This window comes from Halomonas sp. ND22Bw, assembly GCF_003011945.1.
Classification (GTDB): domain Bacteria; phylum Pseudomonadota; class Gammaproteobacteria; order Pseudomonadales; family Halomonadaceae; genus Halomonas; species Halomonas halophila.
On record NZ_PXWD01000002.1, the window covers coordinates 54,547 to 168,465 of the forward strand.

A 113,919-nucleotide genomic window follows, 5' to 3' on the forward strand; every position below is an offset into this window, starting at 1 on the left:
CAAGGGATTCCACACACGGGCTTCAACGGAGACATTTTGCACATGAGCACCAGTCTTCTGCCGGTGGGCCACCTTTCCCCGGGCCACGACCTCAACGGCTACATCCAGGCGGTGAACGGCATCCCCATGCTGACCGTCGACGAGGAGCGTGACCTGGCCTTCCGTCTGCACGACGAGGGCGACCTCGAGGCGGCGCGCCGTCTGGTGATGTCGCATCTGCGCTTCGTCGTACACATCGCGCGAAGCTATTCCGGCTATGGCCTGGCTCAGGCCGACCTGATCCAGGAAGGCAACGTCGGCCTGATGAAGGCGGTCAAGCGTTTCGATCCGCGCCAGGGCGTGCGTCTGGTGTCCTTCGCCGTACACTGGATCAAGGCCGAGATTCACGAGTTCGTGCTGCGCAACTGGCGGATCGTCAAGATCGCCACCACCAAGGCGCAGCGCAAGCTGTTCTTCAACCTGCGCAGCGCCAAGAAGCGCCTGGCCTGGCTGAACACCGACGAGGTCGAGGCCATTGCCAAGGATCTCGACGTCAAGCCCGAGGTCGTGCGCGAGATGGAGGGGCGCTTGTCCGCCCACGACGCCGGCTTCGATGCCGCGCCGGGGGAGGACGAGGAGACCGCCTACCAGGCGCCGGTCCATTATCTGGACGACGCCAGCCAGGACCCGGCGACCCAGCTCGAGGACAGCGACTGGGAGGCCGACGCCACCCGCCGCCTGCAGATGGCGCTGGAGGGGCTCGACGAGCGCTCCCGCGACATCCTCCAGCAGCGCTGGCTGAGCGACGACAAGTCGACCCTTCACGAGCTGGCCGACGTCTATGGCGTATCCGCCGAGCGCATCCGCCAGCTCGAGAAGAACGCCATGAAGAAGATCAAACAGCAGATCGGCGAGACCCTGGCGGCCTGACGGTACGGGCCGCCGCGCCGCACGAAGAAAACCCCGAAGGCTGGTGCCTTCGGGGTTTTTTGTTGCCGTCTCTCGCGGCGAGCGGCGTCAGGCGGTCTGTACCGCCTCGCGCAATAGTCCTGCCGACAGCACCGGCCACTGGTCATCCCAGTGCGCGGTGGGCAGGTGGCGGAAGTCGCTGCGCACGTACTGGGCGATGCGTCCCTCGACCTGAGCGACCAGCAGGTTGGCGGCGGCGGGAATCGGCAGCGACGGGCGACGCCCCTCGCGCAGTTCCGCCTCCCGCAGCACCTGCTTGAGCTGGGTCTCGAGGCGCTCGAACAGCTGGTGGATGCGCTGGCGCAGCCGCGCCGTCTCGCCGGTCAGGGCGTCGCCGCCGAGCAGCCGCGACAGGCCCGGGTTCTTCTCGGCGAAGGCCAGCACCAGGGTGAGGATCTGGCCGCAGCGAGGCAGCGCCTCGGGCACCTCCTCGAGGATGCGGCCGATGCGTTCGAACAGCGTCTGTTCGATGAACTCGATGAGCCCCTCGAACATGCGTGCCTTGCTGGGGAAATGGCGGTAGAGGGCGGCTTCGGAGACGCCGACCTGGCGCGCCAGGGCGGCGATGGTGATGCGCTTGCCGCTGTCTTCCTCCAGCATCAGCGCCAGCCCCTGGAGGATCTGCTCCCGGCGGCTGGGGGTGTGAGTTGCCTGCGTCATGATGTTCTTTTCTTGTCGGTCCTTGATAAGAGGGGCAGCCGGGGCGTCGGCCCCGGCATCATCATCGGTTCGCGTTGGTGATCAGCGTGCCCACTCCCGCGTTGGTGAAGATTTCCAGCAGGGTCGCATGGGGCACCCGGCCGTCGACGATGTGAGCGCTCGCCACGCCGCCCTTCACGGCGTCCAGGGCGCAGCGGATCTTCGGCAGCATGCCGCCGTGAATGGTCCCATCGGCAATCAGGGCGTCGACTTGAGCGGTGGTCAGGCCGGTGAGCACCTCGCCCTCGGCGTTCATCAGGCCGGAGACGTTGGTCAGCAGCATCAGCTTCTCGGCGTCCAGCGCCTCGGCCACCTTGCCGGCCACCAGGTCGGCATTGATATTGTAGCTGCGCCCGGCCTCGTCGACGCCGATCGGTGCGATCACCGGAATGAAGTCGCGCTCGGCGAGCATCTCGATCAGGTCGGTGGAGATGTGCTCCACCTCGCCGACGTGGCCGATGTCGATGATTTCGGAGGCGGCCATGTCCGGCGTCTGCTGTTCGACCTGGAGCTGGCGGGCGCGGATCTGGCCGCCGTCCTTGCCGGTCAGGCCGATGGCCTTGCCGCCGCTCTGGTTGATCAGGTTGACGATGCCCTTGTTGACCAGCCCGCCCAGGACCATCTCGACCACGTCCATGGTCTCGGCGTCGGTGACGCGCATGCCGTTGACGAAACGCGACTCGATCTTGAGCTTGTCGAGCAGGTCGCCGATCTGCGGGCCGCCGCCGTGGACCACCACCGGATTGATGCCGACCTCCTTCATCAACACCATGTCGCGGGCGAAGGAGTCGATCAGGGTGTCCTCGGTCATGGCGTTGCCGCCGTACTTGACCACCACGGTCTTGCCGGAGAAGCGCTGGATGTAGGGCAGGGCCTCCGACAGCACCTCCACTACCTGGCGCGGGTCGCGGTTCTGTTCGCTCATGTCTTCCTTCCTGGTCGTGTCTTTGTCGTGGCTCACAGCGCGAGCTCGAGGTCCGGGGCCACCTGGGCGAGGGCGTCGGCGAAGCGGGCGCGGATGCGCTCGAGCGCCGCGTCGCTCTTGCCCTCGAAGCGCAGCACCAGCACCGGCGTGGTGTTGGAGGCGCGGCACAGGCCCCAGCCGTCCGGATAGTCGACGCGGATGCCGTCGAGGGTGGTCTTGACGCCATCGTCGCCGAAGTCGCCTTCCCGGGCCAGCCGCGCCACCAGCTCGAACTTGGTCTCGTCGGTCACCGCGACGTTGATCTCCGGGGTGCCGATGTCCTGCGGGTGGCGGGCGAAGAAGGCATCGGCGTCTTCTTCATGACGCGACAGCACCTCCAGCAGCCGGGCGGCGCCGTAGAGGCCGTCGTCGAAGCCGTACCAGCGCTCCTTGAAGAAGATATGGCCGCTCATCTCGCCAGCCAGCTGCGCGCCGGTCTCCTTCATGCGCGCCTTGATCAGCGAGTGGCCGGTGCGCCACATCTCCGGGGTGCCGCCGGCCTCCTCGATGACGCGGGCCAGGTTGCCGGTGCACTTGACGTCGAAGATCACCCGCGCGCCGGGGTTGCGCTCGAGCATGTCCTCGGCGAAGGCCATCATCAGGTGATCGGGGTAGATCAGCTGGCCCTGGGGCGTGATCACGCCCAGGCGGTCGCCGTCGCCGTCGAAGGCCAGGCCGATGTCGGCGTCGTGCTCGCGTACGGCGCGGATCAGGTCCTCGAGGTTCTCGGGCTTGCCCGGGTCCGGATGGTGGTGGGGGAAGGTGCCGTCGATCTCGGCGAACAGCGGGATCGTCCCGGCGCCCAGGCGCTCGACCAGCTTGGGGCCGAGCTCGCCGGCCACGCCGTTGCCGCAGTCCACCACCGCCTTGAGCGGGCGGGCCAGGCTCACGTCGCCGAGGATGCGCTCGAGATAGGCCTCGCGCACGTCTTCCTCGTGTACCTCGCCGGTGCCCTCGGCCAGGTCGCCTTCCTCGATCCGGCGATACAGGTCGGTGATCGTCTCGCCGGACAGCGTCTCGCCGCCGAGCACGATCTTGAAGCCGTTGTAGTCCGGCGGGTTGTGGCTGCCGGTGACCATCACGCCGGAGGCGGTGCCGTCCAGCACGTGGGTGGCGAAGTAGAGCACCGGGGTCGGCACCATGCCGATGTCGATCACGTCGCAGCCGCTGGTGGTCAGACCGCGGGTCAGGGCGTCCTTGAGTCGCGGGCCGGACAGGCGGCCGTCGCGGGCCACCACCACCCGGGATTCGCCGCGGGCGAGGGCGGCGCTGCCGATGGCCTGGCCGATGCCCTCGACGCCGGCCTCGGTGAGGGTGTTATCGACGATGCCGCGGATATCGTAGGCGCGGAAGATCGAGGCCGGAGCCTGGCGAGAGCCATCCTGAGTCATGTCATCGTTCCTGTGTGAGGAAATCGTTGTCGGTGGCGCCAGCAACGTCAGTGGCGGCCGGAAACGTTCGGTGGCGGCCGGAAACGTTCGGTGGCGGCCGGAAACGTTCGGTGGCGACCGGAAACGTTCAGTGGCGACCGGAGTGGCCGAAGCCGCCGCCGCCGCGCAGGCTGGCGTCGAAGTCGTCGACCAGCTCGAGCTCGGCCTGCACCACCGGCACCAGCACGTACTGGGCCAGGCGCTCGAAGGGCTCGAGGGTGAAGGTGGTGCTGCCGCGGTTCCACACCGAGATCATCAGCTCGCCCTGGTAGTCGGAGTCGATCAGCCCGACCAGGTTGCCGAGCACAATGCCGTGCTTGTGGCCGAGCCCGGAGCGGGGCAGGATCATGCCGGCCAGTCCCGGATCGGCGATGTGGATGGCCAGGCCGGTGCGCACCAGCTGGCAGTCGCCGGGCTCGATGACCAAAGGCGCGTCGAGCAGGGCGCGCAGGTCCATGCCGGCGGAGCCCTGGGTGGCGTAGTGGGGCAGGTGGTCGCGCATCCGCTCGTCGAGCAGCTTGACGGCGAGGCGGGGGCGGTCGGCGGAGGTCGGCATGGTGTGGCTTCCAGACAATAGAGCGGTAGAAAGTGAACGGCGTCGCGAGATCAGTCGGCGTCGCCGGCGGACGGGGCCAGGCATTCCAGCGCGCGGCGGATCACGGCCTCGGCGAGCTCGGCCTTGGGCTGAGGCGGCAGGTCGGCCTGGCCGGTGGTGTCGCCCTCGCGCCACAGCAGCAGGGCGGCGTTGTCGTCGGCACCGAAGCCGAGCCCGACGCGGGAGACGTCGTTGGCCACCACCATGTCGAGCCCCTTGCGCACGAGCTTGTCGTGAGCGTAGGCGGCGAGGTCCCGGGTCTCGGCGGCGAAGCCGACGACGAAGGGGCGGTCGGGACGCGCGGCGACGGCGGCGATGATGTCGGGGTTCTTGACCAGGCGCAGGGTGAGAGTGTCCTCGCCTTCCTGTTTCTTGAGCTTGTGCTCGGCCGGCGCCTCGGCGCGGTAGTCCGCCACCGCGGCGCAGCCGATGAACAGGTCGCAGTCGCCGGCCAGGCGCTGGGCGGCGTCGTGCATCTCCCGGGCGCTTTCCACGTCGAGACGTTCCACGCCCGCCGGGGTGGGCAGCGCCACCGGGCCGCTGATCAGCGTCACCCGGGCGCCGAGGGCGGCCGCGGCGGTGGCCAGGGCGTAGCCCATCTTGCCGGAGCTGTGGTTGGAGAGGTAGCGCACCGGGTCCAGCGGCTCGCGGGTGGGGCCGGCGGTGATCACCACGTGAAGGCCCTCGGCGGGACGGTCGGCGGGCTCGCTCAGGGCGGCCAGGATGGCGTCGGGCTCGAGCATGCGGCCGGGGCCCACGTCGCCGCAGGCCTGGTCGCCGCTGTCCGGCCCCAGCAGCCGCCAGCCGTCGTCGATCAGCCGGCGGGCGTTGCGGGCGGTGGCCGGCTGGCGCCACATGGCCTGGTTCATGGCCGGGGCCATGGCCTTGTCGGCGTCGCTCGCCAGGCACAGGGTGGTGAGCAGGTCGTCGGCGTGGCCGTGGGCCAGCCGCGCCATCGCGTCGGCGGTGGCCGGGGCGATCAGGATCAGGTCGGCCCAGCGGGCCAGCTCGATGTGCCCCATGCCGGCTTCGGCCTCGGGGTCGAGCAGCGAGGTGCGTACCGGCTCGCCGGTCAGCGCCTGCAGCGTCAGCGGGGTGATGAAGGCCTGGGCGCCGTCGGTCATCACGACGCGCACCTCGCAGCCGGCCTGCTTGAGCAGGCGGGCGAGCTGGGCGCTCTTGTAGGCGGCAATGCCGGCGCTGATGCCGAGCAGAACGCGGCGTGGAAGGGCTGTCGACATGGTCGTATCCGCGGGTGAATCCGGCCGTCTACCTTACCATTCGGCCGCACCCTTGCGTAGCCGCGCCCCTTGGCGTTGCCGGTGCCGCCCCTTCCGGCTATCGCCTGCCGGTCTCGGGACTACACTATCCTGAGGATGAAAAGCGGGCAGGGAGGCCGGGATGTCGATTCGTGACTGGCCGGAGGGCGAACGCCCCCGGGAGAAGCTGCTGGCGCTGGGGTCCGAGGCGCTTTCCGACGCCGAGCTGCTGGCGATCTTCCTGCGCGTGGGCGTGACCGGGCGCTCGGCGGTGGACCTGGCACGCGACCTGCTGTCGGCCTTCGGCGGCTTGCGGCCGCTGCTGGAGGCCGACCGCACGCGCTTCTGTGCCGAGCGCGGGCTGGGCGAGGCCAAGTTCGTGCAGCTGCAGGCCACGCTGGAGCTGTCCCGGCGACACCTGGCCAGCCAGCTGGCGCGGGAGGACGCCCTGACCTCGCCAACGCTGGTGCGCGCCTATCTCTCGTCGCGGCTGCGTCACCTCGGCCACGAGGAGTTTGCGGCGCTGTTCCTGGACAGCCAGCATCGGGTGATCCGCTTCGAGTCGCTGTTCCGCGGTACCCTGGACAGCGCCTCGGTGTACCCGCGCGAGGTGGCGCGCCGCGCCCTGGAGCTGGGCGCCGGGGCGATCATCTTCGCCCACAACCACCCCTCCGGGGTGGCCGAGCCCAGCGACGCCGACCGGCGCATCACCGAGCGCCTCAGGCAGGCGCTTGCGCTGTTCGAGATCCGGGTGCTGGATCATTTCGTGGTCGGCGACGGCGAGGTGGTGTCCTTCGCCGAGCGAGGGCTGCTATAATCTGCCGCGATCAAAACACAGCAGTCGCAGTCGTGGTCGCCCGAGACGGACCCATCGGTCAAGTCGGTTGGCGATGACGCTGCTTAATTCTGCACGTCGCTTGTCTGGCAACGTTGACTCTGGTATAAAGTGCAGCCTTTGAATTCCCTTGGGTCAAATGACAGCGGGGTCGTCCCGGTTTTGCCCGACAGGTTTTGAACAATCAGGTACTCGTACCTGGCCAAGCGGTTGGAGGCTCTCATGTCCAAAGTATGTCAGGTTACCGGCAAGCGCCCGGTGACTGGTAACAACGTCTCACACTCCCAGCGCAAGACGCGTCGTCGTTTCGTGCCGAACCTGCACAGCCACCGTTTCTGGGTGGAGTCCGAGAAGCGCTTCGTCAAGCTGCGCGTCTCCTCCAAAGGCATGCGCATCATCGACAAGAAGGGCATCGAAGCGGTGCTCGGCGACATTCGCAAGCGCGGCGAAACCGTCTAAGCGTTTCCATAAGGGAGAAGACTCATGCGTGACAAGATTCGTCTGGTGTCCAGTGCCGGTACCGGCCACTTCTACACCACCGACAAGAACAAGCGGAACACTCCTGACAAGATGGAGATGAAGAAATTCGATCCGGTTGTTCGCAAGCACGTGATGTACAAGGAAGCCAAGATCAAGTAAGTCGGGATCCCCGCGGTTCCCGAGATCGCTTCCGCCGCAGGCCTCGGCCTGTCCTCAAGAACCCGGCCCGATGGTCGGGTTCTTGCGTATGATCGCCGCACGCCGCCGATAGCAGGTCATTCCATGCCCGAGTTGCCCGAAGTCGAGACCACCCGGCGTGGCATTGCCCCGCACGTGGAGGGCCGCGAGATCACCGAGGTGATCGTGCGCCAGTCCCGCCTGCGAGTGCCGGTGCCGGAAGACCTGATCGACCGCCTGGTGGGCGCGCGCATCGGCTCGCTGGGGCGCCGCGCCAAGTACCTGCTGATCCCCGTGGAGGGCGGCGGCACGCTGCTGTGGCATCTCGGCATGTCCGGCAGCCTGCGCATCGCCCGGGTCGGCGAGCTGCCCAAGAAGCATGACCACGTCGACCTGGTGCTCGACGACGGCGCGGTGCTGCGCTATCACGATCCGCGGCGCTTCGGTTTCGTCGACTGGCTGGCCGGCGACGCCGAGCACGACGCGCGCCTGGCGAAGCTGGGCCCGGAGCCGCTCTCCGAGGCCTTCGACGGCGAGCGGCTGTACGAGCTGTCGCGCCGGCGGCGCATGGCCGTGAAGCCCTTCCTGATGGACAATGCCGTGGTCGTCGGCGTCGGCAACATCTACGCCGCCGAGGCGCTGTTCCTGGCCGGCATCGATCCCCGGCGCGCCGCCGGGCGCATCTCGCGCGAGCGCTACGACCGACTGGCGGCGGCGGTCAGCGAGGTGCTGGCCGCCGCCATTACCCAGGGCGGCACCACCCTGCGCGACTTCGTCAGCGGCACCGGCGAGCCGGGCTACTTCGCCCAGCGGCTCAACGTCTACGGCCGTGACGGCGAACCCTGCCGGCGCTGCGGCGCCGAGCTGCGCCTGGTGACTCTGGGCCAGCGGGCCAGCGTCTTCTGCGGCGAGTGCCAGACCTGAGCGCCGCCACCCGATTCCGATGTCCGGGCCCAAGGCCGGGATACCCCGAACGTCCCTGCGACGCCCACGAAGCGACGCCCAGGACCTCCATGATGAGAGCCACGACATGACCGCCCTACGCTCACTGCGCCTGAAGAAGAACGCCGATCGCCGCCTCAAGGCGGGACATCTCTGGCTGTACTCCAACGAGATCGATATCCAGGCCACGCCGCTCAAGGACTTCGCGCCCGGCGAGCAGGCCCAGGTCGAGGCCGCCAACGGCAAGGCGCTGGGCGTGGCCTACGTCAACGCCCACTCGCTGATCTGCGCGCGCCTGGTGTCCCGCGACCCGGCCATGCAGCTCGACCGCTCGCTGCTGGTCCATCGCCTGAACCAGGCCCTGGCCCTGCGCCAGCGCATGTTCGACAAGCCGTTCTATCGCCTGGTGCACGGCGAGGGCGACCTGCTGCCGGGGCTGATCATCGACCGCTTCGGCGACGTGCTGGTAGTGCAGCTCAACACCGCCGGCATGGAGGCCCAGCTCGAGCCGCTGCTCGACGCCCTGGACAAGGTCGTCTCCCCGAGCGCCGTGGTGCTGCGCAACGACACCTCCGGTCGCCGTCAGGAAGGCCTCGAGAGCCAGATCGAGGTGGTCAAGGGCACGCTGCCGGAGGCGGTGGAGCTCGAGGAGAACGGCGTGCGCTTCGTCGCCCCGGTGCTCGACGGCCAGAAGACCGGCTGGTTCTACGACCACCGCGTCAACCGCGCCTGGCTCAACCAGCATGTGGCCGGCAAGCGCGTGCTCGACCTGTTCAGCTACGTCGGCGGCTGGGGCGTTCAGGCCGCCGCCAGCGGTGCCAGCGAGGTGCTGTGCGTGGACGCCAGCGCCCCGGCGCTGGAGCGGGTCGCCGACAACGCCGCGCTCAACGGCCTGCACGAGCAGGTGGCGGTGGGCGAGGGCGATGCCTTCGAGGCCATGGCCGCGCTCAAGGCCGACGGCGAACAGTTCGACGTGGTGATCCTGGATCCGCCCGCCTTCATCAAGAAGCGCAAGGACACCACCGCCGGCGAGCGCGCCTACGGCAAGCTCAACCGCGAGGCCATGCGCCTGCTCGGCCGCGACGGCCTGCTGCTGTCGGCCTCCTGCTCGATGCATCTGGCGCCGGAGCGTCTGGTGGACAGCGTGCGTGGTGCCGCCCGCCATCAGGATCGCCACGCCCAGATCCTGTTCCAGGGCCACCAGGGGCCGGATCACCCGGTGCACCCGGCGATTCCCGAGACCTCCTACCTCAAGGCCCTCGGCGTGCGCGTCTTCCGCGACTGATCGAGGCCCTCGGTGCGGGGCGCGTCGTCCGGCGCGCCCCGCTTTTCCCGGCCCGGGAGCGCCCATGAACGACTTCGCCTTCGTCCGTGTCTTCTCTCACGCCAATCCGCTGCTGGTCGGCCACGTGGCCAACCTGCTGGAGGTCGCCGGCATCCCCGTCGAGCGGCGCAACCTGACCCTGGGTGGCGGCGCCGGTGAGCTGCCGCCGGGCGACTGCGAGCCCGAGGTCTGGGTCGCGCCCCACAACCGGGCGCGGGCCGAGGCGCTGATCCACGATGCCCTCGAAGGTCGCGAGGACCGCCCGGCCTGGACCTGCCCCGGCTGCGGCGAGCGCCTCGAGGGCGCGTTCGACGCCTGCTGGAACTGCGGCCGCACCCGGCCCTGACGCCGGGCGTCGCAACGAGCCGGCGATCCCGTCGAGCGAATTGTGGCGAGAAGGCCTTTTTACCGAACGACGTTCTGTGTCGTCCGGCACTTTCCTGATAATCCTGTCTTTTGAGGCGTGCCTGTCTGCGTGATCGTTCTGCTGTGCTGTAATGAGGTGGTGAGCCATTCTCATCCATCGGCCAACCGCGAGGATCGTCCATGCAGATCGCCGTTCCGAAGGAAATCAAGAACCATGAATACCGCGTCGCCCTGACGCCCAGCGGTGCCCGCGAGCTGGTCGGCCGCGGCCACGAGGTGGTCGTCCAGGCCGGCGCCGGCGAAGGCGCCGGCTTCAGCGACGCCGACTACGAGGCCGCCGGCGCGCGCCTCGAGCCCGACGTGGCCAGGGTATGGGCCGAGGCCGAGCTGATCCTCAAGGTCAAGGAGCCCCAGTCGGCGGAGGTCGCGAGGCTCTCGAAGGGGCAGACGCTGTTCACCTACCTGCACCTGGCCGCCGAGGAAGAACTGACCCGGGGGCTGATGGAAAGCGGCGCCACCTGCATCGCCTACGAGACCATCACCGCGGCCGACGGCGGGCTGCCGCTGCTGGCACCGATGAGCACCGTGGCGGGCCGCATGGCGGTGCAGGCCGGCGCCCACAGTCTGGAGAAGGCCCAGGGCGGCGCCGGCGTGCTGCTGCCGGGCGTGCCCGGCGTGGCGCCGGCGCGGGTCACCGTGATCGGCGGCGGCGTGGTCGGCGAGAACGCCGCGCGCATGGCGCTGGGGCTGGGCGCCGAGGTGACGGTGCTGGACAAGTCCATCCCGCGCCTCGAGACCTTGGACGATCGCTACCAGGGCCGCATGAAGACCGTGTTCTCCACCGCCGACGCCCTCGAGCAGGCGGTGCGCGAGTCCGACCTGATCATCGGCGCCGTGCTGGTGCCCGGCGCCGCCGCGCCAAAGCTGATCACCCGCGCCATGCTGGCGGAGATGAAGCCGGGCAGCGTGCTGGTGGACGTGGCCATCGATCAGGGCGGCTGCTTCGAGACCAGCCGGCCGACCACCCACGCCGAGCCCACCTACGTGGTCGACGGCGTGGTGCACTACTGCGTGGCCAACATGCCCGGCGCGGTGGCGCGCACCTCGACCCAGGCGCTGACCAACGCCACCCTGCCGTTCGTCGTCGCCCTGGCCGACAAGGGCTGGCAGCAGGCGCTGGCCGACGATGCCCACTTCGCCGCGGGCCTCAATGTCCACGACGGCCAGCTGACCTATCGCGCCGTGGCCGAGGCCTTTGGGCTCGAGTACGTCGAAGCGGACACGCTGATCGCGGGATGAGGTGTAGGGAGTGAGGTGTGAGGGGGAAGAGGCGTGAGGTGTAAGGCGTGAGGTGAAAGGGCGCGCGGCGCATGAGCGATCACGTTTGCCTCGCCCCTCGTCCCTCGCTCCTTCCCCGCGCCGGTCGCCTTGGCCGGGGCGCCGCGTTACCATAGCGGGCATTCGAGAGTCAGCTGAGTCCCGCTTTCATGACCGCATCGTCCGACAAGACCCGTGTGCTGACGGGCATCACCACCACCGGCACGCCCCACCTCGGCAACTACGTCGGGGCCATCAAGCCCGCCATCGCGGCGAGCCAGGACCCGAGCGTCCAGTCCTACTACTTCCTCGCCGACCTGCACGCGCTGATCAAGTGCCAGGACCCCAAGCGGGTCCAGCAGTCGCGCCTGGAGATCGCCGCCACCTGGCTGGCGCTGGGGCTCGATACCGACAACGCCATCTTCTACCGCCAGTCGGACGTGCCCGAGATCGCCGAGCTGAACTGGATGCTGTCCTGCGTCTGCGCCAAGGGCCTGATGAACCGCGCCCACGCCTACAAGGCGGCGGTGGCGGAGAACGAGGAAGCCGGCAGCCCCGATCCCGACCGCGGCATCACCATGGGCCTGTTCGGCTATCCGGTGCTGATGGCGGCGGACATCCTGATGTTCAACGCCAACAAGGTGCCGGTCGGCCGCGACCAGATCCAGCATATCGAGATGGCGCGCGACATGGGCGGACGCTTCAACCACCTGTTCAAGGGCCAGTACTTCACCCAGCCCGAGGCGGTGGTGGACGAGCGGGTTCAGGTGCTCAATGGCCTGGACGGGCGCAAGATGTCCAAGAGCTACGAGAACACCATTCCGCTGTTCGTCTCCGAGAAGAAGCTGCAGAAGCTGGTCCGCAAGATCAAGACCAACTCGCTGGAGCCCGGCGAGCCCAAGGACCCGGACACCTGCACCCTGTTCCAGATCTACTCGGCCTTCGCCAGCGCCGAGGAGACCGCGGCCATGCGTTCCGAGTACGAGAACGGCATCGGCTGGGGCGACGCCAAGAACCGCGTGTTCGAGTACCTGAACGCCCACCTGCGCGAGCCCCGCGAGCGCTACCAGGCGCTGCTGGAAGACCCCGCCCACATCGAGGCCGTGCTGAAGCAGGGCGCCGAGCGTGCCCGGGCCGAGGCCGCGCCCTTCATGGACCGCCTGCGAGAGGCGGTCGGCCTGGGCCGGTTCGTCTAGGCACGGTGTCCCAAGGTGGAGATCCACAACGGCGCCTCCGACCCTGGTCGGGGGCGCCGTTGTGGTAGAGTACCGACCAAGGCGCCGCAGAGCGCCACGGCCCGCATTCCCGACATGGAAAGAGAGAACTTGATGACCAGCGAAGCCAAGCGCCCCCTCTATGTGCCCTACGCCGGGCCGCCCCTGCTCGAAATGCCCCTGCTCAACAAGGGCAGCGCCTTCACCCGAGAGGAGCGCCTCGAGTTCAATCTGATCGGCCTGCTGCCGCAGAACGTCGAGACCATCGAGGAGCAGGCGGAGCGGGCCTATCGCCAGTATCGCCAGTGCCAGACCGACCTGGATCGCCACATCTATCTGCGCGCCATCCAGGACGACAACGAGACCCTGTATTTCCGGCTGGTCTCCGAGCATCTCGAAGAGATGCTGCCGATCATCTATACGCCGACGGTCGGCCAGGCCTGCGAAGAGTTCTCCAACATCTACCGCAACCACCGCGGCCTGTTCGTGTCCTACCCCGACCGCGACCGCATGGACGACATCCTGCGCAGCGCTACCAAGGACAACGTCAAGGTGATCGTGGTCACCGACGGCGAGCGCATCCTCGGCCTGGGCGACCAGGGCATCGGCGGCATGGGCATCCCCATCGGCAAGCTGTCGCTGTATACCGCCTGCGGCGGCATCAGCCCGGCCTACACCCTGCCGATCCAGATCGACGTGGGCACCAACAACCAGACCCTGCTCGACGATCCCATGTACATGGGCTGGCGCCATCCGCGTATCTCCCAGGAGGAGTACAACGCCTTCATGGCCGAGTTCATCACCGCCGTGAAGCGCCGCTGGCCGAACGTGCTGCTGCAGTTCGAGGACTTCGCCCAGGCCAACGCCCTGCCGCTGCTCGACCGCTACCGCGACGAGCTGTGCTGCTTCAACGACGACATCCAGGGCACCGCTTCCGTCTGCGTCGGCACCCTGATGGCGGCCTGCAAGGCCCGCGGCGAGAGCGTCAGCGACCAGCGCGTGGCAGTGGTCGGCGCCGGTTCGGCCGGCTGTGGCATCGCCGAGCAGATCGTCGTGGCCATGCAGACCGAGGGCCTGTCCGAGGCCGAGGCGCGCCAGCGCATCTACATGGTGGACCGCGAGGGCCTGGTGACCGGTGACCAGGCCTGGCTGCGCGACTTCCAGCGCCGCCTGGCCCAGGAGGCGACGCTGGTCGCCGACTGGGACGGCCAGTCGCTGCTGGAGGTGGTCAAGCGGGTCAAGCCGACCGTGCTGCTCGGCGTCAGCGGCCAGCAGGGCATCTTCACCGAGGAGGTGATCCGCACCATGCACGCCGGCTGCGCCTCGCCGCTGGTGATGCCGCTGTCCAACCCGACCTCCCGCGCCGAAGCGGTGCCGGCGGACGTGATCCGCTGGACCGACGGCCAGGCCATGGTCGCCACCGGCAGCCCCTTCGCGCCGGTGGAGCATGGCGGCCGCTCCTACCCGATCGCCCAGTGCAACAACGCCTACATCTTCCCGGGCATCGGCCTCGGCGTGGTGGCCTCCGGTGCCAAGCGCATCACCGACACCATGCTGATGGCCGCCTCCCGGGCGCTGGCCGACGCGGCCCCGGTGGCCAGGACCGGCGAGGGCGCGGTGCTGCCGGCGCTGGCCGACATCCGCGAGCTGTCCAGGGCGATCGCCTTCGAGGTCGGCGCCGAGGCCCAGCGCGAGGGCGTGGCGCTGAAGTCCGATGAACAGACCCTGCGCGATGCCATCGAGCGCAACTTCTGGACGCCGGAATATCGCGCCTATCGTCGTCGCTCTTTCTAAGGCGCGCCGATCGAGCCAAACAAAGCCCCCGCCAGGTCACCGGCGGGGGCTTTGTTTTTTTTATAGATGATGTAGTAGTGTTGTAAGGTTTTTGTAGGCAGTGTTCTGCATGTTCTAAGGATTAGTATGCGCGTTTTGATGCTAGCAGGGAATGGTCTTTCGTTATCGATGCTCAATGACTGTTCTGAAAGCAGTGTTGATCTTGTTAATTTGTTCAGGCTGGGTAGTGATGTACCTTGGCCCGCTACAGGGGCGCCAGGCTTTTTGAGTTATGAACACTGTCCTAACCTCTGGGCTTTGGGGGCTAGGCAAAGCTCAACAAAGGAAGAGTCTTATGCTGTTATTGAAACTATAATAACGGCAGTTAATGCTTGTTGTATGGCTGATCCCTCTACCTTGGAAGATGGTATATACATCAAGGCTTATAAAGAGCTTGTGTCATACCTTAGGTACTTGTTTGTTTATTACGACGATTTGTTGAAGAATAAGGGTTTTTTTGAAAAGGTCGATGAGCTGGCTACAATGAAGGCATTGTCACATGTGGCCAGGCACTCAGATGTTGATCATCTTGATATTGTGACTTTTAATTACGATGCTATGCTGGAGAGATGTTTTAATAGCATGGGGATTGATTATTCAATCCCAAAGTTGAAAGACAGTGAAGGAGCGAATGTGTCAATACATAAACCACATGGCTCTATTACGTTTTGTGGCCGTCAAGCGGTGGACAAGTCGGCCTTTGGTATAAAATATGCCGCTCAGTTCTCTGAGGGTGGGCTGGATGACCTCTGTGTAAGATATGATTACTTAGGTGAAAATTATCCTATGGTCGGGATACTACCTCCAGCTGGGGAATCTGATCGGTATAAGCATAGGTGGATCAGGGAGATATGGGATGGGGCTGGAGAGGCAGTTAGTAAGTTGGGTGATGATGATTTAATTATTTTGTATGGCCTTAGCTATTGGCATGTTGATAGAAAAGAGATTGATCATCTCTTGGCCAAAGTCCCAAGAAAGGCAAAAGTTATATCCATAAATCCTAGTCCTAGTAATCAGCTAGATGCGGTTTGTTGCAGCCTTTTTAAGTCGTATCATTCTTATTCACACCCTGCGCTACTGGAGAAGGTATTGCCATGACTGAGAAGTTTGTTGATAGAAGGACGGGTACTATTTCGATAGCATCTTTCCATGAGCAAAATCAGTTGGATAAGTTTAATTACGATCCTCCTTACCAAAGGAGGTCTGTCTGGAGTGATGAGAAGCAAAGTTATTTTATTGATAGCTTGCTTAGGAATTTTCCGATTCCACCTATTTTTTTGCATAGAAAGATTGACTCTGAAACGGGGAAGACAACGTTTGATGTTATAGATGGAAAACAGAGGTTGACGGCAATAAGTCGTTTTATTGCTGGTGAGATTTCTGCTTCAAATGAGTATGGTGGTGAAGAAGAAGATGACGCGCTAAGTGGCGTTTTTTTTGCAGATTTGGGTGAGGTTTCAGAGCTCTCTGGTTATAAGTCGGCTTTTTGGAAATATGATCTTCCTATTGAGTATATAGATCCGTCTAATGTTGGTTTGATAGAGATGGTTTTTGATAGGCTAAACAGGAATGGGGAGCCGCTGAAAGGTCAAGAGCTCAGAAACGCTCAGTATCATAGTAGCAATCTCACATGCACAGTAGATGAGATTGCAGAGATGCCATATTGGCAGCAGCGTTTGGAAGTGACTGATAGAGCCAGGATGGAAGATAAAGAATTCTGTGCTGAGTGTTTGCTTTCTGTTTATAAAGACGATGTTATAGGTTCGAGCCAAAAAATCCTAGATGATCTTTATCAGAGGCATGAGGGTGATGACTTTAATGATGCCTTGGTGAGGGTCAGAAGTATGACCGAGGCGATTGAAAGGGTTGGGCTTGACTATGGTGCCCACCGGATAACTGGCGTTTCTCATTTGTATGGGATTTGGGCTTTGGCTTTGGTTTTAGAGAAAAATGGTGATTCGATAGAAAATTATTCAGAGGAACTTTCGAATTTCTTCTCCATCCTCAGGGATAGATCGGTGACTGACGATGAGGTCAAGGAGGAATACAGGAAGAGTATGAATTCAAGAACTAAAGAAAGGTTTATGCGTGTAAAACGTGTCAATGCTCTTTTGGATGCTTGCGGAAGATCTGTCTTATCTATTGATTGATTCTGCTTTAGTCATTCTTTAATGCTAAAGAATGAAAGCCCCCGCCGGTAACCCGGCGGGGGCTTTTTCATGGTGCTATGGAATCAGCGAATCAGGCCGACCCGATCATCTTGCGCAGCACGTAGTGCAGGATGCCGCCGTGGCGGTAGTACTCCAGCTCGTTGGCGGTATCGATGCGGCACAGCGCCTCGAACGTCTGCTCGCCCTTGTCGCTCTCGATGGTCACCTCGACCTTGCCGCCCGGGGCGAGATCGTCGAGGCCCTTGATGGAGACGCGCTCGTCGCCGGTCAGGCCCAGGGTCTCGCGGGTCTCGCCCTCGGGGAACTGCAGCGGCACCACGCCCATGCCGATCAGGTTGGAACGGTGGATACGCTCGTAGGACTCCGCCAGCACGGCGCGCACGCCGAGCAGCCGGGTGCCCTTGGCGGCCCAGTCGCGGGAGGAGCCGGTGCCGTATTCCTTGCCGGCGATCACCACTAGCGGCGTGCCTTCCTGCTGGTACTGCATGGCCGCGTCATAGATGGCCATCTGCTTGCCGGAGGGTACGTGGCGGGTCTCGCCGCCGACCACGCCGTCGAGCATCTCGTTCTTGATGCGCACGTTGGCGAAGGTGCCGCGCATCATGATCTCGTGGTTGCCGCGCCGCGAGCCGTAGGAGTTGAAGTCCACCGGCTTGACGCCGCGCTCCTGCAGATAGCGCCCCGCCGGGCTGTCGGGCTTGATGGCACCGGCCGGCGAGATGTGGTCGGTGGTCACCGAGTCGCCGAGCATGGCCAGCACGTGGGCGCGGTGGACGTCCTCGGTGGGGGCGGGGTCGCGGCCCATGCCCTCGAAGAACGGCGGGTGCTGGATGTAGGTGGAATCCTCGTCCCACTGGTACACCTCGCTCTCGGGGACGTCGATGGCTTTCCACACCTCGTCGCCCTCGAACACCTCGGCGTACTCCTTGCGGTACATCTCGGTGCGGACCTGTTCCACCGCCTCGGCGATCTCGGCCTGGGAGGGCCAGATGTCCTGCAGGTAGACCGGCTTGCCGTGGCGGTCGATGCCCAGCGGGTCGCGGGCCAGGTCCTTGCGCACGTTGCCGGCCAGGGCGTAGGCCACCACCAGGGGCGGCGAGGCCAGCCAGTTGGTCTTCACCTGCGGATGGACGCGGCCCTCGAAGTTGCGGTTGCCTGACAGCACCGAGGCCACGGTCAGGTCGCCGTCGGTGATCGCCTGCTCGATCGGACCGGGCAGCGGGCCGGAGTTGCCGATGCAGGTGGTGCAGCCGTAGCCGACCAGGTTGAAGCCCAGGGCGTCGAGGTCGTCCTGCACGCCGCCGGCGGCCAGGTAGTCGGTGACCACCTTGGAACCGGGGGCCAGCGAGGTCTTGACCCAGGGCTTGGTGTCGAGCCCGCGCTCCCGGGCGTTACGCGCCAGCAGGCCGGCGGCCATCATCACGCTGGGATTGGAGGTGTTGGTGCAGGAGGTGATGGCGGCGATCACCACCGCGCCGGGGTCGAGGCGGAAGGCCTCGCCCTCGAGGTCGACCTCCTGACTGTCGTGGTGCTCGTAGCTCTCCTCGACGCCCACCGCGGTCTGGCCGCCCTCGGACATCAGCTTGCCGTTCTCGGTGGATTCGCCGAGCGGCTTGCCGTCGTCCTCCATCACCTTGGCGAAGGCCGTCGGCATGTCGGCCAGGGTGACGCGGTCCTGGGGCCGCTTGGGGCCGGCCAGGCTGGCCTCGACGTCGCCCATGTCGAGCTCGAGGGTGTCGCTGAAGACCGGTTCGGCGCCGGGCTCGCGCCACAGCCCCTGGGCCTTGCAGTAGGCCTCGACCAGGGCGATCTGCTCCTCGTCGCGGCCGGTCAGGCGCATGTAGGTGAGGGTCTCGTCGTCGACCGGGAAGAAGCCGCAGGTGGCGCCGTATTCCGGGGCCATGTTGGCGATGGTGGCACGGTCGGCCAGCGGCAGGTCCTTGAGGCCATCGCCGTAGAACTCGACGAACTTGCCGACCACGCCGCGGCTGCGCAGCATCTGGGTCACCGTCAGCACCAGGTCGGTGGCGGTGATGCCCTCGCGCAGCTTGCCGGTGAGTTTGAAGCCCACCACCTCGGGGATCAGCATTGATACCGGCTGGCCGAGCATGGCCGCCTCGGCCTCGATGCCGCCGACGCCCCAGCCGAGCACGCCCAAGCCGTTGATCATGGTGGTGTGGGAGTCGGTGCCGACCAGGGTGTCGGGGTAGGCGAAGGTCTTGCCGTCTTCTTCCTTGGTCCACACCGTCTTGCCCAGGTACTCGAGGTTGACCTGGTGACAGATGCCGGTGCCCGGTGGCACCACGCGGAAGTTGTCGAAGGCCTGCTGGCCCCAGCGCAGGAACTCGTAGCGTTCGCGGTTGCGCTCCATCTCGATGGCGACGTTGTCCTTGAAGGCGCTGGGGTCGCCGAAGTGATCGACCATCACCGAGTGGTCGATCACCAGGTCCACCGGCGACAGGGGATTGATGCGCGAGGGCTGCTCGCCGAGGGTCTCGACCGCGGCGCGCATCGAGGCCAGGTCGACCACGCCCGGCACGCCGGTGAAGTCCTGCATCAGCACCCGGGCCGGGCGGTAGCCGATCTCGCGATCGGACGAGGCGGTCTTCTGCCAGTCGACCAGCGCCTGCATGTCCTCGCGCTCGACGCCTTCCTGGTCGGCGAAGCGCAGCTGGTTCTCCAGCAGGATCTTCAGCGTCATCGGCAGGCGATCGATGTTGCCCAGCGTCTCGGCGGCCTTGGGCAGGCTATGGTAGTGAAAGGTGGTGCCGGCGGCGTCGAGGGTCTGCAGCGTCTCCGGTAGGGACGAAGTGCTCATGGGGTCCTCCTGTCACGGCGGGAAAGATCGAACCATCCTGGTCCGCTATCGATTACATGGTCATGATAGATGGCCTTTTCAACCATCGCGCCGACGGCGGGCCCGGCGCCCTTGAAAAGACGGCCGCGGCGCCCCATCTAACGAGGCATTGACCCGGCCGGGGGAGACAGACGTGCACGAGGAAGCGCTGGACAGCCACGCGGTGCGCTGCCCCTACTGCGACACCGGCTTCGACCTGCTGGTCGACCTTTCCCAGGGCAGCCACACGACCTGGGAAGACTGCCCGCAGTGCTGTTCGCCGATCCAGATGCGCATCGAGGTGTCGCTGGTCGGCGGCGAGCTCGAGTCGCTGACCCTGGGACGCGACGACGAAGTACTGTGAAGACAAGTGCTGTGAGCCGCCGCGGCGTGCGTGCGCGCCGCCGCTGCCGGTCATCGATTTTGCCTATCCGCGCCATTGACTCGCTTCGGTGGTGCGGCGAGGATGCCTGACCTAGCGTAGGCATTCCGCTTTTACCCCCATGAATGCCATCACTCACTCAAGGAGATCTGCATGAGCGTACTGGTTGGACGTCAAGCACCCGATTTCGAAGCCGCCGCCGTCCTCGGCAACGGCGAGATCGTCGACAACTTCAAGCTGTCCGACAGCAACGGCAAGCTCCGCGTGCTGTTCTTCTGGCCGCTGGACTTCACCTTCGTGTGCCCGTCCGAGATCATCGCCCACGACAACCGTCTGGCGCAGTTCAAGGAGCTCGGCGTCGAGGTGATCGGTGTCTCCATCGATTCCCAGTTCACCCACCACGCCTGGCGCCTGACCTCGCCGGAGAAGGGCGGCATCGGTGAAGTCGGCTTCCCGATCGTGGCCGACGTCAAGCACGAGATCACCCAGGCCTACGGCATCGAGCATCCGGAAGCCGGCGTCGCCATGCGCGGTTCCTTCCTGATCGACGAGAACGGCGTCGTCCAGCACCAGGTCGTCAACAACCTGCCGCTGGGCCGCAACGTCGACGAGATGCTGCGCATGGTCAAGGCCCTGCAGTTCCACCAGCAGAACGGCGAAGTCTGCCCGGCCGGCTGGGACGAAGGCCAGGAAGGCATGAAGGACACCGCCGAAGGTGTCGCGAGCTACCTGGGCAACCACGCCGGCGCCCTCTAAGCCCGTGCGATGTCCCCCGGGGCGGCCTGCGGGCCGCCCCTCGCCTCCTACAGCGGCCTTCGCGATGCCGACGGCTCGCCGCCATCGCCAAGCCCGTTGCCCCACCCCTTTCGAGACCTGCGAGGTTCCCCATGAGCGAAGCGCGCCACGAACGCCTGATCATCCTCGGTTCCGGCCCCGCCGGCTACACCGCCGCCGTCTACGCCGCCCGCGCCAATCTTAAGCCGCTGCTGATCACCGGCATTCAGGCCGGCGGCCAGCTGACCACCACCACCGACGTGGACAACTGGCCGGGCGATGACACCGGCGTGCAGGGCCCCGAGCTGATGGAACGCATGAAGCGCCACGCCGAGCGCTTCGACACCGAGGTGCTGTTCGACCATATCCACGAGGTCGAGCTGCGCGAGAAGCCCTACACCCTGAAGGGCGACAACGGCACCTACACCTGCGACGCCCTGATCATCGCCACCGGCGCCAGCGCCCGCTATCTGGGGCTGGACTCCGAGCAGCAGTTCATGGGCCAGGGCGTCTCCGCCTGCGCCACCTGCGACGGCTTTTTCTACCGCAACCAGGAGGTCGTGGTGGTCGGCGGCGGCAACACCGCCGTGGAAGAGGCGCTGTACCTCTCCAACATCGCCTCCAAGGTCACCCTGGTGCACCGCCGCGACAGCCTGCGCGCCGAGAAGATCCTCCAGGACAAGCTGTTCGAGAAGGCCGAGAACGGCAACGTTGAGCTGATCTGGAACCACACCCTGGACGAGGTGCTGGGCGACAACAGCGGCGTCACCGGGGCGCGGCTGAAGTCCACCGAGGACGGCAGCACGCGTGAGATCGGCGCGCCGGGCGTGTTCATCGCCATCGGCCACAGCCCCAACACCGGCATCTTCGAGGGCCAGCTGGACATGGCCGGCGGCTACATCAAGGTGCAGTCCGGCCTCGAGGGCAACGCCACCGCCACCAGCGTGCCGGGCGTGTTCGCCGCCGGCGACGTCATGGACCACGTCTACCGCCAGGCGGTGACCTCCGCCGGCACCGGCTGCATGGCGGCCCTGGACGCCGAGCGCTACCTGGAAACGCTCTGAGGCTTGAGGCCCGCCTGTCGGGCCTCCGGCATCACGCTAATCGCTAGTAATGCGGCGGCACCTCGTCCTCCGGGCGGGGTGTCGCTGTCTCCGCTTCCTGGAGTGCCTGGCGCTGTTCGCGCAGCTTGTGCTGCATCAGCTCGTTGAGGCGCTCCAGCTGCATCAGGCGCTTTTCCTGGGTGGCCACCGTGCGGTCCAGGGTATCCAGCCAGTGTTCCTGGTAGGCCAGCCGGCTCTCCAGGGCCTCCAGCCGCGCCGCGGCGTCGGAGGGCGTGTCGTCGTCGTGCATGATAGACTCCTTATACCGTGTCAAGGCTCGTCCTGGTGCGGTCTGTCGTGGCCCCGTTCGCCGATGCAGCGAACGCGGCTGGCGCAGTCGGGTCGAGGGCGGCCTGCGGGTCGTTCGGTGCCTCGCCCCCATCACATCCGTTCCCAATGACAAGAGAGCATCCGAGGTTTATGAATCGAAAGGTCGTGTTTCGTTGCAGTATCGTCAGTCTGCTGCTGGCCGCGCCGGCGCCGCTGCTGATCGCGCTGTTCGTCCATCTCACCGGTGGTGAGCTGTCCCGCGAGCTGTTCGCCAGCCTCGAGGTCGGCGGTCTGGCGGTGGTCTATGTCGCGGCGGCCCTGGCGGTCTTCCTGCTGATGCTGGTGGCCACCCTGGCGATCAACGCCCTGACGCCCCAGCTGTCCAACATCGCCGAGGTCGAGGACGACGGCCGCGAGATCGGCGAGGTCAAGTGGTTCAACGTCAACAAGGGCTATGGCTTCATCACCCGTGACAGCGGCGAGGATGTCTTCGTCCATTTCCGTGCCATCCGCGGCCGCGGTCATCGCACCCTGGCCGAGGGGCAGAAGGTGAAGTATCACGTCTCGCGCAATGATCGGGGATTGCAGGCCGACGACGTCACCGTCATTACGTGAGAGGAAAGCGGCTGCGCTCGGCCATACGGCGTTAAAAATCGACTCAAAGTACTCATTTACTTCAGTAAACTCCGTCTTTTCGTCGATTTTTGCCTTGTCTGGCCTTCGCTCGCCAGCTTTCTGGTAGCTCTGTATCTCAGCACTTAACGACATCGCCCCGCATCCGCGGGGCGATGTCGTTTCGGCTCACTGCCCCGAGTCGGGCCAGTCGATGGTGGCTTCAAGGCCGTCCGGCAGCACCTGCAGGAAGCGGTCCGGGTCGTCGCCGGGCTGCCAGCCGCCCAGCGAGCAGCGTACCTCGCAGCCGAGTCGCGCGGCGGCGGCGCGGGCGAGGTCGCTGTCGGTGGGCCAGGGCGATTCGGCGCTGTCCAGCCACAGGCTGGCGAAGCCGTCGGCGGCCTTCTCGACCAGCAGCACCGGGATCTCGGCCCCGTCGTGGCGGCCCTGGGTGCGCCAGCGGTGCTTGCCGGCCGGCTTCAGCGGCGCGGCGTCGAGGGTCTCGCCGAGCCAGGCGTTCAGGGCGTCGGGCTCGACGCGGGCCAGATAGATCTCGATGTCGGGATAGCGTTCCATGGTGTCCTCAGGGGCGTGACGTGCCGTCGACGAACAGCCGGGTCATGATCGCTTCATAGACCTGGCTGAGGTCGTCGAGGTCGGCGGCGCGGACCCGTTCGTTGACCTTGTGGATGGTGTCGTTGCGCGGGCCGAGCTCGACCACCTGGCTGCCCAGGGTGGCGATGAAGCGGCCGTCGGAGGTGCCGCCGGCGGTGGACAGCTCGGGGCGATGGCCCATCACGTCCTCGACGCCGCCGACCGCGGCCTCCACCAGCGCGCCTTCCGAGGTCAGGAAGGGCTCGCCGTTGAGGGTCCAGTCGATGTGGAAGTCCAGGCCGTGGGCCTCGAGGATCGCCTCGGTGCGCTGGCGCAGCGTCTCGTGGGTCAGCGCGGTGGAGTAGCGGAAGTTGAACACCACCTCCACCTCGCCCGGAATCACGTTGGTGGCACCGGTGCCGGAACGGATGTTGGAGACCTGGAAGCTGGTCGCCGGGAAGAACGCGTTGCCGCCGTCCCAGTGCTCGCGCACCAGGGCGTCCAGCGCCGGGGCGACCTCGTGGATCGGGTTGCGCGCCATGTGCGGGTAGGCCACGTGGCCCTGCACGCCCCTGACGTGCAGCACACCGCCCAGCGAGCCGCGCCGGCCGTTCTTGATCACGTCGCCGAGTCGGTCGGTGGAGGAGGGCTCGCCGACGATGCAGTAGTCGAGGCGGTCGTGGGACTCGCGCAGGTGCTCGACCACGGCGCGGGTGCCGTCCACCGCCGGGCCTTCCTCGTCGGAGGTGATCAAGAAGGCCAGGCGCCCCGGATGATCGGGATGGGCGGTCACGAAGCGCTCCACGGCGGTGACCATGGCGGCCAGGCTGCCCTTCATGTCGGCGGCGCCGCGGCCGCACAGCATGCCGTCGTCATCGATGCAGGGCGCGAAGGGCGGGTGCTCCCAGTTGACCTCGGGGCCGCTCGGCACCACGTCGGTATGGCCGGCGAAGGCCAGCACCGGGCCGTGATGGCCGCGCACCGCCCAGAAGTTCTCGACGTCGCCGAACGGCAGGCGCTCGATGTCGAAGCCCAGGCGCTCCAGGCGTTCGATCATCAGGTCCTGGCAGCCCAGGTCATCGGGGGTCACGGAGGGGCGGCGCATCAGCGCCATGGCGAGTTCGAGGGTCGGGGAGAGCGTAGGGTCGGAGCTGGTCGAGGTCATGCGGGATTCCGGCGGGCCGTCCCCCGGCGCCGTGAGGCGCCGGGGCAGGGCTCAGTTGTGGGCGTGCAGGGCTTCGTTGAGCGCGATGGCGCTCTTGTTGGTCAGGCACTCGATGCGGCCGTTCTGGGAATTGCGGCGCAGCAGCAGGTCGTCCTGGCCGGCCAGCTCGCGGGCGGCCACGACCTCGACTTCCTGGCCCTGGTCATCGAGCACGGCGACCTTGGCGCCGGCGGTGATGTAGAGGCCGGCCTCGACGGTGCAGCGATCGCCCAGCGGGATGCCGATGCCGGCGTTGGCGCCGATCAGGCAGCCTTCGCCGACCTTGATGATGATGTTGCCGCCGCCGGACAGGGTGCCCATGGTGGAGCAGCCGCCGCCCAGGTCGGAGCCCTTGCCGACCATCACGCCGGCGGAGATGCGGCCTTCGATCATGCCCGGGCCTTCGGCGCCGGCATTGAAGTTGACGAAGCCCTCGTGCATCACGGTGGAACCCTCGCCGAGGTAGGCGCCCAGGCGAACGCGGGCGGTGTCGCCGATGCGCACGCCGGTCGGCACCACGTAGTCGGTCATCTTGGGGAACTTGTCGACGCAGTCCACCGACAGGGTGCGGCCTTCCAGGCGCGCCTTGAGGCGACGGGCCGGCAGCTCCTCGATGTCGATCGGGCCTTCGCTGGACCAGGCGATGTTGCGCAGCAGGCCGAACATGCCGGTCAGGTCGGTGCCGTGGGGCTTGACCAGGCGGTGCGACAGCAGGTGCAGCTTGAGGTAGACCTCCGGAGCGCTCTGCGGCGGCAGGTCCTCGGCGATGAAGGTCGCCACCAGCGGACGCTGGCTGGCCGCCATGGCCTCGGCGAGCTCGGCCTGGTCGGCGTGGCCGGCGGCCTTCAGGGCCTCGGCGAGCGCGGCGCACTGCTCGGGCAGGAAGCTGACGGCGGCGTTGCCGGCGGGGGCGTCGAGCACCTTGGCGGCGGCCTCGACCAGGGCGGCGTCCGGGTTCAGCAGCGGCGCCGGGTAGTAGATCTCCAGCCAGTCGCCCTGGGTGTTCTGGGTGCCGATTCCGAGTGCAAAGCTGAGCATGTGGGGGTCCTCTCGATGGAGTTCAGGTCGGCCGGGGGCCGCCTAGAGATTGTCGTAGTCGCCGTCGCGATAGCCGACGAGGATGTCGTCGCCGGTATCGAGCAGCGGGCGCTTGATCAGGGTGGGGTTGGCCATCATCAGCTGGCGGGCCTTGTCGCCGTCGATATCGGCCTTGTCCTCGTCGGGCAGCTGGCGCCAGGTGGTGCTGCGCTTGTTGAGCAGGGTCAGCACCGGCACCCGCTCGAGGATGTGCTCGAGCAGCGGGGCGGACAGGCCGTCCTCGCGCAGGTCATGGAACTGAAAGGGCTGACCCTTGCCTTCCAGGGCCTTGCGCGCCTTGCGGCAGGTATCGCAGTTCTTGATGCCGAACAGCGTCATCATGGCGGTCTCTCCTGAATCAGGCGTGTCGTTCGACGTGGCGGCGCAGGCGGCGGGCGGCCTCGACGGTGGCGTCGAGTTCGTCCACCAGCGCCAGGCGGATGCGGCCGGCGCCGGGGTTCACGCCGTCGGCGCCGGGGCGGCCCATGTAGCTGCCCGGCAGCACGCTGACGTGCTGCTCGGCGAACAGCGAACGGGTGAAGGCCTCGTCGTCGCCGCCGGGCACCGCCGGCCACAGGTAGAAGCTGGCCTCGGGCGCGGGGAAGTCCATCACCGGGGCGAGGATCTCGGTCACCGCGGCGAACTTCTCGCGATAGGCGCCTCGGTTGGCGAGCACGTGGGCCTCGTCGTTCCAGGCGGCGATCGAGGCGTGCTGCAGCGGCAGCGACATGGCGCAGCCGTGATAGGTGCGGTAGCGGCGGAAGGCCGCCAGCAGCTCGGCGTCGCCGGCCACGAAGCCCGAACGCAGCCCCGGCAGGTTGGAGCGCTTGGACAGCGAATGGAACACCAGGCAGCGCCGGTAGTCGTGGCGGCCGAGCTCGGCGCAGGCCTGCAGCAGCCCCGGGGGCGGGGCGGCCTCGTCCAGGTAGAGCTCCGAGTAGCACTCGTCGGCGGCGACGATGAAGTCGTGTTCGTCGGCCAGGGCGATCAGTTGCTTGAGCTCGTCGAGCGGCGTCACCGCGCCGGTGGGGTTGCCCGGCGAGCAGGTGAAGACGATCTGCACGTCGCGCCAGGTCTCGGCCGGCACGGCGTCCAGGTCGGGGCGGAAGCCGTGCTCGGCGCGGCAGTCCAGATAGAGCGGCGTGCCGCCGGCCAGCAGGGTGGCGCCCTCGTAGATCTGGTAGAAGGGGTTGGGCACCGCGACCCGCGCCGGGCGGCGGCGGTCCAGGGCCGCCTGGACGAAGGCGAAGATCGCCTCGCGGGTGCCGTTGACCGGCAGCACCTGGGTGCCGGCGTCGAGGTCCTCGAGGGCGAAGCGCCGCTTGGCCCAGTCGGCGATGGCGCCGCGCAGCTCGGGCGTGCCGGGGGTGGCCGGATAGCGGGCCATGTCGCCGATGTGCGCGGTCAGCGCCTCCAGGGCGCCGGCATAGGGCGCGTGGCGCGGCTCGCCGATGGTCAGGGGGAGGTGCACCAGGCCCTCGGGCGTCGTCACGTCGGCCTTGAGGGCGGCGAGCTTCTCGAAGGGGTAGGGCTGCAGGGCGTCGAGATCGGGGTTCATGGCGCGTCCAGTGGGGGCCGTTGTCGGCGTCGTTATGATGCTGGTGGTTCGATCGAGCGCTGGGCAAGACGCCGATTATAGGGAAGCCCCGGTGGGGCCTCAAACGAGGTCTCAGCCGCGGATGTCGAGCGTCTCGATCAGCCGCTCGCGCAGGCGCTGCTGGCGCTCGGGGTCGGTGATCGGCTCGCCGTCCCGGTCGGTGATGAAGAACACGTCCTCGACCCGCTCGCCCAGGGTGGCGATCTTGGCCGCCGAGAGCGCGATGTGCTGCTCCATGAAGATGCGCCCGACCCGGGCCAGCAGGCCGGGACGGTCCGGGGCGGTGAGCTCCAGCAGGGTGCGCCCGCCGGTCGGATCCTGCTCGATGGTGACCTGGGTGGGCACCCGGAAGTGCTTGAGCTGGCGCGGGGTGTGGCGGCTGACGATCTGCGGATAGTCGTCCGGGTCGTCGAGTTCCTCCACCAGGTGGCGATGGATCTCCTCCAGCCGGGCGGGCTCGCGGATCGCCAGGTTGTCGTCGTCGAGCACGATGAAGGTGTTGAGCGTCCAGTCGTTGCTCGAGGTGGCGATGCGGGCGTCGTGGATCGACAGGCCCAGCTGCTCCATGGCCGCGGAGGTGGCGGCGAAGAGGTTGTCCACCGAGCGGGTGTGGATGAAGACCTTGGTGCCGCCTTCGGCCATGTCGGCGGTGGGGGCGCTGATCATCACCAGCGGCAGCGCGCTGTCCCGGTGGGCGAGGATGCCCTGGGTCTGCCAGGCGATCTCGCTGGGGGCGTACTGCAGGAAGTACTCCTCGCCGAGCGATTCCCACAGTCGGTCGACGCGGGCCATGTCGGCGCCCACCGTGGCCAGCAGGGAGTGGGCCTCGTCGCGGGTCTCGCGCACCGAGTCGTCGCGCTCCAGCGGGTTCTCGAGCCCGCGGCGCAGGGCGCGTTTGGTCTCGGCGTGGAGCTGGCGCAGCAGCGAGGCGCGCCAGCCGTTCCACAGCGTCGGGTTGGTGGCGGTGATGTCGGCCACGGTCAGCACGTAGAGGTAGTCCAGGCGCGTCTCGTCGCCGACCTCGCGGGCGAACTCGCTGATCACCTCCGGGTCGCTGATGTCGCGCTTCTGGGCGACCATCGACATCAGCAGGTGGTGCTCCACCAGCCAGGCCACCAGTCGGGTGTCGCGGCCGGACAGGCCGTGCAGGGCGGCGAAGGCCTCGACGTCGCGGGCGCCGATCAGCGAGTGATCGCCGCCGCGGCCCTTGCCGATGTCGTGGAACAGTCCGGCGATCCACAGCAGTTCCAGCTTGGGCAGCTGCGCGATGAGGGTGGCGGCCACCGGGTAGGTCTCGCGGGCCTCGGGCTTGCGGAAGTTGTGGAAGCACTTCAGCAGCCGCAGGGTGTGGGCGTCCACGGTGTAGATGTGGAACAGGTCGTGCTGCATCAGGCCCACGGCCTGGCCGAACACCGGCAGGTACTTGCCGAGCACCCCGTAGCGGTTCATGCGCCGCAGCTGGCGGGCGACGTTGCCGCTGGAGCGCAGCAGGGCCATGAACAGCCGCTGGTGGCGCGGGTCCTCGCGGTAGCGGTCGTCGATCAGGTGGCGGTGGTCGCGGATCAGGCGGATGGTGTCCGCGCGCACGCCCTCGATCTCGGGATGTTCGGCCATCAGCAGGAACAGTTCGAGCAGCGCCGAGGGCGCCTCGCGGAACACCGTTCGCGTGCGGGCCTGGATGTAGCCGCCGGTGATCTCGAAGCGGGCGTTGAGCGGCACCGTCTCGAGGGGCTCGCCGCCGCGCAGGATGGCCTCGTCGAAGTGCTGCAGCAGCATGTCGTTGAGGCCGGCGAGCGCGGTCACGTGCCGGTAGTAGCGCTTCATGAACTGCTCGACGGCGAGGCGCTCCGGGGTGTCCCGATAGCCGAACAGCTCGGCGATGGTGGCCTGGTGGTCGAACAGCAGGCGGTCCTCGGCGCGCCCGGTGAGCATGTGCAGGGCGTAGCGGACCTGCCACAGGAAGGCCTGCCCCTGGCTGAGGATGCGCAGCTCGGCGTCGTTCATGAAGCCGATGTCGACCATGTCCTCGTAGCGCTCGGTGGCGAAGTGGCGCTTGGCGACCCAGCCGATCATCTGGATGTCGCGCAGCCCGCCGGGCGAGCTCTTGATGTTGGGCTCGAGGTGGTATTCGGAGTTGTTGAAGCGGTAGTGGCGGGCGATCTGCTCCTGCCACTTGGCCTCGAAGAAGCGATCCGCCGGCCACAGCCGCTCGGTGGCGATGCGGTCCTGCATTGCCTCGCGCAGCCGCTCGGGGCCGGCCAGGGTGCGCGACTCGAGCAGGTTGGTGATCACCGTGACGTCGGCGGCGGCCTCGCGCTCGCAGTCCGACAGCGAGCGCACGCTGTGGCCGATCTCCAGGCCGATGTCCCACAGGAAGGTGATGAAGGCGGTCAGCGGCTCGCGGAAGGGCTCGTCGTCCTCCTGTTCGAGCAGCAGCAGCAGGTCGATGTCGGAATGCGGGTGCAGTTCGCCGCGGCCGTAACCCCCCACGGCCAGCAGGGCGATACCGTCGGGCCAGTCATGCTGCTGCCAGGCCAGCGCCAGCAGGCGGTCGAGGCACCAGGCGCGGCCGTGCACCAGATCGCGGATGTCGGCGCCGGCGTGGAAGCGTTCGTCGAGGCGGGCCTGGATCTCGGCCAGCGCCGCCTTGAACGGCGCGATCGGCGAACGGCTGCCGCTCAGCTCGGCGCGGAACGCCTCGACGTCGAACAGGCTCTCGTCGGGCGTGAAGGCGTAGTGGTGCAGCAGCATGGCGGCCGGCTCAGTGGGCGAGGAAGGCGAGGTCTTCGTCGCTGCGCGCGGTCAGCACCTCCACGCCGTTGGCGGTGACCAGCAGGGTGTGCTCCCACTGGGCGGTGAGCCCCTTGTCCTTGGTGACCGCGGTCCAGCCGTCGCGCAGCACCTTGGTGCGATGGTCGCCCACGTTGATCATCGGCTCGATGGTGAAGCACATGCCTTCCTCGAGGGCGATGTCCGCCTCCGGGGCGTAGCCGTCGTAGTGCAGCACCTGCGGGTCCTCGTGGAAGCCGGCGCCGATGCCGTGGCCGCAGAAGTCGCGCACCACCGAGTAGCCGTTGGCCTCGGCGTGCTGCTGGATGACGCGGGCCAGTTCCGAGAGGTGGACGCCGGGGCGCACCAGGGCGATGCTCTTGTAGAGACACTCCTGGGTGACGCGGCACAGGCGGCTGCCCTGGATGCTCTCGCCGACGATGAACATCACGCTGGAGTCGCCGTGGTAGCCGTCGGGGGTCTTCACCGTGACGTCCAGGTTCATGATGTCGCCCTTCTTCAGCTTCTTGCCGTCGTCGGGGATGCCATGGCAGACCACGTGATTGATCGAGGTGCACACGGACTTGGGGAAGCCGTGGTAGTTCAGCGGGGCGGGCGTGGAGCCGAGCTCGTCGACGATGTAGTCGTGGCAGCGCCGATCGATCTCGCCGGTGCTGACGCCGGCCTGGACGTAGGGGGCGATCATCTCGAGCACGCTGGCGGCCTGGCGGCCGGCTTCACGCATCTTCTCGATCTCGTCGGGCGTCTTGATGGGTACGTTCATGGAATCTCGGAATTCGGAGGTGGTGTCGCCGGGGTCGAGGGCGCGGGAGGCGTCGGGCGACTTCATCTTGAGAGTGATCCATGGTATAAAGCTGCGCGCTTTCCTGCAATCGCCGATCCCCCGCCGCCCGAGCGGCGCCTCGGCGTTGTCAGGGCGCGACTGTATTTATCAACGCAATGCCTTGAAAACACACATGCACCGGCACATGGTCCCGGGTGCCGTCGGCGCGTCCGTCGGTCGGATCCATGGGGTGCATGGAGGCCTAACCCGATTTACCAGGAGTCATCCATGGCACACGTCAACATGCGTGACCTGCTGAAGGCAGGCGCCCACTTCGGTCACCAGACCCGTTACTGGAACCCGAAGATGAGCAAGTTCATCTTCGGCGCTCGTAACAAGATTCACATCATCAACCTCGAGCATACCCTCCCGGCCCTGAACGAGGCCATCGAGGTGATCGAGAAGATGGCCGCCGCGAACAACAAGATCCTGTTCGTCGGTACCAAGCGCAGCGCCAGCAAGATCGTCAAGGAAGAGGCCAACCGCGTCGGCCAGTCCTACGTGAATCATCGCTGGCTCGGCGGCATGCTGACCAACTTCAAGACGATCCGTCAGTCCATCAAGCGTCTGCGCGAACTCGAGACCATGCACGAAGATGGTACCTTCGAGAAGCTGACCAAGAAGGAAGTCCTGATGGCGACCCGCGAGCAGGACAAGCTCGAGCGTTCCATCGGCGGTATCAAGGACATGGGCGGCCTGCCCGACGCGCTGTTCGTGATCGACGTCGATCACGAGCGCATCGCCATCAACGAGGCGAACAAGCTGGGCATCCCGGTCATCGGCGTGGTGGATACCAACTCCGATCCGGACGGCGTCGACTACGTGATCCCGGGCAACGATGACTCCATCCGCGCCATCCAGATCTACGTCAAGGCCATCGCCGACGCCTGCGCGCGTGCGAAGGAAGGTCGTCCCGACGAGTTCGTCGAGGTCACCGAAGACAACGCCAGCGACGCCGCCGCCGAGTGATCGTCGGTCCGCCCGGGTGCCGGCCGGCGAACGCGTCGGCCGGCGTCGGGAGCGGCTCAAGCGCCGCGCCTTAGGGCGGGTAATGGACGTGCCGGGCTCAGGCCCGGTTTCCACATTCCAGGTCGAACCATTCAGAGGACACTACCATGGCAGCTATCAGCGCCTCTCAGGTCAAGGAACTTCGCGAGCGCACCGGGCTCGGCATGATGGAGTGCAAGAAGGCCCTCACCGAGGCCGGCGGTGACATCGACACCGCGATCGAGAACCTGCGCAAGAACTCCGGTCTCAAGGCCGCCAAGAAGGCCGGCCGTACCGCCGCCGAAGGCGCCGTCGTCACCCGCGTTGCCGAAGACGGCAGCTACGGCGTGATGGTCGAGATCAACTCCGAGACCGACTTCGTCGCCCGCGACGACAACTTCACCGCCTTCGCCGACCGCGTGGCCGATGCCTTCTTCGCCGCCAAGAGCGAAGACGTCGCCGCTATCATGGAAGGCGAGCTGGAAGAAGCGCGCGAGCAGCTGGTGCAGAAGATCGGCGAGAACATCGGCGTGCGTCGCAGCGTCGTCGTCGACGCACCGGAAGGCGGTCTCGTGGGCGCCTACGTCCACGGCGGCCGCATCGGCGTGCTGACCACCCTGAAGGGTGGCACCGCCGAGGCCGCCAAGGACGTGTCCATGCACGTGGCCGCCATCAACCCGGCCGTCGCGCTGCCGGAAAACATGCCGCAGGACAAGCTGGACGCCGAGAAGGCGATCATCCTGGCCCAGCCGGACATGGCCGGCAAGCCGGAGCAGATCGCCGAGAAGATGGTCCAGGGCCGCCTGAAGAAGTACCTGGCCGAGAACAGCCTGACCGAGCAGGCCTTCGTCAAGGATCCGAACCAGACCGTGGCCGAGTACGTCAAGGCCGCCGGTGGCGAGGTCATTGGCTTCACCCGCTTCGAAGTGGGCGAAGGCATCGAGAAGGAAGAGGTCGACTTCGCCAAGGAAGTCATGGAACAGGCACAGCGCAGCTAAGGCGCCAGCCGGTTCCAGCATGAAGATGGCGTGCGCGAGAGCGCACGCCTTCGCGTATCCGGCCGGTGCATCCGGCCATCCAGATTCCTCGAGTTTCCGGGAGACATGCCATGAGCAGTGCCGAGCCACTTTCCACCAAGACCGACAAGCCTCGCGCCGAGGTCTCTAAGTACAAGCGCATCCTGCTCAAGCTGTCCGGGGAGGCCCTGACCGGCGACGCCGAATTCGGCATCGACCCCAAGGTGCTGGACCGCATGGCGCTGGAGATCGGCCAGCTGGTCGGCATCGGCGTCCAGGTCGGCATCGTGGTCGGCGGTGGCAATCTGTTCCGCGGCGCCGCGCTGCACGAGGCCGGCATGGAGAGGGTCACCGGCGACCACATGGGCATGCTGGCCACGGTGATGAACGCCCTGGCGATGCGCGACGCGCTGGAGCGCTCCAACATCCGCTCGCGGGTGATGTCGGCGATTCCCATGAGTGGCGTGGTGGAGCACTATGATCGCCGCACGGCGATTCGCTACCTGACCTCCGGCGACGTGGTGATGTTCTCCGCGGGGACCGGCAACCCCTTCTTCACCACCGACTCCGCGGCCTGCCTGCGCGGCATCGAGATCGACGCCGACGTGGTGGTCAAGGCCACCAAGGTGGACGGGGTGTACGACAAGGACCCGGTCAAGTATCCCGATGCGGTCAAGTACGAGCAGCTGTCCTACGATGACGCGATCGACCAGAAGCTCGGGGTCATGGATTTGACCGCCATCTGCCTGGTGCGGGACCATGACATGCCGGTGCGCGTGTTCAACATGAACAAGCCGGGGGCGCTGCTGAACCTGGTGGTAGGCGGCCGGGAAGGCACGCTGATTGACAGAGGGTGAGAACGTGATTGACGAGATCCAGAAGGACGCAGAGAGTCGCATGAAGAAGAGCCTCGACGCTCTTCATCACAACTTCAACAAGATCCGCACCGGCCGGGCGCACCCCAGCATCCTGGATGCGGTGACCGTCGATTACTACGGCGGCCAGGTGCCGATCAACCAGGTGGCCTCGGTCAACATCGAGGATGCCCGGACCCTGACCGTGGTGCCCTGGGAACAGCAGATGGTGCCGAAGGTCGAGAAGGCCATCATGACCGCCGAGCTGGGCCTCAACCCGGCGAGCGCCGGCAACGTGATCCGCGTGCCGATGCCGATGCTCACCGAGGAGACCCGCAAGGGCTACATCAAGCAGGCGCGTCAGGAAGCCGAGAACGCCCGGGTGGCGGTGCGCAACGTGCGCCGCGACGCCAATGGCGACATCAAGGCGCTGCTGAAGGACAAGGACATCACCGAGGACGAGGCTCGTCAGGGTGAGGACGCCATCCAGAAGCTGACCGACAAGGTCGTCGCCGAGATCGACAAGACCCTGGAATCCAAGGAACACGACCTGATGCAGGTCTGACGGACGGGCCGGCGGCCCCTTCGGGGTCGCCGTTCATGGAGCGCCCCGTCCCACCCGCCATGCGAGACATCATGACGTCACCCCAGTCTCCCCAGCCCCGTGCCGACGGGGATCGCCTGCCGCATCACGTCGCCATCATCATGGACGGCAACAACCGTTGGGCCAGGGCGCGCGGCATGTCCGGCGTGCGCGGCCATCATGCCGGCGTCGAGGCCGTGCGCGCGGTGATCCGCCGCGCCGCCGAGCGCGGCATCGAGACCCTGACGCTGTTCGCCTTCTCGAGCGAGAACTGGAAGCGGCCCGCCGTCGAGGTCAACGCCCTGATGGAGCTGTTCCTGATCGCGCTCAAGCGCGAGGTCAAGAAGCTGCACCAGCACGATATCCGCCTCTCGGTGATCGGCGATCGCAGCGGTTTCTCGACGTCCATTCAGAAGCACATCGAGCAGGCCGAGGCGCTGACCGGCGACAACCGGGGGCTGCACCTGGTGATCGCCGCCAACTACGGTGGCCAGTGGGACATCGCCCAGGCCGCCCGGCGGCTGGGCGAGCGGGTCGCCGAGGGCGAGCTGGCCCCCGAGGCGATCGACGAGGCGTCGCTCGGCGCCGAACTGAGTCTCACCGCCCCGGTGGACCTGTGCATCCGTACCAGCGACGAGAAGCGCATCTCCAATTTCCTGCTCTGGCAGCTGGCCTACGCCGAGCTGTACTTCTCGCCGCTGCTGTGGCCCGATTTCGACGGCGAGGCCTTCGACGCGGCCCTGGCCGACTTCGCCGGGCGCAAGCGCCGTTTCGGCATGACCGACGAACAGGTCGAGGCTCAGCAAGGTGCTTAAACAACGCATTCTCACCGCCGCCTGGCTGGCCCCGCTGGCGCTGGTCGGGCTGTTCGGGCTCGACGGCATCGCCTTCGCGCTGTTCACCGCGGCCATCGTGCTGCTCGGGGCCTGGGAATGGGCCAACCTGGCCGGCCTCGAGGCCGGCGCCCGTCGCTGGAAGCCGGTGCTGGGGCTGGGCGCGCTGATGGCGCTGCTGGGCCTGACCGGCCAGCACCTGGCGAGCTGGCCGCTGTGGCTCGGGGCCCTGGGCTGGCTCGTCAACCTGCGCTGGGTGGTCGGCTATCCGGCGCGCCTCGCCCAGTGGCGCTCCACCGCCATGCGTCTGGCCATGGGGCTGTGGGTGCTGCTGCCGGCCTGGGTCGGCTTCAACGTGCTGCACGAGACCGGCGGCGTGTGGCTGCTGTTCGTGCTGCTGCTGGTGTGGGGCGCCGACATCGGCGCCTACTTCGTCGGCAAGTCGCTCGGCCAACGCAAGCTGGCGCCCCGGGTCAGCCCCGGCAAGACCCGCGAGGGCGTCATCGGCGGCCTGGTGGTGACCGGGCTGCTGGCGCTGGTGTTCGCCGACTGGCAGGCCCTGTCGCTCGGCGCCACCCTGGTGCTGGTGGCCGCCACCGCCGTGGTCACCCTGGCCTCGGTGGTCGGCGACCTGCTCGAGAGCATGCTCAAGCGCCATCGCGGCATCAAGGACTCCAGCCAGCTGTTGCCCGGTCACGGCGGGGTGCTCGATCGCATCGACAGCCTGTGCGCCGCGGTGCCGCTGTTCGCGCTGCTGGCGGGAGGACTCGGCGCATGAGTCGGCCGCAGTCCGTCACCGTGCTCGGCGCCACCGGGTCGATCGGCGTCAGCACCCTGGACGTGCTGGCCCGCCATCCCGAGCGCTACCGGGTCCATGCGTTGACCGCCCATCGCTCCCGCGAGACGCTGCTGGCCCAGTGTCGTGTCCACGCCCCGGCGCTGGCCGTGCTCGAGCGCGAGGAAGACGCCGCCTGGCTGCGCGAGCGGCTGGGCGAGGCGGGGCTTGTCACCGAGGTGCGCTGCGGCCCGGAGGCGCTGGTCGAGGTCAGCGAGGCCTCGGAGGTCGACGTGGTCATGGCGGCCATCGTCGGCGCCGCCGGACTGCTGCCGACGCTCGCCGCGGTGCGGGCCGGCAAGCGGGTGCTGCTGGCCAACAAGGAAGCGCTGGTGATGTCCGGGGCGCTGTTCATGGACGCGGTGGACCGTCACGGCGCGACCCTGCTGCCGATCGATTCCGAACATAACGCCATCTATCAGTGTCTACCCGTCGAACATCGCGGCGGACTCGCGCGCCACGGCGTCACCCAGCTGCTGCTGACCGCCTCGGGCGGCCCTTTCCGCGGCTGGTCGGCCGAGGCGCTGGCCGGCGTCACCCCCGAGCAGGCCTGCGCCCATCCCAACTGGTCGATGGGGCGCAAGATCTCGGTGGACAGCGCCACCCTGATGAACAAGGGGCTCGAGCTGATCGAGGCCTGCTGGCTGTTCGACGCTCGGCCGTCGCAGATCCAGGTGGTGGTGCATCCGCAGAGCGTGATCCATTCCATGGCCGCCTACGCCGATGGCTCGGTGTTGGCCCAGCTGGGCAACCCGGACATGCGTACCCCGATCGCCTACGGACTGTCCTGGCCCGAGCGCCTCGATGCCGGCGTGGAGGCGCTCGATCTCTTCCAGGTCGCACGGCTCGACTTCGAGCCCGCCGACGAGGCCGCCTTCCCCTGCCTTCGGCTGGCCCGCGAGGCCATGAAGGACGGCGGCACGGCGCCGGCGGTGCTCAACGCCGCCAACGAGGTGGCCGTGGAGGCCTTCCTCGACGGCCGGCTGGGCTTCGCCGGAATCGGCGAGCTGGTCTCGCGGGTGCGCGAGGCCTGCCCGCCGGAGCCGGCCACCGAGCTGGCGGGCATCCTCGACGCCGATGCCCGGGCGCGCCGCGAGGCCGAGGCCCGGCTGGGGCGCCGCTAGCGCCGACTTTCGACAACTTCACCGGAGATAGCCATGGGTCTGATCCAGAACGTGCTGGCCGTGATCGTGGTGCTCGGCCTGCTGATCACCTTCCATGAGTTCGGCCACTTCTGGGTCGCCCGGCGCTGTGGCGTCAAGGTGCTGCGCTTCTCCGTGGGCTTCGGCAAGCCGCTGTGGTCGCGGGTCGACCGCCACGGCACCGAATTCGCCGTGGCGGCGATTCCCCTGGGCGGCTACGTCAAGATGCTCGACGAGCGCGAGGCGCCGGTCCCCGACGACGAGCGCCACCTGGCCTTCAATCGCCAGGGCGTCTGGCGGCGCATCGCCATCGTCGTTGCCGGACCGCTGGCCAACTTCCTGCTGGCGCTGGTCGCCTACTGGCTGCTGTTCGTCGCCGGGACCACCACCGTGGTGCCGGTGATCGGCGAGGTCGCACCCGACTCGCCGGCCGCTCGCGGCGGTCTCGCCGCCGGGCAGGAGATCACCGCGGTGCGAGGGGCCAGCGTTCGTTCCTGGGAAGACATCAACCTCGAGCTGGTATCGGCCATCGGGGCCAGCGGCGAGCTGACGGTGAGCGCCCGCGACGAGGGCGACAGCCGGGTCCGGGAGCATCGCCTGCCGGTGCAGGACTGGCTGGTGCGTCAGGATCCGCCTCGGCCGCTGCAGACCCTCGGCGTGACGCCCTGGCGCCCGCAGATCCCCGCGGTCCTCGGCCAGGTGGTGGACGGCGAGCCGGCGGCCGAGGCAGGCCTCGCGGCCGGCGACGAGATCCTGGCCGTCGACGGCGAACCGGTGGCCGACTGGGGCGACTTCGTCCAGCGGGTCCGCGGGCGGCCCGGCGAGGCCCTGTCGCTCAGCGTGGCGCGCGACGGCGAGCGTCGCTCGCTGTCGCTGACGCCGCGCCCCCGGACCCTCGACGACGGCACCACCATCGGACATGTGGGCGCCGGCGTGGCCTCGGTGCCCTGGCCGGAAGAATACCGCCGCGAGATCCGCTACGGCCCCCTGGCCGCCGTGGGGCAGGCCGTGTCGCGCACCGGCGAGATGACCGTGCTGACCCTGGATGCGATCCGCAAGATGCTGGTCGGGCTGATCTCGCCGTCGAACCTCTCCGGACCGATCACCATCGCCCGCATCGCCGGCGACTCGGCCCGCTCCGGGCTCGAGAGCTTCGTCAGTTTCCTGGCCTATCTGTCGATCAGCCTCGGCGTGCTCAACCTGCTGCCGATCCCGGTGCTCGACGGCGGCCACCTGCTGTATTACCTGGTGGAGGCGGTCCGCGGGCGGCCGGTGTCCGAACGCACCCAGGCCATCGGTCTGCGCGTCGGCCTGGCGCTGGTCGGCACCCTGATGCTGATGGCGCTGTATTTCGACCTGATGCGGCTCTGGTAACCGGCTCCTGGCTTGTCAGTTGCCCGTGCAAATGTATAAGGTGCCTGTCTGGACAGGTAGGCAGATCAACGCGAGCGAATCGACTGCATGAAGATCAAGACCATCGGACTGGCGGCGCTGCTGCTCGCCGGTGCCGGCACGGCACAGGCGGAAACCTTCGACGTAAAGGACATACGAGTGGAGGGGCTGCAGCGCGTATCGGCGGCCTCCGTCTTCAATGCCTTTCCTGTCAATGCACCCGATCGGGTCGATGACCGCGAGCTGGCCGAGGCGGCCCGACAGCTGTTCGCCACCGGCCTGTTCGAGGACATCCAGCTGGCCCGTGACGGCGACGTGCTGATCATCGAGGTGGAGGAGCGCCCCACCATCACCAGCCTCAACATCGAGGGCAACAGCCAGATCCCCGAGGAAGAGCTGCGCCGTGGCCTGCGCGAGGCCGGCCTCGACGAGGGGCAGGTGCTGCAGCTCTCGACCCTGGAAGAGATCCAGCGCGAGCTGTCCGGCGTCTATCAGGCCCAGGGCCGCTACAGTGCCAGCATCGACACCGAGGTCCAGGACCTCGGCCAGGGTCGCGTGCAGGTCGACATCGACATCGACGAGGGCGCGGTGGCCAAGATCCGCCAGATCAACATCGTCGGCAACCAGGCCTTCGACGACGATACCCTGCGCGACGTGCTCGAGCTCGAGGACAAGCCGGGCTGGTTCTTCGGCTGGTTCTCCAGCGACGAGTACTCCCGTCAGGCGCTGTCCGGCGATCTGGAGCGGCTGCGTTCGTACTATCTGGATCGCGGCTACGTCAATTTCACCATCGATTCCACCCAGGTCTCGATCGGTCCCGACAAGTCGAAGATCTTCATCACCATCAACGTCAGCGAGGGCGAGCGCTACCGCCTCGGCGACATCGCCTTCGCCGGCGACCTGCGCATCCCCGAGCGCGAGGCCCGCGATCTGCTCGAAGTACAGAGCGGCGAGACCTTCTCGCGCAGCGACGTGACTGCCTCCTCCGAGGCGCTGCGCTCGCGGCTCGGCGCCGAGGGCTTCGCCTTCGCCAACGTCGACGGCATCCCCGAGACGCGCAGCGACGGCACCGTCGACCTGACCTTCCGCGTCGAGCCGGGCAGTCGCGCCTACGTGCGTCGTATCGAGTTCGTCGGCAACACCACCACCCAGGACGAGGTGCTGCGCCGCGAGATGATCCAGATGGAGGGGGCGCCGGCGTCCACCGAGTCGATCAGCCAGTCCCGGGAGCGCCTGGAGCGGCTGGGCTTCTTCAAGCAGGTCGAGGTGCAGACCGAGCCGGTGGCCGGCTCCAACGACCAGCTCGACGTCACCTACAACGTCGAGGAGCAGCCGTCCGGCTCGATCTCCGCGAGCATCGGTTTCTCCCAGAGCGCCGGCGTGATCTATGGCGCCTCGCTGTCCCAGAACAACTTCCTGGGCACCGGCAACCGGGTCAACATCGGCGCCCAGCGCAGCGACACCTACACCAACCTGAACTTCGGCTTCACCGATCCCTACTGGACCCTCGACGGCATCTCGCGCGGCTACAACCTGTTCTACCGCGAGACCGACTACGAGGATTCCGACATCTCGACCTACTCGACGGATGCCTATGGCGGCGGCATCAACTTCGGCTACCCGATCAACGAGCTGACCCGGCTCAACTTCGGCGCCGACATCGAGGACCTGACCATCGAGACCTATCGGGACACGGCGTCGGAGATCCAGCGCTACGTCGATGACCAGGGCGACAACGCCCAGGCCTTCAAGCTGACCGCCAGCTGGACCCGCAACGCGCTGAACCGCGGCATCATGCCCACCGCCGGCAACTACCAGCGCCTGTCGCTGGAGACCGCGGTGCCCGGCAGCGACGCCGAGTACTACAAGCTGCGCGCCCGCGCCCGGCACTTCTTCCCGATCAACGAGGAGCAGACCTGGTCGTTCAAGCTGCGCGGCGAGGTCGGCTACGCCGACACCATCGGCAACGATCCCTATCCGTTCTACGAGAACTTCTACACCGGTGGCCTGGGATCGGTGCGCGGCTTCACCAGCAACACCCTGGGGCCCAATACCACGCCGCCCGTGGGTGGCGACGCCGACGAGGACCGGACCCTGGGCGGCAACGTGCTGGTCGAGGGCGGCGCCGAGCTGATCTTCCCGATGCCCTTCGTCGAGGACAAGCGCTCGGTGCAGCCGTCGGTGTTCGTGGACGCCGGCAACACCTTCCTCACCGACTGCTATGCGGTGCGCGACGAGGAAGCCGGTCAGTCCAGTTGCAGCTCCGGCGTCGACCTGGGCGAGCTACGCTACAGCGTGGGTCTCGGCATCTCCTGGCTGACGCCGGTGGGGCCGCTGACCTTCAGCATCGCCGAGCCGCTCAACGCCAAGAGCGACGACGACACCCAGTTCTTCCAGTTCTCGCTGGGCCAGACCTTCTAACAGGGTCCGTCGGCGCGCCGCCTCCTCGCGGGACGGGGAGGGGGCGATTCACGCCACGGTCCCCGGGCCTCGACTCGCGTCATCGACGGAGTCGGGGCCCGTCGATATCGAACCGGCGCGGCGCTCGCCGCCAGCGCAGAGTGTTTTCACCACCGACATCGGGTTCCCATGACTCAAGACTCTCCTTCCCTGACGCTGGCCGAGATCGCCACGCAGCTGGGGGCCGGCCTCCAGGGTGACGGCGAGCGCCGTGTGCGTGGCCTGGCCACGCTGCGCGATGCCGGGCCCGATCAGATCGCCTTCCTGGCCAATCGCGCCTATCTCAAGGACCTGCCCGGCACCCGGGCCGCGGCGGTGCTGCTGCACCCGAGCCATGCCGACGAGTGCCCCGTGGCGAGCCTGACCCTCGACAACCCCTACCTGGGCTACGCCCAGCTGTCGCGGCTGTTCGACCCGCTGACCGGCCGCGAGGCCCCGGGCGTGCACGCCTCCGCGGTGGTCGCCGAGGACGCGCGGCTGGGCGACGGCGTGGTGGTCGGCCCCCAGGCGGTGATCGAGGCGGGCGTCGAGCTCGGCGACGGCGTGGTGATCGGCCCCGGCTGCGTGGTCGGCGCCGACACCCGGATCGGGGCCGAGTCGCGACTGCATGCCAACGTGACCGTCTACCATGGGGTGAGCATCGGCGCCCGGGTGATCCTGCACAGCGGCTGCGTGATCGGCGGCGACGGCTTCGGATTCGCCCACGATGGCGCCGGCTGGCAAAAGATCGCCCAGCTCGGCGGGGTGGTGCTGGGGGACGACGTCGAGGTCGGCAGTGGCTCGAGCATCGACCGCGGCGCCCTGGGCGATACCGTGATCGGCGAGGACGTGAAGATCGACAGCCAGGTGCAGATCGCCCACAACGTGCAGATCGGGGCCCACAGCGCGCTGGCCGGTTGCGTCGGCATCGCCGGCTCCACCCGCGTCGGCCGGCACTGCATGCTGGGCGGTGGCGTGGGCCTGTCCGGCCACCTGACGGTCTGTGACGGCGTCCAGGTCACCGGCATGAGCCTGGTCACCAACTCGATCCACGAGCCGGGCGTCTACTCTTCGGGGACCGGCGCCATGGAGAACGCCCAGTGGCGGCGCAGCGCGGTGCGCTTCAAGCAGCTCGACGACATCGCCCGTCGCCTGCAGCGCCTGGAAAAAGCCGGGCGCGATGCTTGAGGCCGCTCCCTCGGGCGGTATAATCCCCCGCCCGTCCGTCGCCATGCGCGCGGCGACGGCCGCGCCCGCGATGCGGGGCATTCTGTCATTTCAGAGGTCGCTACGATGGTAATGGACATTAACGAGATTCGGGAATATCTGCCCCACCGCTATCCTTTCCTGCTGGTGGACAGGGTGACGGAGCTCACCCATGGCGAATCCATCGTTGCCTACAAGAATGTCAGCATCAACGAGCCGTTCTTCAATGGCCATTTCCCGCATCATCCGATCATGCCGGGCGTGCTGGTCGTCGAGGCGCTGGCCCAGGCCTGCGGGATCCTCGGCTTCAAGACGGTCAACAAGCTGCCCGCCGACGGCTATGTCTACTATCTCGTCGGCAGCGACAACGTGCGCTTCAAGCGCCCGGTGATGCCCGGCGACCAGCTGGAGCTGCGCGCCGACGTGATCCGCGAGAAGCGCGGCATCTGGAAGTTTCAGTGCAAGGCCAGCGTGGCCGGCGAGGTCGCCTGCGAGGCCGAGATCACCTGTGCCGAGAGGAAGGTCGCTTGATTCATCCCACCGCCATCGTAGATCCGGCCGCGCGCCTGGCCGATGATGTCGAGGTCGGCCCCTTCAGCGTCATCGGCGCCGACGTCGAGATCGGCGCCGGCTCGCGCATCGGCCCCCATGTGGTGATCCAGGGCCCGACGGTGATCGGCGAGCGCAACCGGGTCTTCCAGTTCGCCTCGGTCGGCGAGGAATGCCAGGACAAGAAGTACGCCGGCGAGCCCACCCGCCTGGTGATGGGCGACGACAACGTCGTGCGCGAGGGCGTGACCCTGCACCGTGGCACCGTCCAGGATCGCGGCGAGACCACCATCGGCTCGCGCAACCTGTTCATGGCCTACGTTCACGTCGGCCATGACTGCGTGATCGGCGACGACTGCATCCTGGCCAACCAGGTGACCCTGGCCGGCCACGTCAAGCTGGGCGACTTCGCGATCATCGGCGGGCTGTCGGCGATCCACCAGTTCTGCCACTTCGGCGAGCATGCCATGGCCGGCGGCGGTTCGATCATCACCAAGGACACGCCGGCCTACGTGATGATCAACGGCAATCCCGCCGCGGCCCACGGCCTCAACCTGATCGGCCTGCGCCGCCGCGGCTTCTCCAACGAGGCGATCCGCGCCCTGGGCGAGGCCTACAAGCTGGTCTATCGACAGGGCCTGACCGTGGAGCAGGCGCTCACCGAGATCCGCGCGCAGTACGCGCTGCCGGAGACCGAGACCTTTGTTGCCTCCATCGAGGCCTCGACCCGCGGCATCGTGCGCTGACGCCATGACGATCGCGCGCGTCTACCTGGTGGCCGGCGAGCTTTCCGGCGACATCCTCGGTGCCGGGCTGATGCGCGAGCTCAAGGCCCGCCACTCCGGCGTCGAATTCCGGGGCATCGGCGGGCCGCGCATGATCGCCGAGGGCATCGACAGCCGCTTCCCGCTGGAGACCCTCTCGGTGATGGGACTGGTCGAGGTGCTCAAGCACCTGCCGGGGCTGGTGCGCGTGCGCCGCACGCTGCGCCAGGACGCCCTCGACTGGCGGCCCGACATCGTGATCGGCATCGACGCGCCGGACTTCAACCTGGGGCTCGAGCGCCAGCTGCGCGAGGCCGGCCTGACCACCGCCCACTACGTCAGCCCCTCCGTGTGGGCCTGGCGCCAGGGCCGGGTCAAGGGCATCGCCCGCTCGGTGGACGCGATGCTGACCTTCCTGCCCTTCGAGGCCGCCTTCTACGTCCGCCATCGGGTACCGGTGGCCTTCGTCGGCCACCCGCTGGCCGACGAGCTGCCGCTGGTCAACGACCGGGGCGAGGCTCGCGAGGCGCTGGGGCTGCCCGCCCGGGGCGTGTCCGACGAGGCGCCGCTGCTGGCCGTGCTGCCCGGCTCCCGGGCCAACGAGATCCGCTTCCTGGGGGCGACCTTCCTCGACGCCGCCGAGGGGCTGTGCCGCGAGCGCGAGGCGCTGCGGGTGGTGATTCCCGCCGCCACGCCGGCCCGGCGCGCCGAGCTCGAGGCGCTATTGGAGGGCCGCGAGGCGCTGCGCGAGCGGGTGATCCTGGTCGACGGCCAGTCCCGTGAGGCCATGGTGGCCGCCGATGCCGTGCTGCTGGCTTCCGGCACCGCGGCGCTGGAGGCCATGCTGTGCCACCGCGCCATGGTAGTGGCCTACCGCATGGCGCCGATGACCCACTGGCTGGCCAAGCGGCTGGTCAAGACCGAATGGATCTCGCTGCCCAATCTCATCGCCCGGGAGGCCCTGGTGCCGGAGCTGATCCAGGACGACGCCAGCCCCGAGGGTATCGCCGCCGAGCTCGCCGTTCTGCTCGACGACGCCGAGGCGCGCCACGCCCTCGAGGCGCGCTTCGCGGCCATGCACGAAGGGCTGCAGCGCGATGCCAGCCGCCGTGCGGTGGATGCCGTCGAGGCGCTGGTGGCGCGCCGCGCGCTGCCTGCCTCGGTGGCGCCCGAGGCGCTGGAGGAGGGCACATGAAGGCCGAGGACTTCCCGCCGCTGGTCGTCGACTATCGCGGCACGCATCTGGCCGGGGTCGACGAGGTCGGGCGCGGCCCGCTGGTCGGCCCGGTGGTGGCCGCCGCGGTGATCCTCGATCCGGCCGCGCCGATCGACGGGCTGACCGACTCCAAGAAGCTGACCGCCAAGCGCCGCGAGGCGCTGGACGCCCGGATCCGCGAGCGGGCCCTGGCCTTCGCCGTGGCCGAGGCCAGCCCCGACGAGATCGATGGCCTGAACATCTATCACGCCACGCACCTGGCCATGCGGCGCGCCATCGATGCGCTGTCGCCGGCCGCGGAATATCTGCTGGTGGACGGTAATCGGCTCCCCGGGCATCATGTGCCGGGCCAGGCGGTGGTCAAGGGCGACGCCCGTCATCCGGCGATCGCCGCGGCCTCGATCCTGGCCAAGGTGGCCCGCGACGCCGACATGCTGGCGCTGGACGCGCGCCATCCCGACTATGGCTTCGCCCGCCACAAGGGCTACCCGACGCCCGAGCACCTGGCCGCCCTGGCGCGCCTCGGGGCGTTGCCCGAGCACCGGCGCTCCTTTGCGCCCGTCAAGCGCCAGCTGAACCTGCTCTAACTTGTCCACATCCCGTCGCGCAGGGGGCAGGCCGTAGAGGAGGTCCTACGCCAGGGGTGAGGAGGATTCCTCCGAACGGGTTGGCCATGGATGGCCAACCCAGGCCCTGCAAGCGGAGCAGGATGCGAGAGCGCTGCAGGGCGTCGGTAGCGCCCAGGGAGGGGGTCACAGCGCCTCCTCGATGGTCCGACACTTCGGAGGCCTGACGCCTGCTTGCTTTCTGACGCTGTGACAGACAGCGTCGACCCATTTCCCATCATCAAGCCCGAGTCCGCCATGACCGCTCCCTTCGTTCATCTCCGTGTGCACAGCGAATTTTCCCTGGTCGATGGCCTGGTGCGTCTCAAGCCGCTGATCAAGGCGGCGGGCAACCAGGGCGTGCCGGCACTGGCGCTCACCGACGAGGCCAACCTCTTCGCCCTGGTCAAGTTCTACGGCGGCGCCCAGGGGGCCGGCCTCAAGCCGATCATCGGTGGCGACTTCTGGCTCGCCAACCCCAACGACGAGGCACATCCCTACCGCCTGACGCTGCTGGCCATGAGCGACGTCGGCTACCGCAACCTGACCGAGCTGATCTCGCGGGGCTGGGTCGAGGGGCAGAAGGACGGCGTGGCGCTGCTGGACCGGCGCTGGGTGCTCGAGCAGAGCGAGGGGCTGATTGCCCTGTCCGGCGGGCGCGAGGGCGACGTCGGCCGCCACCTGCTGACCGATCACCACGCCGAGGCCCGGGCCCTGCTCGACGAATGGCAGGCCGCCTTCCCCGGGCGCTACTACCTGGAGCTGACCCGCACCGGCCGGCCGCTGGAGGAGGAGTGCGTGCACCTCTCGGTGGACCTCGCCGTCGAGACCGGCACCCCGGTGGTGGCCACCAACGACGTGCGCTTCCTCGAGCGCGAGGACTTCTGGGCCCACGAGACCCGGGTCTCGATCGGTGAGGGCAAGGCGCTGGACGACCCGCGTCGCGAGCGTCGCTACACCGAGGAGCAGTACTTCAAGAGCCCCGAGGAGATGGCCGAGCTATTCTCGGACATTCCCGAGGCGCTGGAAAACAGCGTGATGATCGCCGCGCGCTGCAACGTCGACGTGCGCCTGGGCGAGATCTTCCTGCCGGAATACGGCATTCCCGAGGGCATGACCCAGGAGGAGTTCTTCCGCAAGATCTCCCACGACGGCCTGACCGAGCGCCTGGACTTCCTCTACCCAGTGGACAAGTATCCCCGCGACGGCGACGAGTACGCCGAGATCGATGCCCGCTACCGCAAGCGGCTCGACTTCGAGCTCGACATCATCCTGCAGATGGGCTTCCCGGGCTATTTCCTGATCGTGATGGACTTCATCCAGTGGGCCAAGGACAACGACGTCCCCGTCGGCCCGGGGCGGGGCTCCGGCGCCGGCTCGCTGGTGGCCTATGCGCAGAAGATCACCGATCTGGATCCGCTCGAATACGACCTGCTGTTCGAGCGCTTCCTGAACCCCGAGCGTGTCTCGATGCCCGACTTCGACGTCGACTTCTGCATGGAGAAGCGCGACCGGGTGATCGACTACGTGGCCGAGCGCTACGGCCGCGACGCCGTCTCGCAGATTGTCACCTTCGGCACCATGGCCGCCAAGGCGGTGGTGCGCGACGTGGCCCGCGCCCAGGGCAAGCCCTACTCGCTGGGCGACAAGCTGTCCAAGCTGATCCCCTTCGAGGTCGGCATGACCCTGGCCAAGGCCATCGAGGACGAGCCCCAGCTCAAGGAGTTCCTCGACGCCGACGAGGAGGCCCAAGAGATCTGGGACATGGCGGTGAAGCTCGAGGGCATCACCCGCGGCACCGGCAAGCACGCTGGCGGCGTGGTGATCGCGCCGACCAAGCTCACCGACTTCTCGCCGCTGATCTGCGACGAGGACGGCAGCGGCCTGCGCGTGCAGTACGACAAGAACGACATCGAGGACGCCGGGCTGGTCAAGTTCGACTTCCTGGGCCTGCGCACCCTGACCATCATCGACTGGGCGCTGGAGATGGTCGACAAGGTGCGCGCCGCGGAAGGGCAGGGGCCGCTGAACATCGACGCCATCCCGCTGGACGACAAGCCGACCTTCGAGATGCTCAAGAAGGCCGAGACCACAGCGGTGTTCCAGCTCGAATCCCGCGGCATGAAGGAGCTGATCAAGCGCCTGCTGCCGGACTCGCTGGAGGACATGATCGCCCTGGTGGCGCTGTTTCGTCCGGGGCCCCTGCAGTCGGGCATGGTCGACGACTTCATCAACCGCAAGCATGGCCGGGCCGAGGTCGCCTATCCGCACCCGGACTACCAGCACGAGCTGCTCAAGCCGGTGCTCGAGCCCACCTACGGCATCATCCTGTACCAGGAGCAGGTGATGCAGATCGCCCAGGTGATGGCCGGCTACAGCCTGGGCCAGGCCGACATGCTGCGCCGCGCCATGGGCAAGAAGAAGCCCGAGGAGATGGCCAAGCAGCGCGCCGGTTTCATGGAGGGCTGCGCCGAGAACGGCATCGACAAGGACCTGGCGGGCAACATCTTCGACCTGGTGGAGAAGTTCGCCGGTTACGGCTTCAACAAGTCGCACTCGGCGGCCTACGGCCTGGTGTCCTATCAGACCGCCTGGCTGAAGGCGCACTATCCCGGGCCCTTTATGGCGGCGGTGATGTCCACCGAGATGGACAACCTCGACAAGGTGGTGCCGCTGATCGAGGAGTGCCGCCATATCGGGCTCACGGTGACGCCGCCGGACGTCAACGTCGGCGGCTACAAGTTCACCGTCGATGACGAGGGCCGGGTGGTCTACGGCCTGGGCGCCATCCGTGGCGTCGGCGAGGGCCCCATCGGCGCCATCGTCGAGGCCCGGGAGGAGGGCGGCGCCTTCCGCGACCTGTTCGACTTCTGCAAGCGGGTCGATCCCAAGCGCATGAACAAGCGCACCCTGGAGGCGCTGATCCGCTCCGGGGCGCTGGACAACCTGGGCCCGAGCCGCGCGGTGATGGCCGCCTCGCTGGAGGCCGCGCTCAAGGCTGCGGCCCAGAACCAGGCCAACCAGAACCTGGGCATGATGGACATGTTCGGCGAGGCCTTCGCCGCCTCCGATGAAGAGGACGACACCGACGTCTACGCCGACTATCGCGGTGCCCGTGACTGGACCGACAAGGAGCGCCTGGGCGGCGAGAAGGATACTCTCGGGCTGTATCTGACCGGTCATCCCATCGACGAGTACGAGAAGGAGCTCGAGCGCTTCGTCTCCACCCGCATCGGCGACCTCAAGCCGTCCCGGGAGTCGCAGCGGGTCGCCGGGCTGGTGGTCGGCATGCGCACCATGAAGTCCAAGCGCGGCGACACCATGGCCTTCGTCACCCTGGACGACCGCACCGGCCGCATCGAGGCCTCGCTGTTCGGCGAGCTGTTCGATCAGGTGCGCAGCCGCCTGGACACCGACCAGGTGCTGATCGTGGAAGGCGAGGTGCAGAGCGACGACTATTCGGGCGGCCTGCGCCTGCGTGGCAAGGAGATCACGCCGATGGTCGACGCCCGCACCCGCTACGGCCAGGCGGTGGAGCTGGCGCTGGACGGCGAACGCGCCAACGGCCGGCTGGTGGACAGCCTGCGCGACAGCCTGGCTCCCTACCGCAGCGGCGAGGGCCTGCCGGTGCGGCTGCGCTACCGCAGCGCCGCGGCCAGCGGCTGGCTGGAGCTGGCCGAGGAGTGGCGGGTCACGCCCTCCGACGAGCTGCTGATCGCCCTGCGCGAGGTCGAGGGCCAGGACGGCGTGCGCCTGCGCTACCGTTGACACGCGACGCACCGACAATGTGCAGGCACCCTGGCTCGCCTTGCGTGGGCGTGTCAGGGTGCGATAATGAACACCGTTTGACGCTTCCCCCCGGTCGCCTCTTCGGCCGACGAGACAAGGCTATCCCATGAACCCCAACTACCTAGACTTCGAACAGCCCATCGCCGAGCTTCAGGCCAAGATCGAGGAGCTGCGCCTGGTCGGCAACGACAGCCAGGTCAACCTGAACGACGAGATCGGCCGGCTCGAGGAGAAGAGTCGCAAGCTCACCGAGTCGATCTTCAAGGATCTGACCGCCTGGCAGGTGTCGCAGCTGTCGCGCCATCCCCAGCGTCCCTACACCCTCGACTACCTCGAGCACGTCTTCACCGACTTCGACGAGCTGCACGGCGATCGCAACTTCGCCGACGACGCGGCCCTGGTCGGCGGCGTGGCGCGCCTGAACGACAAGCCGGTGATGGTCATCGGCCACCAGAAGGGCCGTGACGTCAAGGAGAAGGTGCGCCGCAACTTCGGCATGCCGCGCCCCGAGGGCTATCGCAAGGCCTGCCGCCTGATGGAGATGGCCGAGCGCTTCAAGATGCCGGTGCTGACCTTCATCGACACCCCGGGCGCCTACCCGGGCATCGACGCCGAGGAGCGCGGCCAGTCCGAGGCCATCGCCTACAACCTGGCGGTGATGTCGCGGCTCAAGACGCCGATCGTCTCCACCGTGGTGGGCGAGGGCGGCTCCGGCGGCGCGCTGGCCATCGGCGTGTGCGACGAGCTGGCCATGCTGCAGTACTCCACCTATTCGGTGATTTCCCCCGAGGGCTGCGCCTCCATCCTGTGGAAGAGCGCCGAGAAGGCCTCCGAGGCCGCCCAGGCCATGGGCATCACCGCCGAGCGCCTCAAGGAGCTGGGCTTCGTCGATACCCTGATCCCCGAGCCGCTGGGTGGCGCGCATCGCAAGCCGATGGACACCGCCGAGCGCATCCGTACCGCGCTGACCGAGAGCCTCGAACGCCTCGAGGGCATGGACACCGATGCCCTGCTGGAGCGTCGGTACAAGCGCCTGATGAGCTACGGCGCCCCTGTTTGATATCGGGCCTTTCTGCGCTCGATCTGGCGGTGTTGGAGAAGACCTCATCCTGCTCATTTAGCCGCAAGTAAACTCCGCGGCTTCGGTCTTCTCCGCCTAGCGACCCACAGGGATGTGGGAAGTGCGTTGGCCCGTCGGGAACGGGCCCAGCCTAGATCGTCGCTCGAAGAGGCCGCTGGCTGGGTGGCGATGGCTCTGCTAACTCGATGTCACAGCGGTCTCCCTGCCCATGAGCCTCGCGCCTTCTTCCCTGCAAGCCACGATCGACAGCGCCCTGGCCCAGACTCCGCCGGGGTGCGGCGTGTGGGTGGCGCTCTCCGGCGGGCTCGATTCCGCGCTGCTGCTGACCCTGGCCGCCGAGGCCTGTCGGCGTCATCCGCGCCCGCTGCGGGCGCTGCACGTGCACCACGGCCTGCAGGCCGCCGGCGACGACTTCGAGCGTCACTGCCGGTGGCTGTGCTCGCGGCTCGGGGTGCCGCTGTTCGTCGAGCGTGCCGCGGTCGATGCCAAGGCGGGGCTTGGGCTCGAGGGCGAGGCGCGGGCCGCGCGCCATGCGGCCTTCGCCCGGCGCGTCGGCGCCGGCGAGACTCTGTGGCTGGCCCAGCATCGCGACGATCAGGCCGAGACCTTCCTGCTGGCGGCGCTGCGCGGCGCCGGTCCCCGCGGGCTCGCGGCGATGCCGGCGGTGCATGATCTCGCCGGACGCCGCCGCGTGCGCCCGCTGCTCGACGTTTCCCGCGCGGCGCTGGAGGCCGAGGCCCGGCGTCTGAATCTTGCCTGGGTCGAGGATCCGAGCAACGCCGACACCGCGCTGGATCGCAATTTCCTGCGCCATCGGGCGCTGCCGCTGCTGGCCGAGCGCTGGCCGCACGCCGCGGCGGGGCTGGCCCGCAGCGCGGCGCATGCCGGTGAGGCCGATGGCCTGCTCGAGGAATTCGCCGCCGAGGACCTGGCACGGCTGGGGGGCGAGCCGTCCTGCCTGCCCCTCGACGCCCTTCTGGCGCGCTCGGCGCCGCGCCGTCGCCTGCTGATCCGCCACTGCCTGGAGCGACGTGGTCTGCCGCGGCCGCCTTCCGCCCGGCTGGCCACGCTGCTCGACCAGCTCGAGGCGCGTCGCGACGCCGAGGTGCGCGTCGCCTGGGTGGGCGCCGAGGCGCGGGTCTGGCGCGGGAGGCTGTATCTGCTGGCGCCGGCCGTGCCCTTGCCGGCCGGATGGCGCGTCGACTGGAACGGCCGAGCGCCGCTTGTGACGCCCTTGGGGCCGCTCGAGTGCGGCCTGTGCCGCCAGGATGGCCGGCCGGCGACCCTGACGCTGGCGCCGCGGGTCGGCGGCGAGCGGCTGCGCCTGGCGGGCCGAGGCCGCCGTGATCTCAAGCGTCTGCTGCAGGAGTGGGGGCTGCCGCCCTGGGAGCGGACCGGGCTGATCGTCGCCTGGCATGGCGACGACGCGGTCGCGGTGGGGCGGCCCTCGGGCTGGCTGGCCTGCGCCGAGGGCTGGCGAAGCGGCTGAGCGGGCTCAGCCGTGGGCCAGGGTCAGTCGGTGGCGAGGATCAGCGTCAGGTCGGCGGCCTGCTGGTAAGCGACTTCCTGCTCCAGGTCGGCGAGCAGCAGGCTGGGGTCCTGCTCCGCCTCGAGGTGCAGTCGCAGGGCGTCCCCGTCGTCGGTCGTGAGCGTGGGTGTCTCGGGCGGCTGCTCGGGGCGCGAGTGGTTGAGGATCACCGCCAGGCGCAGCAGCCGGGCCAGCCGTGACATGGCGGGGCGCTCGGCGGCGGGCAGGGCCTGCCATTCCTTGTGCGGGAACTTGCGCCGGTGGGCGCGGACCAGGAAAGCCAGCTGCCGCTGCTCGGGGCGCGAGAAGCCGGCCAGGTCGGAGTGCTCCAGCAGGTAGGCGCCGTGGCGGTGGAACTGGCTGTGGGAGATGGCCAGGCCCACCTCGTGGAGCCGGCTGGCCCATTCCAGGAAGCGCGCCTGATCCTCGTCCAGCCGCCAGGCCTCGCGCACCTGTGCGAACAGTGCCAGCGCCGTGGCGGCGACGTTGTCGGCCTGACGGGCGTCGACGCCGTAGACGCGCTCGAGATTGGCCAGGGTCTTGAGGCGCGAGTCCTCGGGGCTGTTGCGGCCGGCCAGGTCGTAGAGCACGCCCTCGCGCAGGGCGCCGTCGGAGTAGCGCATCTCTTCCAGGTCGAAGGCCTCGAAGATGGCGCCGAGGATGGCGATGCCGGCGGGAAAGACCCGGGCGCGATCGGCCTTGAGGCCGTCCATGGCGACCCTGTCCAGGCGCTTGCACTTGAGCAGCCGCTTGCGCAGGTCGGCCAGGCCCTGGCGGGTGATCACGCCCTCGGGCGACTTGCCGGCGGCGGCGATCACCGCCGCGGCGGCCTTGATGGTGCCGCTGGAGCCGACCGGGTCGCTCCAGCCGAGCTTCTGGAAGGGCTTCTGGATGTTGGCGAGCTCGGAGAGGGCGGCCAGCTCGGCGCGGCGCATGCGCTTCTCGGTGATCTCGCCGCCGTCGAAGAAGCGACGGGTGAAGGTCACGCAGCCCATGCTCAGGCTCTCCAGGGCCTGGGGCTCGAAGTGCTCGCCGATGATGAACTCGGTGGAGCCGCCGCCGATGTCGACGATCAGCCGGCGGCCGTCCTCGGCCACCGCGTGGGCGGCGCCCAGATAGATCAGGCGGGCTTCCTCGCGGCCGGCGATGATCTCGATGCGGGTACCCAGCAGGGCCTCGGCGCGATCGATGAACTCCTGGCTGTTGTCGGCGTCGCGCAGGGCGTTGGTGCCGACCACCCGCAGGTCGGGCGGGGCGATGCCCTCTAGGAAGGGCGCGAAGCGGGCCAGGCAGTCCAGTGCCCGGGTCATGGCGTCCTCGTTGAGCTGACCGTCCTCGTCGATGCCGGCGGCCAGCTGGACCTTGTCGCCCTGCCGGGCGACGACCTGCAGGCGGTCGTCGCGATAGTTGGCGACCAGCAGGTGAAAGCTGTTCGAGCCGAGATCGATGGCGGCGAGTCGGCGGGGGGCGAGCTCGAGCTCGCTGGCATCGGCGTCGTGCCGGTCCTTGGGCGCGGTCATGGCGGGTCCTTCAGGGAGACTGGCCAAAAAGGTTGCGGTCGTCCATCGGGCTTGTCAATCGCGCCGGAGCGGGCTTGGCGCGGGTATTGCGTTTCCCGTCGCCCTTGACTAGTATCGGGGCGTTCGCCTGTTCCGAATGCTTCCCGACCGCCCATGGCCACCACGCCACGGTCATTTTTTCCAAGTCGTCAGATAGCCCTCTGCAATCAGCCCTCTTCCCGGCCCATGGCCCGCTGCGCTGATTTCAGGCGAAAACGAACCTGCTCCCTCGCTCCCGAGACTGGCCCGGCACCCTCAGCGGTCGCCCGCCCGTGGCCATGACCCGCATCCGACGAGAGGCAGCCTGTCCGGGCTCTGAACGCATCCACGCGGCGTTAACGTCTCGCCTCTTTATCCCATACGGCGCACGACTGCCCGGCTTTCACGAGCAACTTCTGAACACACCGATGAATCTTACCGAACTCAAGCAAAAGCCCGTGCCGGAACTCCTGGAGATCGCCCGCGAGATGGGCATCGACAACCTGGCGCGTTCCCGCAAGCAGGACATCATCTTCGCCATCCTCAAGAAGCACGCCAAGAGCGGCGAGGCGATCTACGGCGACGGCGTGCTGGAGATCCTGCAGGACGGGTTCGGCTTCCTGCGCAGCGCCGACAGTTCCTACATGGCCGGCCCCGATGACATCTATGTGTCGCCTTCCCAGATCCGGCGCTTCAACCTGCGCAAGGGCGACTCCATCTCCGGCAAGATTCGTCCGCCCAAGGAAGGGGAGCGTTACTTCGCGCTGTTGAAGGTCAGCGAGATCAACTTCGACAAGCCCGAGAACGCCAAGCACAAGATCCTCTTCGAGAACCTCACGCCGCTGTTCCCCCAGGAGCGGCTGCGCATGGAGATCGGCAACGGCTCCACCGAGGATCTCACGGCGCGGATCATCGATCTGACCGCCCCCATCGGCAAGGGCCAGCGCGGCCTGCTCGTCTCGCCGCCCAAGGCGGGCAAGACGCTGATGCTGCAGAACATCGCCACCTCGATCACGCGCAACAATCCCGAGTGTCACCTGATCGTGCTGCTGATCGACGAGCGGCCCGAGGAGGTCACCGAGATGTCGCGCACCGTGCGCGGTGAAGTGGTGGCCTCGACCTTCGACGAGCCGCCGGCCCGCCACGTGCAGGTCGCCGAGATGGTGATCGAGAAGGCCAAGCGCCTGGTCGAGCACAAGAAGGACGTGGTGATCCTGCTCGACTCCATCACCCGCCTGGCGCGCGCCTACAACACCGTGGTGCCGTCCTCCGGCAAGGTGCTGACCGGCGGCGTCGACGCCCACGCCCTCGAGAAGCCCAAGCGCTTCTTCGGCGCGGCGCGCAACATCGAGGAAGGCGGCAGCCTGACCATCATCGCCACGGCACTGGTCGATACCGGCTCCAAGATGGACGAGGTGATCTTCGAGGAGTTCAAGGGCACCGGCAACATGGAGGCCCACCTGGACCGCAAGCTCGCCGAGAAGCGCGTCTATCCGGCCCTCAACATCCGTCGCTCCGGCACCCGCCGCGAGGACCTGATCGCCTCCGAGGACGAGATGCAGCGCATGTGGATCCTGCGCAAGCTGCTCAACCCGATGGACGATACCGCGGCCACCGAGTTCCTGATCGACCGTCTCAAGGATACCAAGACGAACCTGGAGTTCTTCGAGGCCATGAAAAGACGTTGATCCTGGCCTGCTGCGCTCGACGATACGGCGTTGGAAAACAGCTCAAGCTGCTCATTTACTAAAGTAAACTCCGCGCTTTCGCTGTTTTCCGCCTTGTCTCGTCTTCGCTCGCAACGGCCAGTTCTCAATGTCTTGGTTCTGGGCCTCGGTCCTGGATAGAGTGAGGATCGCCCTTGGCGGTCCTCACCGCAGCATCCCGAAGGGGCAGCATGCTATGCTGCCCCTTTTGCGTCGTTCGGGATAACGGGAAGGCCGCATGAAGTACAAGGACCTGCGCGAGTTCATCGCCGCGCTGGAAGAGCAGGGCGAGCTCAGGCGCGTGACCGCCGAGGTGGACCCCTATCTGGAGATCACCGAGATCTGCGACCGCACCCTGCGGGCCGGCGGACCGGCGCTGCTGTTCGAGAACGTCAAGGGCCATGACATGCCGCTGCTCGGCAACCTGTTCGGCACGCCGAAGCGGGTCGCCCTGGGCATGGGCCAGGAGTCCGTCACCGCGCTGCGCGAGGTCGGCGAACTGCTGGCCTTCCTCAAGGAGCCGGAGCCGCCCAAGGGCTTCCGCGATGCCCTCGACAAGCTGCCGGTCTACAAGCAGGTGATGAGCATGGGCCCCAAGCGGCTCAAGCGCGCGCCGGTGCAGGAGGTGGTGCTCGAGGGCGATGACGTCGACCTCGACCGCCTGCCGATCCAGCACTGCTGGCCCGGCGACGCCGCGCCGCTGGTCACCTGGCCGCTGGTGATCACCAAGGGGCCGCACAAGTCGCGCCTGAACCTCGGCATCTACCGCCAGCAGAAGCTCTCGCGCAATCGCCTGATCATGCGCTGGCTGTCGCATCGCGGCGGCGCCCTGGACTTCCAGGAATGGTGCCGCGAGCATCCCGGCGAGCCCTTCCCGGTGGCGGTGGCGCTGGGCGCCGACCCGGCGACCATCCTCGGCGCCGTGACGCCGGTGCCGGATTCGCTCTCCGAGTACGCCTTCGCCGGGCTCTTGAGAGGCTCGCGCACCGAGCTGGTCAAGTGCGGCCACGCCGACCTCGAGGTGCCGGCCTCCGCCGAGATCATCCTCGAGGGCTTCCTCTATCCGGACGACACCGCTCCGGAAGGCCCCTACGGCGATCACACTGGCTACTACAACGAGGTGGAGACCTTCCCGGTGTTCACGGTCACGCGCATGACCATGCGCCGCGACGCCATCTATCACTCCACCTACACCGGCCGCCCGCCGGACGAGCCCGCGGTGCTGGGGCTGGCGCTGAACGAGGTGTTCGTGCCGATCCTGCGCCGCCAGTTCCCCGAGATCGTCGACTTCTACCTGCCCCCGGAAGGCTGCTCCTACCGCATGGCGGTGGTGACCATGAAGAAGCAGTACCCCGGCCACGCCAAGCGGGTGATGATGGGCGTGTGGAGCTTCCTGCGCCAGTTCATGTACACCAAGTTCGTGGTGGTGCTCGACGACGATGTCAGCGCCCGCGACTGGCAGGACGTGATCTGGGCCATCACCACCCGCATGGACCCCGCGCGGGACACGGTGATGGTGGAGAACACCCCCATCGACTATCTGGACTTCGCCTCGCCGGTGGCGGGGCTGGGCTCCAAGATGGGCCTGGACGCCACCGACAAGTGGCCCGGCGAGACCGATCGCGAATGGGGCACGCCCATCGTCATGGACGAGGCCGTCAAGGCCCGCGTCAGCGAACGCTGGGACGAGCTGGGCATCGACACCCCTGATAACGACAAGAGGCATTCATGACGGCAAGGACCCTGACCTGCCAGGTCGTCGAGGTCGAGGACCTCACCCCCGACGTCTTCCGGGTGCGCCTGGAAGGCCGCGCCGAAGCCATGGCCCATGCGCCCGGCCAGTATCTGGAGATGGCGCTCGACCCCGAGACCTGGGTGCCGTTCTCCATCGCCAATGCCCATGCGGGCGACGGCCGGCTGGAGCTGCACATCCAGCACTGGCCGGAGCGCTCCAACTCGGCGCGGCTGCGCGAGCTGCTGGTGGAGGCGCAGCACCTGACCCTGCGGCTGCCGAGCGGCGACTGCGTGCTCGATCCGGACAGCACCCGCCCGCTGCTGCTGGTGGCCGCTGGCACCGGCTTCGCGCAGATGAAGGCGATCGTCGAGGCGGCGCTGCACGCCGACCCGGCGCGCGAGATCGCGCTGTGGTGGGCGGCCAAGGAACGTCGCGAGTTCTACCTCGAGAGCCTGGCCCGGGAGTGGGCGTCCCAGCATCCGAACCTGACCTTCCACGGAGTCAGCGAGCAGGGCATGGGCGACGACTTCGCCGACGAACGCGTCCAGGGCCATGCCGGGCGCATCGACGCGGCGCTGGGCGAGGCGCTCGACGACGTCGACGTCTCCGGCCATGACGTCTATCTCTCCGGCTCGCCGGGCATGGTCTATGCCTGCGTCGACGTGCTGGCCTCGCTGGGGCTCGAGCCGTCGCGGGTGTTCTCCGACGTCTTCGCCTATGCGCCGCGCGACCCGTTGGTGCCTACCGTGGGCAGCCTGGTGAGGGCAGGCCGGGCATGAGCGCCTCGCCGATCCTGATCACCGGCGGCGCCCAGCGCCTGGGGCGCCACTGCGCCGAGCGGCTGATCGACGAGGGCCATCCGGTGATCGTCAGCTACCGTCGCGAGCGCGAGGCGCTCGAGGCGCTGCGGCGCCGTGGCGTCGTCACCCTGCAGGCCGACTTCGACAGCCAGGCCGGCATCGAGGACTTCCTAGAGCGGCTCAGGGCCGAGACGTCCTCGCTGCGTGCCATCGTCCACAACGCCAGCGACTGGGCGCCCGATGTGGCCGGGCCCGAGGCCGGGGACAACTTCGAACGGCTGTTCCGGGTGCACATGCTGGCGCCGTACCTGATCAACCTCGGCGCCCGCGAGCTGCTCGAGGCCTGCAGCGAGCCGATGCGCGACATCGTTCACATGACCGACTTCGTCGCCAGCAAGGGCTCGCGCAAGCACGCCGCCTATGCCGCCTCCAAGGCCGGGCTCGAGAACCTGACGCTGTCGTTCGCCGCCATGTACGCGCCGTCGATCCAGGTCAACGCCATCGCCCCGGCGATGATCATGCTCAACGAGGACGACGACGAGGCCTACGCCGAGAAGGCTCGGGCCAAGTCGGCGATGGGGCTGATCCCGGGGCCGGGCGTGATCCATCAGAGCCTGCGTTACCTGCTGGATAACCGCTACGTGACGGGCATCACCCTGCCGGTCGACGGCGGACGGCATCTTCGCTAGTGGGGCGGCTCGCCGATCCGGCGTGCAGCGCCTAGACTGGCGATAGCCGCCGACGATGCGAGGAGGGGCCCATGGCGCAGCATGACGATGACGTCAAGGACGACAGCGGGCTGCTGTCCGTCTTCCTGGGGCTGGTGGTGCTGATCGGCATGAGCGGCCTGCCGGGTACCATCGCCTGGATCCGGCTCGCCACCGGCTGAGCCTTGCCATCCGGCCCGGGAGCGGGCAGGATGGAGTCTGATATTCAGGATCACCCTCACGCGAACCATCGCGAAACACCGAGAGTCCCATGACACCGAGCCTGTCCCTGATCCCGCGCCGCCCGATGACCGCCTTCCCGGCGGCGATGGCCCGTGGTCACGAGACCGTCGTCGGTGACGCCTATTATTGGCAGGGCTATTGGTTTAGCGCCGGCGTGCCGGCGGCCGTGTCCTGATCGTACAGGACGACGCCGCGAGGCACGCCCGCCCAGGGCTGCCTCCGAGACTCAGAACCCCCGGACGGCGGCCCCGCCCGGGGGTTCTGCGTTTCTGGTATTCAACACTCGAGGAGAGTTTCATGACCGCATTCGATCGCCACCACGCCGAGTTCCGCATCCTGGGCCGGGACTATTACGGCTATGGCTGGCGATTTATCGACGAGCGGTCGGCTCAGTGCGCCACCTCCGACCGTGGGCTTGCCGGTGGCATGACCTTGTCCCGACCTTCACGCTCACGGAGTTGATGCCCCATGAATGCCCCCGTTTCCCTCGCCACCAGCGCTGAATCCGCCCCGGCCCGCCGCACCGCCAATCCGCTGCCCACGCCGGCGGAGCTCCACCACGCCCTGCCGCTCGAGCCGGCCCTGGCCCGGCGCATCGAGGGTCAGCGCCAGGCCATCCGCGATATCCTGGCCGGGCGTGACGACCGCCTGCTGGTGGTCGTCGGGCCCTGTTCGATCCACGATCCCGAGTCCGCCCTCGAGTACGCCCGCCGCCTGGTCGAGCTGGCGCCGCGGGTCGAGGATCGCCTGCTGCCGGTGATGCGGGTCTACGTCGAAAAGCCGCGCACCACCGTCGGCTGGAAGGGGCTGGCCTACGACCCGGACCTGGACGGCAGCGGCGACCTGGCTCGCGGCCTCGAGCTCTCCCGCTCGCTGATGCGCGAGATCGCCGGGCTCGGCCTGCCGGTGGCCACCGAGCTGCTGCAGCCGATGCTGGCGCCCTACCTTGACGACCTGTTGAGCTGGGTGGCGATCGGCGCCCGCACCACCGAGTCCCAGCTGCATCGTGAGCTGGCCAGCGGCCTGGAGGCGGTGGTCGGCTTCAAGAACGCCACCAGCGGCGACCTGCAGGTGGCGGTTGACGCCATGCGCGCCGCCGCCCATCCCCACCAGCACTTCGCCATGGGGCCCGACGGTCGCCCCGAGGTGTGCGAGACCCCCGGGAACCCGCATACCCATGCGGTACTGCGTGGCGGTCACGGCGAGCCCAACTTCCGCGCGCCCCAGGTGGCGGCGGCGCGACGGACCCTGGAGGACGCCGGCCAGCCCCCGCGGCTGATGGTCGACTGCAGCCATGCCAACGCGCGCAAGGATCATCGCCGCCAGAGCGAGGTGATGCTCGACGTGCTCAACCAGCGGCTGGCGGGCGACGGCTCGCTGATGGGGCTGATGCTGGAGAGCCACCTCCACGAGGGCAAGCAGCCGCTGGTGCCGGGCGCGCTGCGCCACGGGGTTTCGGTCACGGACGCCTGCATCGGCTGGGAGACCACCGAGCATCTGCTGACCACGGCCGCGGAGAGGCTGCGCGAGACCGCCTGACCGGCATGGCCGTCGCGGAAACGAAGACGCCCCGCCATTGGCGGGGCGTCTTGCGTCAGGCGTGGGCGGCGTAGGCGTAGAGCAGCGTCTCCTGGGCGCTGATCGGCGCGGCGTCGCCGGGCGCCTGCTTGACGTAGGTGCCGTCGGGCTGCAGCAGCCAGCTCTGGCAGTTGTCGACCAGGTAGGTCTCCAGGTCCTTGCGCACCTGGGCCGCGAGTTTCTTGTCCAGCAGCGGGAAGCAGGTCTCGACCCGGTGGAACATGTTGCGGGCCATGAAGTCCGCGCTGGAGCCCCAGGTCTCGGGCTTGCCGTCGTTGTGGAAGTGGAACACCCGGGTGTGCTCCAGGAAGCGGCCGATGATCGAGCGCACCCGGATGGTCTCGGAGATGCCGGGCAGGCCGGGGCGCAGGCAGCACATGCCGCGGATGATCAGGTCGCACTCCACGCCGGCCTGGGAGGCCCGGTAGAGGGCCTGGATCAGCTTGGGCTCGGTCAGCGAGTTGCACTTGATGATCAGGTGGGCGCGCTTGCCCTTGCGGGCGAATTCGGCCTCGCGATCGATCATCGCCACGATGCGCTCGTGGAGGGTGAAGGGCGCGTGCAGCAGCTTCTCGATCTGGCGCGCCCGGCCCATGCCCGAGAGCTGCTGGAAGACCTTGTGCACGTCGGCGCACAGCACGGGGTTGGCGGTCAGCAGGCTGTAGTCGGTGTAGAGCTTGGCGGTCTTGGAGTGGTAGTTGCCGGTGCCCAGGTGGGCATAGTGGCGCAGCTGGCCCTTCTCGCGCCGCACGATGTGCATCATCTTGGCGTGGGTCTTGTAGGCCATCACGCCGTAGATGACGATGGCGCCGGCCTCCTGCAGGCGCGAGGCCAGGGCCAGGTTGTCGGCCTCGTCGAAACGCGCCCGCAGCTCGATCACCACCGTGACTTCCTTGCCGTTGCCGGCGGCCTCCACCAGGGCGTTGACGATGGGGGAGTCGGCGCCGGTGCGGTAGAGGGTCTGCTTGATGGCCAGCACCTCGGGGTCGCGGGCGGCCTCGCGCAGCATTTCCTCCACCGGGGAGAAGGAGTGGAAGGGATGGTGCAGCAGGATGTCCTGCTCGGCCATGGCCTGCAGCACGCTGTCGCGCTTGCGCAGCGCCTTGGGCAGGCCGGGCGTGAAGGCGCGATAGCACAGTTCCGGGCGCTCCACCTCGCCCAGCACCGACATCATGCGGGTCAGGTTCACCGGGCCGTTGACCCGGTAGAGATCGGCCTCTTCGAGCTTGAACAGCTTGAGCAGGAACTCGGTCAGCTCGTCGGGGCAGTTGTTGGCGACCTCGAGACGCACGCCGCTGCCGTAGCGGCGCGAGAGCAGCTCGCCGCGCAGCGCCGAGGCCAGGTCGGAGACGTCCTCGGGGTCCACCGAGAGGTCGGCGTTGCGGGTCAGACGGAACTGGTAGCAGCCGTTCACCTTCATGCCGGGGAACACTTCCTCGGCGTGGGCGTGAATCATCGACGACAGGAAGACGTATTCGGTGAAGCCTTCCTCGCAGAGCTCGTCGGGCAGGGCGATCACCCGGGGCAGCGAGCGCGGGGCGGGCAGGATGGCCAGGCCGCCCTCGCGGCCGAAGGCGTCCTTGCCCTCGAGCTCGACGATGAAGTTGAGGCTCTTGTTGACCAGGCGCGGGAAGGGGTGCGAGGGATCGAGGCCGATGGGACTGATCACCGGCATGATCTCGCTTTCGAAGTAGTCCTTGACCCAGGTGCGCTGGGCCTCGGTCCAGTCGCCGCGGCGGCGGAAGCGCAGGCCCTGGCCCTCGAGGGCGGGCAGCAGGGTGTCGTTGAGGATGCGGTACTGGCGATCGACCTGTTCGTGGGCGATCTGCGAGATCTCGCTCAGTACCGAGCGCGGCGAGCGACCGTCGGCGCCGGAGGAGGCGTCGCCGACCATGATCTGGTTCTTCAGGCCGGCCACGCGGATCTCGAAGAACTCGTCCATGTTCGAGGAAAAGATCAGCAGGAACATCAACCGGTTGAGCAGCGGATGCGCCTCGTCCAGGGCCTGCTCCAGCACCCGCACGTTGAACTGCAGATGGGAGAGCTCGCGGTTGAAGTAGAGGCCGGGGTCGGCGAGGTCGGCCTCGGGGTCGGGCAGCGCCTTGGGCTTGATCCCTGTGCGGGTCTGGTTGATGCGCGGTGTGGGCATCTCGCTCTGGAGCTCGCCTGTCGCGGCGGGCTCGGAGGTGACCGAGGTGTCGGGGCTACGTGAATCGTCCATGGAAGTACCCTGTCGTCGGCCCGCGGGCGGCCGCGTCGCTCGTCGGGCGTTATCGTTCATGATGCCGTCCTGCCCGTGGCGCCGGGAGGCGTCGCGCATCGTCTGTTGCCGGAGACGATCAGGGGCAGGCGGGGCCGGGCTCGGCCGCCGTGGCAAGTCTGGTGCCAATAAATGACAAAATGATGACAGTCGTCCGGTAGCAGGACTCTCTCGAGTATATCAGCGCGCCCCGGCGCCGAAAGACGCGTCTTGTCGCGCTACCGGCGACTCTCTAAAGTGGTGACTTCATGTTCATCGGCCCCGTCGACGACCGGCGGGGGGCGCACAAGGAGACGCATAATGAGCAAGCAGGTGGCGGTCATTCTGTCGGGATGCGGTGTTCAGGATGGCTCGGAGATCTACGAGACCACCCTGACCCTGTTGCGTCTGGACCAGCTGGGCATCGGCTATCGCTGCTTCGCCCCCGACATTGACCAGAGCGACGTGATCGACCATCGCAGCGGCGAGGCGGTCGAGGAGCGGCGCAGCGTGCTGGTCGAGTCGGCGCGACTGGCGCGCGGCGAGATCTCTCCGCTGGCCGAGCTGGAGGCCGACGAGTTCGACGCCGTCATCCTGCCAGGCGGCTTCGGCGCGGCCAAGAATCTCTCCAACTTCGCCGAGGCGGGCGCCGACATGGTGATCCATGAGGGGCTGGTGGACGTGCTGGGCGAGTTCCACGAGGACCGCAAGCCGATCGGCCTGATGTGCATCGCGCCGGTGATGGTGCCGCGCCTGCTGGGGCCGGGCATTGCCGTCACCATCGGCCACGATCCGGGCGTGGCGGGCGCCATCAGCAGCATGGGCGGCCTGCATCGCAGCTGTGGCGTGGAGGACATCGTGGTCGACTTCGAGCATCGCGTGGTGACCACGCCGGCCTACATGATCGCCACCCGCCTGGGCGAGGCGGCCACCGGCATCTTCAAGCTGGTGGATCGCATCGACGAGCTGATGGACCTGTAAGCGCCGAGCCACGAGCTACAAGCGCCGAGCGACAAGAAAAACCCCGAGGGCCTGGGCCCTCGGGGTTTTTTCATGTCATGGATGATGTGCTTGCCTATTCCTCGGCGGCTTCCTCGTCGGCGGCCTCCCGGTCGCGCTTGCGACGCACCAGCCGGCCGAACAGCAGGCCGACCTCGTAGAGCAGATACATCGGCACCGCCAGCAGGCTTTGGGAGACCACGTCCGGCGGGGTCATCAGCATGCCGATCACGAAGCAGCCCAGTACCACGTAGGGGCGCTTCTTCGACAGGCTCTCCACCGTGGTCGCCCCGCTCAGGATCAGCAGGAAGGTGGCGATCGGGATCTCGAAGGCCACGCCGAAGGCGAAGAACAGCTTGAGCACGAAGTTGAGGTACTGGTTGATGTCGGTCATCACCGCCACGTCTTCCGGCCCGGTCTGGGTGAAGAACTGGAACAGCAGCGGGAAGACCACGTAGTAGGCGAAGGCGGCCCCGGCGTAGAACAGCGCCACGCTGGAGGCCAGCAGCGGCAGCGCCAGGGCCTTCTCGTTGTCGTACAGCCCCGGGGCGATGAAGGCCCAGGCCTGGTGCAGCACGAAGGGCACGGCGATGAACACCGCCACCACCAGGGTCAGCTTGAAGGGCGCCAGGAACGGCGAGGCCACCTCGGTGGCGATCATCCGCGAGCCTTCCGGCAGCAGCGCCATCAACGGCTGGGCGACGAAGGCGTAGATGTCGTTGGCGAAGGCGTAGAGGCCGAGGAAGATCACGAGTATCGCGATCACCGCGCGCAGCAGCCGCGAGCGCAGCTCGATCAGGTGCTCGATCAGCGGGGCCTGCGCCTGTCCGGGGCCCTGGGAATCGTCGGTTTGGCTCATCGGGAAGAGGCGTCCTCGTGGGCGTCGGAGTCGGCGTCATCGGCCTGCCGGCGAACGCGCCCCAGGGCGTCGTCGAGGCGATGCTCGGGCGAGGCCTCGGCGTGTTCCTTGGGGGTGGCGCCGGCGCGGCGATCGCCCTGATCGGCGGGCGTTTCCACCGAGCGTTCGACGTCGCGCTTGACCCGGTTGATGCCCTCGTCGAGCTTCTTCTGCTGCTCGTTGAGCTTCTGACGCAGCTCCTCCGCCTCGAGCTGGGCGTTGATCTCGCGCTGCATGCCGGAGACCGTGCGCTTGATGCGGCCGACCCACATCCCGGTGGTGCGGGCGGCCTTGGGCAGGCGCTCGGGACCCAGCACCAGCAGCCCCACCACGCCGATGAACAGGAGTTCGAGAAAGCCGATGTCGAACATGGCGGCTTACTTGCGCTCTTCCGATTCCTCGGGCTTGCGCTCGGCGTGGACGTCGTAGGTCCGGCCCTCGTCGTCGTGGCGCACCTGGGCCTGGGACTTGTCGCTATCGTCGCTCTTCTCTTCCTCGCCCATGGCCTTCTTGAAGCCCTTGACCGCGCCGCCGAGGTCGCCGCCGACGTTGCGCAGCTTCTTGGTGCCGAAGATCAGGATGATGATGCCGAGGACGATCAGGAGTTGCCAGATACTGATGCCGCCTAACATAGGGAATACCTCAGGTTGCTGCGCCGGGGACCGGCGTCGTGGTCTTATCGGGGCCGCGCGGCCTTTTCGTCGTGGCCGGACAGGCCGAAGCGGCGAGACAGCTCGTCGAGGACCTCGCGGTGACTCAGCCCCATGTGCGACAGCATCACCAGGCTGTGGAACCACAGGTCGGTCGTCTCGGCGACCAGCGCCTGACGGGCCGCCTCGTCGCCCCGCTCGGCGTCCTTGGCCGCGAGCAGCGTCTCGGTGGCTTCCTCGCCGACTTTCTCGAGTATCTTGTTCAGGCCCTTGTGATGCAAGCTGGCCACGTAAGAGTCGTCGGGCGCGGCCTGGCGACGGCTGGTCAGGACCTCGTCGAGGCGGTCGAGAATATCGCTCATATGAGACGTTTCCGTTGCAGTAGGTGGATCAGTTCCAGGCCAGCAGCAGGGCGCCGATGGCCGCCGCGCCGAGCACCGGCCAGGGCTGGCCGTCTGCCCATTGGACCAGCGGCTGCCAGGCGAGTGCCGCGGCCGCGATCAGCAGCCCCAGGCGCAGGCGGCGCTGGCGGCGGGCCTGGCTTTCCAGGCCACGCTGGATGGCGCCAAGGGCCTCGCCCTGTCGCTGTCGCTGCTGGTGGCCATGCTCGGCTCGGGCCAGCGCCTGGTGGGCGAGCACCGGCAGCTCGGGGAGCTGGCGCGAGAGCTCGGGCGCCTGGCGCTTCATGGATTCCCACAGCCCGCGGGCGCCGGCGCGCTCCTTCATCCAGTCTTCCAGGTAGGGCTTGGCGGTGGCCCAGAGGTCGAGGTCCGGATACAGCTGGCGGCCCAGGCCCTCGATGTTGAGCAGGGTCTTCTGCAGCAGCACCAGCTGCGGCTGGACCTCCATGTTGAAGCGCCGGGCGGTCTGGAACAGGCCCAGCAGCACCTGGCCGAAGGAGATGTCCTTGAGCGGCTTCTCGAGGATCGGTTCGCACACGGTGCGTACCGCGGCGGCGAACTCGTTGGCCCGGGTGTCCTCGCTGACCCAGCCCGACTCGATGTGCAGCGCCGCTACCTCGTAGTAGTCCTGGTGGAAGAAGGCCAGCAGGTTGCGCGCCAGGTAGTCCTGATCCTCGCGGGTCAGGCTGCCGACGATGCCGCAGTCGATGGCGATGTACTGGGGGTTCCAGGGCGTCTCGCGGGACACGAAGATGTTGCCCGGGTGCATGTCGGCGTGGAAGAAGTTGTCGCGGAACACCTGGGTGAAGAAGATCTCCACGCCGCGTTCGGCCAGCCGGCGCAGGTCGGTGCCCTGGGCCTCGAGGGCCGCGAGATCGGCCACCGGGATGCCGTGGATGCGCTCCTGGACCATCACCCGGCGGCGGGTCAGCGCCCAGTGGATGGTCGGCACGAACAGCAGCGGCGAGCCCTTGAAGTTGCGCTTGAGCTGGGAGGTGTTGGCGGCTTCCTTGGTCAGGTCCAGTTCGTCGAACAGGGTCGACTCGTAGTCGCGGACCACCTCCACCGGGCGCAGCCGGCGTGCCTCGGGAATGCGTGCCAGGCCGGCGGCCAGCCGGTACATCAGAGCCATGTCCTGGCGCATCACGCGCTCGATGCCGGGGCGGATGATCTTGACCACCACTTCCTCGCCGTCGGGCAGCAGGGCGGCATGCACCTGGGCCACCGAGGCCGAGGCCAGCGGCTCGGACGAGAACTCGGCGAAGGCCTGTTCCAGCGGCATGCCGAGTTCCTCCTCGACCAGCCCGCGGGCGAGGTGGCCGGGGAAGGGCGGCACCTGGTCCTGCAGGCGGCGCAGCTCGTCGCCGATGTCGTCGGGGAAGAGGTCGCGGCGGGTCGACAGCACCTGGCCGAACTTGACGTAGATCGGCCCCAGGGTCTCCAGCGCCAGGCGCAGCCGCTCGCCCCGGGGGCGCTGGCCCACGGGGATCAGCCGCAGCGGCGACAGGGTCAGCAGGCCGCGCAGCCACCAGGGCAGCCGTTCCTTGGGAATCAGGGTGTCCAGGCGATAGCGGGTGACCACCCAGGCGATGCGCGCGAGCCGCCGGATCATGCGCCGTCTCCCTCGGCGGTGAGGCGTCGGCGCAGGCGCTCCAGGCGTGCCTCGAGTCGGTCGGTGGCGACCTCCAGCTCGGTGAGGTGGTCGCGCAGTCCCTCGAACTGGTGACGGCCGGGCAGCAGCCGGGCCTCCTCGAAGACGTACTCGGAGACGTCGGCGCACAGCTCCTGGCGGGTGCGCAGGCCCCAGCGGCCGAGGCTGCGCATGCCTTCGGCCAGGCTGTGGGCCGGCACGTCGCCGAGCCAGCGGGCCAGCTCGCCCTCCCAGTCCAGGTCGAGGTCGAGCAGCAGGTCGCGGGTCGCCTCGAGCAGCGGGATATGCCCGCGCACCACGAGCCTGCCCTGGAACATCAGCCGTTCCACCGAGGCGCCACCGAGCAGCTCGCCCAGGGTTTCCGGGTCGAGCTCGACGACGGCGTCGAAGGCGTTCTCGGGCTCGTCATCCGGGCGCAACAGGTCCACGCCCTGGGCGTGGTAGGCCATGGCCACGGCCAGCGAGGAGGCCTCGAGGCGCATCAGCAGGCGCTGTCCGGCGAGGCGTTCCAGGCGGACGGGGGCGGCGGGGTCGCGGGCGAGCAGGGCGTTGAGGCTGCGCTCGAGGCCGCCCAGCAGAAGGGTCGGTGTCAGCGCCATCTCGTCCTCACAGCTTGATGCCGCGGTGCAGGGCGACGATGCCGCCGGTGAGATTGGTGTACTCGACCCGCTCCAGGCCGGCGTCCTCCATCATGCCCTTCAGGGTCTCCTGGTCGGGGTGCATGCGGATCGACTCGGCGAGGTAGCGGTAGCTCTCGGCATCGCCGGCCACCAGCTCGCCCATGCGCGGCAGCAGGCGGAAGGAGTACTGGTCGTAGGCCTGGCTCAGCAGCGGGTTGTCGGGCTTGGAGAACTCCAGCACCAGCAGCCGGCCGCCGGGCTTGAGCACCCGCGCCATGGAGCGCAGGGCGGCGTCCTTGTCGGTGACGTTGCGCAGGCCGAAGGCGATGGTGATGCAGTCGAAGGTGTTGTCCGGGAAGGGCAGGGTCTCGGCGTTGGCCTGGACGTACTCGACGTTGCCGCCGACGCCACGATCGAGCAGCTTGTCGCGCCCGACCCGCAGCATCGACTCGTTGATATCGGCCAGCACCACGCGCCCCCGGGGACCGACCAGCCGCGAGAACTTCAGCGTCAGGTCGCCGGTGCCGCCGGCGATGTCGAGCACGCTGTGTCCCGGGCGGACGCCGGCGCGTTCGATGGTCAGGCGCTTCCACACCCGGTGGATGCCGAACGACATCAGGTCGTTCATCACGTCGTAGCGGGCGGCGACGGAGTGGAAGACGTCGGCAACGCGTGAGGCCTTCTCGTCGACCGGAACTTCCTGGTAACCGAAGTGGGTGGTGCGCTTGTCGCTGGGGGTCATGCGAGGGAGGCTCCCGGGTCAGCTGCACAATGGGGGCGAGGCCGACGGCCCCGCGTGTTGGGCCGCATTGTAGCGCCCCCCGGGGGGCCTTGTCTTGACGGCGGGGCTTTCGCCTACAGCTGCTTGATCTCGATGCCCAGCGCTTCCCGCGAGGCCCCGGCGTCTTCGAGGCGCTGCAGGTAGTCGGCCCAGTTGGCCTCCTGGTGCTCGATCAGCTCGTGCAGGTAGTCCCAGCTGTAGAGGCCGCTGTCGTGGCCGTCGTCGAAGTGCAGCTTGAGCGCGTAGCGGCCGGCCTGGGTGATGTTGGCCAGGCCGACGTGCTTCTTGCCGACCTGCAGGGTCTCCTGACCCTGGCCGTGGCCGCGCACCTCGGCGGAGGGGGAGAAGACGCGCAGGTACTCCACCGACAGCCGGTGGCTCTCGCCGCCTTCATAGGTCAGCTCCAGCTCGCGGGCCTGCTTGTGGTAGTGCACTCGGGTGGGAATCGGGGCGGACATGGGCACCTCCGGTGAAATGTCCGAGGGATGCGTGGCGCGATGGGGAGGGAGGCCTGGCCTGCCTCCCCATGCTATCGCCTTTTCGCGTCGCGCTTAGAGGATATAGCGCGACAGGTCCTCGTCCATCGCCAGCTCGCCGAGCTGGGAGTCGACGTAGGCGGCGTCGATGGTCAGCGGGCTGCCCAGGTCGCCGCCCTGGTAGGAGGCCTCCTCGAGCAGGCGTTCCATGACCGTGTGCAGGCGGCGGGCGCCGATGTTCTCGGTGCCTTCGTTGACCTTCCAGGCGATCTCGGCGATGCGTGCGATGCCGTCGTCGGTGAAGGTCACGTCCAGGCCCTCGGTGGCCATCAGCGCCTGGTACTGGCGCGTCAGCGCCGCGGACGGCTCGGTGAGGATGCGCTTGAAGTCGTCCGGCGTCAGGGCGTCGAGCTCGACGCGGATCGGCAGGCGGCCCTGCAGCTCGGGGATCAGGTCCGACGGGCGCGACAGGTGGAAGGCGCCGGAGGCGATGAACAGCACGTGATCGGTCTTCACCATGCCGTACTTGGTGGACACGGTGGAGCCCTCGATCAGCGGCAGCAGGTCGCGCTGCACGCCCTCGCGGGAGACCTCGCCGCCGCTGGAGTTGGCGCTGCCCTTGGCGACCTTGTCGAGCTCGTCGAGGAAGACGATGCCGTGCTGTTCGACGGCCTCGATGGCACGCTGCTTGATGTCATCCTCGTTGACCAGCTTGGCGGCCTCCTCGTCGCGCAGCAGCGCGAAGGCGTCCTTGACCGCCACCCGACGGGTCTCGGTCTGCTGCTTGCCCATGCTGGAGAACAGGTTCTGCAGCTGACTGGTCATCTCCTCCATGCCCGGCGGGGTGTTGATGTCCATGCCCTGGGCCTGTGGCGTGACCTGGATGTCGATTTCCTTGTCGTCGAGCTGACCCTCGCGCAGCTTCTTGCGGAACGACTGGCGGGTGGCGTTCTCGGTGCGCGGCTCGTTCTCCTGGCCGCGGGGCGGCGGCAGCAGGGCGTCGAGGATGCGGTCCTCGGCGGCGTCCTCGGCGCGATGGCCGACCTCTTCCTTGGCCTGCTCGCGGACCAGCTTGATGGCGGCCTCGGTGAGATCGCGGATGATCGACTCGACGTCGCGGCCGACGTAGCCCACCTCGGTGAACTTGGTGGCCTCGACCTTGATGAAGGGCGCGCGGGCCAGCTTGGCCAGGCGGCGGGCGATCTCGGTCTTGCCCACGCCGGTGGGGCCGATCATCAGGATGTTCTTGGGCGTGACCTCCTGGCGCAGCTCGTCGTCGAGCTGCATGCGGCGCCAGCGGTTGCGCAGCGCCACGGCCACGGCGCGCTTGGCGTCCTGCTGGCCGATGATGTACTGGTCCAGGGCGTGGACGATCTCGCGCGGGGTCATCTGGGTCATGATCAGAGCTCTTCCAGCGTGACGTTGTGGTTGGTGAACACGCAGATGTCGCCGGCGATCTCCAGCGATTTCTCGGTGATCTCGCGGGGCGACAGCTCGGTGTTCTCGAGCAGGGCGCGGGCCGCGGACAGGGCGAAGTTGCCGCCGGAGCCGATGGCGATGATGCCGCGCTCGGGCTCCACCACGTCGCCGTTGCCGGTGATGATCAGCGAGGCGTTCTTGTCGGCCACGGCCAGCAGCGCCTCGAGGCGGCGCAGGGCGCGGTCGGTGCGCCATTCCTTGGCCAGCTCCACGGCGGCCTTGGTCAGGTGGCCCTGATACTTCTCGAGCTGGGCCTCGAAGCGCTCGAAGAGGGTGAAGGCGTCGGCGGTGCCGCCGGCGAAGCCGGCCAGTACCTGGCCGCGGTACAGGCGACGCACCTTGCTGGCGTTGCCCTTCATCACGGTGTTGCCCAGCGACACCTGGCCGTCGCCGGCCAGCGCCACCTGGTCGCCGCGACGCACGGAAACGATCGTGGTCATGGAGGGGACTCTCCTTGAGGGAGCGTTCGGCTCCCGATGACTTGGGAATGGCGGAACACGGGGCGCGGGCGAGGCATGTCGCGCCGCTCGCCGGTGCGTGCCGGCGATTCCCCTGCGGCGCCGCGAGGGGCGGCGCCGTGCATGAGCTACTGGGGAGGTGTGGGCGCCGGGCCCGGAATTCAAGCGCGGCGCGTCACTGCAGCTGGATGAGCAGCGGCTCGATGCCCTGGGTGGACATCAGGTCGCGGGCCCGGGACAGCTCCCGGCGGTCCCGGTAGGGGCCGACCTGGACCCGATGCCAGGTCGCGCCGTCGCCGGTCTGGACCTCGCTGATGTTGGCCAGCAGGCCGAAGTCCTTGAGGCGGCCGGCCAGCTGCCGGGCGTCGCCGGACTGACGGAACGAGGCCGCCTGCAGCACGTAGCGCTTGCCGTCCTCGGCGCTGCGGGTCGTGTCCTCGGCCGGCGCGCTGTTGGCGGCGATCACCTGGGCGATAGGGTCGTCGGCCGAGACGGACTCGGCGCTCGAACCCTCGTCCTCGTTGCTGGCAGGGCGCGGCGGTGGCGTGGCCGTGGACGAGGCCGTCTGCTCGCCCGGGGCGATGACCTCGGACTCCGGCAGCAGGGTATAGAACTCGAAGGTCGGCATCGGCGGCTCGTCGTCCGCCGGCGCCGCGTCGCCGGGACGGGCGGACGGGGGCGGGGCCTCGCCGGTGGCGATGGGCGTCGGCGAGGCCGGGCCGTCCTGCCAGGGGGCGGTGCCGTGCTGGTGCTGCGAGATCAGGAAGCCGGCCACCAGGCCGGTCAGTCCCCATAGCCAGCCGGGCACGCCGCGCCGCGGGGCGGATGCCTTGGCGGGGGCCTTCCGGGAGCTGGTGGCGCCTCGCTTGCGGCTGTTGGCGGCGGGCTTGCGGCTGGCCATGGTTTACATCTCCTCGGGGGCGCCGACGCCCATCAGGTCCAGGCCGTTGCGCAGCACCTGGCGGGCGGCCAGGAACAGCGCCATGCGGGCGTTGCGCAGGGCGTCGTCCTCGACCATCACCTTCACCGCGTTGTAGCAGGTGTGGAACTCGGCGGCGAGGTCGAGCAGGTACTGGGCGATCTGCTGCGGCTCGCGGCTGGCGGCGGCGTGGGCGACCACTTCCGGGTAGCGGGCCAGGCGGTTCATCAGCGCCTTCTCCTGCTCGGCCTCCAGGCGCGCCAGGTGGTCCATGGCCAGGGCGTGGTCGAACGGCTGCGCGAGCGACTCGGCCTTGCGCAGCATGCTGCACACGCGGGCGTGGGCGTACTGCACGTAGTAGACCGGGTTGTCGTTGGACTGCGAGCGGGCCAGGTCGATGTCGAAGGTCAGCTGGGAGTCGGCGCGGCGCGCGGCGAGGAAGAAGCGCGTGGCATCGCGGCCGACCTCGTCGATCAGGTCGCGCACGGTGACGTAGCTGCCGGCGCGCTTGGAGAGCTTCACCTCCACGCCGGAGCGGGTGACCATCACCATCTGGTGCAGCACGTAGTCGGGCCAGCCCTGGGGAATGCCGGCCTCCAGCGCCTGCAGGCCGGCGCGCACGCGGGTCACGGTGGAGTGGTGGTCGGCGCCCTGCTCGTTGATCACGGTGGTGAAGCCGCGCTGCCACTTGTCGAGGTGATAGGCGACGTCGGGCAGGAAGTAGGTGTAGTGGCCGTCCTGCTTGCGCATCACCCGGTCCTTGTCGTCACCGAAGTCGGTGGTGCGCAGCCAGGTGGCGCCGTCCTGCTCGTAGGTGTGGCCCTTCTCGGCGAGGCGCTCGGCGGTGGCCGCCACCTTGCCGTCGCGGTACAGCGAGGACTCGAGGAAGTAGACGTCGAACTCGACGCCGAAGGCGCGCAGGTCGAGGTCCTGCTCGCGGCGCAGGTAGGCCACGGCGAACTCGCGGATGGCGTCCAGGTCGTCCGGGTCGGCGGCGCCGGTGACGTGGCGGTCGTCGGCGTGGATGGTGTCGCCGGCCAGGTAGCTGTTGGCCACGTCGATGATGTAGCCGCCGCGATAGCCGTCGGCCGGCCAGCCGTCGTCCTCGGGGTCGATGCCCTTGACGCGGGCCTGCACCGAGAGCGCCAGGTTGGAGATCTGGGCGCCGGCGTCGTTGTAGTAGAACTCGCGGGTGACGTCGTAGCCCACCGCCTCGAGCAGACGGCAGATGCTGTCGCCGATGGCCGCACCGCGGCCGTGGCCGACGTGCAGCGGGCCGGTGGGGTTGGCGGAGACGAACTCCACCTGCACCTTCTGGCCCTGGCCGCTCAGGCTGCGGCCGAAGGTGTCGCCTTCGTCCAGCACCTGGCGGATGACCTGGGCCGCGGCGTCGGTGGCGGCGAAGAAGTTGACAAAGCCGGGGCCGGCGATCTCGACCTTCGACACGGCGTCGCTTGCCGGCAGCGCCTCGACCAGCGCCTCGGCCAGCTCACGGGGCTTCCTGCCGGCGGGCTTGGCCAGCATCAGCGCCAGGTTGGTGGCGTAGTCGCCGTGGGCCTTGTCCTTGGTCGGGTCGACCTTGATGGTCGGGGCGAGCTTGGAGGGCAGGACGTCCTGGCGCTTGAGTTCGTCCAGGGCGCCCTCCAGCAGGGAGATGATGGTGTCTTTCATGGGGAGTCTGATGTCCTGTGGCGCGGGCGTGTCGGTCGCCCGTCGGCGGGCATTTGGCCGCACATTATCGACAATTGCGCGCGGGCTTTAAACCCCGACCCGGCGGAGCCGGGCCCGGGGAGCTGGAAGACCGAAGAGCGGCGCTCCCGCGCCCGGAGCTCGAAGAAGACAAGCATTGATACCCCGGGTGGCGAATTCTTGCGGCTTTCCCGCTTTCAGCTCAGCGTCTGGGGGTCGATATCCAGCGACCAGCGTACCCGCCGCGCCGCCGGCTCGGCTTCCAGCCAGGCGGTGAGCCAGGCGCCGGCCTCGTGGAGCCGGCTGCGTTTCCCGGCGCTCAGCATCAGCTGCAGGTGGTAGCGGTTCTGGCGGCGCTCCATGGGCGCCGGCACCGGGCCCAGGCAGTCCACGTCCAGCTCGCGTGCCCTCAGGTGCTCGCGCAGCGCCTCGGCGGCGCGGCCGCCGAGCTCGGTGACCGCCGCCTCCTGGGCGCCCTCCAGACGCAGCAGCGCCAGGAAGCGAAACGGCGGCAGGGCGGCGACGCGGCGTTCCTCCAGCAGCTGCTCGGCCAGGGCGTCGTAGCCGCGGGCCGAGAGCAGGCGCAGGTGCGGGTCGTCGGCGTGCATGGTCTGCACCAGCACCCGGCCCGGGTGAGCGGCGCGGCCGGCGCGGCCGGCCACCTGCTCGAGCAGCTGGGCGCTGTGCTCCAGGGCGCGGAAGTCGCTGGCATAGAGGCCGGCGTCGGCGTTGACCACCACCACCAGGGTGACGTGGGGCAGGTGATGGCCCTTGGCCAGCATCTGGGTGCCCACCAGCAGGCAGGGTTCGCCGCGCCGCACCTCGGTCAGGGTCTGCTCCAGGGCGTCGCGGCGCCTCGTGCTGTCGCGGTCGATGCGGTGCACCGGCACGTCGGGGAAGCGCTCGGCCAGCGTTTCCTCGGTGCGCTCGGTGCCGCTGCCCAGCGGGCGCAGGTCGGCGCTGCCGCAGTCGGGGCAGGCGTCGGGCAGGGCGCGGCGCTGGTCGCAGTGGTGGCAGGCCAGCAGCGGCGGCTGGCGATGCAGGGTCAGGCGGGCGTCGCAGTGGTCGCACTCGGCGAGCCAGCCGCAGGCGTGGCAGCTGAGCGTCGGGGCGAAGCCGCGGCGATTGATGAACACCAGCACCTGATGGCCGGCGGACAGGGTCTCCTCGACGGCCTCGAACACCGGCGGAATCAGCCCGCCTCGGCGGGGGCGGCCGCGCAGGTCGACCAGTTCCAGGCGCGCCGGGGCGTGACGGCTGGCGCGCTGGGTCAGGCGCAGGTGGCGGTAGTCGCCGCTCTGGGCCCGGTGCAGGGTCTCCAGCGACGGCGTGGCGCTGCCCAGCACCAGCGGGATGCCGTGATGATGGGCGCGGGCCACGGCCAGGTCGCGGGCGTGGTAGCGCAGCCCTTCCTGCTGCTTGAAGGAGCCGTCGTGCTCCTCGTCGACGATGATCGCGCCGGGCGCGGCCAGGGGCGTGAAGATCGCCGAGCGGGTGCCGATGACGATCGGCGCCCGGCCGCTGGCCGCGGCCTCCCAGGCGTCGAGCCGCTCGTGATCGGTAAGCCCCGAGTGCAGCGCCACCACCGGCACCCGGAAGCGGCGCTTGAAGCGCGCCAGGGTCTGCGGCGTCAGGCCGATCTCGGGCACCAATACCAGGGCCTGGCGGCCGCGGCCGACCACCGCCTCGATCAGCTGCAGGTAGACCTCGGTCTTGCCACTGCCGGTGACGCCGTGCAGCAGGCAGGGGTGATAGGCGTCGAGGCCCTCGTGAAGCGCGGCCAGGGCGGTGGCCTGTTCGCGATTGAGCGGCAGCACCGGCTCGGCCAGCAGCAGGCCGCCGGCGTCGGCCGGACCGGTACGTGGCTCCTCGCGCCGGGCGACCAGTCCCTTTCTCTCCAGCGCCTGAAGCTGGGGGCGAGTGAACGACTGGGCGAGAATGGCCTGGGCAAGCATGCCTTGGGGATGCTGGCGCAGCATGGTCAGCAGCTCGGCCTGGCGCGGCGCCCGGCCGAGGCTCTCCGGCGTCTCGTCGGCGCCGGCCTCGGTGACCTGCCAGCGCTCCCGGGTGCGTGCCTCCAGGGCGCGGCCCTGTCGCAGCAGCGCGGGCAGCGCCTGGTGCAGGGTGTCGCCCGGGGCGTGCTGGTAGTAGCGGGCGGTGAAACGGCACAGCCACAGCCAGTCCGCCGGCAGCGGGGCGTCGTCGAGGCGATCCTCGATCGGCTTGAGCTTGGCCAGCGGCAGGTCGCTGTCGTCGCGGCACTCCACGACCACGCCGACCACCCGGCGAGGGCCGAAAGGCACCCGCACGCGCAGTCCCGGCTGCCAGCCGCCCTCCGGCGGCGCGCCGGCGGGGCGGTAGTCGAACAGGCGGCGAAGCGGTGACGGTACGGCGATGCCCAGCACGGCGGGCGAGGAAACGGACAATTGGCCTCCGGGGGCGGCTCTGCTAGAATGCTCGGCCGCCGCGTCACCCTGTGTGGGGCGGCGCCCGGTTTGAACGTTCAGACAATCCGTATGCGGTGCCTGGCATGGGATCAGGTGGCGGCATACAGCGTAGCGAGGCTCAAGATGAAACAAGGTATCCACCCGAATTACAAGACGGTCAACGCGACCTGCTCCTGCGGCGCCACCTTCGAGGTCGGCACCACCAACGATCAGGACCTGTCCCTGGACGTCTGCTCTCAGTGCCACCCCTTCTACACCGGCAAGCAGAAGCAGGCGACCACCGGTGGCCGCGTCGAGCGCTTCAACAAGCGCTTCGGTGCCGCCGTCAAGCGTTGATGCGTCGCCGGCGCCCTGCGCCGGCGTTGGCAGCAGCCGAAAGAACCCGCCCTGGTGGCGGGTTTTTTTACGCCCGACGATCGGGCGTCGCTTCGATAAGGAATCCTTTATGGCAGAGCGGTGAAATATAAGTTACGGCAAATGGTGGCGAACGTCTGCGAAAGCGGTTGCTAGATTGTGTAACTTTACTAAGTTGAGAAGTGGAAGTTTTTTTTATAATCTCGCTGGCCCTCAATACCATTCGAACCGGATCCTGAGCATGACAGACGCGAAGAGACAGGCGGCACTGGACTATCACGCGAAGCCCATTCCCGGGAAGCTGTCGGTGGAGCTGACCAAGCCCACCGCGACCTCCCGGGATCTGGCCCTGGCCTACAGCCCGGGCGTGGCCGAGCCGGTGCGCGAGATCGCTCAGGATCCGGAGAACGCCTATCTCTACACCGGCAAGGGCAACCTGGTGGCGGTGATCTCCGACGGCAGCGCCATCCTGGGGCTCGGCAACCTGGGCGCGCTGGCCAGCAAGCCGGTCATGGAGGGCAAGGGCGTGCTGTTCAAGCGCTTCGCCGGCATCAACTCCACTGACCTGGAGGTCAACGCCGAGAGCCCGCAGGCCTTCATCGACACCGTGGCGCGCATCGCCGATACCTGGGGCGGCATCAACCTCGAGGACATCAAGGCGCCGGAGTGCTTCGAGATCGAGCGCGCGCTGGTCGAGCAGTGCAGCATCCCGGTGTTCCATGACGACCAGCACGGCACCGCCATCGTCACCGCGGCGGGCATGCTCAACGCCCTGGACATCGCCGGCAAGTCCCTCGAGGAGGCGAAGATCGTCTGCCTCGGTGCCGGGGCGGCGGCGATCGCCTGCATGAAGCTGCTGGTGTCCTGTGGCGCCCGCGCCGAGAACCTGGTGATGCTGGACCGCAAGGGCGTGATCCACAGCGGTCGCGAGGACCTCAATCAGTACAAGGCGATGTTCGCGGTCGACACCGACAAGCGCACCCTGGACGACGCCATCGACGGGGCCGACGTCTTCATCGGCCTGTCCGGCCCCGGCCTGATGAGCGCCGACCACATCCGCAAGATGGCCGACCATCCGGTGGTGTTCGCCTGTACCAACCCGGACCCGGAGATCCATCCGGACCTGGCTCGCGAGACGCGCCCCGACGTGATCATGGCCACCGGCCGCTCCGACTACCCGAACCAGGTCAACAACGTGCTGGGCTTCCCGTTCATCTTCCGCGGCGCCCTGGACGTGCGGGCGACGCGCATCAACGAGGAGATGAAGGTCGCCGCGGTGCATGCGCTCAAGGACCTGGCCCGCGAGCCGGTGCCCCAGGCGGTGCTGGAGGCCTACGAGGCCGAGAGCATGAGCTTCGGACGCGACTATATCCTGCCTACCCCGGTGGACGTGCGGCTGCTCGAGCGCGTCTCCTCGGCGGTGGCCCAGGCGGCGGTGGATTCCGGCGTGGCGCGCAAGCCGTATCCCGCGCACTATCCGCTCAAGACCGTGGACGACGTCTACGGCCGCTGATCGCCAGCACGGTGCGGAAATGACGACGCCGGCCCTCGGGCCGGCGTCGTTGCGTCTGGAGGACGCGTTGGGAAAAGCGCCTCGATGGCCCTACCAGTCGTAGAGCAGCGAGACGTTGGTGATGCGATCGGTGCGTGCCGTGGCGCCGTCGGGTGGCCGGGTGTTGTGCTTGAGCTCGTAGGAGAGCTTGAGCGCCAGGTGCTCGTTGAGGCGTGACGTCAGGCTGGAGAGCGAGCGGGCGGTCAGGTTGCGATCGGTGCCCTCCAGTGACAGTTCCTGGGCGAAGGAGGCGGTGTCGGAGAGGTGCCAGCGGTAGTCCATGGCGCCGTAGGCCACGCCGAGTCGCCGGGTCTGCTCATCGGTCACGCTATCGACCCGGTAGCCGGGCCCGGCCTCCAGCGACAGCACGTGGTGCTCGTTATCCAGCACCTGACGGCCGTAGCCGCCGATCACCGTGGCCTGATAGTCGTAGCCGCTGAAGCGGTCGTCTTCCCAGCGGGCGAAGCCGAACAGGTAGTGCGGGCCCTCGATGTCGTAGCGTTCGCGGGCGGCCAGCAGGTACTGCTCGGCGCTGGTCTCCTCGTCCTGGGTGACGTGGCGGGCCTCGCCGCGCAGGCTGTGGGTGAAGGCGCCATCCAGCCACACCAGGCGGCCCTTGGCGATCAGGGTCTGGCTGTTGGTATTGCCCTGCAGATGCGTGAAGCCGAGCTCGGCCTCGCCGGTCAGGGGCGGGGAGTCCTCCTTCGGCACCGGGGGCGCATAGAAGGGGGAGGCCAGGGTGTCGCCGGCCAGCATCAGCAGGCCAAGCCCGCAGGTGGCTATCACCTTGGAGCGCATGGGATGTCTCGCGGTCGGTTCGGGGAAGAGCGAAGCAGAGGGCCGGTGCGGCGGCGGGCCACCGCACCGGCGAGACGACGATCTAGAAGATGGCTTCGTAGGCGCCGGTGCCCTGGGAGCCGCTTTCCTGTTCCACAGCGCGGTCGACGCGGCGCGGCTGGTAGCTGGGCAGGTGGTCGGCGCGGAAGAGCTCCTCGATGCCGCCGGACTGGTCGTCGTGCAGCAGGCGGCCGGTGTCGGGGTCGACACGGCGTGTCACCACGCCGTCCGGGCGCTCGGGCCAGTGTTCCGGGGTGCCGGCCAGGGCGCTGCCCATGAAATCGACCCAGATCGGCAGCGCCGCCTGGGACCCGTATTCCGCGGTCGAGCTGTTGTCGTCCTTGCCGACCCAGACGGTGGCAGCGAGCTCGGTGTTGAAGCCGGCGAACCAGGCATCGCGCTGGTCGTTGGTGGTGCCGGTCTTGCCCACGATGTCGCCGCGCTCGAGGGCCAGGGCGCGGCGGGCGGTGCCCCGCTCGACCACGTCGCGCAGCATGTCACGGAGCAGGAAGGCCGCCGCCGGATCGACCACGCGCGGCGCGACCCGGTAGGTCTTGCCATCTCGCTCGACGGTCTCCTGGTCGGCAGCGCACTCGCGGCAAGCCACCAGTGGATCGGCTTCCTGCACCACGGTCTGGGCCTCGCCGCGGGTGATCTCCTGGATCAGCCAGGGTTCGATGGCGAAGCCGCCGTTGGACAGCACTGCATAGCCGCGGGTCATCTCCAGCGGGGTCAGGCTGGTGGTGCCGAGCGCCAGCGACAGGCCGTGGGGCAGGCGCTCGGGGTGGAAGCCGAAGTCCTGCAGGAAGCCGATGGTGCGCTCGAGCCCCAGGGTCTGCAGCAGACGGATGGTGACCAGGTTGCGCGAGCGGGCGAGGCCGACGCGCAGGCGGGTCGGGCCGAGGAAGTCGCCGCTGGAGTTGTTGGGGCGCCACAGCTCGCTGCTGCCGTCCTCCATCACCACCGGGGCGTCGTTGATGATGGTGGCGGGATTCACCTCGCCGCTGTTCAGGCCGGCCAGGTAGATGAACGGCTTGAAGATCGAGCCCGCCTGGCGGCGCGCCTGGAGCGCGCGATTGAACTTGCTGGCATCATAGTCGAAGCCGCCCTGCAGGGCCAGGATGGCGCCGGTGTCGGGGTCCAGCACCACCAGCGAGCCCTGGGCATCGGGCTGCTGGGACAGGCGCCAGCTGCCGTCCTCGCGCTGCAGGATGCGCACGAGGTCGCCGGGACTGGCGATATCGGCGGCGGAGTTCGGTGCCGCGCCGCGATAGCGGGCGTTGCGGTAAGGCTGGGCCCAGTCGAGGCCGTCCCAGTCGAGGGTACGGACCTCGCCGCCGCGGGCCAGCACGCGCATCTCGCGACCCTCGGTGGAGACCACGATGGCCGGTTCCAGCGGGCCCAGCACCGGGGTGCGATCCAGCACCTGCAGCCAGTTGCTGACGTCGCCGTCGATGCCGTCGACCTCGGTCTGGCTGCGCTCGGCGGCCTGGCGGGCGGTGCTCATCACCTCGGGGGATTCGGCCAGCTCTTCCTCGAGGCCCTCCGGGTCGGTGTTCTCCTGGGCTTCCGCCAGGCTGCGCGGGATATCGGACTGCTCGGCGCCGCGCCAGCCGTGGCGGGTATCGTAGGCGATCAGGCCGTTGGCCAGCGCCTGGCGAGCCTGGGGCTGCAGTTCGCTGTCCAGGGTCGTGGTGATGCGATATCCCCCGGTGTAGGCGTCGTCGAAGCGGTCGACGGCGTACTGTCGGGCCATCTCGGCCACGTAGTCGGCGGTGACCTCGGCCTTGGTCTGATGGCGGCGGGCGGTGATCGGCGCCTGGACGGCCTCGTCGTAGGTGGCCTGGTCGATATAGCCCAGGTCGCGCATGCGGAACAGGATCCAGTTGCGGCGGATCAGGGCGCGTTCGGCGTTGGCCAGCGGGTTGAAGGCGGACGGTGCCTTGGGCAGGCCGGCGATCATGGCCTGCTGGGCCAGGGTCAGGTCGCCGAGCGGCTTGTCGTAATAGACCTCGGCCGCGGCGGCGATGCCGTAGGCACGGTGGCCGAGGAAGATCTTGTTGACGTAGAGCTCGAAGATCTCTTCCTTGCTGAGGATCTGCTCCATCTGCAGCGCCAGCAGGATCTCGCGGATCTTGCGGGTGAAGGTCTGGTCCAGCGTCAGCAGGTAGTTGCGCGCCACCTGCATGGTGATCGTGGACCCCCCGGACCGGATGTCGCCGCCGCTGGCGGCCAGCTGGACGGCGGCGCGGGCCAGACCCTTGGGGTCGACGCCGTGATGGTCGAAGTAGGACGCGTCCTCGGCGGCCATCAGGGCGTCGACCATGGTCGGCGGAATCTCGTCGTAGTTCACCGGCTGGCGGCGTTCCTCGCCGTACTCGCCGATCAGCTTGCCGTCACGGGTGAAGATGCGCAGCGGGGTCTGCAGCTCGAAATCCTGAAGCTGCCGCACGTCGGGAAGGCCAGGGGCGAAGTAGAGGGCGGCCCCGGCCACGGCCAGCACCGAAGCGGTGGACAGCGAAACCAGCAGCCAGAATGCCGAGAAGGCCAGGGTTCTGAAGAACTTCATGAAAAAACGGTATCCATGCGGTGAACGAGTGCGAAGCGGCGGGGGCGAACGAGGGTGCAGATGCGCCGGCCATTATAGGAAGCCGTCAGCGCGACCACCAGCGTTGACGTCTGGCGACACCCGTTCGTGTGAGATCAGGCGATTTCATGTAGCCTCCGCTGACAGAAGAATTGGCATGACGCTTATCCTGTCTTCAGTATTAGGTCGGTGCCGTATTATAACGAGTGGTTTTACGCAGGCATTCAGTCGGGAGCATGACCTAGATGCGAATCGGTGCAGCCGGCAAGGGGCTCATCGGGGTCGATATCACCTCGGCCACCGTCAAGCTGATCGAGCTCAAGTGGGGCGGCGGGGGCTATCGCGTCGAGAGCTATGCCGTGCGGCCGCTGCGCGAGGGCGCGGTGGTGGAGCGACGCATCCGCGACATGGGCGAGGTCGTCGATGCGCTCAAGCGCGCCGTGGATCATGCCAAGCCGACCAGCCGGCGTGTCTCGGTGGCGGTGCCGGCCAGCGCGGCGATCACCAAGACGCTGACGCTGCCGGCGACCCTGTCGGACGACGAGATCGAGACCCGCATCCAGCTCGACTCGGACAAGCACGTTCCCTTTCCGTTCAGTGAAGTGGCCTTCGACTTTCAGCGGCTCGGGCTCAACGAGCGCTACGGCGATCAGCAGGACGTGCTGCTGGTCGCCTGCCGCCAGCAGGACGTCGGCCAGCTGACCGAGGCGGTACATCAGGCAGGGCTGGCGCCGGCCGTGGTGGACGTCGAGACCTTCGCCATGGAGCGTGCCTACACCGAGCTCGCGACCCAGCTGCCGGCCACCGTCGCCCAGGACGGTGGCGTCGCCCTGGTGGATATAGGGGCTCACATGAACGCCTTTCACGTGCTGCGCGAGGGTCGCATCACCTACAGCCGGGACACCGTGTTCGGCGGCCGGGCGCTCACCGAGGAGATCCGCAACCGCTACGGGCTGAGCCTCGAGGAGGCCGGCCTGGCCAAGAAGCGTGGCGGCCTGCCGGACGACTACCAGCGCAGCGTGCTCGATCCCTTCATCGAGACCCTGGTGCAGCAGGTCGGGCGTTCGCTGCAGCTGTATTACACGGCCGGCCGCAAGCAGGAGGTGCGGCGCATGATCCTGGCCGGCGGCACCGGGGTGCTGCCCGGCCTGGCGGACCGCCTGGCGGCGGAAACGGGGATGGAGGTGGTGATCGCCAACCCCTTCCGGCGCATGAAGGTGAGCTCGCGGGTCGATGTCGAGACCCTGGCCGGCGACGCCCCGGCCATGCTGACGGCCTGCGGGCTGGCGATGAGGGTGCGTGGATGACCATCGAGATCAACCTTCTGCCCTGGCGCGAGGCGCAGCGCCAGCGGCGCAGCAAGCGCTTCCATCTGGCCCTGGCGCTGGCCGCCCTGATCGGGCTGGGCGGTGGCTATGCCGTGACCTGGTACCACGAGCAGCAGCTGATGGCCCAGCAGCAGCGCCATGCGCTGATCCGCCAGCGCACCGCGGAGCTGGATCATGACATCCGCACCGTCAGCGAATACGAGTCACGGCTCGAGACGCTCGATCGTCGCATCGAGGTGCTGCAGGAGCTGCAGGCCGAGCGTCCCCAGACCGTGCACGTCTTCAATGCCCTGGCCGCCAGCCTCGAGGAAGGGGTGTACTACGTCGACCTCCAGCGTCAGGGGGATCGCCTGCGCCTGACCGGCCTGGCGCCGGACAATCGTCGCGTTTCCGACCAGCTGCGTGCCCTCGAGGCCTCGCCGGTGCTCGACGTGCCGGTGCTGTCCGAGGTGGAGGCCGAGGGAGGCGAGCGCCGCTTCGATCTCAGCGTCGGCCAGCACATGCCGGGGGCCGCGAACGACACCGCCAGGCAGGAGGTGACGCCATGAACCTCGCCGCCGAATGGCGTCGCCTGACGGACGTGGAACTGAGCGAGCTGGACATCAAGGAGGCCGGCGGCTGGCCCGTCCTGCTGCAGCTGATCTGCTGCCTGCTGATGGTCGGGCTGACCTTCGCCGGGGTCTACTGGTACCTGGCGGCGCCCAAGGCCCAGGCGCTGGAAAGCGCGCGGCAGGAAGAGGCCCGCCTGCTGCGGGACTACCGCAGCAAGGCGGCTCAGGCGGCCCATCTGCCGGGGATGCGCGAGCAGGTGGAGGCGCTGGACGGTCGTCTGGAGGTGCTGGTGGGCATGTTGCCCAGCGGTCCCGAGATTCCGTCGCTGATCGACGACATCAGCGAGGCGGCGATCGACAGCCAGCTGACCATCGACGCCATCCGCCTGCGCAGCCCCGTAGAGCGGGAGTTCTACGTGGAGCGGCCGTTCGATATCCGGGTGAGCGGCGACTACCATCGCATCGGCTCCTTCCTTGCCGCCGTCGCCGATCTGCCACGCATCGTCACCCAGCATGACTTCACCCTCGCGCCGTCCGGCGACGGGCGGCTCGAGCTGTCGATGCTGGCGCGGACCTACAGCTATCGGCCGCCGCAAGAAGCGTCCTCCGGCGAGGAGGAGGCACCATGAGGGTCTGGGGGCGTGGCCTGGCGCTGCTGGGCCTGATGCTGTCGCTCGGCGCCTGCCGCGACGCGGCCAGCGGCGATCTCGATCGGGAACTGGCCGCGCTGCGGGCCGATCCCGGCGAGGTGACGCTCGAGCCGCTGCCGCCGATGCCGGTCTATCACGCCGTGGACTACCGCTTCGCCGACCGGCGCAGCCCCTTCCAGGTGCGGCTGCCGGAGAGCCGCGCCCTGCCGGAGGGCGATGCGGAGCTGGCGCCTGACCGGTCGCGATCGCGGGAGCCGCTGGAGGCCTATGAGCTCGGCCAGCTGGAGCTGGTGGGCACGCTGACCGTGGGCGGCACGCCCTCGGCGCTGATCCGGGCGCCGGGCGGCAAGGTGCACCGGCTGCGCGTCGGCGATCACATGGGCTCGGACTTCGGGCGCATCGTCGGTATCACGTCCGCCTCGGTGCAGCTGGTGGAGATCGTGCCCACCGGAGGCGGCGGCTGGATCGAGCGCAGCACCCAGCTGTCGCTGGACGGCTAGACCAGAAGCGTGACACGGCCCGTCGGGAGCGGCGGGACCTGCAAAGAGGGGACCATGACATTGATGAAAAGAATGCTCGCGGCGCTGGCCATGCTGGTGGTCTCCACCTCTGTCATGGCGGCCTCGACGCTGACCGGCCTCGACTATCGTCAGGCAGCCGGGGGTGCCCTGGAGGTCGATCTGTCCTTCGACGGCGGCGTGCCCGAGGTGCGCGGCTATCGTCTCGACGACCCGGCGCGGCTGACCATCGACCTGATGGCGACACGCAGCGCCCTGGAGCATCGTCGTCAGGCGCTTGGGGTCGGTGGCGTCGAGCGGGTCACCGCCCTGGAGGCGGGCAGCCGTACGCGGCTGGTGTTCGACCTGGAGGGCCCGCTGCCCTACGACACCGCTCGGCAGGGCGACCGCCTGCGGCTGTCGATCGGCGGCGGTGTCGCGCCCCCGGCGGCCACCCGCGCCGCCGCCTCGCCTGTCGGCAGCGCGCCAGCGGCCGGACCGGGCATCACCGACATCGATTTCCGCCGCGGTGACGACGGCGCCGGCCGCCTGGTGGTGTCCTTCGACCGCAGCGGCGTGGATGCCCGGGTCAGCGAGAGCGGCAGCTCGGACATCGTCGCGCGGCTCCCCGGCGTTCGCCTGCCGGCCTCGCTGGATCAGGTCTATGACGTCACCGATTTCGACACGCCGCTGCGCCGCATCACGCCACGGGTCGATCGGGATGGCGTCACGCTCGATATCCAGGGCAGCGGCGACTTCGCCATGCTCTCCACCCAGAGCGGCCGTCAGCTGACCATTTCGGCCCAGCCGGCCACGCCCCAGCAGCGCGAGCGCCAGGCGCGCGATCAGTTCTCCTATACCGGCGAGCGGATCACCCTGAATTTCCAGGACATCGAGGTGCGTTCGGTGCTGGCGATCATCGCCGACTTCACCGGGATGAACCTGGTGGCCAGCGACAGCGTCACCGGCCGTGTCACGCTCAACCTGCAGGACGTACCCTGGGATCAGGCGCTGGACCTGGTGCTCAAGAGCCAAGGGTTGGCCAGCCGTCAGGAGGGCAACGTCATCGTGGTGGCGCCGGCGGAGGAGCTGGCGGCCCGGGAGCAGCTGGAGCTGCAGACCCGCGAGCAGCTGGAGACGCTGGCGCCGCTGGAGACCGAGTACATCCAGGTCAAGTACGCCAAGGCCGAGGATCTGGCGCGACTGCTGCAAGGAGAGAGCTCCGGCGGCGGGGCGAGCGGCTTCGGCCTGCTGACCGAGCGCGGCCGGGTCGCCGTGGACCCGCGCACCAATACCCTGCTGGTGCAGGACACCGCCGAGCAGATCGGCAGCATCATGGAGACCCTGGAGCGGCTCGACGTGGCGGTGCGCCAGGTGCAGATCGAGGCGCGGATCGTGATCGCCCGGGACAGCGCCACCCAGGAACTGGGCGTCAACTGGGGGCTGTCATCGCCTCGAGGCGACGGTCGGCTCGATCTGGGTGGGGCGTCTTCCGGTCAGCCGGTGGCGACCTACGGGGATGACTTCAGTGGCCAGCGTGAGTCCAGGGGGCAATTCACCGGGGCGTACGGTGATCCAGATGGGCAGCTGTTTCAGCGTGGTGGGCTGGCGGTAGACCTGGGGGGAGCCAATCCCATGACCAGCTTCGGTTTTGGTTATCTATCAGGGGATGTGTTGCTCGACCTGGAGCTGCGGGCGCTGGAGAGCGAGGGCAAGAGCCAGACCATCTCCCAGCCGCGGGTGATCACCGCCGACCAGAGCACCGCGGTGATCAAGCAGGGCACCGAGATTCCCTATCAGGAATCGACCTCCAGCGGGGCGACCGATACCGAGTTCAAGGAGGCGGTGCTGTCGCTGGAGGTGACGCCGCAGATCACGCCGGACAACCGCATCATCATGGACCTGGCGGTCAACAACGATACCGTGGGTGAGCTGTTCAACGGGGTGCCGTCCATCGACACCAACGAGATCACCACCCAGGTGCTGGTGGACAACGGCGAGACCGTGGTGCTCGGCGGTATCCTGACCACCGAGCAGGTGCGCAGCCTGTTCAAGACGCCCTTCCTGGGCGACATCCCGGTGCTTGGAAACCTCTTCCGCTATACCGAGGACTCCAGCGATAAGGTAGAGTTGCTGGTATTCATCACGCCCCGAATACTGGATGACAACCTGGCGATTCGCTGATGCCGGCACTACCCAATCTGATATTGATCGGCCCCATGGGGGCCGGAAAGAGCACCATCGGCCGCCTTCTGGCGGCCGAGCTGTCCCGAGACTTCTACGACAGCGATCATGAAATTCAGGATCGCTGCGGCGCCGACATCCCGTGGATCTTCGACGTCGAGGGCGAGGCGGGCTTCCGCGAGCGCGAGACGCAGATGATCGACGAGCTTTCGGCGCTGGAAGGCGTGGTCATCGCCACCGGCGGCGGCGCGGTGCTGCGCGAGGAGAATCGGCGCATGCTGCGTGACAGCGGCACGGTGATCTATCTCTACACCACCGTCGAGCAGCAGCTGCGGCGTACCGCCAAGGACCGCAACCGGCCGTTGCTGCAGCGCGATGACAAGGCCGAGGTGCTGGAGCAGATGTTCCAGCAGCGCGACCCGCTGTACCGGGCCACCGCCGACATCGTGGTGCGCACCGATCGTCGCGGTCCGCGGGCCGTGGTCAACGAGATCGTGCGCCGCGTGGAGCGGCTGATCGATCCCCTGCATTGCAAGGCATGAACATGACGCGATCCATCGATGCCCGGCGCACCCTGACGGTGGCCCTGGGCGAGCGCAGCTACCCCATTCATATCGGCCCCGGGCTGCTGGGCGATCCGCAGTGGCTGCGGCCGCACCTCGCCGGCCGCCAGGTGATGATCGTCACCAACGAGACGGTGGCGCCGCTCTATCTGGAGCGGCTCAAGGCCGGCCTGGGCGATGACCTGACGGTGCGCGAGGTGGTGCTGCCGGACGGCGAGGCGACCAAGACGCTCGCCAGCGTCGAGCGCATCTGGGATGCCCTGCTCGAGGCCGGCTTCAACCGCCGCTGTACCCTGGTGGCCCTGGGCGGCGGTGTGATCGGCGACATGACCGGCTATGCGGCGGCCAGCTATCAGCGCGGCGTGGCCTTCGTGCAGGTGCCGACCACGCTGCTGTCCCAGGTGGACTCCTCGGTGGGTGGCAAGACCGGTGTCAATCACCCGCGCGGCAAGAACATGATCGGCGCCTTCTGGCAGCCCCGGGCGGTGCTGATCGATACCGATACCCTGTCGACCCTGCCGCGGCGCGAGCTGTCGGCCGGCCTGGCCGAGGTCATCAAGTATGGCCTGATCCGCGACGTCGGTTTCCTGACCTGGCTGGAGGACAACATGGCGGCGCTGCGAGGCCTCGATGCCGCGGCCCTGGCCTGGGCCATCGAGCGCAGCTGCAGCCTCAAGGCGGAGATCGTCGCCGAGGACGAGACCGAGCAGGGCGTGAGGGCGCTGCTCAACCTGGGGCACACCTTCGGCCATGCCATCGAGACGCATCAGGGCTACGGTCGCTGGCTGCATGGCGAGGCGGTCGGCACCGGCATGCTGCTGGCCGCCGAGCTGTCGCGGCGGCTCGGCTGGCTGTCGGACGACGAGGTGGCGCGCACGCGTGAGGTGCTGGCGGCGGCCGACCTGCCCCTGGCCGCGCCGGCCGACATGAGCGTGGACGACTTCCTGTCGATCATGCGCCTCGACAAGAAGAACCTCGACGACCGGCTGCGGCTGATCCTGCTGCGAGGCCTCGGCGACGCCTGCATCCATGACCAGACCCCGCCCGAGACCCTGGCGACCCTGCTGGAGGACTTTCCCCGGCAGTGATCGCTCGCTTCTTTATCGTGCGCGCCTCGACGCCCGCTGCTTCGGCAGCGGGCGTCGTCGTTTGCGGGCGGTGTCGGGGAGCGTGTCCGGCGTGGAAATGCGTGAATCTGTATGCCATATGCAGCATCGGTATGGGGTTGGAGCGCTACTTGCGACTAAAGTCTAACTAGGGTGTCGTGCCGGGGATGTTCCACGTCGTTGGCGTGCAACTCGTTGAGTTAGCGTGATTTTTTTATTGTTCGCTTAGACAAGTTGCGGATTTGTCGAAGGTTTTTGGCGTGGCGGCGGCGTGGCGGCATTGCGCGAGCGAGGGGGCGTGGCTATTCTGTGGAGCCTTTTGCCGCGCAGTTTTGATGCCGCAATAGAGGCGTCAAATAAAAAGAAAAACCTTTTAATATATCACAAGAAACTGCGAAGTACACCTTTTCAACCTGAGGCACGCCCATGAACAGAGGTCTTCATCAACCCGGCGAGTTTCGTGACAACTGCGGGTTCGGTCTGATCGCCCACATGGAGGGCCAGGCCAGCCACGATCTGCTGCAGACCGCCATCGAATCGCTGACCTGCATGACCCACCGCGGCGGCATCGCCGCCGACGGCAAGACCGGCGACGGCTGCGGCCTGCTGCTGAAGATGCCCGAGGCCTTCATGCGCGAGGTGGCCCGAGAGGCCCTGGGCGTGGAGCTGGGTAGCCGCTTCGCGGTGGGCGCGATCTTCCTGCCCGACGACGACGCCCGCGAGGCCGCGGCCCGCGAGACCCTCGAACGTGAACTCGAGGCCCGTGGCCTGATCGTGCAGGGCTGGCGCGACGTGCCGGTCGACCCGAGCGTCTGCGGTCCCATGGCGCTGGACTGCCTGCCGCGCATCCGCCAGCTGTTCGTCGAGCCCGGCGAGACCGCCGCGGACACCTTCGACGTCGAGCTCTTCATGGCCCGTCGCCGTGCCGAGCAGGCGCTGCGCGACGACGAGGACTTCTACGTCAGCTCGCTGTCCTCCGAAGTCGTTTCCTACAAGGGTCTGGTGATGCCGGTCGACCTGCCGGCCTTCTATCGCGACCTGGGTGACGAGCGTCTGGAGACCGCCATCTGCGTCTTCCACCAGCGCTTCTCCACCAACACCGCGCCGCGCTGGCCGCTGGCCCAGCCGTTCCGCCTGATGGCTCACAACGGCGAGATCAACACCATCGAGGCCAACCGCGGCTGGGCGAACTCCCGCAAGGAGAACTTCGTCAGCGAGCGCCTGCCCGACATCGCCGAGCTCGACGAGATCGTCAACACCACCGGCTCCGACTCCTCGAGCATGGACAACATGCTGGAAGTGCTGCTGACCGGCGGCATGGAGCTGCATCGCGCGGTGCGCATGATGGTGCCGCCGGCCTGGCAGAACGTCGAGATCATGGACGGCGACCTGCGTGCCTTCTACGAATACAACTCCATGCACATGGAGCCGTGGGACGGCCCGGCCGGCGTGGTCATGACCGACGGCCGCCAGGCGGTCTGCATGCTCGACCGCAACGGCCTGCGTCCGGCGCGCTGGGTGATCACCAAGAACGGCTACATCACCCTGGCCTCCGAGATCGGCACCTACGACTACAAGCCCGAGGACGTGGTGGCCAAGGGTCGCGTCGGCCCCGGCCAGATCCTGGCCGTGGACACCCAGACCGGCGAGGTCCTGCACACCCAGGACATCGACTCGCGTCTCAAGTCCGCCTATCCCTACAAGCGCTGGCTGAAGCAGGAAGCCAACTACCTCGAGTCCGCGCTCACCGAGCTGGCCCGCTTCCAGAACATGGATGCCGAGACCCTGGCGGTGCGTCAGAAGATGTTCCAGGTCAGCTTCGAGGAGCGTGACCAGGTGCTGCGCCCGCTGGCCGAGAGCGGTCAGGAAGCGGTGGGCTCCATGGGCGACGACACGCCCATGGCGGTGCTGTCCGGCAAGAAGCGGCTGCTGACCGACTACTTCCGCCAGAAGTTCGCCCAGGTCACCAACCCGGCCATCGATCCGCTGCGCGAGTCGATCGTGATGTCGCTGGAGAGCTGCATCGGCGCCGAGCGCAACGTCTTCGCGGCGACGCCCGATCACGCCCATCGCCTGGTGCTGACCACGCCGGTGCTGTCGCCGCGCAAGTTCACCGCCCTGGTGACCCACGAGGATCCGGCCTTCAACAGCCATACCCTGTCGCTGGCCTACGATCCCGAGACCACCGGGCTCAAGGCCGCGCTGCAGGCGCTGTGCGACGAGGCCGCCCAGGCCGCCCGCGACGGCAAGGTGCTGCTGGTGCTGTCCGACGCCGAGGTGGCCAAGGGCCAGCTGCCGATCCACGCCGCCCTGGCGGTCGGTGCCGTGCACCATCACCTCGGCCGGCTGGCGCTGCGCCCGCGGGTCAACCTGATCGTCGAGACCGGCTACGCCCGCGACGCCCACCAGATGGCGGTGCTGTTCGGCGTGGGCGCCACCGCGGTCTACCCGTGGCTGGCCTACCAGGTCATGGCCGACATGCATCGCACCGGCGAGCTGGTCGGCAACCCGGCCGACGCCCGCGAGAACTATCGCAAGGGGCTGCAGAAGGGCCTGTTCAAGATCCTGTCCAAGATGGGCATCTCGACCCTGGCCTCCTATCGCGGCTCCCAGCTGTTCGAGGCGGTGGGCCTGGCCTCCGAGGTGATGGACCTGTGCTTCACCGGCATGGCCTCGCGCATCGAGGGCACCGGCTTCGCCGAGCTGCAGCTGCAGCAGGAACTGCTGGCCAAGGACGCCTGGTCGCCGCGCAAGAGCATCTCCCACGGCGGCCTGATGAAGTACGTCCACGGCCACGAGTACCACGCCTATAACCCGGACGTGGTCAAGGCCCTGCAGGAAGCGGTGCAGGAAGGCGATTACGCCAAGTGGAAGACGTTCGCGGGCCTGGTCAACGACCGTGAGCCGGCCACCATCCGCGACCTGCTGCGCCTCAAGCCGGCCGAGACGGCGCTGCCGCTGGACGAGATCGAGCCGGTCGAGGACCTGCTGCCGCGCTTCGACAGCGCCGGCATGTCGCTGGGCGCGCTGTCGCCGGAGGCCCACGAGGCCCTGGCCCAGGCCATGAACGAGGCCGGCGGTCGCTCCAACTCCGGCGAGGGCGGCGAGGATCCGGCGCGCTACGGCACCGTCCGCAGCTCCAAGATCAAGCAGATCGCCTCCGGCCGCTTCGGCGTCACCCCGGCCTATCTGGCCAACGCCGAGGTGCTGCAGATCAAGGTGGCTCAGGGGGCCAAGCCCGGCGAGGGCGGCCAGCTGCCCGGCGGCAAGGTCAACGGCCTGATCGCCCGGCTGCGCTACGCGGTGCCCGGCGTGACCCTGATCTCGCCGCCGCCGCACCACGACATCTACTCCATCGAGGACCTGGCGCAGCTGATCTTCGACCTCAAGCAGGTCAATCCCAGCGCCCAGGTGTCGGTGAAGCTGGTCTCCGAGCCCGGCATCGGCACCATCGCCACCGGCGTGGCCAAGGCCTATGCCGACCTGATCACCGTGTCCGGCTATGACGGCGGCACCGCGGCCAGCCCGCTGACCTCGATCAAGCACGCCGGCAGCCCCTGGGAGCTCGGTCTGCCCGAGGTCCACCAGGCGTTGCGCATCAACGGGCTGCGCGACAAGATCCGCCTGCAGACCGACGGCGGTCTGAAGACCGGCCTCGACGTGATCAAGGCGGCGATCCTCGGCGCCGAGAGCTTCGGCTTCGGCACCGCACCGATGGTCGCCCTGGGCTGCAAGTACCTGCGCATCTGCCACCTCAACAACTGCGCGACCGGCGTCGCCACCCAGCATCAGGCCCTGCGCGACGAGCACTTCCGTGGCACCGTCGACATGGTCAAGCACTACTTCCGCTTCATCGCCGAGGAAGTGCGCGAGCTGATGGCCCTGCTGGGCGTGCGTCAGCTCACCGACCTGATCGGCCGCACCGACCTGCTCGAGGCGATCGAGGGCGTGACGGATTCACAGCGCCGCCTGGACCTGTCGCCGCTGATGACCAACGACTTCGTGCCCGCCGAGGCGCCGCAGTTCTGCGAGGTCAGCCGCAACGAGCCCCACGACCCGGGGGCCAAGAACCAGGAGATGCTCGAGGCGCTCAAGGCCGCCATCGAGGCCGGGTCCGGCGGTGAGTTCGACTTCACGATCACCAACTGCGACCGCTCCGTCGGTGCGCTGGTCTCCGGCGCCATCGCCAAGCGTTACGGCGAGGCGGGGCTCGAGGACGCGCCGCTGACCGCGCGCTTCACCGGCGTGGCCGGCCAGAGCTTCGGCGTGTGGAACGCCCGTGGCCTCAACCTCTACCTCGAGGGCGACGCCAACGACTACGTCGGCAAGGGCATGAACGGCGGTCAGGTGACCATCGTGCCGCCCCGCGGCAGCGGCTTCGAGAGCCACAAGACGGCGATCATCGGCAATACCTGCCTCTACGGCGCCACCGGCGGCACGCTGTACGCCGCGGGTACCGCCGGCGAGCGTTTCGGGGTGCGCAACTCCGGCGCCCAGGCGGTGATCGAGGGGGCCGGCGACCACTGCTGCGAGTACATGACCGGTGGCCTGATCACCGTGCTCGGCGAGGTGGGCGTCAACTTCGGTGCCGGCATGACCGGCGGCTTCGCCTACGTGCTGGACGAGGACCGCAGCTTCGTCGACAAGTACAACCATGAACTGGTGGAGATCCACCGCGTCAACACCGAGGCCATGGAGGCCCATCGGCGACACCTGAGGGAAATCATCGAGGAATACGTCGCGCAGACCGGCTCCCAGCGCGGTCGCGACATCCTCGAGGACTTCAGCGACTTCATCCGTCATTTCTGGCTGGTGAAGCCCAAGGCGGCGAGCCTCGCCAGCCTGCTGGATGAATCCCGTCGGCGTCCCGAGTAAGCCTGGAGAGAGGAGCGAGTAACATGGCCAACCGTTTGAACAACGACTTCCAGTTCATCGACGTGGGTCGCCAGGACCCCGAGAAGAAGGCGGCGTCGACGCGGGCGAAGCAGTTCGCCGAGATCTACGAGCCGTTCCAGCCGCAGGATGCCGCGAGCCAGGCACACCGCTGCCTGTCCTGCGGCAACCCTTACTGCGAATGGAAGTGCCCGGTTCACAACTACATTCCCAACTGGCTGAAGCTGGTCAGCGAGGGCAACATCCTGGAGGCCGCCGAGCTCTCCCACCGCACCAACTCGCTGCCCGAGGTGTGCGGCCGGGTATGCCCGCAGGATCGCCTGTGCGAGGGCGACTGCACCCTCAACGACGGCTTCGGTGCGGTGACCATCGGGTCGGTGGAGAAGTACATCACCGACACCGCCTTCGCCATGGGCTGGCGCCCGGACATGTCCCGGGTGACCTGGACCGACAAGAAGGTGGCGATCATCGGCGCCGGCCCGGCGGGCCTCGGCTGTGCCGACATCCTGGTGCGCAACGGCGTCAAGCCGGTGGTGTTCGACAAGAACCCCGAGATCGGCGGCCTGCTGACCTTCGGCATTCCCGAGTTCAAGCTCGAGAAGACCGTGATGGAGCGTCGTCGCGCCGTCTTCGAGGAGATGGGCGTCGAGTTCTGCCTGGGGGTCGAGATCGGCACCGACATGCCGTTCGACAGGCTGCTCGAGGAGTACGACGCGGTGTTCCTCGGCATGGGCACCTACAAGTACATGGAAGGCGGCTTCCCGGGCGAGGACCTGCCGGGCGTGCACAAGGCGCTCGACTACCTGATCGCCAACGTGAACCACTGCCTGGGCTTCGAGAAGGATCCGGCGGACTACGTCTCGCTGGAAGGCCAGAAGGTCGTGGTCCTCGGCGGCGGCGACACCGCCATGGACTGCAACCGCACCGCCATCCGCCAGGGGGCCGAGGCCGTGACCTGCGCCTACCGACGCGACGAGGACAACATGCCCGGCTCGCGCAAGGAGGTGGCCAACGCCCGCGAGGAGGGCGTGGAATTCCTGTTCAACCGCCAGCCGGTGGCGGTGGTCGGCGAGGACAGGGTCGAGGGCGTGAAGGTCGTGCGCACTCGTCTCGGTGAGCCCGACGAGAACGGTCGCCAGCGTCCCGAGGTGGTGCCGGGCTCCGAGGAAGTGGTGCCCGCCGACGCCGTGGTCATCGCCTTCGGCTTCCAGCCGAGCCCGGCGCCCTGGTTCGAGACCGTGGGCATCCAGGTCGACGAGAAGGGCCGGGTCAAGGCGCCGGAGCAGGGCGCCTACGCCTTCCAGACCACCAACGAGAAGATCTTCGCCGGTGGTGACATGGTGCGCGGCTCCGACCTGGTGGTCACCGCCGTGTACGAGGGCCGCCAGGCCGGCGAGGGCATCCTCGACTACCTGGACGTCTAAGCGCCGAGCGACGCTTAAGCGCCGCGCGACGCCCGACACGCCAACCCCGAGGCCTGAGCCTCGGGGTTTTTCGTTGCCGGTGTGGCGAGATGCCGCCGGCACGCAGCCCAAATTGAGCCGGGGACCGCACTCTGCTATTCTGTCGTCCCATCCTGGCGCGGCTTCCTGCCGGGCCTACCGATCACGTTTCGACAGGTTCTCCATGACACGATATATCTTCGTGACCGGCGGCGTTGTGTCCTCTCTCGGCAAGGGCATCGCGTCGGCTTCGCTGGCGGCGATTCTCGAGGCACGGGGCCTCAAGGTCACCATGCTCAAGCTCGATCCCTACATCAATGTGGATCCGGGCACCATGAGTCCCTTCCAGCATGGCGAGGTGTTCGTCACCGAGGATGGGGCGGAAACCGACCTGGACCTCGGTCACTACGAGCGCTTCATCCGCACGAAGATGAGCCAGGCCAACAACTTCACCACCGGGCGCGTCTACGAGCACGTGCTGCGCAAGGAGCGCCGCGGCGACTACCTGGGCGGCACCGTGCAGGTGATTCCGCACATCACCGACGAGATCAAGCATCGCGTCTATGAAGGCGGCAAGGGCGCCGACGTGGCGCTGGTCGAGATCGGCGGCACCGTGGGCGACATCGAGTCGCTGCCGTTCCTCGAATCGATCCGTCAGATTCGCAGCGAGCTGGGCGCGAGCCGGGCGATCTTCATGCACCTGACCCTGGTGCCCTACATCCAGACCGCCGGCGAGACCAAGACCAAGCCGACCCAGCACAGCGTCAAGGAGCTGCGCTCGATCGGCATCCAGCCGGATATCCTGATCTGCCGCAGCGAGGTCGAGCTCGAGGAGACCGAGCGCCGCAAGATCGCGCTGTTCACCAACGTCGAGGAGCGTGCGGTCATTCCGCTGCAGGACGCCGATACCATCTATCGCATTCCGCTGATGCTGCACCAGCACGGCCTCGACGAGATCGTCTGCGACAAGCTGCGCCTGGAGGCCAGCGAGGCCGACCTGTCCGAGTGGATCCGCGTGCTCGACGCCAAGCTCAATCCGCTCAAGTCGATCAACATCGCCATGGTCGGCAAGTACATGGAGCTGCTCGACGCCTACAAGTCGCTCAACGAGGCGCTGGTGCACGCCGGCATCCAGACCCGGGTCAAGGTCAACATCGACTACATCGACTCCGAGGACATCGAGCGTCACGGTCCGGAACGCCTGGCCGGCAAGGACGCGATCCTGGTGCCCGGCGGCTTCGGCGAGCGCGGCGTGGAAGGCAAGATCGCCACCGCCCGCTTCGCCCGCGAGAACGGCATTCCGTATCTCGGCATCTGCCTCGGCATGCAGGTGGCGGTGATCGAATTCGCCCGTCACGTGGCCGGCTGGGACGACGCCAATTCCACCGAGTTCACCCACGATACCCAGCACCCGGTGGTGGGCCTGATCACCGAGTGGCTGAGCCCGGAAGGCAAGATCGAGCTGCGCGACGAGGCCTCCGATCTGGGCGGCACCATGCGCCTGGGCGGCCAGGTCTGCCACCTGGCGACCGGCTCCAGGGCTCGCGAGGCCTATGGCAACGAGGAGATCGTCGAGCGCCACCGTCACCGCTACGAGGTCAACGACCAGTTCGTCGCCGACCTGGAGCAGGCCGGCCTGGTGGTCTCCGGCCGCAGCGTCGACAACTCCCTGGTGGAGATGGTCGAGCTGCCCGATCATCCCTGGTTCGTGGCCTGCCAGTTCCACCCGGAGTTCACCTCCACGCCGCGTGACGGCCACCCGCTGTTCACCGGTTTCGTGAACGCGGCGCTGGAGCACAAGGCGGTGCGCACCCGCGCCCAGAGTTCCCCACAGGAGTGAGCGTCATGCCCGTCCCGGAACGCCTGATCGACATTGCCGGCCTCCGGGTCGGCAATGACCAGCCGCTGACGCTGTTCGGCGGCATGAACGTGCTGGAATCCCGCGAGCTGGCCCTCGAGGTGGCCGAGGCCTATGTCGAGGTCACCGGCCGGCTCGGTATCCCGTACGTGTTCAAGGCCAGCTTCGACAAGGCCAACCGCAGTTCCATCCACTCCTTCCGCGGCCCCGGTCTCGACCGGGGCCTGGCGATCCTCGCCGAAGTGAAGGAACGCTTCGGCGTGCCGATCATCACCGACGTGCACGAACCCTGGCAGGCGGCACCCGCCGCCGAAGTGGCCGATGTCATTCAGCTGCCGGCCTTCCTCGCCCGCCAGACCGACCTCGTCGTGGCGATGGCCGAGACCGAGGCGGCCATCAACATCAAGAAGCCCCAGTTCCTGGCGCCTCACGAGATGCGCCACATCCTGCGCAAGTGCGAGGAGGCCGGCAACGACCGGCTGATCCTGTGCGAGCGCGGCACCAGTTTCGGCTACAACAACCTGGTGGTCGATATGCTGGGCTTCGGTGAGATGAAAGAGACCGGCTACCCGCTGCTGTTCGACGTCACCCACGCCCTGCAGCGGCCCGGCGGTCGCTCGGACAGCGCCGACGGGCGCCGTGCCCAGGTCGCCGAGCTGGCTCGCGCCGGCGTGGCCGTCGGGCTCGCCGGGGTGTTCCTGGAGTCCCACCCGGACCCGGACAACGCCAAGTGCGACGGCCCCTGCGCCCTGCCGCTCGATCGTCTCGAGCCCTTCCTGGCCCAGCTCAAGGCGCTCGACGAGCTGGTCAAGGGGTTCGCGCCGCTCGAGATTTCCTGATTTCCCCAACGCTGACTCACTAAGGACGAGACAACATGACCAAGATCGTCGACGTTCGCGCCCTCGAGGTGCTCGATTCCCGCGGCAACCCCACCGTTCAGGCCGAGGTGCGTCTGGAGAGCGGTGCCGTGGGCACGGCCTGTGCCCCCAGCGGAGCCTCCACCGGTTCTCGCGAGGCCCTCGAGCTGCGCGATGGCGACAAGGCCCGCTACCTGGGCAAGGGCGTGTTGAAGGCCGTGGAGGCCGCCAACGGCGTCATCCGTGAGCGTCTGGTCGGCATGGACGCGCGTGACCAGCGTGCCCTGGACGAGGCCATGCTCGAGCTCGACGGCACCGACAACAAGGCCACCCTGGGCGCCAACGCCATCCTCGCCGTGTCGCTGGCCGCCGCCAAGGCTGCCGCCAACGCCAAGGGTGCGCCGCTCTATGCCCACATCGCCGAGCTCTACGGCCAGCCGAGCCGGTTCCGCATGCCGGTGCCGATGATGAACATCCTCAACGGCGGCGAGCATGCCGACAACAACGTCGACATCCAGGAGTTCATGATCCAGCCGGTGGGCGCGCCGAGCTTCCGCGAAGGCCTGCGCATGGGCGCCGAGATCTTCCACGCCCTGAAGAAGGTCCTCGCCGGCCGTGGCCTGTCCACCTCCGTGGGCGACGAGGGCGGCTTCGCGCCGAACCTGGCGTCCAACGCCGAGGCCCTGGCGGTGATCAAGCAGGCGGTGTCCGACGCCGGCTACGAGCTCGGCCGCGACATCACCCTGGCCCTCGACTGCGCCTCCTCCGAGTTCTACAAGGATGGCGTCTACGATCTCGCCGGCGAGGGCAAGCAGTACGACGCCGCCGGCTTCGCCGACTACCTGGCCGAGCTCTGCGACCAGTATCCGATCGTCTCCATCGAGGACGGCATGGACGAGTCCGACTGGGGCGGCTGGAAGGCGCTGACCGACAAGGTTGGCGACAAGGTGCAGCTGGTCGGCGACGATCTCTTCGTCACCAACACGCGCATCCTCAAGCGCGGCATCGACGAGCAGATCGGCAACTCCATCCTGATCAAGTTCAACCAGATCGGCTCGCTGTCCGAGACCCTGGACGCCATCCGGATGGCCCAGGACGCCGGCTTCACCGCGGTGATCTCCCACCGCAGCGGCGAGACCGAGGACACCACCATCGCCGACCTGGCCGTGGGCACCGCCGCCGGCCAGATCAAGACCGGCTCGCTGTGCCGCTCCGACCGCGTCGCCAAGTACAACCGCCTGCTGGTGATCGAGCAGGAGCTGGGTGAGCGCGTGGACTACCCGGGCCGCAGTGCCATCAAGGGGCAGTAAGCGGCGCCGATCGGCGGTCCTCGTGTAGGAAATCGCCTACACGGGGCCGGCGACATTCGTGACATCTCGCTCGACAATACCGGCGCCTTCCAGGCGTCGGTATTTTTTATCCCGTTGTTTTTGAAGGCTTTTTTCTGAGCGTGGAGAGGGTGGCGTCGTGTCGGGCGCGAGAAGGCCCGGTTGAGAAGTCGCGCAGGACTGCCAGAATGGTCAGCGGGACAAGGGAGAGCGGAGTCTCTCCCGGCAGGACGCCACGGGATGCAGTCTCAAGCCGAGCCCGGTGTCGCAGGACGCGGCTTCCGGGCAGGGAAGGCTAGGAGTTCGAGCGGAAGGAACCGCTCAAGGATGGCTAGGAGCGGGCGACCTTCGGGTCGCCTTCCTTTTGCCTGGGTGTTCTCCTTCATCGCAGTGCGAAACGACGACGCCGAATGTCGAGAGACATTCGGCGTCGTCGTGTCTGGGCTTCGCTCGAGCGTCTTGCCCGGGGCTCAGCGCTCCAGCTGGTCCGCCTTGCCGGGCTTGCCGTCCCATTCCTCGGCGTCGGGCAGCGGGTCCTTCTTCTCGGTGATGTTTGGCCACGTCTCCGCCAGCTCGGCGTTGATCTCGATGAACTGTTCCTGGCCTTCCGGTAGCTCGTCCTCGGAGAAGATCGCCTCGGCCGGGCACTCGGGCTCGCACAGCGCGCAGTCGATGCACTCGTCGGGGTGGATCACCAGGAAGTTGGGTCCTTCATAGAAGCAGTCCACCGGGCAGACCTCGACACAGTCGGTGTACTTGCACTTGATGCAGTTTTCGGTGACGACGAATGTCATGCCAGTCTCCCTTCCTCGGCCGGGGCGCGCCGCGGCCAGTCGGTCTTGAATGTCGAATTGAGTTATAAAAACTTCTGCTTTTATAATAAGTAGAACTTGATCGAACCATTTTAGTCGGCCCGCCATGCTGCCCGCAAGCCGTGGCGCGTCGAGTCGATGGCATCGCCGCCGCCCGAGGGCGACGGCGATGACCGGCGCTTGTATCGGTCTTCCGTCCTACAGGCTGTCCTGCCACCGGTACAGCCATTCCAGTGCCTGGCGTGGGCTCAGCTCGTCCAGCGCCAGCCCCGAGAGGCTCTCCACCATCGGATGCGGGGCGCTGGCGAACAGATCCGCCTGCTGCGGTGACGCCTCTTCGCCTTCGCGGGGTTCCACCGGCGCGCGCTGGCCCTGGTCGACCTCCTGCTGCTCCAGCGTCGCGAGCTTCTCCCGGGCCCGGGCGATCACGCCCTGGGGCACGCCGGCCAGCTGGGCGACCTGCAGGCCGTAACTCTGGCTGGCCGGGCCGTCCTCCACCCGGTGCATGAAGACGATGCCGTCGCGGTGCTCCGCCGCCGTCAGATGCACGTTGGCCACGCTCTCGGCTTGTTCGGCCAGCGCGGTCATCTCGAAGTAGTGGGTGGCGAACAGCGTGAAGGCGCGGGTGCGGGTCAGGTGTTCGGCGCTGGCCCAGGCCAGCGACAGGCCGTCGAAGGTGCTGGTACCGCGGCCGATCTCGTCCATCAGCACCAGGCTGTGGTCGGTGGCGTTGTGCAGGATGTTGGCGGTCTCGGTCATCTCCACCATGAAGGTCGAGCGGCCGCCGGCCAGGTCGTCGGAGGAACCGATGCGGGTGAAGATGCGATCCACCGGGCCGATGCTCGCGCTGTCGGCCGGCACGAAGCTGCCGGTGTGGGCGAGCAGGGTGATCAGCGCCGCCTGGCGCATGTAGGTGGACTTGCCGCCCATGTTGGGGCCGGTGATCACCAGCATGCGCCGCGCGTCGTCCATCACCATGTCGTTGGGCACGAAGGGCGCCTCGCTGACCCGCTCGACCACCGGGTGGCGGCCGCCGCGGATGTCGAGGCCCGGCGCCTCCGGCAGCGCCGGGCGAGCCAGGTCCAGCGAACGCGCGCGCTCGGCCAGCGCGGCCAGCACGTCCAGGGCGGCCAGGGAGCGGCCGGTGGCCTGCAGCGGGGCCAGTTCGGCGTTGAGGTCGTCGAGCAGGCCGTCGTAGAGCAGCTTCTCCCGGGCCAGGGCGCGGGACTTGGCCGACAGCGCCTTGTCCTCGAACTCCTTGAGCTCGGGGATGATGAAGCGCTCGGCGTTCTTCAGCGTCTGGCGGCGGATGTAGTCCACCGGCGCCTCGCGGGCCTGGGCGCGGGGAATCTCGATGTAGTAGCCATGGACCCGGTTGTAGCCGACCTTGAGGCCGGTCAGTCCGGTGCGCTCGCGCTCGCGAGTCTCGAGCTGCACCAGGTAGTCGCCGGCGTGCTCGGCCAGGCCGCGATGCTCGTCGAGCTCGGCGTCGAAGCCCTCGGCGATCACGCCGCCGTCGCGGATCACCACCGGCGGGTTCTCGACCAGCGCGCGGCCCAGGGTGTCGGCGAGCGCGGGATAGGGGCGGATATGGCGCTTGAGCTCGTCCAGCGCGGTGCCGTCCTCGTACTCGGCGAGCTCGGCCTCGAGTTCGGGCAGCGCCGCCAGGGCGTCGCGCAGCCGGGCGAGATCCCGGGGGCGGGCGCTGTACAGCGCCACCCGGGCCAGGATGCGCTCCACGTCGCCGATCGCCTTGAGCGTCTCGCCCAGCGGCAGGTAAACGTCGCGGTCGAGCAGGGCGGCCACGGCGGCCTGGCGGGCGCCGACCTGATCGCGGTCGCGCAGCGGGCGGTTGAGCCAGCGCTTGAGCAGCCGCGAGCCCATGGCGGTGGCGGTGGTGTCGAGCACGCTGGCCAGAGTGTTGTCGCTGCCGCCGCCCAGGTTGACGTCGATCTCCAGGTTGCGGCGGCTGGCGGCGTCGATCACCACGGCGTCGTCGCGGCTCTCGACGCCGATGGCGGTGACATGGGGCAGCTGCGAGCGCTGGGTGTCGCGGGCGTAGTCGATCAGCACCCCGGCGGCGGTGAGTGCGGCCTCCAGATGGGCGCAGCCGAAGCCGCGCAGGTCCTGCACGGCGAACTGGTCGCACAGGGTGCGGGTGGCCGATTCCAGGTCGAACAGCCAGTCGCTCTGGCGGCGCAGGCCGCGACGCTCCTCGAGCGACGGCGGCAGGCTCAGGCTGTCGGCCACCAGCAGCTCGGCCGGATCGAGGCGGGTCAGCTCGGCCAGCATCTCGGCCTCGCCCTCCACCTCGAGCACGCTGAAGCGCCCGCTGGAGAGTTCCAGCCAGGCAAGCCCCCAGCGCTCGCCGGTCGGATGGATCGCCACCACCAGGTTGTCGCGGCGGGCGTCGAGCAGCGCCTCGTCGTAGAGGGTGCCGGGGGTGACGATGCGCACCACCTTGCGTTCCACCGGGCCCTTGGCGGCGGCCGGGTCGCCCATCTGCTCGCAGATGGCCACCGACTCGCCGGCGGCGACCAGGCGCGCCAGGTAGCCCTCGGCGCTGTGGTAGGGCACGCCGGCCATGGGAATCGGCTGGCCGGCCGACTGGCCGCGCTGGGTCAGGGTGATGTCCAGCAGCGCCGCGGCGCGCTTGGCGTCGTCGAAGAAGAGTTCGTAGAAGTCGCCCATGCGGTAGAACAGCAGCACCTGGGGGTGCTCGCGCTTGATCTTCAGATACTGGGCCATCATCGGCGTGTGCGGCTTGGTGCTGGCCTGTGACATGGGCTTCCCTGGCTGGCGGTGGAGACGGTGAGAAACGCGGATGTCGGGATGGCGTGGGGTGCCATGCATCTCGCGGACAAAGCCAGTATTCTACGCCCAAGGATGGCCGTCGTCAGGGCCATCAAGACAACCTCGGAGCCAGCGTTGCCGTCGTTGCAGCGGGCTGATCCGGCGACAGATCTGCGAGGGGGCGCTGTGAACCCTTCCATGGGCGCTACCGATGCCATCCCTGGCATAGGACCCCCTCTGCGATCTGTCCCCGGCGCCCGCGCATCGTGATCCGTGGCGACCGGCCGCATGCGAGAATTGGAGAGAAGCCGATGTCCGTATCGCCCGAGACGCGCCGTCTCGCCGAGCGCCTCGGTGCGCTGTGCCGGGAGCGCGGCGCGAGCGTCGCCACCGCCGAGTCCTGCACCGGCGGCGGGGTGGCGAATGCCATCACCGAGATCGCCGGCAGCTCGGGCTACTTCGAGACCGGCTACGTGACCTATTCCAACGCCGCCAAGACGCGCCTGCTGGGCGTGTCCGAGGCGCTGCTCGAGCGTGTCGGGGCGGTCAGTCACGAGGTGGTCGAGGCCATGGTGGCCGGGGCCTGCGCCGAGAGCGGCGCCGATCTGGCCGTGGCCATCAGCGGCGTGGCCGGCCCCGGCGGCGGCAGCGCCGAGAAGCCGGTGGGCACGGTGTGGCTGGCCTGGGGTGCCCCGGGCCGGGTGCGCACCGAGCGTCACCACTTCGCCGGCGAGCGCGATGCGGTGCGCGACCAGGCCGTGAACGCCGCCCTCGAGGGGCTGATCGCCGAGCTGGAAAACGGCTAGTTCGGCCTCGGCCGATGCGGTCGGTTCGGGGTGGCCGAGCGGCTGCTTTTTCGTCATACTACTGTGCAGTCATACAGTGCTTTTCGGCGGCCGTCGCGCCGTCATTCCGCCAATGTTTCGTCATCGCCGTGCGTCACGGCGATCGCTTAGGAGACCCTCATGGCTCAGGACGACAATCGTTCCAAGGCGCTCAATGCCGCGCTTTCCCAGATCGAGCGCCAGTTCGGCAAGGGCACCGTGATGCGCCTGGGCGATACCCCGCGCGTGGTGATGCCGTCGGTATCCACCGGTTCCCTGGGGCTGGACATCGCCCTGGGCATCGGCGGCCTGCCCTTCGGCCGCGTGGTCGAGATCTTCGGCCCGGAATCCTCGGGCAAGACCACCCTGACCCTGTCGGTGATCGCCCAGGCCCAGAAGCAGGGCAAGACCTGCGCCTTCATCGACGCCGAGCACGCCCTCGACCCGAGCTACGCCGAGAAGCTCGGCGTCAACCTCGATGACCTGCTGGTCTCCCAGCCGGATACCGGCGAGCAGGCCCTCGAGATCTGCGACATGCTGGTGCGCTCCGGTGGTGTCGACGTGATCATCATCGACTCGGTGGCGGCGCTGACCCCGCGCGCCGAGATCGAAGGCGAGATGGGCGACTCCCACGTCGGCCTGCAGGCGCGGCTGATGTCCCAGGCGCTGCGCAAGATCACCGGCAACATCAAGAACGCCAACTGCATGGTGGTGTTCATCAACCAGATCCGCATGAAGATCGGCGTGATGTTCGGCAGCCCCGAGACCACCACCGGCGGCAACGCGCTCAAGTTCTACTCCAGCGTGCGCCTCGACATCCGCCGCACCGGATCGGTCAAGCAGGGCGACGAGGTCACCGGCAACGAGACCCGGGTCAAGGTGGTCAAGAACAAGGTCTCGCCGCCGTTCCGCCAGGCCGAGTTCCAGATCCTCTACGGCAAGGGCATCTATCACGCCGGCGAGGTGGTCGACCTGGGCGTGCAGTGCGGCCTGGTCGACAAGGCCGGCGCCTGGTACAGCTACCAGGGCAGCAAGATCGGCCAGGGCAAGGCCAACGCCGCCCAGTTCCTCGAGGACAACCCGGCGATCATGGAAGAGATCGAGAGCCAGATCCGCGCCCAGCTGCTGTCCTCGCCGGAGCCCAAGGAAGAGAGCGCCGAGGCCGAGGCGGACACCGACGCGGGCGGCGAGTCGTCCTGATCCATGGCGGGCCCTGTGCGATCGGAAGATGCCACGCCCCGCGATGACGCCATCCGCCTGCTGGCCCGGCGCGAGTATGCCCGGGCCGAGCTGCGCGACCGCCTGGCTGCCAAGGGCCATGCGCTCGAGGCGGTCGAGGCCTGCCTCGACGCGCTGGTCGAGCAGGGGCTGCAGTCCGACGTGCGCTTCGCCGAGAGTTTCCTGCGCTCCCGGGTCGCTCGCGGCCAGGGGCCGGTGCGCATCCGCGCCGAGCTCTCCCGCCGCGGCGTCGATGACGCCACCGCTCGTGGCGCCTTCGACGAGGCCGGCGGCGAGGTCGACTGGTTCGAGCTCGCCGCCACGACCCTGGCCCGGCGTTTCTCCGGCCCCGGCCAGGAACCCCGCGAGCGTGCCCGTCGCGAACGCTTCCTGGCCGGCCGCGGCTTCGATTTCGACCAGCTGCGGCATGCCATGAACCATGCCTGGGACGACGCCTGAACGCCCCGCCCTTTAGTCGCTTGACGACTGCGCTATAATGGGTCCCTTTGCGAACGCCCCGGGTGGCAGTCCGATGATGGCTGCCGTGCCCGTCCTGCGGGCCACCACGCCTATCGCCACGGATACCCCATGAAAAGCGCAGACATCAGACAGGCCTTTCTGAGTTACTTCGAGGAGCAGGGGCATACCATCGTGCCGTCCAGCTCCCTGGTGCCGAGCAACGACCCGACCCTGCTGTTCACCAATGCCGGGATGGTGCCGTTCAAGGACGTCTTCCTCGGCCGCGACCCGCGTCCCTACGTCCGTGCCACCTCGGCCCAGCGCTGCGTGCGCGCCGGCGGCAAGCACAACGACCTCGACAACGTCGGCTACACCGCCCGCCACCACACCTTCTTCGAGATGCTGGGCAACTTCAGCTTCGGCGACTACTTCAAGCGCGACGCCATCCGCTTCGCCTGGACCTTCCTCACCGAGGTGCTGGGGCTGCCGAAGGAGAAGCTGTGGGTCACCGTGCACGTCAGCGACGACGAGGCCGAGCGCATCTGGAAGGACGAGATCGGCGTCGATCCGGAGCGCTTCTCCAAGCTCGACGAGGACAACTTCTGGCAGATGGGCGACACCGGCCCCTGCGGTCCCAGCTCCGAGATCTTCTTCGATCACGGCGCCGAGGTCTGGGGCGGCCCTCCCGGCAGCCCCGAGGAGGACGGCGACCGCTACATCGAGATCTGGAACCTGGTGTTCATGCAGTTCGATCGCGACGCGGCCGGCGAGATGCATCCGCTGCCCAAGCCGTCCATCGACACCGGCATGGGCCTGGAGCGCATCGCCGCGGTGATGCAGGGCGTGCACTCGAACTACGAGATCGACCTGTTCCAGAACCTGCTCGAGGCGGCGGCCCGGGCCACCGGACATGACGACACGTCCACGCCCTCGCTGCGCGTGATCGCCGACCACATCCGCTCCTGCGCCTTCCTGATCACCGACGGCGTGCTGCCCTCCAACGAGGGGCGCGGCTATGTGCTGCGTCGGATCATCCGCCGCGCGGTGCGTCACGGACACAAGCTGGGTGCCCAGGGTCGCTTCTTCCACAAGCTGGTGGGCGCGCTGGACGCCGAGATGGGCGAGGCCTACCCGGAGCTGCGCGAGGCGCGCCACCAGATCGAGCGCGTGCTGCTGAAGGAAGAGGAGCAGTTCGCCCGCACCCTGGATCACGGCATGGGCCTGCTCGAGGAGGCGCTGGCCGGCCTCGAGGGCGACACCCTGCCGGGCGAGACGGTGTTCAAGCTCTATGACACCTACGGCTTCCCCTACGACCTGACCGCCGACGTCTGCCGCGAGCGCGGCGTGACCCTCGACGAGGCCGGCTTCGAGCGCGAACTGGAGGCCCAGCGCGAACGCGCCCGGGCGGCCAGCCAGTTCGGTGCCGCCTACGAGGCCTCGCTCGATCTGGAAGGCGAGACCGACTTCACCGGCTACGAGCGTCTCGAGGACCAGGCCGCGGTCACCGCCATCGTCGACCGCGAGGGCAATCCGCTGGACGGCCTCGAGGTCGAGCAGCGCGGCATGGTGGTGCTGGATCGCACGCCCTTCTACGCCGAATCCGGCGGCCAGGTGGGTGACACCGGTTACCTCGAGTTCGACGGCGGCCGCTTCCTGGTCACCGATACCCAGAAGCAGAGCGGTCACCACCTGCATCACGGCGTGCTGCTCGAGGGCGCGCTGGCGGTGGGCGACGCGGTGACGCCGCGGGTCGATGCCAGCCTGCGCGCGGCCAGCGTGCGTAATCACTCGGCGACTCACCTGATGCACGAGGCGCTGCGCATCGTGCTCGGCGAGCACGTCGAGCAGAAGGGCTCGCTGGTGACGCCCGAGCGCCTGCGCTTCGATTTCAGCCACTTCGAGCCGGTGAGCGCCGAGCAGCTGGCCGAGATCGAGCGACTGGTCAACGAGCAGGTGCTGGCCAACGCCGACACCCGCATCGAGCACATGACCCTGGACGAAGCCAAGGCGAAGGGCGCCGCGGCGCTGTTCGAAGCCAAGTACGCCGACAGCGTGCGGGTGCTGACCATCGGCGCCGACGACTTCTCGATCGAGCTGTGCGGTGGCACCCACGTGCGTCGCAGCGGCGACATCGGCTGCTTCCATATCGTCAGCGAGGCCGGCGTGGCCTCCGGCGTGCGCCGCATCGAGGCCATCACCGGCGAGGCCGCGCTGGCCTACTTCCGCGAGCAGGAAGCGCGGGTGTCACGCATCGGCGAGCGTCTCAAGGCCAAGCCCGAGCAGGTCGAGGAGCGCGTCGAATCGCTGGTCGAGCGCAATCGCGGCCTGGAGAAGGAGCTCGAGCGTCTCAAGGCCAAGCTGGCCAGCGCCGCCGGCAACGACCTGCTCGACGAGGCCCGTGAGGTCAAGGGCGTCAAGGTCCTGGCCAAGCGCCTGGAAGGCGTCTCGGGCAAGGAGCTGCGCGGCATGCTCGACCAGCTCAAGAACAAGCTGGGCTCCGGCATCGTGGTGCTCGGCGTGGCCGACGAGGCCGCCGGCAAGGTCAGCCTGATCGCCGGCGTCACCGACGACCTCACCGCCAGGGTCAAGGCCGGTGCGCTGGTCAACCACGTGGCCGGCCAGGTCGGCGGCAAGGGCGGCGGCCGACCCGACATGGCCCAGGCCGGCGGCAGCGATGCCGCGGCCCTGCCGGCGGCGCTGGAGAGCGTCCCGGCCTGGGTCGAGGAGGCGCTCTAGGCGTCACGGGGCCGAAGACGGCAGCGTCTTCGGCCCCTCGTGTATCCGGCCTCGCTTACCTTTCATCCATTCCAACGCTAAATCGACAGAGGGACAACGACGCATGGCACTATACGTACAGAAGTTCGGCGGTACCTCGGTGGGCTCCGTGGAGCGCATCAAGGCCGTGGCCGAGAAGGTCAAGGGCTTCCGTGACGCCGGCCATCAGGTCGTGGTCGTGGTGTCCGCCATGAGCGGCGAGACCAATCGCCTGATCGGCCTGGCCAACGACATCAACGACGAGCCGACCCCGCGCGAGCTCGACATGCTGGTCTCCACCGGCGAGCAGGTGACGATCTCGCTGCTGACCATGGCGCTGCACAAGCTCGGCGTGCCGGCCACCTCCTACACCGGCTCCCAGGTCGGCATCATGACCGACAGCGCCCACACCAAGGCGCGCATCCAGCGCATCGAGACCGAGGACATGCGCCAGGACCTGGATGACGGCCAGGTGGCCGTGGTCGCCGGCTTCCAGGGCGTCGACGAAGAGGGCAACATCACCACCCTCGGTCGCGGCGGCTCCGACACCACCGGCGTGGCCCTGGCCGCGGCGCTGAACGCCGACGAGTGCCAGATCTACACCGACGTCGACGGCGTCTATACCACCGACCCGCGTGTCTGCTCCCAGGCCCAGCGCCTGGACACCATCACCGTGGAGGAGATGCTGGAGCTGGCCAGCCTCGGCTCCAAGGTGCTGCAGATTCGCGCCGTCGAATTCGCCGGCAAGTACAACGTGCCGCTGCGCGTGCTGTCCAGTTTCCAGGACGGCCCCGGCACCCTGATCGTTGCAGACTCCGACAAAGACGAGGACTCCATGGAAGAACCGCTGATCTCCGGTATCGCCTTCACCGCCAACGAGGCCAAGCTGACCCTGCTCAACACCCCGGACGTGCCGGGCGTGGCCTCGAAGATTCTCGGCCCGATCGCCGATGCCAACATCGAGATCGACATGATCGTGCAGAACGTGGCGCCGGCCGGTGACTACACCGACTTCACCTTCACCGTCGCCAAGGGCGACTACAAGCAGACCCTGAAGATCCTCGAGGAGCAGGTGCTGCCGGCGCTGGGCGAAGGCGAAGTGAAGGGCGACGACAAGATCGCCAAGGTCTCGCTGGTCGGTGTCGGCATGCGCTCCCACGCCGGTGTGGCCTCCAAGATGTTCCGCGTGCTGTCCGAGGAGAACATCAACATCCGCATGGTCTCCACGTCCGAGATCAAGATCTCGGTGGTGGTCGACGAGAAGCAGATGGAGCTGGCGGTGCGTGCCCTGCATCAGGCCTTCGGCCTGGACAAGAACGACATCGAGAGCGAATAAGGCGTCGCAGCCTGCCGTCAGCTTCTACGCTAGTAGGGAAGTCCATGGCAGCGCCTGCGACAGAGCTTTCATTCAACGAAGCTTCTGGGGTGTCATGGGCGATGCCTGCAATCGGAGGGGCGGGCACGAGCCGGCCCCTCTGCCGCGACAGCGCATCCCGCAGTCAGAAGTCTGAGAAGGAGATCAGTCATGCTCATTCTGACCCGCCGTGTCGGAGAAACCCTGATGATCGGTGATGACATCACCGTGACCGTGCTGGGCGTCAAGGGAAACCAGGTCCGTATCGGCGTCAACGCCCCCAAGGACGTCGCCGTGCATCGTGAGGAGATCTACCAGCGCATCCAGCGCGAGAGAACCGACGACGATGACGACGGCGAGGGGAGGGGGTAACGCGCCTGCGATTTGTCGGTGAGTCCGGGAGGCGAGAAAAATTGCCACCCCCTATGGACAAACCCCAATCGGATCGGTAGGATACGCACCTGTCGATGAGGGAGAGGTGGCCGAGTGGCTGAAGGCGCTCCCCTGCTAAGGGAGTAAGGGGTTTATAGCCTCTTCGAGGGTTCGAATCCCTCCCTCTCCGCCATCATCGATAGATGGAAGACAAGCGCCCGTAGCTCAGCTGGATAGAGTACCTGACTACGAATCAGGTGGTCGGAGGTTCGAATCCTCCCGGGCGCGCCAGATTCCGGACCCGCTCTCCTCGCGAGGGCGGGTCTTCTGTCTTTTGTACCCTGCTTTTTGCTAGCCGGACACCGTGCCCAATGAGGGGTCGGTGCCCGTGATCGTTCAGGCGCCGTCGCATCGCGACGTGCGCCTTTTTTTTGTTCGCCTGGCGGCGGCTGTCTCTTCCCGGTCTCTCTTCCCGCCCCTTCTCTTCTCTCTTCCTGGCGCCCTCAGGCGCTGGCGACGGCGAGCCTGTCGCTCGGCACGGCGCTCCCCGCCGCGAGGCCGGCGAGGAAATCGTCCAGGTCGGTGACTCGGCGCAGTGCCTGAAAGCGTCGTGCGGCTTCGGCGTCGCGACTTCGCATGTGGTTCAACCATTGTTTGAGTAGCGAGACCACGATCTTGCTGGGTAACATGGTTCGCTGCGACGCAGCATAGTCGCGCAGGACGCGGGCGCGCTCGGTCCAGGTCGTCGCCGGCAGGCGCTCGCCGGTGGTCTGCCAGTGGCGGATGCGCGGTGCCAGCCCGGGATCGGCCAGGGCGCCACGGCCGAGCATCACGTCTCGGCAGCCGGACAGGGTGCGCGCCTTCCAGTAGTCCTCCAGCGTCCAGATGTCGCCGTTGGCGATCACCGGGATCGTCAGCCGGGCGCGGATGCGGCCGATCCATTCCCAGTGGGCCGGCGGCTTGTAGCCTTCACGGCGGGTGCGGGCGTGCACCGCCAGCTGGCGAGCGCCGGCGTCCTCGGCGGCCAGGCCGCAGGCCAGTGCCAGGCGGCGGTCGTCGAAGCCGAGCCGGATCTTGGCGGTCACCGGGATGGCATCGCCCACCGCGTCGTGCACGGCGGCCACGGCGGCGTGCACCCGGCGCGGGTCGCGCAGCAGCGAGGCGCCGCCGTCGTGACGGTTCACCAGCTTGGCCGGGCAGCCGAAGTTCAGGTCCAGGCTGCTGACGCCGAGCTTCAGCGCCTGACGGGCGTTGGCGGCCAGCGCCGCCGGGTCCGAGCCCAGCAGCTGCAGGTGCACCGGCACGCCGGTCGGCGTGGCCGGGCGGCCATCGGCCAGCTCCGGGCAGTGGCGATGGAAGACCCGCGGCGGCAGCCGCGTGTCCACCACGCGCACGAATTCGGTGACCGTCCAGTCGAATCCCGGCGCTCGCGTCAGCATTTCGCGAGTGACGGCATCGATCACGCCCTCCATGGGGGCTAGGCCGATGCGGCCGGGATGTAGTAATTTAACAACGTCAGCTTCCACCATGGTGCCATCGCGATTCCTTGGGAGTGTGGCAGCTTATACGCTCAGCGTTCATGCGCAACTCGCGCGCCCCCTCGCCGGGGTGCGGCGGGGCGCTCGAGGAGGTCATCCATGCAGGATCCGCAGCTATTGAACGAGGGCCTGGCCCTGATGGGCCTCGGCATGGGGTTCGTGTTCGTCTTCCTGACCGTGCTGGTCATCGTCACCACCCTGATGTCGAGGGTGATCGGGCGCTTCTTCCCCGAACCCGCGGCCGCGGCCGCCCCGGCGCCCGCCAGTCGCGGGCCGGCCGTGCCGGACGAGGACCTGACGGCGGCGATCAGCGCCGCGATCCACCGCTATCGCCGTGAGCATAGCCGTTAGATCACGACACCCTCTCACTCCATCAACGACAACGACAAGGAACTCCCATGACGGAGAACGCTCGCCCGCTGGGCATCACCGACGTGGTCCTGCGTGACGCCCACCAGTCCCTGTTCGCCACCCGGCTGCGTCTCGACGACATGCTGCCGATCGCCGAGAAGCTCGACCGGATCGGTTTCTGGTCGCTGGAATCCTGGGGCGGGGCGACCTTCGACGCCTGCATCCGCTACCTGGGCGAAGACCCCTGGGAGCGGATTCGCGCGCTGAAGGCGGCCATGCCCAACACCCGCCAGCAGATGCTGCTGCGGGCCCAGAACCTGCTCGGCTATCGGCACTATGCCGACGACGTGGTCGACCGCTTCGTCGAGCGCGCCCGCACCAACGGCGTCGACGTGTTCCGCGTCTTCGACGCCATGAACGACCCGCGCAACCTGGAGCGCGCCATCCAGGCGGTGCGTGCCAACGAGGGCCATGCCCAGGGCACCCTGTCCTACACCCTGAGCCCGGTGCACACCCTCGATGGCTGGGTCGAGCTCGGCGAGCGCATCGCCGCCATGGGAGCGGACTCCCTGGCGATCAAGGACATGGCCGGCCTGCTCAAGCCCTACGATGCCTATGAGCTGGTCTCGCGCCTGAAAAAGGCCGTGGACATCCCGATCCACATGCAGTGCCACGCCACCACCGGGCTCTCCACCGCCACCGCGCTGAAGGCCGTGGAGGCCGGCATCGACAACGTCGACACCGCGATCTCCTCGATGTCGATGACCTACGGCCACAGCCCCACCGAATCGCTGGTGGCGATGCTGCAGGGCACCGAGCGCGATACCGGCCTCGATCTCGAGGCGCTGGAGGACATCGCCGCCTACTTCCGCGAGGTGCGCAAGAAATACGCCGCCTTCGAGGGCTCGCTCAAGGGCATCGACTCGCGCATCCTGGTGGCCCAGGTGCCTGGCGGCATGCTCACCAACATGGAGAACCAGCTCAAGGAGCAGGGCGCCGGCGACCGCCTCGACGACGTGCTGCAGGAGATCCCGCGGGTGCGCGAGGACCTCGGCTACATTCCGCTGGTCACGCCGACCTCGCAGATCGTCGGCACCCAGGCGGTGATGAACGTGATGATGGGCGAACGCTACAAGTCGATCTCCAAGGAGGTCCAGGCGCTGCTCAAGGGCGAGTACGGTGCCGCCCCCGCCGCCTACAACGCCGAGCTTCAGGCCCGCGTGCTGGAAGGCGGCGAGCCTATCACCTGCCGCCCGGCCGATCGTCTCTCCCCGGAAATGGACCGGCTCGCCGCCGAGCTCAAGGAGAAGGCCAGGGCCGAGGGCATCCGGCTGGCCGAGGGCGAGCGCGAGATCGACGACGTGCTGACCTATGCGCTGTTCCCGCAGATCGGTCTCAAGTTCCTCAAGCATCGCGACGACCCCGACGCCTTCGAGCCGGTGCCCTCTGCTCCCGCGCCCCAGGCCGCCGGACAGGCGCCTGCCCCGGCCGGCGGGCCGGAGACCTACACCGTCACCGTCAACGGCAAGTCCTACGTGGTCGAGGTCGCCGAGGGCGGCGAGATCGAGCGCATCCAGGAGCAGGGCGGCGGCGCCGTGTCGACCGCCCCCGCGGCGCCGGCGGCCTCCTCGGGCGAAGCGTCGCCCGGCGAGACCATCAGTGCGCCGCTCGCCGGCAACATCTTCAAGGTCAACGTCAAGCCGGGGGATGTGGTCGCCGAGGGCGACGTGGTGATCATCCTCGAGGCCATGAAGATGGAAACCGAAGTGCGCGCCGCCAGCGCCGGCACCGTCTCGGCGGTGAAGGTCGGCGAAGGCGACAGTGTCACCGTGGGCGACGCCCTGGTCGTGCTCTAAAGGACGAACCCATGATCGACAAGTTACTGACCCTGTGGACCGGCTCCGGCCTCTACAACCTGAGCTTCGGCCAGGCGGCGATGATCGCCGTGTGCCTGCTGCTGCTGTGGCTGGCCATGGCCAAGAAGTTCGAACCGCTGCTGCTGGTGCCGATCGGCTTCGGCGGCATCCTGGCCAACATTCCCGAGGCGGGGCTGGCGCTCTCCGCCGCCGAGCAGGCCGCCCATCTGGGGCGTCCGGAGCTGCTTCAGCAGCTGGCGGCAACGCTGCAGACGAGCCTGGCCCCGGGCGCGGACGTCGAGGCCTGGCGCCACACCGTCGGCGAGGTGCTGCACGGTGACATCGCGCCGGAGCTGGTCCGCGCCGCCAACGACGTGGCCCTGGGGGCCGGCTTTTCCCACGGCATGCTCTACCAGTTCTACAGCGTGGCCATCGCCTCCGGCATCGCGCCGCTGGTGATCTTCATGGGCGTCGGCGCCATGACCGACTTCGGGCCGCTGCTGGCCAACCCGCGCACGCTGTTCCTGGGCGCCGCGGCGCAGTTCGGCATCTTCGCGACCCTGATCGGCGCGGTGGGGCTGACCGCCATGGGCGTGATGGACTTCTCGCTCAACCAGGCCGCCGCCATCGGCATCATCGGCGGCGCCGACGGCCCCACCTCGATCTACGTCTCGAGCATCCTGGCGCCGGAGCTGCTGGGGGCCATCGCCGTGGCGTCCTACTCCTACATGGCGCTGGTGCCGCTGATCCAGCCGCCGATCATGCGCGCCCTGACGTCCAAGGGCGAGCGCGAGATCGCCATGACACAGCTGCGGCCGGTGTCAAAGCGCGAGAAGATCGTCTTCCCGCTCAGCCTGCTGATCCTGGTGGTGCTGTTCCTGCCCGATGCCGCGCCGCTGCTGGGGATGTTCTGCTTCGGCAACCTGATGCGCGAGTGCGGCGTGGTGGAGCGGCTCTCCGACACCGCCCAGCACGCCCTGATCAATACCGTGACCATCTTCCTCGGACTCTCGGTGGGCTCCAAGCTGATGGCCGATCGCTTCCTGGCCGTGGAGACCCTGGGGATCCTCGGGCTCGGCATGGTGGCCTTCGCCATCGGCACCGCCTGCGGCATCCTGATGGCCAAGCTGCTCAACGCGGTCAGCAAGACGCCGATCAACCCGCTGATCGGCTCCGCCGGCGTCTCCGCGGTGCCCATGGCGGCCCGGGTGTCGAACAAGGTGGGGCTGGAGTCCAACCCCCACAACTTCCTGCTGATGCACGCCATGGGGCCCAATGTGGCCGGCGTCATCGGCTCGGCGGTGGCCGCGGGCGTGATGATCAAGTACCTCGGCTGATGCGCCCCGGGCTTGCCCCGGCCGCATCGCTCGCCGCCGTCTTGGGCGGGACTCGGCACGGCGCCCCTCGGGGCGCCGTGCGCCGTTCCGGGCCGCCATCGTCCTGTCACCTGCCGCGCCTAGCCTGACGACATCGGCGCTGAACGGCGCGTCAGGCGATGAGGAAGCGGCATGATCGATATCGAAGGGGCCCTGCGCGACAAGGCGCCGGGGCT

Annotated in this window: 100 protein-coding genes and 2 tRNA genes (1 of these 102 only partly in view); 68 read left to right on the forward strand and 34 right to left on the reverse strand. The window is 68.0% G+C overall.

Translation table 11 applies throughout. The features are described from left to right. Positions 1-42: 42 nt before the first annotated feature. The gene (gene rpoH / locus CVH10_RS03170) at positions 43-909 is read left to right on the forward strand and encodes an RNA polymerase sigma factor RpoH (protein WP_106487804.1); all 867 of its coding nucleotides are present in this window, start codon (positions 43-45) and stop codon (positions 907-909) included. 87 nt (positions 910-996) lie between these two features. On the opposite strand, the gene slmA is transcribed toward rpoH, so the two are convergent. From slmA to coaBC, 5 genes are all read right to left on the reverse strand, one after another. Further along, positions 997-1,608, reverse strand: a complete 612-nt coding sequence (gene slmA / locus CVH10_RS03175; protein WP_035592743.1) for a nucleoid occlusion factor SlmA — start codon at positions 1,606-1,608, stop codon at positions 997-999. Positions 1,609-1,669: 61 nt separating this feature from the next. Beyond that, entirely contained in the window at positions 1,670-2,572 is a 903-nt protein-coding gene (argB, locus tag CVH10_RS03180; protein WP_035592742.1) for an acetylglutamate kinase, read from the reverse strand. Between the two features lie 32 nt (positions 2,573-2,604). Then, the gene (locus tag CVH10_RS03185; RefSeq protein WP_106487805.1) at positions 2,605-4,002 is read right to left on the reverse strand and encodes a phosphomannomutase/phosphoglucomutase; all 1,398 of its coding nucleotides are present in this window, start codon (positions 4,000-4,002) and stop codon (positions 2,605-2,607) included. A gap of 127 nt (positions 4,003-4,129) precedes the next feature. Next, a complete protein-coding gene (gene dut, locus CVH10_RS03190; protein ID WP_106487806.1) occupies positions 4,130-4,597 on the reverse strand; it encodes a dUTP diphosphatase in 468 nt (155 codons plus the stop codon). A gap of 50 nt (positions 4,598-4,647) precedes the next feature. Then, positions 4,648-5,877, reverse strand: a complete 1,230-nt coding sequence (coaBC, locus tag CVH10_RS03195; RefSeq protein ID WP_106487807.1) for a bifunctional phosphopantothenoylcysteine decarboxylase/phosphopantothenate--cysteine ligase CoaBC — start codon at positions 5,875-5,877, stop codon at positions 4,648-4,650. A 160-nt stretch (positions 5,878-6,037) separates the two neighbouring features. Between coaBC and radC the strand changes: the two genes are divergently transcribed. The 11 genes from radC to CVH10_RS03245 all read left to right on the forward strand — a co-directional run bounded on the left by radC (position 6,038) and on the right by CVH10_RS03245 (position 16,533). Further along, positions 6,038-6,712 carry a DNA repair protein RadC gene (gene radC, locus CVH10_RS03200; protein ID WP_035592735.1) on the forward strand — a complete coding sequence of 225 codons (675 nt, stop codon included), beginning with the start codon at positions 6,038-6,040 and terminating at the stop codon, positions 6,710-6,712. A 240-nt stretch (positions 6,713-6,952) separates the two neighbouring features. Further along, positions 6,953-7,189: a 50S ribosomal protein L28 gene (gene rpmB, locus CVH10_RS03205; RefSeq protein ID WP_035592734.1), complete on the forward strand. Its 237-nt coding sequence runs from the start codon at positions 6,953-6,955 to the stop codon at positions 7,187-7,189. A gap of 24 nt (positions 7,190-7,213) precedes the next feature. Then, positions 7,214-7,369 carry a 50S ribosomal protein L33 gene (gene rpmG, locus CVH10_RS03210; protein ID WP_016856547.1) on the forward strand — a complete coding sequence of 52 codons (156 nt, stop codon included), beginning with the start codon at positions 7,214-7,216 and terminating at the stop codon, positions 7,367-7,369. Positions 7,370-7,492: 123 nt separating this feature from the next. After that, a complete protein-coding gene (gene mutM, locus CVH10_RS03215; RefSeq protein ID WP_106487808.1) occupies positions 7,493-8,311 on the forward strand; it encodes a bifunctional DNA-formamidopyrimidine glycosylase/DNA-(apurinic or apyrimidinic site) lyase in 819 nt (272 codons plus the stop codon). A 106-nt stretch (positions 8,312-8,417) separates the two neighbouring features. Further along, complete coding sequence (locus CVH10_RS03220) at positions 8,418-9,614, forward strand: class I SAM-dependent rRNA methyltransferase (protein ID WP_035592731.1); 1,197 nt, start codon at positions 8,418-8,420, stop codon at positions 9,612-9,614. A gap of 64 nt (positions 9,615-9,678) precedes the next feature. Further along, positions 9,679-9,999, forward strand: coding sequence for a DUF2007 domain-containing protein (locus CVH10_RS03225; protein WP_035592729.1), 321 nt, complete (start codon positions 9,679-9,681; stop codon positions 9,997-9,999). Between the two features lie 200 nt (positions 10,000-10,199). Further along, on the forward strand, positions 10,200-11,318 hold the full coding sequence (gene ald, locus CVH10_RS03230) for an alanine dehydrogenase (protein WP_106487809.1): 1,119 nt from the start codon (positions 10,200-10,202) through the stop codon (positions 11,316-11,318). Between the two features lie 188 nt (positions 11,319-11,506). After that, positions 11,507-12,532, forward strand: coding sequence for a tryptophan--tRNA ligase (locus tag CVH10_RS03235; protein WP_046078378.1), 1,026 nt, complete (start codon positions 11,507-11,509; stop codon positions 12,530-12,532). A gap of 132 nt (positions 12,533-12,664) precedes the next feature. Then, the gene (locus CVH10_RS03240; protein WP_035592723.1) at positions 12,665-14,344 is read left to right on the forward strand and encodes an NAD-dependent malic enzyme; all 1,680 of its coding nucleotides are present in this window, start codon (positions 12,665-12,667) and stop codon (positions 14,342-14,344) included. Positions 14,345-14,470: 126 nt separating this feature from the next. Further along, the gene (locus tag CVH10_RS25240; protein WP_146142906.1) at positions 14,471-15,481 is read left to right on the forward strand and encodes a hypothetical protein; all 1,011 of its coding nucleotides are present in this window, start codon (positions 14,471-14,473) and stop codon (positions 15,479-15,481) included. Continuing rightward, positions 15,478-16,533: a DUF262 domain-containing protein gene (locus CVH10_RS03245; protein ID WP_106487810.1), complete on the forward strand. Its 1,056-nt coding sequence runs from the start codon at positions 15,478-15,480 to the stop codon at positions 16,531-16,533. The genes CVH10_RS25240 and CVH10_RS03245 overlap by 4 nt, the downstream gene beginning before the upstream one ends. A gap of 91 nt (positions 16,534-16,624) precedes the next feature. Here CVH10_RS03245 and acnA read toward each other — a convergent pair whose 3' ends face one another. After that, positions 16,625-19,372, reverse strand: coding sequence for an aconitate hydratase AcnA (acnA, locus tag CVH10_RS03250; protein ID WP_106487811.1), 2,748 nt, complete (start codon positions 19,370-19,372; stop codon positions 16,625-16,627). Between the two features lie 172 nt (positions 19,373-19,544). On the opposite strand from acnA, the gene CVH10_RS03255 reads away from it, so the two are divergent. The 3 genes from CVH10_RS03255 (at position 19,545) to trxB (ending at position 21,610) form a co-directional block, all read left to right on the forward strand. Next, the gene (locus tag CVH10_RS03255) at positions 19,545-19,754 is read left to right on the forward strand and encodes a CPXCG motif-containing cysteine-rich protein (RefSeq protein ID WP_035592719.1); all 210 of its coding nucleotides are present in this window, start codon (positions 19,545-19,547) and stop codon (positions 19,752-19,754) included. A gap of 171 nt (positions 19,755-19,925) precedes the next feature. After that, entirely contained in the window at positions 19,926-20,528 is a 603-nt protein-coding gene (locus tag CVH10_RS03260) for a peroxiredoxin (protein WP_106487812.1), read from the forward strand. A 131-nt stretch (positions 20,529-20,659) separates the two neighbouring features. Next, positions 20,660-21,610, forward strand: coding sequence for a thioredoxin-disulfide reductase (trxB, locus tag CVH10_RS03265; protein WP_035592717.1), 951 nt, complete (start codon positions 20,660-20,662; stop codon positions 21,608-21,610). 43 nt (positions 21,611-21,653) lie between these two features. Here the strand turns inward: trxB and CVH10_RS03270 are convergent, their stop codons facing one another. Then, complete coding sequence (locus CVH10_RS03270; RefSeq protein ID WP_106487813.1) at positions 21,654-21,899, reverse strand: SlyX family protein; 246 nt, start codon at positions 21,897-21,899, stop codon at positions 21,654-21,656. Between the two features lie 170 nt (positions 21,900-22,069). Between CVH10_RS03270 and CVH10_RS27210 the strand changes: the two genes are divergently transcribed. Then, positions 22,070-22,534: a cold-shock protein gene (locus CVH10_RS27210; RefSeq protein WP_016853440.1), complete on the forward strand. Its 465-nt coding sequence runs from the start codon at positions 22,070-22,072 to the stop codon at positions 22,532-22,534. 186 nt (positions 22,535-22,720) lie between these two features. Here the strand turns inward: CVH10_RS27210 and CVH10_RS03280 are convergent, their stop codons facing one another. From CVH10_RS03280 to map, 7 genes are all read right to left on the reverse strand, one after another. Further along, positions 22,721-23,107, reverse strand: a complete 387-nt coding sequence (locus tag CVH10_RS03280) for a hypothetical protein (RefSeq protein WP_035592713.1) — start codon at positions 23,105-23,107, stop codon at positions 22,721-22,723. 7 nt (positions 23,108-23,114) lie between these two features. Beyond that, complete coding sequence (dapE, locus tag CVH10_RS03285) at positions 23,115-24,290, reverse strand: succinyl-diaminopimelate desuccinylase (RefSeq protein ID WP_106487814.1); 1,176 nt, start codon at positions 24,288-24,290, stop codon at positions 23,115-23,117. Between the two features lie 51 nt (positions 24,291-24,341). Next, on the reverse strand, positions 24,342-25,367 hold the full coding sequence (gene dapD / locus CVH10_RS03290; RefSeq protein WP_046078371.1) for a 2,3,4,5-tetrahydropyridine-2,6-dicarboxylate N-succinyltransferase: 1,026 nt from the start codon (positions 25,365-25,367) through the stop codon (positions 24,342-24,344). 42 nt (positions 25,368-25,409) lie between these two features. Further along, positions 25,410-25,748: an arsenate reductase gene (locus tag CVH10_RS03295; protein ID WP_035592707.1), complete on the reverse strand. Its 339-nt coding sequence runs from the start codon at positions 25,746-25,748 to the stop codon at positions 25,410-25,412. 16 nt (positions 25,749-25,764) lie between these two features. Then, positions 25,765-26,964, reverse strand: coding sequence for a succinyldiaminopimelate transaminase (gene dapC, locus CVH10_RS03300; protein WP_106487815.1), 1,200 nt, complete (start codon positions 26,962-26,964; stop codon positions 25,765-25,767). Positions 26,965-27,075: 111 nt separating this feature from the next. Beyond that, a complete protein-coding gene (locus tag CVH10_RS03305) occupies positions 27,076-29,754 on the reverse strand; it encodes a [protein-PII] uridylyltransferase (RefSeq protein WP_106487816.1) in 2,679 nt (892 codons plus the stop codon). 10 nt (positions 29,755-29,764) lie between these two features. Beyond that, positions 29,765-30,556: a type I methionyl aminopeptidase gene (gene map / locus CVH10_RS03310; protein WP_035592810.1), complete on the reverse strand. Its 792-nt coding sequence runs from the start codon at positions 30,554-30,556 to the stop codon at positions 29,765-29,767. Between the two features lie 288 nt (positions 30,557-30,844). On the opposite strand from map, the gene rpsB reads away from it, so the two are divergent. The 17 genes from rpsB (at position 30,845) to tilS (ending at position 51,396) form a co-directional block, all read left to right on the forward strand. Further along, positions 30,845-31,585 carry a 30S ribosomal protein S2 gene (gene rpsB, locus CVH10_RS03315; RefSeq protein WP_035592703.1) on the forward strand — a complete coding sequence of 247 codons (741 nt, stop codon included), beginning with the start codon at positions 30,845-30,847 and terminating at the stop codon, positions 31,583-31,585. A 146-nt stretch (positions 31,586-31,731) separates the two neighbouring features. Then, complete coding sequence (tsf, locus tag CVH10_RS03320; RefSeq protein WP_016853450.1) at positions 31,732-32,601, forward strand: translation elongation factor Ts; 870 nt, start codon at positions 31,732-31,734, stop codon at positions 32,599-32,601. Between the two features lie 110 nt (positions 32,602-32,711). After that, a complete protein-coding gene (gene pyrH, locus CVH10_RS03325) occupies positions 32,712-33,476 on the forward strand; it encodes a UMP kinase (protein WP_016853451.1) in 765 nt (254 codons plus the stop codon). A gap of 4 nt (positions 33,477-33,480) precedes the next feature. Next, the gene (gene frr, locus CVH10_RS03330; RefSeq protein WP_035592699.1) at positions 33,481-34,038 is read left to right on the forward strand and encodes a ribosome recycling factor; all 558 of its coding nucleotides are present in this window, start codon (positions 33,481-33,483) and stop codon (positions 34,036-34,038) included. A gap of 71 nt (positions 34,039-34,109) precedes the next feature. After that, entirely contained in the window at positions 34,110-34,871 is a 762-nt protein-coding gene (gene uppS, locus CVH10_RS03335; protein ID WP_035592808.1) for a polyprenyl diphosphate synthase, read from the forward strand. Beyond that, the gene (locus CVH10_RS03340) at positions 34,864-35,667 is read left to right on the forward strand and encodes a phosphatidate cytidylyltransferase (protein ID WP_106487817.1); all 804 of its coding nucleotides are present in this window, start codon (positions 34,864-34,866) and stop codon (positions 35,665-35,667) included. The genes uppS and CVH10_RS03340 overlap by 8 nt, the downstream gene beginning before the upstream one ends. Further along, entirely contained in the window at positions 35,664-36,848 is a 1,185-nt protein-coding gene (gene ispC, locus CVH10_RS03345; RefSeq protein ID WP_106487818.1) for a 1-deoxy-D-xylulose-5-phosphate reductoisomerase, read from the forward strand. The genes CVH10_RS03340 and ispC overlap by 4 nt, the downstream gene beginning before the upstream one ends. Positions 36,849-36,881: 33 nt before the next feature. Continuing rightward, positions 36,882-38,240 (forward strand): sigma E protease regulator RseP, encoded by a 1,359-nt coding sequence (gene rseP, locus CVH10_RS03350; protein WP_035592695.1) that lies wholly within the window; start codon positions 36,882-36,884, stop codon positions 38,238-38,240. An 87-nt stretch (positions 38,241-38,327) separates the two neighbouring features. Then, positions 38,328-40,679 (forward strand): outer membrane protein assembly factor BamA, encoded by a 2,352-nt coding sequence (gene bamA / locus CVH10_RS03355; RefSeq protein ID WP_181244348.1) that lies wholly within the window; start codon positions 38,328-38,330, stop codon positions 40,677-40,679. A 168-nt stretch (positions 40,680-40,847) separates the two neighbouring features. Then, positions 40,848-41,885: a UDP-3-O-(3-hydroxymyristoyl)glucosamine N-acyltransferase gene (lpxD, locus tag CVH10_RS03360; protein WP_106487819.1), complete on the forward strand. Its 1,038-nt coding sequence runs from the start codon at positions 40,848-40,850 to the stop codon at positions 41,883-41,885. A gap of 105 nt (positions 41,886-41,990) precedes the next feature. Then, positions 41,991-42,434, forward strand: a complete 444-nt coding sequence (fabZ, locus tag CVH10_RS03365) for a 3-hydroxyacyl-ACP dehydratase FabZ (RefSeq protein ID WP_026068244.1) — start codon at positions 41,991-41,993, stop codon at positions 42,432-42,434. Next, positions 42,431-43,198 carry an acyl-ACP--UDP-N-acetylglucosamine O-acyltransferase gene (gene lpxA / locus CVH10_RS03370; protein WP_035592691.1) on the forward strand — a complete coding sequence of 256 codons (768 nt, stop codon included), beginning with the start codon at positions 42,431-42,433 and terminating at the stop codon, positions 43,196-43,198. The genes fabZ and lpxA overlap by 4 nt, the downstream gene beginning before the upstream one ends. A 4-nt stretch (positions 43,199-43,202) precedes the next feature. Further along, entirely contained in the window at positions 43,203-44,411 is a 1,209-nt protein-coding gene (gene lpxB / locus CVH10_RS03375; protein ID WP_106487820.1) for a lipid-A-disaccharide synthase, read from the forward strand. Continuing rightward, entirely contained in the window at positions 44,408-45,019 is a 612-nt protein-coding gene (gene rnhB, locus CVH10_RS03380) for a ribonuclease HII (RefSeq protein WP_106487821.1), read from the forward strand. The genes lpxB and rnhB overlap by 4 nt, the downstream gene beginning before the upstream one ends. Before the next feature lie 276 nt (positions 45,020-45,295). Then, on the forward strand, positions 45,296-48,805 hold the full coding sequence (gene dnaE, locus CVH10_RS03385; protein WP_106487822.1) for a DNA polymerase III subunit alpha: 3,510 nt from the start codon (positions 45,296-45,298) through the stop codon (positions 48,803-48,805). 127 nt (positions 48,806-48,932) lie between these two features. Then, positions 48,933-49,886 (forward strand): acetyl-CoA carboxylase carboxyltransferase subunit alpha, encoded by a 954-nt coding sequence (locus CVH10_RS03390; RefSeq protein WP_106487823.1) that lies wholly within the window; start codon positions 48,933-48,935, stop codon positions 49,884-49,886. A 229-nt stretch (positions 49,887-50,115) separates the two neighbouring features. Continuing rightward, positions 50,116-51,396: a tRNA lysidine(34) synthetase TilS gene (gene tilS / locus CVH10_RS03395; protein WP_106487824.1), complete on the forward strand. Its 1,281-nt coding sequence runs from the start codon at positions 50,116-50,118 to the stop codon at positions 51,394-51,396. 23 nt (positions 51,397-51,419) lie between these two features. On the opposite strand, the gene ppx is transcribed toward tilS, so the two are convergent. Further along, the gene (gene ppx / locus CVH10_RS03400; protein ID WP_035592684.1) at positions 51,420-52,955 is read right to left on the reverse strand and encodes an exopolyphosphatase; all 1,536 of its coding nucleotides are present in this window, start codon (positions 52,953-52,955) and stop codon (positions 51,420-51,422) included. 446 nt (positions 52,956-53,401) lie between these two features. On the opposite strand from ppx, the gene rho reads away from it, so the two are divergent. The 8 genes from rho to CVH10_RS03425 all read left to right on the forward strand — a co-directional run bounded on the left by rho (position 53,402) and on the right by CVH10_RS03425 (position 59,703). After that, complete coding sequence (gene rho, locus CVH10_RS03405; RefSeq protein ID WP_016853467.1) at positions 53,402-54,661, forward strand: transcription termination factor Rho; 1,260 nt, start codon at positions 53,402-53,404, stop codon at positions 54,659-54,661. A 256-nt stretch (positions 54,662-54,917) separates the two neighbouring features. Continuing rightward, the gene (gene ubiD / locus CVH10_RS03410; RefSeq protein ID WP_106487825.1) at positions 54,918-56,411 is read left to right on the forward strand and encodes a 4-hydroxy-3-polyprenylbenzoate decarboxylase; all 1,494 of its coding nucleotides are present in this window, start codon (positions 54,918-54,920) and stop codon (positions 56,409-56,411) included. Next, the gene (locus CVH10_RS03415) at positions 56,408-57,193 is read left to right on the forward strand and encodes an NAD(P)H-flavin reductase (protein ID WP_046078354.1); all 786 of its coding nucleotides are present in this window, start codon (positions 56,408-56,410) and stop codon (positions 57,191-57,193) included. Before ubiD ends, CVH10_RS03415 begins: the two co-directional genes overlap by 4 nt. Next, entirely contained in the window at positions 57,190-57,903 is a 714-nt protein-coding gene (folM, locus tag CVH10_RS03420; protein WP_035592680.1) for a dihydromonapterin reductase, read from the forward strand. Before CVH10_RS03415 ends, folM begins: the two co-directional genes overlap by 4 nt. Positions 57,904-57,974: 71 nt before the next feature. Continuing rightward, positions 57,975-58,103, forward strand: coding sequence for a hypothetical protein (locus CVH10_RS27215; RefSeq protein ID WP_258393721.1), 129 nt, complete (start codon positions 57,975-57,977; stop codon positions 58,101-58,103). An 89-nt stretch (positions 58,104-58,192) separates the two neighbouring features. Further along, on the forward strand, positions 58,193-58,339 hold the full coding sequence (locus CVH10_RS25555) for a hypothetical protein (RefSeq protein ID WP_160174895.1): 147 nt from the start codon (positions 58,193-58,195) through the stop codon (positions 58,337-58,339). A gap of 122 nt (positions 58,340-58,461) precedes the next feature. Beyond that, positions 58,462-58,626 (forward strand): hypothetical protein, encoded by a 165-nt coding sequence (locus CVH10_RS25560; RefSeq protein ID WP_173835022.1) that lies wholly within the window; start codon positions 58,462-58,464, stop codon positions 58,624-58,626. A gap of 6 nt (positions 58,627-58,632) precedes the next feature. After that, on the forward strand, positions 58,633-59,703 hold the full coding sequence (locus CVH10_RS03425; RefSeq protein ID WP_035592676.1) for a 3-deoxy-7-phosphoheptulonate synthase: 1,071 nt from the start codon (positions 58,633-58,635) through the stop codon (positions 59,701-59,703). Positions 59,704-59,758: 55 nt separating this feature from the next. Here the strand turns inward: CVH10_RS03425 and ppk1 are convergent, their stop codons facing one another. Then, entirely contained in the window at positions 59,759-61,963 is a 2,205-nt protein-coding gene (ppk1, locus tag CVH10_RS03430; RefSeq protein WP_035592675.1) for a polyphosphate kinase 1, read from the reverse strand. A 339-nt stretch (positions 61,964-62,302) separates the two neighbouring features. On the opposite strand from ppk1, the gene elbB reads away from it, so the two are divergent. Further along, positions 62,303-62,962 carry an isoprenoid biosynthesis glyoxalase ElbB gene (gene elbB / locus CVH10_RS03435; protein ID WP_035592673.1) on the forward strand — a complete coding sequence of 220 codons (660 nt, stop codon included), beginning with the start codon at positions 62,303-62,305 and terminating at the stop codon, positions 62,960-62,962. Between the two features lie 94 nt (positions 62,963-63,056). On the opposite strand, the gene tatC is transcribed toward elbB, so the two are convergent. From tatC to CVH10_RS03500, 13 genes are all read right to left on the reverse strand, one after another. After that, positions 63,057-63,839, reverse strand: coding sequence for a twin-arginine translocase subunit TatC (gene tatC / locus CVH10_RS03440; protein WP_035592671.1), 783 nt, complete (start codon positions 63,837-63,839; stop codon positions 63,057-63,059). Continuing rightward, entirely contained in the window at positions 63,836-64,249 is a 414-nt protein-coding gene (tatB, locus tag CVH10_RS03445) for a Sec-independent protein translocase protein TatB (protein ID WP_106487826.1), read from the reverse strand. The genes tatC and tatB overlap by 4 nt, the downstream gene beginning before the upstream one ends. 6 nt (positions 64,250-64,255) lie before the next feature. Continuing rightward, positions 64,256-64,510: a Sec-independent protein translocase subunit TatA gene (tatA, locus tag CVH10_RS03450; protein ID WP_035592666.1), complete on the reverse strand. Its 255-nt coding sequence runs from the start codon at positions 64,508-64,510 to the stop codon at positions 64,256-64,258. 44 nt (positions 64,511-64,554) lie between these two features. After that, entirely contained in the window at positions 64,555-64,890 is a 336-nt protein-coding gene (locus CVH10_RS03455; protein ID WP_035592664.1) for a phosphoribosyl-ATP diphosphatase, read from the reverse strand. 28 nt (positions 64,891-64,918) lie between these two features. Then, positions 64,919-66,541, reverse strand: a complete 1,623-nt coding sequence (gene ubiB, locus CVH10_RS03460; protein ID WP_106487827.1) for a ubiquinone biosynthesis regulatory protein kinase UbiB — start codon at positions 66,539-66,541, stop codon at positions 64,919-64,921. Then, positions 66,538-67,179 (reverse strand): SCP2 domain-containing protein, encoded by a 642-nt coding sequence (locus tag CVH10_RS03465; RefSeq protein ID WP_106487828.1) that lies wholly within the window; start codon positions 67,177-67,179, stop codon positions 66,538-66,540. Before CVH10_RS03465 ends, ubiB begins: the two co-directional genes overlap by 4 nt. Before the next feature lie 7 nt (positions 67,180-67,186). Continuing rightward, positions 67,187-67,942: a bifunctional demethylmenaquinone methyltransferase/2-methoxy-6-polyprenyl-1,4-benzoquinol methylase UbiE gene (gene ubiE, locus CVH10_RS03470; protein ID WP_106487829.1), complete on the reverse strand. Its 756-nt coding sequence runs from the start codon at positions 67,940-67,942 to the stop codon at positions 67,187-67,189. A gap of 113 nt (positions 67,943-68,055) precedes the next feature. After that, positions 68,056-68,439 (reverse strand): gamma-butyrobetaine hydroxylase-like domain-containing protein, encoded by a 384-nt coding sequence (locus CVH10_RS03475; RefSeq protein WP_035592658.1) that lies wholly within the window; start codon positions 68,437-68,439, stop codon positions 68,056-68,058. A 93-nt stretch (positions 68,440-68,532) separates the two neighbouring features. After that, on the reverse strand, positions 68,533-69,855 hold the full coding sequence (gene hslU / locus CVH10_RS03480; RefSeq protein WP_035592656.1) for an ATP-dependent protease ATPase subunit HslU: 1,323 nt from the start codon (positions 69,853-69,855) through the stop codon (positions 68,533-68,535). A 2-nt stretch (positions 69,856-69,857) separates the two neighbouring features. Further along, positions 69,858-70,376: an ATP-dependent protease subunit HslV gene (hslV, locus tag CVH10_RS03485; RefSeq protein WP_016853485.1), complete on the reverse strand. Its 519-nt coding sequence runs from the start codon at positions 70,374-70,376 to the stop codon at positions 69,858-69,860. 193 nt (positions 70,377-70,569) lie between these two features. After that, the gene (locus tag CVH10_RS03490; protein ID WP_035592653.1) at positions 70,570-71,295 is read right to left on the reverse strand and encodes an SPOR domain-containing protein; all 726 of its coding nucleotides are present in this window, start codon (positions 71,293-71,295) and stop codon (positions 70,570-70,572) included. Positions 71,296-71,298: 3 nt separating this feature from the next. Further along, a complete protein-coding gene (gene argS / locus CVH10_RS03495; RefSeq protein ID WP_106487830.1) occupies positions 71,299-72,984 on the reverse strand; it encodes an arginine--tRNA ligase in 1,686 nt (561 codons plus the stop codon). Between the two features lie 215 nt (positions 72,985-73,199). Further along, positions 73,200-75,428, reverse strand: a complete 2,229-nt coding sequence (locus tag CVH10_RS03500; RefSeq protein WP_369335717.1) for a primosomal protein N' — start codon at positions 75,426-75,428, stop codon at positions 73,200-73,202. A gap of 144 nt (positions 75,429-75,572) precedes the next feature. On the opposite strand from CVH10_RS03500, the gene rpmE reads away from it, so the two are divergent. Next, a complete protein-coding gene (gene rpmE / locus CVH10_RS03505) occupies positions 75,573-75,785 on the forward strand; it encodes a 50S ribosomal protein L31 (protein ID WP_035592649.1) in 213 nt (70 codons plus the stop codon). Between the two features lie 259 nt (positions 75,786-76,044). Beyond that, on the forward strand, positions 76,045-77,316 hold the full coding sequence (locus tag CVH10_RS03510; protein WP_035592648.1) for a malic enzyme-like NAD(P)-binding protein: 1,272 nt from the start codon (positions 76,045-76,047) through the stop codon (positions 77,314-77,316). A 90-nt stretch (positions 77,317-77,406) separates the two neighbouring features. On the opposite strand, the gene CVH10_RS03515 is transcribed toward CVH10_RS03510, so the two are convergent. Continuing rightward, positions 77,407-78,153 (reverse strand): YdiY family protein, encoded by a 747-nt coding sequence (locus CVH10_RS03515; RefSeq protein WP_106487831.1) that lies wholly within the window; start codon positions 78,151-78,153, stop codon positions 77,407-77,409. Positions 78,154-78,235: 82 nt separating this feature from the next. Further along, positions 78,236-80,761, reverse strand: coding sequence for a penicillin-binding protein 1A (locus CVH10_RS03520; protein WP_035592645.1), 2,526 nt, complete (start codon positions 80,759-80,761; stop codon positions 78,236-78,238). A 263-nt stretch (positions 80,762-81,024) separates the two neighbouring features. Here CVH10_RS03520 and pilM point away from each other — a divergent pair, with 263 nt between their 5' ends. The 12 genes from pilM (at position 81,025) to eno (ending at position 98,018) form a co-directional block, all read left to right on the forward strand. Continuing rightward, positions 81,025-82,086, forward strand: coding sequence for a type IV pilus assembly protein PilM (pilM, locus tag CVH10_RS03525; protein WP_106487832.1), 1,062 nt, complete (start codon positions 81,025-81,027; stop codon positions 82,084-82,086). After that, on the forward strand, positions 82,083-82,655 hold the full coding sequence (locus tag CVH10_RS03530; protein ID WP_035592641.1) for a PilN domain-containing protein: 573 nt from the start codon (positions 82,083-82,085) through the stop codon (positions 82,653-82,655). Before pilM ends, CVH10_RS03530 begins: the two co-directional genes overlap by 4 nt. Further along, a complete protein-coding gene (locus CVH10_RS03535) occupies positions 82,652-83,287 on the forward strand; it encodes a type 4a pilus biogenesis protein PilO (protein ID WP_035592639.1) in 636 nt (211 codons plus the stop codon). The genes CVH10_RS03530 and CVH10_RS03535 overlap by 4 nt, the downstream gene beginning before the upstream one ends. Further along, positions 83,284-83,808 carry a pilus assembly protein PilP gene (locus CVH10_RS03540; RefSeq protein ID WP_106487833.1) on the forward strand — a complete coding sequence of 175 codons (525 nt, stop codon included), beginning with the start codon at positions 83,284-83,286 and terminating at the stop codon, positions 83,806-83,808. Before CVH10_RS03535 ends, CVH10_RS03540 begins: the two co-directional genes overlap by 4 nt. A 54-nt stretch (positions 83,809-83,862) precedes the next feature. Then, entirely contained in the window at positions 83,863-85,989 is a 2,127-nt protein-coding gene (gene pilQ / locus CVH10_RS03545) for a type IV pilus secretin PilQ (protein WP_106487834.1), read from the forward strand. Further along, positions 85,989-86,531 carry a shikimate kinase AroK gene (gene aroK, locus CVH10_RS03550; RefSeq protein WP_035592631.1) on the forward strand — a complete coding sequence of 181 codons (543 nt, stop codon included), beginning with the start codon at positions 85,989-85,991 and terminating at the stop codon, positions 86,529-86,531. The genes pilQ and aroK overlap by 1 nt, the downstream gene beginning before the upstream one ends. A gap of 2 nt (positions 86,532-86,533) precedes the next feature. Beyond that, entirely contained in the window at positions 86,534-87,640 is a 1,107-nt protein-coding gene (aroB, locus tag CVH10_RS03555) for a 3-dehydroquinate synthase (RefSeq protein WP_035592804.1), read from the forward strand. A gap of 444 nt (positions 87,641-88,084) precedes the next feature. Next, entirely contained in the window at positions 88,085-92,533 is a 4,449-nt protein-coding gene (gltB, locus tag CVH10_RS03560) for a glutamate synthase large subunit (protein ID WP_035592627.1), read from the forward strand. A 23-nt stretch (positions 92,534-92,556) separates the two neighbouring features. Further along, positions 92,557-93,975, forward strand: coding sequence for an FAD-dependent oxidoreductase (locus tag CVH10_RS03565; protein WP_035592624.1), 1,419 nt, complete (start codon positions 92,557-92,559; stop codon positions 93,973-93,975). Positions 93,976-94,177: 202 nt separating this feature from the next. After that, complete coding sequence (locus tag CVH10_RS03570) at positions 94,178-95,833, forward strand: CTP synthase (protein WP_106487835.1); 1,656 nt, start codon at positions 94,178-94,180, stop codon at positions 95,831-95,833. 5 nt (positions 95,834-95,838) lie between these two features. Next, on the forward strand, positions 95,839-96,690 hold the full coding sequence (gene kdsA, locus CVH10_RS03575; RefSeq protein WP_035592619.1) for a 3-deoxy-8-phosphooctulonate synthase: 852 nt from the start codon (positions 95,839-95,841) through the stop codon (positions 96,688-96,690). 35 nt (positions 96,691-96,725) lie between these two features. Continuing rightward, positions 96,726-98,018 carry a phosphopyruvate hydratase gene (gene eno / locus CVH10_RS03580; protein WP_106487836.1) on the forward strand — a complete coding sequence of 431 codons (1,293 nt, stop codon included), beginning with the start codon at positions 96,726-96,728 and terminating at the stop codon, positions 98,016-98,018. A gap of 488 nt (positions 98,019-98,506) precedes the next feature. Here eno and fdxA read toward each other — a convergent pair whose 3' ends face one another. Both fdxA and mutS read right to left on the reverse strand, forming a co-directional pair. Next, positions 98,507-98,830, reverse strand: coding sequence for a ferredoxin FdxA (fdxA, locus tag CVH10_RS03585; protein ID WP_035592614.1), 324 nt, complete (start codon positions 98,828-98,830; stop codon positions 98,507-98,509). A gap of 216 nt (positions 98,831-99,046) precedes the next feature. After that, a complete protein-coding gene (mutS, locus tag CVH10_RS03590; RefSeq protein ID WP_106487837.1) occupies positions 99,047-101,632 on the reverse strand; it encodes a DNA mismatch repair protein MutS in 2,586 nt (861 codons plus the stop codon). Between the two features lie 320 nt (positions 101,633-101,952). Between mutS and CVH10_RS03595 the strand changes: the two genes are divergently transcribed. From CVH10_RS03595 to CVH10_RS03630, 8 genes are all read left to right on the forward strand, one after another. Further along, positions 101,953-102,447: a CinA family protein gene (locus CVH10_RS03595; RefSeq protein ID WP_106487838.1), complete on the forward strand. Its 495-nt coding sequence runs from the start codon at positions 101,953-101,955 to the stop codon at positions 102,445-102,447. 159 nt (positions 102,448-102,606) lie between these two features. Continuing rightward, positions 102,607-103,665, forward strand: coding sequence for a recombinase RecA (gene recA, locus CVH10_RS03600; protein ID WP_106487839.1), 1,059 nt, complete (start codon positions 102,607-102,609; stop codon positions 103,663-103,665). A 3-nt stretch (positions 103,666-103,668) separates the two neighbouring features. Continuing rightward, on the forward strand, positions 103,669-104,142 hold the full coding sequence (locus CVH10_RS03605; protein ID WP_035592608.1) for a regulatory protein RecX: 474 nt from the start codon (positions 103,669-103,671) through the stop codon (positions 104,140-104,142). Positions 104,143-104,271: 129 nt separating this feature from the next. Next, positions 104,272-106,878, forward strand: coding sequence for an alanine--tRNA ligase (gene alaS, locus CVH10_RS03610; RefSeq protein ID WP_035592607.1), 2,607 nt, complete (start codon positions 104,272-104,274; stop codon positions 106,876-106,878). A gap of 103 nt (positions 106,879-106,981) precedes the next feature. Further along, positions 106,982-108,232, forward strand: coding sequence for an aspartate kinase (locus CVH10_RS03615; RefSeq protein ID WP_035592606.1), 1,251 nt, complete (start codon positions 106,982-106,984; stop codon positions 108,230-108,232). Between the two features lie 189 nt (positions 108,233-108,421). Further along, on the forward strand, positions 108,422-108,622 hold the full coding sequence (gene csrA, locus CVH10_RS03620) for a carbon storage regulator CsrA (RefSeq protein WP_035592604.1): 201 nt from the start codon (positions 108,422-108,424) through the stop codon (positions 108,620-108,622). Positions 108,623-108,722: 100 nt separating this feature from the next. Continuing rightward, a tRNA-Ser gene (locus CVH10_RS03625) sits at positions 108,723-108,815 on the forward strand. Between the two features lie 21 nt (positions 108,816-108,836). Further along, positions 108,837-108,913: transfer RNA gene (locus CVH10_RS03630), tRNA-Arg, on the forward strand. Between the two features lie 212 nt (positions 108,914-109,125). On the opposite strand, the gene CVH10_RS03635 is transcribed toward CVH10_RS03630, so the two are convergent. After that, positions 109,126-110,094: a tRNA-dihydrouridine synthase gene (locus CVH10_RS03635; RefSeq protein ID WP_035592602.1), complete on the reverse strand. Its 969-nt coding sequence runs from the start codon at positions 110,092-110,094 to the stop codon at positions 109,126-109,128. Positions 110,095-110,259: 165 nt separating this feature from the next. Here CVH10_RS03635 and CVH10_RS03640 point away from each other — a divergent pair, with 165 nt between their 5' ends. The 4 genes from CVH10_RS03640 to CVH10_RS03655 form a co-directional block, all read left to right on the forward strand. Further along, on the forward strand, positions 110,260-110,511 hold the full coding sequence (locus CVH10_RS03640) for an OadG family protein (protein ID WP_106487840.1): 252 nt from the start codon (positions 110,260-110,262) through the stop codon (positions 110,509-110,511). Positions 110,512-110,558: 47 nt separating this feature from the next. Further along, a complete protein-coding gene (gene oadA, locus CVH10_RS03645) occupies positions 110,559-112,367 on the forward strand; it encodes a sodium-extruding oxaloacetate decarboxylase subunit alpha (RefSeq protein WP_106487841.1) in 1,809 nt (602 codons plus the stop codon). 14 nt (positions 112,368-112,381) lie between these two features. Then, a complete protein-coding gene (locus CVH10_RS03650; protein WP_106487987.1) occupies positions 112,382-113,704 on the forward strand; it encodes a sodium ion-translocating decarboxylase subunit beta in 1,323 nt (440 codons plus the stop codon). 171 nt (positions 113,705-113,875) lie between these two features. After that, positions 113,876-113,919 carry the beginning of a lysophospholipid acyltransferase family protein gene (locus CVH10_RS03655; protein WP_106487842.1) on the forward strand. It continues 1,765 nt past the right edge of the window, so only the first 44 of its 1,809 coding nucleotides appear in the window; its start codon is at positions 113,876-113,878; its stop codon lies beyond the right edge, outside the window.

Excerpts from the sequence above, each read along its gene's own strand:
- rpoH (WP_106487804.1), top strand. The coding sequence starts at position 43 with ATGAGCACCAGTCTTCTGCCGGTGGGCCACCTTTCCCCGGGCCACGAC.
- slmA (WP_035592743.1), bottom strand. The coding sequence starts at position 1,608 with ATGACGCAGGCAACTCACACCCCCAGCCGCCGGGAGCAGATCCTCCAG.
- argB (WP_035592742.1), bottom strand. The coding sequence starts at position 2,572 with ATGAGCGAACAGAACCGCGACCCGCGCCAGGTAGTGGAGGTGCTGTCG.
- CVH10_RS03185 (WP_106487805.1), bottom strand. The coding sequence starts at position 4,002 with ATGACTCAGGATGGCTCTCGCCAGGCTCCGGCCTCGATCTTCCGCGCC.
- dut (WP_106487806.1), bottom strand. The coding sequence starts at position 4,597 with ATGCCGACCTCCGCCGACCGCCCCCGCCTCGCCGTCAAGCTGCTCGAC.
- coaBC (WP_106487807.1), bottom strand. The coding sequence starts at position 5,877 with ATGTCGACAGCCCTTCCACGCCGCGTTCTGCTCGGCATCAGCGCCGGC.
- radC (WP_035592735.1), top strand. The coding sequence starts at position 6,038 with ATGTCGATTCGTGACTGGCCGGAGGGCGAACGCCCCCGGGAGAAGCTG.
- rpmB (WP_035592734.1), top strand. The coding sequence starts at position 6,953 with ATGTCCAAAGTATGTCAGGTTACCGGCAAGCGCCCGGTGACTGGTAAC.
- rpmG (WP_016856547.1), top strand. The coding sequence starts at position 7,214 with ATGCGTGACAAGATTCGTCTGGTGTCCAGTGCCGGTACCGGCCACTTC.
- mutM (WP_106487808.1), top strand. The coding sequence starts at position 7,493 with ATGCCCGAGTTGCCCGAAGTCGAGACCACCCGGCGTGGCATTGCCCCG.
- CVH10_RS03220 (WP_035592731.1), top strand. The coding sequence starts at position 8,418 with ATGACCGCCCTACGCTCACTGCGCCTGAAGAAGAACGCCGATCGCCGC.
- CVH10_RS03225 (WP_035592729.1), top strand. The coding sequence starts at position 9,679 with ATGAACGACTTCGCCTTCGTCCGTGTCTTCTCTCACGCCAATCCGCTG.
- ald (WP_106487809.1), top strand. The coding sequence starts at position 10,200 with ATGCAGATCGCCGTTCCGAAGGAAATCAAGAACCATGAATACCGCGTC.
- CVH10_RS03235 (WP_046078378.1), top strand. The coding sequence starts at position 11,507 with ATGACCGCATCGTCCGACAAGACCCGTGTGCTGACGGGCATCACCACC.
- CVH10_RS03240 (WP_035592723.1), top strand. The coding sequence starts at position 12,665 with ATGACCAGCGAAGCCAAGCGCCCCCTCTATGTGCCCTACGCCGGGCCG.
- CVH10_RS25240 (WP_146142906.1), top strand. The coding sequence starts at position 14,471 with ATGCGCGTTTTGATGCTAGCAGGGAATGGTCTTTCGTTATCGATGCTC.
- CVH10_RS03245 (WP_106487810.1), top strand. The coding sequence starts at position 15,478 with ATGACTGAGAAGTTTGTTGATAGAAGGACGGGTACTATTTCGATAGCA.
- acnA (WP_106487811.1), bottom strand. The coding sequence starts at position 19,372 with ATGAGCACTTCGTCCCTACCGGAGACGCTGCAGACCCTCGACGCCGCC.
- CVH10_RS03260 (WP_106487812.1), top strand. The coding sequence starts at position 19,926 with ATGAGCGTACTGGTTGGACGTCAAGCACCCGATTTCGAAGCCGCCGCC.
- trxB (WP_035592717.1), top strand. The coding sequence starts at position 20,660 with ATGAGCGAAGCGCGCCACGAACGCCTGATCATCCTCGGTTCCGGCCCC.
- CVH10_RS03270 (WP_106487813.1), bottom strand. The coding sequence starts at position 21,899 with ATGCACGACGACGACACGCCCTCCGACGCCGCGGCGCGGCTGGAGGCC.
- CVH10_RS27210 (WP_016853440.1), top strand. The coding sequence starts at position 22,070 with ATGAATCGAAAGGTCGTGTTTCGTTGCAGTATCGTCAGTCTGCTGCTG.
- CVH10_RS03280 (WP_035592713.1), bottom strand. The coding sequence starts at position 23,107 with ATGGAACGCTATCCCGACATCGAGATCTATCTGGCCCGCGTCGAGCCC.
- dapE (WP_106487814.1), bottom strand. The coding sequence starts at position 24,290 with ATGACCTCGACCAGCTCCGACCCTACGCTCTCCCCGACCCTCGAACTC.
- dapD (WP_046078371.1), bottom strand. The coding sequence starts at position 25,367 with ATGCTCAGCTTTGCACTCGGAATCGGCACCCAGAACACCCAGGGCGAC.
- CVH10_RS03295 (WP_035592707.1), bottom strand. The coding sequence starts at position 25,748 with ATGATGACGCTGTTCGGCATCAAGAACTGCGATACCTGCCGCAAGGCG.
- dapC (WP_106487815.1), bottom strand. The coding sequence starts at position 26,964 with ATGAACCCCGATCTCGACGCCCTGCAGCCCTACCCCTTCGAGAAGCTC.
- CVH10_RS03305 (WP_106487816.1), bottom strand. The coding sequence starts at position 29,754 with ATGCTGCTGCACCACTACGCCTTCACGCCCGACGAGAGCCTGTTCGAC.
- map (WP_035592810.1), bottom strand. The coding sequence starts at position 30,556 with ATGAACGTACCCATCAAGACGCCCGACGAGATCGAGAAGATGCGTGAA.
- rpsB (WP_035592703.1), top strand. The coding sequence starts at position 30,845 with ATGGCACACGTCAACATGCGTGACCTGCTGAAGGCAGGCGCCCACTTC.
- tsf (WP_016853450.1), top strand. The coding sequence starts at position 31,732 with ATGGCAGCTATCAGCGCCTCTCAGGTCAAGGAACTTCGCGAGCGCACC.
- pyrH (WP_016853451.1), top strand. The coding sequence starts at position 32,712 with ATGAGCAGTGCCGAGCCACTTTCCACCAAGACCGACAAGCCTCGCGCC.
- uppS (WP_035592808.1), top strand. The coding sequence starts at position 34,110 with ATGACGTCACCCCAGTCTCCCCAGCCCCGTGCCGACGGGGATCGCCTG.
- ispC (WP_106487818.1), top strand. The coding sequence starts at position 35,664 with ATGAGTCGGCCGCAGTCCGTCACCGTGCTCGGCGCCACCGGGTCGATC.
- rseP (WP_035592695.1), top strand. The coding sequence starts at position 36,882 with ATGGGTCTGATCCAGAACGTGCTGGCCGTGATCGTGGTGCTCGGCCTG.
- bamA (WP_181244348.1), top strand. The coding sequence starts at position 38,328 with ATGAAGATCAAGACCATCGGACTGGCGGCGCTGCTGCTCGCCGGTGCC.
- lpxD (WP_106487819.1), top strand. The coding sequence starts at position 40,848 with ATGACTCAAGACTCTCCTTCCCTGACGCTGGCCGAGATCGCCACGCAG.
- fabZ (WP_026068244.1), top strand. The coding sequence starts at position 41,991 with ATGGTAATGGACATTAACGAGATTCGGGAATATCTGCCCCACCGCTAT.
- lpxB (WP_106487820.1), top strand. The coding sequence starts at position 43,203 with ATGACGATCGCGCGCGTCTACCTGGTGGCCGGCGAGCTTTCCGGCGAC.
- rnhB (WP_106487821.1), top strand. The coding sequence starts at position 44,408 with ATGAAGGCCGAGGACTTCCCGCCGCTGGTCGTCGACTATCGCGGCACG.
- dnaE (WP_106487822.1), top strand. The coding sequence starts at position 45,296 with ATGACCGCTCCCTTCGTTCATCTCCGTGTGCACAGCGAATTTTCCCTG.
- CVH10_RS03390 (WP_106487823.1), top strand. The coding sequence starts at position 48,933 with ATGAACCCCAACTACCTAGACTTCGAACAGCCCATCGCCGAGCTTCAG.
- tilS (WP_106487824.1), top strand. The coding sequence starts at position 50,116 with ATGAGCCTCGCGCCTTCTTCCCTGCAAGCCACGATCGACAGCGCCCTG.
- ppx (WP_035592684.1), bottom strand. The coding sequence starts at position 52,955 with ATGACCGCGCCCAAGGACCGGCACGACGCCGATGCCAGCGAGCTCGAG.
- rho (WP_016853467.1), top strand. The coding sequence starts at position 53,402 with ATGAATCTTACCGAACTCAAGCAAAAGCCCGTGCCGGAACTCCTGGAG.
- ubiD (WP_106487825.1), top strand. The coding sequence starts at position 54,918 with ATGAAGTACAAGGACCTGCGCGAGTTCATCGCCGCGCTGGAAGAGCAG.
- CVH10_RS03415 (WP_046078354.1), top strand. The coding sequence starts at position 56,408 with ATGACGGCAAGGACCCTGACCTGCCAGGTCGTCGAGGTCGAGGACCTC.
- folM (WP_035592680.1), top strand. The coding sequence starts at position 57,190 with ATGAGCGCCTCGCCGATCCTGATCACCGGCGGCGCCCAGCGCCTGGGG.
- CVH10_RS27215 (WP_258393721.1), top strand. The coding sequence starts at position 57,975 with ATGGCGCAGCATGACGATGACGTCAAGGACGACAGCGGGCTGCTGTCC.
- CVH10_RS25555 (WP_160174895.1), top strand. The coding sequence starts at position 58,193 with ATGACACCGAGCCTGTCCCTGATCCCGCGCCGCCCGATGACCGCCTTC.
- CVH10_RS25560 (WP_173835022.1), top strand. The coding sequence starts at position 58,462 with ATGACCGCATTCGATCGCCACCACGCCGAGTTCCGCATCCTGGGCCGG.
- CVH10_RS03425 (WP_035592676.1), top strand. The coding sequence starts at position 58,633 with ATGAATGCCCCCGTTTCCCTCGCCACCAGCGCTGAATCCGCCCCGGCC.
- ppk1 (WP_035592675.1), bottom strand. The coding sequence starts at position 61,963 with ATGGACGATTCACGTAGCCCCGACACCTCGGTCACCTCCGAGCCCGCC.
- elbB (WP_035592673.1), top strand. The coding sequence starts at position 62,303 with ATGAGCAAGCAGGTGGCGGTCATTCTGTCGGGATGCGGTGTTCAGGAT.
- tatC (WP_035592671.1), bottom strand. The coding sequence starts at position 63,839 with ATGAGCCAAACCGACGATTCCCAGGGCCCCGGACAGGCGCAGGCCCCG.
- tatB (WP_106487826.1), bottom strand. The coding sequence starts at position 64,249 with ATGTTCGACATCGGCTTTCTCGAACTCCTGTTCATCGGCGTGGTGGGG.
- tatA (WP_035592666.1), bottom strand. The coding sequence starts at position 64,510 with ATGTTAGGCGGCATCAGTATCTGGCAACTCCTGATCGTCCTCGGCATC.
- CVH10_RS03455 (WP_035592664.1), bottom strand. The coding sequence starts at position 64,890 with ATGAGCGATATTCTCGACCGCCTCGACGAGGTCCTGACCAGCCGTCGC.
- ubiB (WP_106487827.1), bottom strand. The coding sequence starts at position 66,541 with ATGATCCGGCGGCTCGCGCGCATCGCCTGGGTGGTCACCCGCTATCGC.
- CVH10_RS03465 (WP_106487828.1), bottom strand. The coding sequence starts at position 67,179 with ATGGCGCTGACACCGACCCTTCTGCTGGGCGGCCTCGAGCGCAGCCTC.
- ubiE (WP_106487829.1), bottom strand. The coding sequence starts at position 67,942 with ATGACCCCCAGCGACAAGCGCACCACCCACTTCGGTTACCAGGAAGTT.
- CVH10_RS03475 (WP_035592658.1), bottom strand. The coding sequence starts at position 68,439 with ATGTCCGCCCCGATTCCCACCCGAGTGCACTACCACAAGCAGGCCCGC.
- hslU (WP_035592656.1), bottom strand. The coding sequence starts at position 69,855 with ATGACCCAGATGACCCCGCGCGAGATCGTCCACGCCCTGGACCAGTAC.
- hslV (WP_016853485.1), bottom strand. The coding sequence starts at position 70,376 with ATGACCACGATCGTTTCCGTGCGTCGCGGCGACCAGGTGGCGCTGGCC.
- CVH10_RS03490 (WP_035592653.1), bottom strand. The coding sequence starts at position 71,295 with ATGGCCAGCCGCAAGCCCGCCGCCAACAGCCGCAAGCGAGGCGCCACC.
- argS (WP_106487830.1), bottom strand. The coding sequence starts at position 72,984 with ATGAAAGACACCATCATCTCCCTGCTGGAGGGCGCCCTGGACGAACTC.
- rpmE (WP_035592649.1), top strand. The coding sequence starts at position 75,573 with ATGAAACAAGGTATCCACCCGAATTACAAGACGGTCAACGCGACCTGC.
- CVH10_RS03510 (WP_035592648.1), top strand. The coding sequence starts at position 76,045 with ATGACAGACGCGAAGAGACAGGCGGCACTGGACTATCACGCGAAGCCC.
- CVH10_RS03515 (WP_106487831.1), bottom strand. The coding sequence starts at position 78,153 with ATGCGCTCCAAGGTGATAGCCACCTGCGGGCTTGGCCTGCTGATGCTG.
- CVH10_RS03520 (WP_035592645.1), bottom strand. The coding sequence starts at position 80,761 with ATGAAGTTCTTCAGAACCCTGGCCTTCTCGGCATTCTGGCTGCTGGTT.
- pilM (WP_106487832.1), top strand. The coding sequence starts at position 81,025 with ATGCGAATCGGTGCAGCCGGCAAGGGGCTCATCGGGGTCGATATCACC.
- CVH10_RS03530 (WP_035592641.1), top strand. The coding sequence starts at position 82,083 with ATGACCATCGAGATCAACCTTCTGCCCTGGCGCGAGGCGCAGCGCCAG.
- CVH10_RS03535 (WP_035592639.1), top strand. The coding sequence starts at position 82,652 with ATGAACCTCGCCGCCGAATGGCGTCGCCTGACGGACGTGGAACTGAGC.
- CVH10_RS03540 (WP_106487833.1), top strand. The coding sequence starts at position 83,284 with ATGAGGGTCTGGGGGCGTGGCCTGGCGCTGCTGGGCCTGATGCTGTCG.
- pilQ (WP_106487834.1), top strand. The coding sequence starts at position 83,863 with ATGACATTGATGAAAAGAATGCTCGCGGCGCTGGCCATGCTGGTGGTC.
- aroK (WP_035592631.1), top strand. The coding sequence starts at position 85,989 with ATGCCGGCACTACCCAATCTGATATTGATCGGCCCCATGGGGGCCGGA.
- aroB (WP_035592804.1), top strand. The coding sequence starts at position 86,534 with ATGACGCGATCCATCGATGCCCGGCGCACCCTGACGGTGGCCCTGGGC.
- gltB (WP_035592627.1), top strand. The coding sequence starts at position 88,085 with ATGAACAGAGGTCTTCATCAACCCGGCGAGTTTCGTGACAACTGCGGG.
- CVH10_RS03565 (WP_035592624.1), top strand. The coding sequence starts at position 92,557 with ATGGCCAACCGTTTGAACAACGACTTCCAGTTCATCGACGTGGGTCGC.
- CVH10_RS03570 (WP_106487835.1), top strand. The coding sequence starts at position 94,178 with ATGACACGATATATCTTCGTGACCGGCGGCGTTGTGTCCTCTCTCGGC.
- kdsA (WP_035592619.1), top strand. The coding sequence starts at position 95,839 with ATGCCCGTCCCGGAACGCCTGATCGACATTGCCGGCCTCCGGGTCGGC.
- eno (WP_106487836.1), top strand. The coding sequence starts at position 96,726 with ATGACCAAGATCGTCGACGTTCGCGCCCTCGAGGTGCTCGATTCCCGC.
- fdxA (WP_035592614.1), bottom strand. The coding sequence starts at position 98,830 with ATGACATTCGTCGTCACCGAAAACTGCATCAAGTGCAAGTACACCGAC.
- mutS (WP_106487837.1), bottom strand. The coding sequence starts at position 101,632 with ATGTCACAGGCCAGCACCAAGCCGCACACGCCGATGATGGCCCAGTAT.
- CVH10_RS03595 (WP_106487838.1), top strand. The coding sequence starts at position 101,953 with ATGTCCGTATCGCCCGAGACGCGCCGTCTCGCCGAGCGCCTCGGTGCG.
- recA (WP_106487839.1), top strand. The coding sequence starts at position 102,607 with ATGGCTCAGGACGACAATCGTTCCAAGGCGCTCAATGCCGCGCTTTCC.
- CVH10_RS03605 (WP_035592608.1), top strand. The coding sequence starts at position 103,669 with ATGGCGGGCCCTGTGCGATCGGAAGATGCCACGCCCCGCGATGACGCC.
- alaS (WP_035592607.1), top strand. The coding sequence starts at position 104,272 with ATGAAAAGCGCAGACATCAGACAGGCCTTTCTGAGTTACTTCGAGGAG.
- CVH10_RS03615 (WP_035592606.1), top strand. The coding sequence starts at position 106,982 with ATGGCACTATACGTACAGAAGTTCGGCGGTACCTCGGTGGGCTCCGTG.
- csrA (WP_035592604.1), top strand. The coding sequence starts at position 108,422 with ATGCTCATTCTGACCCGCCGTGTCGGAGAAACCCTGATGATCGGTGAT.
- CVH10_RS03635 (WP_035592602.1), bottom strand. The coding sequence starts at position 110,094 with ATGGAGGGCGTGATCGATGCCGTCACTCGCGAAATGCTGACGCGAGCG.
- CVH10_RS03640 (WP_106487840.1), top strand. The coding sequence starts at position 110,260 with ATGCAGGATCCGCAGCTATTGAACGAGGGCCTGGCCCTGATGGGCCTC.
- oadA (WP_106487841.1), top strand. The coding sequence starts at position 110,559 with ATGACGGAGAACGCTCGCCCGCTGGGCATCACCGACGTGGTCCTGCGT.